At 61.3% G+C, this 112,951-nt stretch carries 97 protein-coding genes, 2 tRNA genes and 3 pseudogenes (1 of these 102 cut by a window edge); 42 read left to right on the top strand and 60 right to left on the bottom strand.

Annotation, left to right across the window (positions count from 1 at the left end; genetic code table 11):
- The 3 genes from KY084_RS03215 to KY084_RS03225 all read left to right on the top strand — a co-directional run.
- Positions 1–116 carry the 3' portion of a radical SAM family RiPP maturation amino acid epimerase gene (locus KY084_RS03215; RefSeq protein WP_219236982.1) on the top strand. 1,339 nt of this gene lie to the left of the window's left edge, so the window shows 116 of its 1,455 coding nt (coding positions 1,340–1,455); the start codon falls outside the window, past its left edge; it ends in the stop codon at positions 114–116.
- Between the two features lie 54 nt (positions 117–170).
- A complete protein-coding gene (locus tag KY084_RS03220) occupies positions 171–497 on the top strand; it encodes a hypothetical protein (RefSeq protein ID WP_219236983.1) in 327 nt (108 codons plus the stop codon).
- Positions 498–973: 476 nt separating this feature from the next.
- On the top strand, positions 974–2,632 hold the full coding sequence (locus KY084_RS03225) for an FMN-binding glutamate synthase family protein (protein WP_219236984.1): 1,659 nt from the start codon (positions 974–976) through the stop codon (positions 2,630–2,632).
- Positions 2,633–2,835: 203 nt separating this feature from the next.
- On the opposite strand, the gene KY084_RS03230 is transcribed toward KY084_RS03225, so the two are convergent.
- Positions 2,836–3,591, bottom strand: a complete 756-nt coding sequence (locus KY084_RS03230) for a competence/damage-inducible protein A (RefSeq protein WP_219236985.1) — start codon at positions 3,589–3,591, stop codon at positions 2,836–2,838.
- 66 nt (positions 3,592–3,657) lie between these two features.
- Here KY084_RS03230 and map point away from each other — a divergent pair, with 66 nt between their 5' ends.
- Positions 3,658–4,488: a type I methionyl aminopeptidase gene (map, locus tag KY084_RS03235; protein WP_219236986.1), complete on the top strand. Its 831-nt coding sequence runs from the start codon at positions 3,658–3,660 to the stop codon at positions 4,486–4,488.
- Here the strand turns inward: map and KY084_RS03240 are convergent.
- Complete coding sequence (locus KY084_RS03240; RefSeq protein ID WP_219236987.1) at positions 4,476–4,847, bottom strand: winged helix-turn-helix domain-containing protein; 372 nt, start codon at positions 4,845–4,847, stop codon at positions 4,476–4,478. The two genes, map and KY084_RS03240, sit on opposite strands and share 13 nt — an antisense overlap.
- Before the next feature lie 230 nt (positions 4,848–5,077).
- On the opposite strand from KY084_RS03240, the gene KY084_RS03245 reads away from it, so the two are divergent.
- The 4 genes and pseudogenes from KY084_RS03245 (at position 5,078) to KY084_RS03260 (ending at position 9,509) form a co-directional block, all read left to right on the top strand.
- Positions 5,078–5,416 (top strand): P-II family nitrogen regulator, encoded by a 339-nt coding sequence (locus KY084_RS03245; RefSeq protein ID WP_219236988.1) that lies wholly within the window; start codon positions 5,078–5,080, stop codon positions 5,414–5,416.
- Between the two features lie 92 nt (positions 5,417–5,508).
- Positions 5,509–6,921 (top strand): type I glutamate--ammonia ligase, encoded by a 1,413-nt coding sequence (gene glnA / locus KY084_RS03250; RefSeq protein ID WP_219236989.1) that lies wholly within the window; start codon positions 5,509–5,511, stop codon positions 6,919–6,921.
- A 487-nt stretch (positions 6,922–7,408) separates the two neighbouring features.
- Positions 7,409–7,780 (top strand): annotated as a pseudogene (locus tag KY084_RS03255) (hypothetical protein); the annotation flags it as partial.
- 22 nt (positions 7,781–7,802) lie between these two features.
- The gene (locus KY084_RS03260; protein WP_219236991.1) at positions 7,803–9,509 is read left to right on the top strand and encodes a heparinase II/III family protein; all 1,707 of its coding nucleotides are present in this window, start codon (positions 7,803–7,805) and stop codon (positions 9,507–9,509) included.
- Between the two features lie 37 nt (positions 9,510–9,546).
- Here KY084_RS03260 and KY084_RS03265 read toward each other — a convergent pair whose 3' ends face one another.
- From KY084_RS03265 to KY084_RS03305, 9 genes are all read right to left on the bottom strand, one after another.
- Positions 9,547–10,830, bottom strand: coding sequence for an alginate lyase family protein (locus tag KY084_RS03265; protein WP_219236992.1), 1,284 nt, complete (start codon positions 10,828–10,830; stop codon positions 9,547–9,549).
- 185 nt (positions 10,831–11,015) lie between these two features.
- Entirely contained in the window at positions 11,016–12,329 is a 1,314-nt protein-coding gene (locus KY084_RS03270; RefSeq protein ID WP_219236993.1) for a Gfo/Idh/MocA family protein, read from the bottom strand.
- 79 nt (positions 12,330–12,408) lie between these two features.
- Positions 12,409–13,482 (bottom strand): alginate lyase family protein, encoded by a 1,074-nt coding sequence (locus KY084_RS03275; protein WP_343227946.1) that lies wholly within the window; start codon positions 13,480–13,482, stop codon positions 12,409–12,411.
- Positions 13,466–14,776, bottom strand: a complete 1,311-nt coding sequence (locus tag KY084_RS03280) for a hypothetical protein (RefSeq protein ID WP_219236995.1) — start codon at positions 14,774–14,776, stop codon at positions 13,466–13,468. The genes KY084_RS03275 and KY084_RS03280 overlap by 17 nt, the downstream gene beginning before the upstream one ends.
- The gene (locus KY084_RS03285; protein WP_219236996.1) at positions 14,763–15,965 is read right to left on the bottom strand and encodes an acyltransferase family protein; all 1,203 of its coding nucleotides are present in this window, start codon (positions 15,963–15,965) and stop codon (positions 14,763–14,765) included. The genes KY084_RS03280 and KY084_RS03285 overlap by 14 nt, the downstream gene beginning before the upstream one ends.
- A gap of 2 nt (positions 15,966–15,967) precedes the next feature.
- Positions 15,968–17,179, bottom strand: coding sequence for a glycosyltransferase family protein (locus tag KY084_RS03290; protein WP_219236997.1), 1,212 nt, complete (start codon positions 17,177–17,179; stop codon positions 15,968–15,970).
- Positions 17,176–18,555 (bottom strand): lipopolysaccharide biosynthesis protein, encoded by a 1,380-nt coding sequence (locus KY084_RS03295; protein ID WP_219236998.1) that lies wholly within the window; start codon positions 18,553–18,555, stop codon positions 17,176–17,178. Before KY084_RS03295 ends, KY084_RS03290 begins: the two co-directional genes overlap by 4 nt.
- A 164-nt stretch (positions 18,556–18,719) precedes the next feature.
- Positions 18,720–19,610, bottom strand: a complete 891-nt coding sequence (locus tag KY084_RS03300) for a calcium-binding protein (protein WP_219236999.1) — start codon at positions 19,608–19,610, stop codon at positions 18,720–18,722.
- Positions 19,535–20,623: a glycosyl hydrolase gene (locus KY084_RS03305; protein ID WP_219237000.1), complete on the bottom strand. Its 1,089-nt coding sequence runs from the start codon at positions 20,621–20,623 to the stop codon at positions 19,535–19,537. Before KY084_RS03305 ends, KY084_RS03300 begins: the two co-directional genes overlap by 76 nt.
- A 195-nt stretch (positions 20,624–20,818) precedes the next feature.
- Here KY084_RS03305 and KY084_RS03310 point away from each other — a divergent pair, with 195 nt between their 5' ends.
- Together KY084_RS03310 and KY084_RS03315 are read left to right on the top strand one after the other, a co-directional pair.
- Positions 20,819–21,256 (top strand): hypothetical protein, encoded by a 438-nt coding sequence (locus tag KY084_RS03310; RefSeq protein ID WP_219237001.1) that lies wholly within the window; start codon positions 20,819–20,821, stop codon positions 21,254–21,256.
- Positions 21,253–22,476 (top strand): SGNH/GDSL hydrolase family protein, encoded by a 1,224-nt coding sequence (locus KY084_RS03315; protein ID WP_219237002.1) that lies wholly within the window; start codon positions 21,253–21,255, stop codon positions 22,474–22,476. Before KY084_RS03310 ends, KY084_RS03315 begins: the two co-directional genes overlap by 4 nt.
- A gap of 4 nt (positions 22,477–22,480) precedes the next feature.
- Here the strand turns inward: KY084_RS03315 and KY084_RS03320 are convergent, their stop codons facing one another.
- Positions 22,481–23,536: a cell wall hydrolase gene (locus tag KY084_RS03320; protein WP_246586828.1), complete on the bottom strand. Its 1,056-nt coding sequence runs from the start codon at positions 23,534–23,536 to the stop codon at positions 22,481–22,483.
- Positions 23,537–23,645: 109 nt separating this feature from the next.
- Here KY084_RS03320 and KY084_RS03325 point away from each other — a divergent pair, with 109 nt between their 5' ends.
- A complete protein-coding gene (locus KY084_RS03325) occupies positions 23,646–24,038 on the top strand; it encodes a Rap1a/Tai family immunity protein (protein ID WP_219237003.1) in 393 nt (130 codons plus the stop codon).
- A 12-nt stretch (positions 24,039–24,050) separates the two neighbouring features.
- Here KY084_RS03325 and KY084_RS03330 read toward each other — a convergent pair whose 3' ends face one another.
- From KY084_RS03330 to KY084_RS03340, 3 genes are all read right to left on the bottom strand, one after another.
- Positions 24,051–25,184, bottom strand: coding sequence for a glycosyltransferase (locus KY084_RS03330; RefSeq protein ID WP_219237004.1), 1,134 nt, complete (start codon positions 25,182–25,184; stop codon positions 24,051–24,053).
- 143 nt (positions 25,185–25,327) lie between these two features.
- The gene (locus KY084_RS03335; protein WP_219237005.1) at positions 25,328–26,701 is read right to left on the bottom strand and encodes an HlyD family type I secretion periplasmic adaptor subunit; all 1,374 of its coding nucleotides are present in this window, start codon (positions 26,699–26,701) and stop codon (positions 25,328–25,330) included.
- Positions 26,701–28,434, bottom strand: coding sequence for a type I secretion system permease/ATPase (locus KY084_RS03340; protein WP_219237006.1), 1,734 nt, complete (start codon positions 28,432–28,434; stop codon positions 26,701–26,703). The genes KY084_RS03335 and KY084_RS03340 overlap by 1 nt, the downstream gene beginning before the upstream one ends.
- Positions 28,435–28,619: 185 nt before the next feature.
- Between KY084_RS03340 and KY084_RS03345 the strand changes: the two genes are divergently transcribed.
- The 6 genes from KY084_RS03345 (at position 28,620) to KY084_RS03370 (ending at position 34,665) form a co-directional block, all read left to right on the top strand.
- The gene (locus tag KY084_RS03345) at positions 28,620–29,237 is read left to right on the top strand and encodes a transglutaminase-like cysteine peptidase (protein WP_219237007.1); all 618 of its coding nucleotides are present in this window, start codon (positions 28,620–28,622) and stop codon (positions 29,235–29,237) included.
- A 67-nt stretch (positions 29,238–29,304) separates the two neighbouring features.
- On the top strand, positions 29,305–29,862 hold the full coding sequence (locus KY084_RS03350; RefSeq protein ID WP_219237008.1) for a polysaccharide biosynthesis/export family protein: 558 nt from the start codon (positions 29,305–29,307) through the stop codon (positions 29,860–29,862).
- An 85-nt stretch (positions 29,863–29,947) separates the two neighbouring features.
- Entirely contained in the window at positions 29,948–30,382 is a 435-nt protein-coding gene (locus KY084_RS03355; protein WP_219237009.1) for a hypothetical protein, read from the top strand.
- Positions 30,383–30,396: 14 nt separating this feature from the next.
- Entirely contained in the window at positions 30,397–31,719 is a 1,323-nt protein-coding gene (locus KY084_RS03360) for an outer membrane beta-barrel protein (RefSeq protein ID WP_219237010.1), read from the top strand.
- Positions 31,720–31,768: 49 nt separating this feature from the next.
- Complete coding sequence (locus tag KY084_RS03365; RefSeq protein WP_219237011.1) at positions 31,769–33,931, top strand: GumC family protein; 2,163 nt, start codon at positions 31,769–31,771, stop codon at positions 33,929–33,931.
- 104 nt (positions 33,932–34,035) lie between these two features.
- On the top strand, positions 34,036–34,665 hold the full coding sequence (locus KY084_RS03370; RefSeq protein ID WP_219237012.1) for a hypothetical protein: 630 nt from the start codon (positions 34,036–34,038) through the stop codon (positions 34,663–34,665).
- Here KY084_RS03370 and KY084_RS03375 read toward each other — a convergent pair.
- The gene (locus tag KY084_RS03375) at positions 34,637–35,947 is read right to left on the bottom strand and encodes an O-antigen ligase family protein (RefSeq protein ID WP_219237013.1); all 1,311 of its coding nucleotides are present in this window, start codon (positions 35,945–35,947) and stop codon (positions 34,637–34,639) included. The genes KY084_RS03370 and KY084_RS03375 overlap by 29 nt on opposite strands.
- 271 nt (positions 35,948–36,218) lie before the next feature.
- Here KY084_RS03375 and KY084_RS03380 point away from each other — a divergent pair, with 271 nt between their 5' ends.
- Together KY084_RS03380 and KY084_RS03385 are read left to right on the top strand one after the other, a co-directional pair.
- The gene (locus KY084_RS03380; protein ID WP_219237014.1) at positions 36,219–37,397 is read left to right on the top strand and encodes a glycosyltransferase; all 1,179 of its coding nucleotides are present in this window, start codon (positions 36,219–36,221) and stop codon (positions 37,395–37,397) included.
- Positions 37,394–38,011 (top strand): annotated as a pseudogene (locus KY084_RS03385) (metallophosphoesterase); the annotation flags it as partial. The gene KY084_RS03380 and the pseudogene KY084_RS03385, both read left to right, overlap by 4 nt.
- 240 nt (positions 38,012–38,251) lie before the next feature.
- Here KY084_RS03385 and KY084_RS03390 read toward each other — a convergent pair.
- The 4 genes from KY084_RS03390 to KY084_RS03405 all read right to left on the bottom strand — a co-directional run bounded on the left by KY084_RS03390 (position 38,252) and on the right by KY084_RS03405 (position 42,951).
- Positions 38,252–39,937: an FAD-dependent oxidoreductase gene (locus KY084_RS03390; protein WP_219237016.1), complete on the bottom strand. Its 1,686-nt coding sequence runs from the start codon at positions 39,935–39,937 to the stop codon at positions 38,252–38,254.
- Positions 39,934–40,788: an aldo/keto reductase gene (locus KY084_RS03395; RefSeq protein WP_219237017.1), complete on the bottom strand. Its 855-nt coding sequence runs from the start codon at positions 40,786–40,788 to the stop codon at positions 39,934–39,936. The genes KY084_RS03390 and KY084_RS03395 overlap by 4 nt, the downstream gene beginning before the upstream one ends.
- Before the next feature lie 183 nt (positions 40,789–40,971).
- Positions 40,972–41,871 (bottom strand): glycoside hydrolase family 16 protein, encoded by a 900-nt coding sequence (locus KY084_RS03400; RefSeq protein WP_219237018.1) that lies wholly within the window; start codon positions 41,869–41,871, stop codon positions 40,972–40,974.
- A 174-nt stretch (positions 41,872–42,045) separates the two neighbouring features.
- Positions 42,046–42,951, bottom strand: coding sequence for a glycosyltransferase family 2 protein (locus tag KY084_RS03405; protein ID WP_219237019.1), 906 nt, complete (start codon positions 42,949–42,951; stop codon positions 42,046–42,048).
- Positions 42,952–43,127: 176 nt separating this feature from the next.
- On the opposite strand from KY084_RS03405, the gene KY084_RS03410 reads away from it, so the two are divergent.
- Positions 43,128–43,391, top strand: a complete 264-nt coding sequence (locus KY084_RS03410; RefSeq protein WP_219237020.1) for a hypothetical protein — start codon at positions 43,128–43,130, stop codon at positions 43,389–43,391.
- Positions 43,392–43,448: 57 nt separating this feature from the next.
- On the opposite strand, the gene KY084_RS03415 is transcribed toward KY084_RS03410, so the two are convergent.
- Positions 43,449–44,123, bottom strand: coding sequence for a sugar transferase (locus KY084_RS03415; RefSeq protein WP_246586830.1), 675 nt, complete (start codon positions 44,121–44,123; stop codon positions 43,449–43,451).
- A gap of 587 nt (positions 44,124–44,710) precedes the next feature.
- On the opposite strand from KY084_RS03415, the gene cysD reads away from it, so the two are divergent.
- The 3 genes from cysD to KY084_RS03430 are packed head-to-tail and all read left to right on the top strand — an operon-like array spanning position 44,711 to position 48,308.
- The gene (cysD, locus tag KY084_RS03420) at positions 44,711–45,625 is read left to right on the top strand and encodes a sulfate adenylyltransferase subunit CysD (RefSeq protein ID WP_219237021.1); all 915 of its coding nucleotides are present in this window, start codon (positions 44,711–44,713) and stop codon (positions 45,623–45,625) included.
- Positions 45,625–47,535 (top strand): sulfate adenylyltransferase subunit CysN, encoded by a 1,911-nt coding sequence (gene cysN, locus KY084_RS03425; protein ID WP_219237022.1) that lies wholly within the window; start codon positions 45,625–45,627, stop codon positions 47,533–47,535. The genes cysD and cysN overlap by 1 nt, the downstream gene beginning before the upstream one ends.
- Positions 47,532–48,308 carry a 3'(2'),5'-bisphosphate nucleotidase CysQ gene (locus tag KY084_RS03430; RefSeq protein ID WP_219237023.1) on the top strand — a complete coding sequence of 259 codons (777 nt, stop codon included), beginning with the start codon at positions 47,532–47,534 and terminating at the stop codon, positions 48,306–48,308. Before cysN ends, KY084_RS03430 begins: the two co-directional genes overlap by 4 nt.
- A gap of 4 nt (positions 48,309–48,312) precedes the next feature.
- Here KY084_RS03430 and KY084_RS03435 read toward each other — a convergent pair whose 3' ends face one another.
- The 3 genes from KY084_RS03435 to KY084_RS03445 all read right to left on the bottom strand — a co-directional run bounded on the left by KY084_RS03435 (position 48,313) and on the right by KY084_RS03445 (position 53,011).
- On the bottom strand, positions 48,313–49,026 hold the full coding sequence (locus tag KY084_RS03435; protein WP_219237024.1) for a TetR/AcrR family transcriptional regulator: 714 nt from the start codon (positions 49,024–49,026) through the stop codon (positions 48,313–48,315).
- A 127-nt stretch (positions 49,027–49,153) separates the two neighbouring features.
- Positions 49,154–51,331: a TonB-dependent receptor gene (locus tag KY084_RS03440; protein ID WP_219237025.1), complete on the bottom strand. Its 2,178-nt coding sequence runs from the start codon at positions 51,329–51,331 to the stop codon at positions 49,154–49,156.
- Positions 51,332–51,430: 99 nt separating this feature from the next.
- Positions 51,431–53,011, bottom strand: coding sequence for an AMP-binding protein (locus KY084_RS03445; RefSeq protein WP_219237026.1), 1,581 nt, complete (start codon positions 53,009–53,011; stop codon positions 51,431–51,433).
- 314 nt (positions 53,012–53,325) lie between these two features.
- On the opposite strand from KY084_RS03445, the gene KY084_RS03450 reads away from it, so the two are divergent.
- The 3 genes from KY084_RS03450 to KY084_RS03460 are packed head-to-tail and all read left to right on the top strand — an operon-like array spanning position 53,326 to position 57,928.
- Complete coding sequence (locus KY084_RS03450; RefSeq protein WP_219237027.1) at positions 53,326–54,639, top strand: MFS transporter; 1,314 nt, start codon at positions 53,326–53,328, stop codon at positions 54,637–54,639.
- Positions 54,636–57,122, top strand: a complete 2,487-nt coding sequence (locus KY084_RS03455; protein ID WP_219237028.1) for a beta-mannosidase — start codon at positions 54,636–54,638, stop codon at positions 57,120–57,122. Before KY084_RS03450 ends, KY084_RS03455 begins: the two co-directional genes overlap by 4 nt.
- A 2-nt stretch (positions 57,123–57,124) precedes the next feature.
- Positions 57,125–57,928 carry an alpha/beta fold hydrolase gene (locus KY084_RS03460; protein WP_219237029.1) on the top strand — a complete coding sequence of 268 codons (804 nt, stop codon included), beginning with the start codon at positions 57,125–57,127 and terminating at the stop codon, positions 57,926–57,928.
- Positions 57,929–58,013: 85 nt separating this feature from the next.
- Here the strand turns inward: KY084_RS03460 and KY084_RS03465 are convergent, their stop codons facing one another.
- Together KY084_RS03465 and KY084_RS03470 are read right to left on the bottom strand one after the other, a co-directional pair.
- Entirely contained in the window at positions 58,014–59,150 is a 1,137-nt protein-coding gene (locus KY084_RS03465) for a glycoside hydrolase 5 family protein (protein ID WP_219237030.1), read from the bottom strand.
- Between the two features lie 29 nt (positions 59,151–59,179).
- Complete coding sequence (locus KY084_RS03470; RefSeq protein WP_219237031.1) at positions 59,180–60,331, bottom strand: aldose epimerase family protein; 1,152 nt, start codon at positions 60,329–60,331, stop codon at positions 59,180–59,182.
- Positions 60,332–60,483: 152 nt separating this feature from the next.
- Here KY084_RS03470 and KY084_RS03475 point away from each other — a divergent pair, with 152 nt between their 5' ends.
- Both KY084_RS03475 and KY084_RS03480 read left to right on the top strand, forming a co-directional pair.
- Positions 60,484–61,650 (top strand): cellulase family glycosylhydrolase, encoded by a 1,167-nt coding sequence (locus tag KY084_RS03475; RefSeq protein ID WP_219237032.1) that lies wholly within the window; start codon positions 60,484–60,486, stop codon positions 61,648–61,650.
- 16 nt (positions 61,651–61,666) lie between these two features.
- Positions 61,667–63,271, top strand: a complete 1,605-nt coding sequence (locus tag KY084_RS03480; RefSeq protein WP_219237033.1) for a sulfatase family protein — start codon at positions 61,667–61,669, stop codon at positions 63,269–63,271.
- Positions 63,272–63,378: 107 nt separating this feature from the next.
- On the opposite strand, the gene KY084_RS03485 is transcribed toward KY084_RS03480, so the two are convergent.
- Entirely contained in the window at positions 63,379–65,001 is a 1,623-nt protein-coding gene (locus tag KY084_RS03485) for a sodium/sugar symporter (RefSeq protein WP_219237034.1), read from the bottom strand.
- Positions 65,002–65,056: 55 nt separating this feature from the next.
- Positions 65,057–66,871 carry an IlvD/Edd family dehydratase gene (locus KY084_RS03490; protein ID WP_219237035.1) on the bottom strand — a complete coding sequence of 605 codons (1,815 nt, stop codon included), beginning with the start codon at positions 66,869–66,871 and terminating at the stop codon, positions 65,057–65,059.
- Between the two features lie 180 nt (positions 66,872–67,051).
- Between KY084_RS03490 and KY084_RS03495 the strand changes: the two genes are divergently transcribed.
- Positions 67,052–68,008 carry a Gfo/Idh/MocA family protein gene (locus KY084_RS03495; protein ID WP_246586831.1) on the top strand — a complete coding sequence of 319 codons (957 nt, stop codon included), beginning with the start codon at positions 67,052–67,054 and terminating at the stop codon, positions 68,006–68,008.
- Positions 68,009–68,044: 36 nt separating this feature from the next.
- On the opposite strand, the gene KY084_RS03500 is transcribed toward KY084_RS03495, so the two are convergent.
- Positions 68,045–69,199, bottom strand: coding sequence for a hypothetical protein (locus tag KY084_RS03500; protein ID WP_219237037.1), 1,155 nt, complete (start codon positions 69,197–69,199; stop codon positions 68,045–68,047).
- 394 nt (positions 69,200–69,593) lie between these two features.
- On the opposite strand from KY084_RS03500, the gene KY084_RS03505 reads away from it, so the two are divergent.
- The gene (locus KY084_RS03505) at positions 69,594–72,263 is read left to right on the top strand and encodes a TonB-dependent receptor (protein ID WP_219237038.1); all 2,670 of its coding nucleotides are present in this window, start codon (positions 69,594–69,596) and stop codon (positions 72,261–72,263) included.
- A gap of 94 nt (positions 72,264–72,357) precedes the next feature.
- Positions 72,358–73,458 (top strand): family 43 glycosylhydrolase, encoded by a 1,101-nt coding sequence (locus KY084_RS03510; RefSeq protein ID WP_219237039.1) that lies wholly within the window; start codon positions 72,358–72,360, stop codon positions 73,456–73,458.
- Between the two features lie 47 nt (positions 73,459–73,505).
- On the opposite strand, the gene KY084_RS03515 is transcribed toward KY084_RS03510, so the two are convergent.
- The 8 genes from KY084_RS03515 to KY084_RS03550 all read right to left on the bottom strand — a co-directional run bounded on the left by KY084_RS03515 (position 73,506) and on the right by KY084_RS03550 (position 83,458).
- Positions 73,506–74,171 (bottom strand): TylF/MycF/NovP-related O-methyltransferase, encoded by a 666-nt coding sequence (locus tag KY084_RS03515; RefSeq protein ID WP_219237040.1) that lies wholly within the window; start codon positions 74,169–74,171, stop codon positions 73,506–73,508.
- Positions 74,172–74,502: 331 nt separating this feature from the next.
- Positions 74,503–76,530, bottom strand: a complete 2,028-nt coding sequence (locus tag KY084_RS03520) for an acetyl-CoA carboxylase biotin carboxylase subunit (RefSeq protein WP_219237041.1) — start codon at positions 76,528–76,530, stop codon at positions 74,503–74,505.
- A gap of 366 nt (positions 76,531–76,896) precedes the next feature.
- A complete protein-coding gene (gene bioB, locus KY084_RS03525; RefSeq protein WP_343227944.1) occupies positions 76,897–77,910 on the bottom strand; it encodes a biotin synthase BioB in 1,014 nt (337 codons plus the stop codon).
- 98 nt (positions 77,911–78,008) lie between these two features.
- A complete protein-coding gene (scpA, locus tag KY084_RS03530) occupies positions 78,009–80,162 on the bottom strand; it encodes a methylmalonyl-CoA mutase (protein WP_219237042.1) in 2,154 nt (717 codons plus the stop codon).
- 18 nt (positions 80,163–80,180) lie between these two features.
- On the bottom strand, positions 80,181–80,876 hold the full coding sequence (locus tag KY084_RS03535) for a hypothetical protein (protein ID WP_219237043.1): 696 nt from the start codon (positions 80,874–80,876) through the stop codon (positions 80,181–80,183).
- 143 nt (positions 80,877–81,019) lie between these two features.
- Entirely contained in the window at positions 81,020–81,457 is a 438-nt protein-coding gene (gene mce, locus KY084_RS03540; protein ID WP_219237044.1) for a methylmalonyl-CoA epimerase, read from the bottom strand.
- 53 nt (positions 81,458–81,510) lie between these two features.
- Positions 81,511–81,816, bottom strand: a complete 306-nt coding sequence (locus KY084_RS03545) for a GIY-YIG nuclease family protein (RefSeq protein WP_219237045.1) — start codon at positions 81,814–81,816, stop codon at positions 81,511–81,513.
- A 115-nt stretch (positions 81,817–81,931) separates the two neighbouring features.
- Positions 81,932–83,458 (bottom strand): acyl-CoA carboxylase subunit beta, encoded by a 1,527-nt coding sequence (locus KY084_RS03550; protein WP_219237046.1) that lies wholly within the window; start codon positions 83,456–83,458, stop codon positions 81,932–81,934.
- 178 nt (positions 83,459–83,636) lie between these two features.
- Here KY084_RS03550 and KY084_RS03555 point away from each other — a divergent pair, with 178 nt between their 5' ends.
- Positions 83,637–85,028: a helix-turn-helix domain-containing protein gene (locus KY084_RS03555; RefSeq protein ID WP_219237047.1), complete on the top strand. Its 1,392-nt coding sequence runs from the start codon at positions 83,637–83,639 to the stop codon at positions 85,026–85,028.
- Positions 85,029–85,317: 289 nt separating this feature from the next.
- On the opposite strand, the gene KY084_RS03560 is transcribed toward KY084_RS03555, so the two are convergent.
- Positions 85,318–85,393: transfer RNA gene (locus tag KY084_RS03560), tRNA-Ala, on the bottom strand.
- Between the two features lie 82 nt (positions 85,394–85,475).
- Positions 85,476–85,796 (bottom strand): FYDLN acid domain-containing protein, encoded by a 321-nt coding sequence (locus KY084_RS03565; protein ID WP_219237106.1) that lies wholly within the window; start codon positions 85,794–85,796, stop codon positions 85,476–85,478.
- Positions 85,797–85,899: 103 nt separating this feature from the next.
- Between KY084_RS03565 and aroA the strand changes: the two genes are divergently transcribed.
- The 7 genes from aroA (at position 85,900) to KY084_RS03600 (ending at position 92,366) form a co-directional block, all read left to right on the top strand.
- Complete coding sequence (gene aroA, locus KY084_RS03570; protein WP_219237048.1) at positions 85,900–87,246, top strand: 3-phosphoshikimate 1-carboxyvinyltransferase; 1,347 nt, start codon at positions 85,900–85,902, stop codon at positions 87,244–87,246.
- The gene (locus tag KY084_RS03575) at positions 87,243–87,887 is read left to right on the top strand and encodes a (d)CMP kinase (protein ID WP_219237049.1); all 645 of its coding nucleotides are present in this window, start codon (positions 87,243–87,245) and stop codon (positions 87,885–87,887) included. The genes aroA and KY084_RS03575 overlap by 4 nt, the downstream gene beginning before the upstream one ends.
- Positions 87,888–88,141: 254 nt before the next feature.
- The gene (rpsA, locus tag KY084_RS03580) at positions 88,142–89,854 is read left to right on the top strand and encodes a 30S ribosomal protein S1 (protein WP_219237050.1); all 1,713 of its coding nucleotides are present in this window, start codon (positions 88,142–88,144) and stop codon (positions 89,852–89,854) included.
- Positions 89,855–90,028: 174 nt separating this feature from the next.
- Positions 90,029–90,307, top strand: a complete 279-nt coding sequence (locus KY084_RS03585; protein ID WP_219237051.1) for an integration host factor subunit beta — start codon at positions 90,029–90,031, stop codon at positions 90,305–90,307.
- A 48-nt stretch (positions 90,308–90,355) separates the two neighbouring features.
- Positions 90,356–90,442, top strand: a tRNA-Leu gene (locus tag KY084_RS03590).
- 14 nt (positions 90,443–90,456) lie between these two features.
- Positions 90,457–91,929 carry an ABC transporter substrate-binding protein gene (locus tag KY084_RS03595; protein WP_219237052.1) on the top strand — a complete coding sequence of 491 codons (1,473 nt, stop codon included), beginning with the start codon at positions 90,457–90,459 and terminating at the stop codon, positions 91,927–91,929.
- A 23-nt stretch (positions 91,930–91,952) separates the two neighbouring features.
- A complete protein-coding gene (locus KY084_RS03600) occupies positions 91,953–92,366 on the top strand; it encodes a DUF4112 domain-containing protein (protein ID WP_219237053.1) in 414 nt (137 codons plus the stop codon).
- An 8-nt stretch (positions 92,367–92,374) separates the two neighbouring features.
- On the opposite strand, the gene KY084_RS03605 is transcribed toward KY084_RS03600, so the two are convergent.
- The 14 genes from KY084_RS03605 to KY084_RS03670 all read right to left on the bottom strand — a co-directional run bounded on the left by KY084_RS03605 (position 92,375) and on the right by KY084_RS03670 (position 103,880).
- Entirely contained in the window at positions 92,375–93,091 is a 717-nt protein-coding gene (locus KY084_RS03605) for a ribonuclease T2 family protein (RefSeq protein WP_219237054.1), read from the bottom strand.
- The gene (locus KY084_RS03610) at positions 93,088–93,528 is read right to left on the bottom strand and encodes a hypothetical protein (RefSeq protein WP_219237055.1); all 441 of its coding nucleotides are present in this window, start codon (positions 93,526–93,528) and stop codon (positions 93,088–93,090) included. The genes KY084_RS03605 and KY084_RS03610 overlap by 4 nt, the downstream gene beginning before the upstream one ends.
- Before the next feature lie 73 nt (positions 93,529–93,601).
- Entirely contained in the window at positions 93,602–94,441 is an 840-nt protein-coding gene (gene nadC, locus KY084_RS03615; RefSeq protein WP_219237056.1) for a carboxylating nicotinate-nucleotide diphosphorylase, read from the bottom strand.
- A gap of 47 nt (positions 94,442–94,488) precedes the next feature.
- The gene (locus KY084_RS03620) at positions 94,489–95,790 is read right to left on the bottom strand and encodes a DUF2254 domain-containing protein (protein ID WP_219237057.1); all 1,302 of its coding nucleotides are present in this window, start codon (positions 95,788–95,790) and stop codon (positions 94,489–94,491) included.
- 31 nt (positions 95,791–95,821) lie between these two features.
- Entirely contained in the window at positions 95,822–96,832 is a 1,011-nt protein-coding gene (nadA, locus tag KY084_RS03625; protein ID WP_219237058.1) for a quinolinate synthase NadA, read from the bottom strand.
- 62 nt (positions 96,833–96,894) lie between these two features.
- Positions 96,895–97,644: a DUF4230 domain-containing protein gene (locus tag KY084_RS03630; protein ID WP_246586833.1), complete on the bottom strand. Its 750-nt coding sequence runs from the start codon at positions 97,642–97,644 to the stop codon at positions 96,895–96,897.
- On the bottom strand, positions 97,626–98,483 hold the full coding sequence (locus tag KY084_RS03635) for an MBL fold metallo-hydrolase (protein ID WP_219237108.1): 858 nt from the start codon (positions 98,481–98,483) through the stop codon (positions 97,626–97,628). The genes KY084_RS03630 and KY084_RS03635 overlap by 19 nt, the downstream gene beginning before the upstream one ends.
- A gap of 163 nt (positions 98,484–98,646) precedes the next feature.
- Positions 98,647–99,687: a M56 family metallopeptidase gene (locus KY084_RS03640; RefSeq protein ID WP_219237059.1), complete on the bottom strand. Its 1,041-nt coding sequence runs from the start codon at positions 99,685–99,687 to the stop codon at positions 98,647–98,649.
- Positions 99,608–100,186 (bottom strand): M56 family metallopeptidase, encoded by a 579-nt coding sequence (locus KY084_RS03645; RefSeq protein WP_219237060.1) that lies wholly within the window; start codon positions 100,184–100,186, stop codon positions 99,608–99,610. The genes KY084_RS03640 and KY084_RS03645 overlap by 80 nt, the downstream gene beginning before the upstream one ends.
- Positions 100,183–100,551, bottom strand: coding sequence for a BlaI/MecI/CopY family transcriptional regulator (locus tag KY084_RS03650; protein WP_219237061.1), 369 nt, complete (start codon positions 100,549–100,551; stop codon positions 100,183–100,185). The genes KY084_RS03645 and KY084_RS03650 overlap by 4 nt, the downstream gene beginning before the upstream one ends.
- Positions 100,552–100,889: 338 nt before the next feature.
- Positions 100,890–101,222: a Grx4 family monothiol glutaredoxin gene (gene grxD / locus KY084_RS03655; RefSeq protein ID WP_219237062.1), complete on the bottom strand. Its 333-nt coding sequence runs from the start codon at positions 101,220–101,222 to the stop codon at positions 100,890–100,892.
- A gap of 7 nt (positions 101,223–101,229) precedes the next feature.
- Positions 101,230–101,469 carry a BolA family protein gene (locus KY084_RS03660; protein ID WP_219237063.1) on the bottom strand — a complete coding sequence of 80 codons (240 nt, stop codon included), beginning with the start codon at positions 101,467–101,469 and terminating at the stop codon, positions 101,230–101,232.
- A gap of 2 nt (positions 101,470–101,471) precedes the next feature.
- Positions 101,472–101,795 (bottom strand): DUF1476 domain-containing protein, encoded by a 324-nt coding sequence (locus KY084_RS03665; RefSeq protein WP_219237064.1) that lies wholly within the window; start codon positions 101,793–101,795, stop codon positions 101,472–101,474.
- Between the two features lie 189 nt (positions 101,796–101,984).
- The gene (locus KY084_RS03670) at positions 101,985–103,880 is read right to left on the bottom strand and encodes a methyl-accepting chemotaxis protein (RefSeq protein WP_343227945.1); all 1,896 of its coding nucleotides are present in this window, start codon (positions 103,878–103,880) and stop codon (positions 101,985–101,987) included.
- A 466-nt stretch (positions 103,881–104,346) separates the two neighbouring features.
- On the opposite strand from KY084_RS03670, the gene KY084_RS03675 reads away from it, so the two are divergent.
- On the top strand, positions 104,347–105,147 hold the full coding sequence (locus KY084_RS03675; protein ID WP_219237065.1) for a hypothetical protein: 801 nt from the start codon (positions 104,347–104,349) through the stop codon (positions 105,145–105,147).
- 15 nt (positions 105,148–105,162) lie between these two features.
- On the opposite strand, the gene KY084_RS03680 is transcribed toward KY084_RS03675, so the two are convergent.
- From KY084_RS03680 to KY084_RS03700, 5 genes are read right to left on the bottom strand one after another with little or no spacing between them, the layout of a single operon-like run.
- Positions 105,163–106,164, bottom strand: coding sequence for an NADPH:quinone oxidoreductase family protein (locus KY084_RS03680; protein ID WP_219237066.1), 1,002 nt, complete (start codon positions 106,162–106,164; stop codon positions 105,163–105,165).
- Positions 106,145–106,756 carry a 3-isopropylmalate dehydratase small subunit gene (leuD, locus tag KY084_RS03685; protein WP_219237067.1) on the bottom strand — a complete coding sequence of 204 codons (612 nt, stop codon included), beginning with the start codon at positions 106,754–106,756 and terminating at the stop codon, positions 106,145–106,147. The genes KY084_RS03680 and leuD overlap by 20 nt, the downstream gene beginning before the upstream one ends.
- A gap of 46 nt (positions 106,757–106,802) precedes the next feature.
- Positions 106,803–106,946: a hypothetical protein gene (locus KY084_RS03690; RefSeq protein WP_219237068.1), complete on the bottom strand. Its 144-nt coding sequence runs from the start codon at positions 106,944–106,946 to the stop codon at positions 106,803–106,805.
- A 3-nt stretch (positions 106,947–106,949) separates the two neighbouring features.
- Positions 106,950–108,386 carry a 3-isopropylmalate dehydratase large subunit gene (gene leuC, locus KY084_RS03695; protein WP_219237069.1) on the bottom strand — a complete coding sequence of 479 codons (1,437 nt, stop codon included), beginning with the start codon at positions 108,384–108,386 and terminating at the stop codon, positions 106,950–106,952.
- 44 nt (positions 108,387–108,430) lie between these two features.
- A complete protein-coding gene (locus KY084_RS03700; protein ID WP_219237110.1) occupies positions 108,431–109,378 on the bottom strand; it encodes a LysR family transcriptional regulator in 948 nt (315 codons plus the stop codon).
- A 98-nt stretch (positions 109,379–109,476) separates the two neighbouring features.
- Between KY084_RS03700 and KY084_RS03705 the strand changes: the two genes are divergently transcribed.
- A complete protein-coding gene (locus tag KY084_RS03705; protein ID WP_219237070.1) occupies positions 109,477–110,355 on the top strand; it encodes an aldo/keto reductase family oxidoreductase in 879 nt (292 codons plus the stop codon).
- A 23-nt stretch (positions 110,356–110,378) separates the two neighbouring features.
- On the opposite strand, the gene KY084_RS03710 is transcribed toward KY084_RS03705, so the two are convergent.
- Both KY084_RS03710 and KY084_RS03715 read right to left on the bottom strand, forming a co-directional pair.
- Positions 110,379–111,866 carry a SulP family inorganic anion transporter gene (locus KY084_RS03710; RefSeq protein WP_219237111.1) on the bottom strand — a complete coding sequence of 496 codons (1,488 nt, stop codon included), beginning with the start codon at positions 111,864–111,866 and terminating at the stop codon, positions 110,379–110,381.
- Between the two features lie 120 nt (positions 111,867–111,986).
- Positions 111,987–112,808 (bottom strand): alpha/beta hydrolase, encoded by an 822-nt coding sequence (locus tag KY084_RS03715; RefSeq protein ID WP_219237071.1) that lies wholly within the window; start codon positions 112,806–112,808, stop codon positions 111,987–111,989.
- Here KY084_RS03715 and KY084_RS03720 point away from each other — a divergent pair.
- Positions 112,778–112,951: pseudogene (locus KY084_RS03720) on the top strand (IS701 family transposase); the annotation flags it as partial. The gene KY084_RS03715 and the pseudogene KY084_RS03720 overlap by 31 nt on opposite strands.

Consider the following 112,951-nt stretch of genomic DNA (forward strand, 5'->3'; position numbering starts at 1 on the left):
GCATGGCTCAGGGCATTCCACTTATCACGGCCGTGGCCGAACTCGAGAAGATTTGGCAGGAAGGCGTGATCGTGCAGGATGTGCGACATCAGATCGAAAGATGCCGTGTCAGCTGATGCATTGCTTGACCGGAGCGATCCGGACAAAATGAGGAAATCGGAGCGAGAAGCATGATCATCACCGGCATCATAATCATCGCCATGGTCCTGGTTGCGTTCGCGGCGAACTCGATGCTCAGCAATCACGCGCGAATTCCCATGCAATGGTCGCTGACGGGCAAGGTCAACTGGACCGCACCAAGGCCGTTCGCACTCGCCTTCTTCCCGGTTCTAGCGATCCTTCTCGCGATCGCGCTTTCGGTGATCTCCGTCTACTCGGCGCCGCGTCCCGGACAGGAGCAGGAGGCGGTCTATGCGATACCGCTCGTCACGGGCTTGCTTCTTGTCATCCAGTGCATTCATCTGATCATCGCGCGGCGCAGCCTTCGCCAAGTCTGATCCAAAGATCCGGTAAGAAAACTCGGGCAATGGTCAAAGGTGGCTGGTGCTCGGGAGTCCTTGATTTAGAAGCATCGGTCTTTCGGATGCCTTGATCATTCCTATGAATGATGTGGGTGCCATCGTCGACTTGAAAGCAGAATGGCTTCCGCTCCGGCCGAAGCTGGGCAGTCTCAGATTCTACAGACTGGCGCCTTGCGGGCCAAGTTTGGCCGGGATGAGCCAAGCTCCGATCCGGCGGAGCCCGTCCGTGAGCGGCACACGCCATCGCGGCCGCTGCCGCCGACAGGCGTGCCCGACGTAAGATAATAGGGCACTGGCATGAATTCACTGGGCGACCTTGCAGTTAAATCTCGGCGACAAGCCATTTGCGGCAATGGCGTGTTCCCTTCGCCCGCTCCAGCATATCGCCGCTTGTGAACCAAAGCCTTCCGCCGGTCGTTCGCCTTAGCGCAAGACAGTCAGCGGAGGCATTTTTGAAATATCTGAAGTCGGTGCTCGCCTATCTGGTCCGGGCACAGCTGTTCGTCGCCGCACTGCTTTTCACCGCCCTGTTCGCTTTTCTGGCGCTTCGCGTCGACCATTGGTGGCTGCTTGGCCTGATCTTCACCGTACCCTTGCTGTGCCTTGGCCTGTACGACAGCGTGCAGGACCGGCTTACGCTGACCCGCAACTATCCGGTCGCCGCGCATATCCGCTGGCTGTTTTTCGACCTTCGCCCCTATCTGCGCCAATATATCGTCGAGGGGGATCTGGAGGGAAAACCTTACAGCATCGAAGCGCGCAATCTGGTCTATGCCCGTGCGCGCGGGACCAGCGAAGCGCATCCGTTCGGCACTGAACTCGATGTCGGCGAAGCGGGCTATAACTGGATCAATCATTCGATCAAACCCGCCGAAAACCCGGATAAAACACCACGCACGCTGATCGGCACCGATCAGTGCACGCACCCCTATTCCGCCTCGCTGCTTAATGTTTCGGCGATGAGCTTTGGCGCGCTGTCGCCCAATGCGATCCGCGCGCTCAATCTGGGCGCGAAGACGGGCAACTATTTTCACGACACCGGCGAAGGAGGCCTGAGCCGCTATCACCGTGAACATGGCGGCGACATCGTCTGGGAAATCGGATCGGGCTATTTCGGTTGCCGCAAAGAGGACGGATCGTTCGATCCCGACCTCTTTACCGAAGAGGCAAGCCGCGATGTCGTCAAAATGACCGAGATCAAGCTGTCACAAGGCGCGAAGCCGGGGCATGGCGGCATGCTTCCCGCCGCGAAGGTGACCGAGGAGATCGCCCGCACGCGCAAAGTACCCGCGCATCAGGACTGCCTCTCTCCACGCGGTCATTCGGCCTTTTCCACGCCGTGCGAAATGCTCGAATTCGCGGCATTGATGCGCGACATGTCGGGCGGCAAGCCGGTCGGCATCAAATTGTGCGTGGGACAGATTCACGAAGTCTTCGCGATCATGAAGGCAATTCGCAAGACCGGCATCCTGCCCGACTTCATCGTGGTCGATGGCGCGGAGGGCGGCACCGGTGCTGCGCCGCTGGAACTGTCCAACCATGTCGGCATGCCGCTGCGCGAAGGTTTGATCCTGATGCGCAACGCGCTGGTCGGAACGGGCCTGAAAAAACATATCCGGCTTGGTGCGAGCGGAAAGGTGTTTTCGGGCGCGGGCATGGCGGAAAATCTCGCCATCGGCGCCGACTGGTGCAACGCAGCGCGCGCATTTCTGTTCTCGATCGGCTGTATTCAGGCGCAGCGCTGCCATACCGGCACCTGCCCCACCGGCATCACAACGCAGGACCCGATCCGACAGCGCGGGCTGGTCGTCGATACCCAATCGAAGCACGCCGCACGCTTCCACAAAAAGACGCTGGAAGCGCTCGCCGATATTGTCGCGGCGGCGGGCCTAGAACACCCTCGTGACCTGCGCTCGCATCACCTCTCCATGCGCGGCGATGCGATCAAGGCGGGAAGCATCGACGCACTCGACGCCTTTATCGCGGAGAATGAACTGATCGACGCTCCGGACGAGACCATTTATGCGCGCCACTGGCACGCCGCCGACCCGGATAGCTTTTCGGCACGCAGCGAAATCCCGCACGCACAGGCGAAACAGAAATCGGCGTGAAGCGAGCAACGCGCTTTGCGGCCCATCGAAAATACTGCATGAAGCGTATGGATGCGCTGACACCCAACGCGCCATGCGGCATTTTTCCGGCAAAGACAGTGCGACAAGCGGGAAACAGCCGAATATGGCTATGGCAAGGCCGCGATCCCATTACCTTCCTGTCGCGGGTAGCGAAGAAGATTTCGGGCGACGAATAGAGCGACTTAAATCCCGCCTTCCACCACCTCGCGGCCCGTATCGGTCAGCGCGCGAGTGAGGGCGGCGACGCACGCATCGACCAGCGCCGGATCGGTGGCGCGGATGACGAAGTTCGCGCCCACCCTTCCTTCGCGAAAAAAGGGATAGCTGCCGATCGCAACGCCCGGATGCGCCTTCTCGGCGTCGCGCAGCACGTCGGCGACCTCGCTCTCCGCGGTCCAGCAGCCGATCTGGTGCGACACCAGCGGCCTGCCGCCTTCCAGCGTACCGGTCAGCGCATCGAGCATCCCGGCGGCAATGTGCGGCACACCCGCCAGAATGAAGATGTTCGCGACTTTGATACCCGGCGCGCCCGACATCCGGTTGACGATCAGGTCCGCGCCCTGCGGCACCCGCGCCATGCGCAGCCGTGCATCGGTCAGGCCGCCGCGCGTCGCATAATGCGCTTCCAGCGCCGCGCGTGCCTGCGGGTGCACCACCACCTCCACGTTCAGCGCCGCGGCGATCGCATCGACGGTGATATCGTCATGCGTCGGGCCGATACCGCCGGTGGTGAACAGATAATCATTGCGTGAACGCAGGATATTCACCGCCTCGACAATGGCATCGGTGCGATCGGGCACAACGCGCACCTCGGCCAGCCTTATCCCCTGCGCGTTCAGCCAGGTGGCGAGCTGCGCTATATTCCTGTCCTGCGTTCGGCCCGAAAGGATTTCGTCGCCGATAACGGCCAGGGCTGCGGTCCAAATGCGTTCGCTCATGGGCGTGGGTCATAGCCCAGCGTCCGCCACTCGCAAAGCGGCGAGCGTCGCGCTATATGCCCTGCCATGACCGAATATATCGATGTGACCGAGGAACAGCCGATCGCCCGCGACGGCACGATCAAGCTGCACGGACCGCAGGGGTTCGAAGGGATGCGCAAGGCCGGGCGCGTCGCCGCCGAAGTGCTCGATTCGCTGGCCGAAAAGGTGGTGCCCGGCGTGACCACGGGCGAACTGGACGATTTCATCCGTGAACAGTTTCTGGCGAAGGGGGGAACCCCGGCAACACTTGGCTATCGCGGCTACACGCACAGTTCGTGCATCTCGATCAACCATGTCGTGTGCCACGGCATACCGGGCGACCGGGTGCTGAAGGACGGCGATATCGTCAATATCGACCCTACCCCCATCGTCGATGGCTGGCATGGCGACACCAGCCGCATGTATCTGGTCGGCGATGTCCCGATAAAGGCGCGGCGACTGGTCGAAGTGACCTATGAATGCCTGATGCTTGGCATCGAACAGGCGAAACCCGGCAATCATATGGGCGATGTCGCGCATGCGATTCAGCGTCACGCCGAAAAGCATCGCTATGGCGTGGTGCGCGATTTCTGCGGTCACGGCGTGGGTCAGCTTTTCCACGACGCGCCCGAAGTGGTCCATGTCGGCCGTCCCGGCACGGGGCCGGAACTTCGCCCAGGCATGTTCTTCACCATCGAACCGATGATCAATATCGGAAAGCCCGATGTGAAGGTGCTCGACGACGGCTGGACGGCGGTGACGCGCGATCGCTCGCTTTCGGCACAATTCGAACATTCGGTCGGCATTACCGAGGATGGGTGCGAGATTTTCACGCTCAGCCCCAAGGGGCTGCATTGCCCGCCCTATGCCGTTTGAACCGGCGCGCTTCTAACCATATCGGCAAGCGCGGCGAAGGCACCCCCTCGCGCCGCGCTTTCGACATCCTGCTCCAGCGTCCGGTACAGATCGCGCACCCGCGCGCCCATCGCGGTCAGCCGGGCGCCGCTTCGCCTGCCGCCGCCCGCGACCGCCTCCACCAGCGGCTCGGGCCAGCACCGGTTCATCTCGTCGACCAGCAGCCAGCTTCGGCGATAGCTCATCCCCATCGCCTTCGCCGCGGCGGAAATCGACCCTTCGCCTTCGATTGCGTCGAGCAGGTCGGCCTTGCCCGGTCCCATCGCGATCGCGTCGCCGCAGAATATCTGCACTTTCAGTTTCAATGCACCGATGCGCATGGCACTCCGTCCCGCCGCCTCACCCCGTTATGCCGTACGCTGGCGAGCGGTGCAAAATGCCCTCCGCCTGCCGCTTGATCGGGCACGGGACATAGTCTTGCCTATCTGTTAAGCAAATTGGCGTCGCGTTTTCGATATCGGACTGCGCAAAAGCTGGTTTTTGCGACTGGCATGATTTGTGAAGGGGCGCGGGTGCTGTATACACTCGGTATTCTTTTCGGGGGAGTTGCGTGAAAAAGATCGAAGCCATCATCAAGCCGTTCAAGCTGGATGAGGTGAAGGAGGCTCTTCACGAAGTCGGCGTTTCCGGCATCACCGTGACCGAAACCAAAGGCTTCGGTCGGCAGAAGGGGCATACCGAACTGTATCGCGGCGCGGAATATGTCGTTGATTTCCTGCCTAAGGTGAAGCTGGAAGTGGTCGTCGACGATTCGCTTGCCGAGCGCGCGGTCGAAGCAATCGCCGGCGCGGCGCAGACCGGGCGCATCGGCGACGGCAAGATTTTCGTGGTGCCGGTCGAATCGGCGCTTCGCATCCGCACCGGCGAACGCGACCACGACGCCATTTGACGCGACGCAGCATTACGTGAAAAATCGGCAGCGAAGCGCAATTTGATTGCACGATTCGCGCCGCCACCTGTTTCAATATGAAAGGGCACATCATGGCCAAAGACGCCGCCAACATCCTGAAAATGATCAAGGAAAACGAAGTCGAGTGGGTGGATCTGCGCTTCACCGATCCCAAGGGAAAGTGGCAGCACCTGACCATGGTTGCCTCTGCCCTTGGTGAGGATGAGCTTTCCGACGGCCTGATGTTCGACGGTTCGTCGATCGAAGGGTGGAAGGCGATCAACGAATCGGACATGATCCTGAAGCCCGATCTGACCGCGCCGTATATGGACCCGTTCTCGGCGACGCCGATGCTGATCCTGTTCTGCGACGTTGTCGAACCGTCGACCGGTGAACTGTACGCTCGCGATCCGCGCTCAACCGCAAAGCGCGCCGAGGCGTATCTGAAGAATACCGGCATCGGCGACACCATCTATGTCGGCCCGGAAGCCGAATTCTTCATGTTCGACGATGTCCGGTTCGAAACGGGCTATGCCACCAGCTATTACGCGATCGACGACATCGAACTGCCGACCAATTCGGGCAAGGAGTATGAAGTCGGTAACATGGGCCACCGCCCCCGCGCCAAGGGCGGCTATTTCCCCGTCGCGCCGGTCGACAGCGCCGTCGACATTCGCGGCGAAATGGTATCGACCATGATGGAAATGGGCCTGCCCTGCGACAAGCACCACCATGAAGTCGCGGCCGCGCAGCACGAACTGGGGCTGACCTTCGGCACGCTGACCCAGACCGCCGACCGGATGCAGATCTACAAATATGTGGTTCAGCAGGTTGCCGCCGCATACGGAAAGTCGGCGACGTTCATGCCCAAGCCGATCAAGGACGATAACGGGTCGGGCATGCATACGCATATGTCGATCTGGAACGGCAAGGAGCCGCTGTTCGCGGGCAATGGCTATGCTGGCCTGTCGGAAACCTGCCTTCATTATATCGGCGGCGTCATCAAGCATTCGCGCGCGCTCAACGCCTTCACCAACCCGACGACCAACAGCTACAAGCGGCTGGTGCCGGGTTTCGAAGCGCCGGTGCTGCTCGCCTATTCCAGCCGCAACCGTTCGGCGGCCTGCCGCATTCCCTATGGCACGGGTGCGAAGGCGAAGCGCGTCGAATTCCGCTTCCCCGACGCGATGGCCAATCCCTATCTCGCCTACGCCGCACTGATGATGGCGGGCCTGGACGGTATCCAGAACAAGATTCATCCGGGCGAGGCGATGGACAAGAACCTCTACGACCTGCCCCCGGCCGAACTGGTCAACGTGCCGACCGTGTGCGGCTCACTCCGCGAAGCGCTGATCGCGCTGCAGGAGGATTACGAGTTCCTGCTGAAGGGCGACGTGTTCACCAAGGATCAGGTCGATGCCTATGCCGAACTCAAATGGGCTGAAGTGCTTCGCTTCGAAACCACGCCCAGCCCGGTCGAATACGACATGTATTATTCGTCCTGAGGGTAACGTTTCCTTCACAAGGTGGTTTTAATCCGCCTTGTCGGACAGCAGGCGCCCGGGGGGAAACTCCCGGGCGTTTTCTTTTACGCGGCTATGCGGGGCGAACCGCGGCATACAGCATAGCCGCCGACACGCTTGTAGGACCTGTGCGCGGATGGGCGTCAGCGCCAACCATCCGAAGGCGCGGATCGCCATAGGCGCGCACCACTGCCGCAGTACCGTCGGCGAACAGTAATCTGGTTCGCAAATTCCACTCCGGACATTTGGTCACACAAAGCATATATATCGTACAATTAAAAGCCGTCGTGGATTTTTGTATTTCGAAACAAGACGCGTTCGCCCGGCGCTCTTGCGGCAATTCGCCTTGCCATCGGTGCACTCTGTCCCATCCTGTTGCACTGCACCAACAGCCAGTTGACCTAGGGCGGCGCTGGGGGCAAGTCGGGCGCGCTAACGTCCGGGCAGAGGCCATAAGATGCGCATTACGATGATCGAAAAGCCGGAACCGGGCGCCGCGCCGTCCAACCTTATGATTCCGGGCCGCTATATCCTTCAGCCCGAAGTGATGACCATCCTGAACGATCAGGACAAGGGCGCGGGCGGTGAAATCCAGTTGACCGACGCGATGGCCAAGATGATCGACAAACAGCCGTTCCATGGCTTCACCTTTGACGGCGAACGCTTCGATTGCGGCGACAAAACAGGCTTCATCATGGCGAATTTCAGCCTCGGCCTCGACGATGACGCGATCGGCGAAGGGTTGCGTGCTTTTGCACACGTGCTTTTGCATAGAAGCGGCTCGCGCAAGATAGCAAATCCGCCTGAGGCAGCGGGCGTAGCCGAGCCCCGGCACCCGTAATTTAGACAGGAGCGTCGCCGCCATGTCCGTTCGTTCGCTCACCCTCGCCTTTCGCGCCGCTTCGCATGTGCCGCCGGCGGCGTTGTTAGGTCATATCCGACGCCGTGTGCGCAGCCGCGCGATCCCGCGTGTGCATGACTGGTTCCTGGCGCGGGTCGAGCGCGCGGCCGACCGGTTGCCGCGAACCGCGACGGCGCATGACGAAATAGCACGCAAGGCTGCGGCGGTCGTGGCCATGTTCTTTGCGGCAAAACAGTCGAAGAACGTTCCGCAATGCTTTGACGGCCGGTTTACCTTCCTCAACCGGACCCACGATTTCGGCGGCGCGGACCGGATCGACTGGCGTGTCGATATGGATGGCGGAAGCTATCAGCTCTGGCGGGCTAACCTGGCTTTCATGGGGTGGCTGTGCACCGCGTTCGATCACGACCCCGAACGTGCTTTGGAGTTTGCGCAGACCGTCATCAGCGGGTTTCGCGAACAGGCGCGCTTCCAGCGAATTTCCGATTTCGGCGATGTGTGGAATTCCTATCCGGTCGCGCAGCGCATCCTGACCCTGAGCGCGATACTGATCCGGCTCCCGGCTTCGCTGGCCGAACGGTCCGAACGCGCTGCCATAGATTCGTTTTTGCGGCTGAACGTCGCGTATCTGCTTGGGAATCTGGAAACCGAACTCGGTTATAATCACCTGGAGCGCAACCTGTCTGCGCTGGCCTTGTACGCGCTGGCAGCGAACGAAGTGCCCCCTGCCATCGCCGCTGCGCTTCACCGGCACTTTCCGCACATCGTTGGCAGAACATTCGGCGAGGATGGGGTTCAGGCGGAACGATCAGCCATGTATCAGGCACTGAGCATCCAGAGCCTTCGGGTTCTGCGCGCGCTGAATATCTGGTCCCCCGCCCAATCCGAATTGCTTGACCGGCGACTTGGGGCCGCTGAGGGGGCGCTGGCGGCGCTGACGCTGGGCGACGATCATCCGATCATGATGAACGATGCCTGGTTCGGCGAAACGCCCGTTACGTCCGCCGTTCTGGGTGAGCGCCCTGCCCCCGGTTTCGCCGCGCTGGACGATGCCGGTTATGTCCGGCTGGCGGCTGAGGATGCGATCGTCGTGTTCGATGCCGGACCGATCGGTCCCGACGCCAATCCCGGCCATGGCCATGCCGATTTTCTAAGCATCGAAATGTCGCTGGGTGCCAATCGACTGATCGTGGATCCAGGCACAACCAATTATGCGCCGGATCGCCAGCGCGAAACGGAGCGCAGCTGGCACGCGCATAACGGCCCTGCGATTGCCGACATCCATCCGGTCGAATATCTCGGGTCATTCAAGGTGGGGAAACGAACGGCGGCGCGGCTGGAAGACCATGGCGTCGACGACGCCTCCCAATGGGCGCAAGGCAGTGTGTCCTTCAATCGGGTCGGCGTGCGCCGCCGACTGGTGCTCGGCCCCGCCAATCGGCTCATGATCCATGACTATTGGCAGAACGAAGATGGGCGCAGGCAAAGCCGCTTTCTTATCCCCGATGACTGGCATGTCGATTCGGTTCAGGATGCAAAGATAGGGCTGACCGGTCATGGCCGCTCGATCACCCTTATGGCACAGGACGGCAAACTTTCGCTCTCACCGGCAAGCTGGACCTGTCACTATAACCAGGTCATGGGGGCGCATGCCATCACGCTTGCGCCGGCCGGGGACGCCGCCTCGCTGATTATCGAGTGGAAATGATGCGAATCGCGTAGCGATCAATCTGCATATGGCGAATTCAGGACAAGCTTTGCGCGAGCATCGTCATGTCACCGCCGATTTCGTTGTTCCGCAGCGGCCGATATTTGAAAATCTGGTCCTGAGCAGGCGCCTGATCGGGAAACGACTTCGCATAAAATTCGAACCAGGCCAGATTTTGCTGACCGACCGAGCTTGTAATGTCGAACGCTTCCTGCTCCGCCCCGGAAAGCGTTTCAATCTCATCGGGCGAAAAGACGCTGCTGGTTGCAAAACTGACAAGCCGGTGAAGCGCTCCGTCATTTTCGGCATATAGATCGACCCCCTTCGTTGCGGCGATCGCGGCTGTCATCACCAGCGGAGCGGCAGCGTAAAGATGATAATGCGCGGCGCGAGATCCACGTTCGAGCTCTAGCGGCAGCGCCCCTTCAGACGTTATCTGCGAAATTCCTATTTCAGCCGATTCAACGCTCCAATCCGCAAGATCGCTATCACCTGTATCGAGCGCCACGGAGATGGCTGCCAATCCGGCCCAATAGCGATGATTGTTGCGCGCCGTCTTGTCAGTCAAGCTATCCACATAGCTTCGCATGTCGTTAGCCATGTCGGCCAGCCATGTTTCAATCGCCGCATGGGGCGCGTTGCGATCGACTTGCAGGTTTTTGACCTGGGCGTAAGCGAGCGCCCATGCGGCCAGATTGACACTGCGCACGAACTGGGATTCGTCGTCAAGCATCTGAGTCATCGCATGGGTGCCGGCCCATGCGTTCAGCCATGCCAGCGCACACCCGCCCGAGTCCGTATCCGTTCCACCGCTTTCGACATATTTATTGGCATAGTGCGAAACGGCGGCCGTAAACGTAGTAATCGGTTTGAGCATCGCGGTCCGCTCGGCCAGCTTCTCCGGATCGATCTGGGAATACGTCGTATCGCCTGTGACATACATCGATATAGTCTCAAGCTGCACGACCGGGTCGGGCGTATCGGTACATTCAGGAAGGTCCGTTATCTCCGCCACCGGCTGCGCGAAGGGCGCGCTCAGCGTAGTCTCCGCGGCAGCTTCCGGGGTAGGGGTAGGAGTAGGTGTTGGTGCAGGAATAGGTGTGGCAGTAGCAGTAGCGGTGGGGGTTTCCACCTGTCCGCTGCTATTGCTGGACGATCCGCCCCCGCAGGCCGCCAGCGCAAGGCACAGTAAGCTGGCTGACCACCTTGTCGACGATCGCACGCGGTCTGATATGCTTGCGGTAGCAATGACGCGGATAATCGTATTGCGAAGGTCGAGGGTTGATTCGCCGGACGCTGCGGTAAAGAAAGTGTTTTTCATCGAAAGTCGCCGTGACACTGGGAAGCAGTGTCCGCAGGCTAGCTAGCGAGCATATTAAAAATACTTAACGCAGAACTATTTTAAATAAGCACTTAGTCTACTGGTGATGAACGTTTCATAATCTATAGTTTATGTTAACTATAATTCTCGTTGCAGTTTAAGTCGTTATACCGGCCCATATGCTGCTATTGTCGGTTGAGCGATTCAATTGCCCGAGCCAATGTGCGTTCGAAAACGCCCTGACGATAGCGCTTGCGATAGTCGATCGGTGCGTTTGCCACCTCGGGCAGCGGCTCAATCGGGTCGAACGTGGTGGTGGGCACGGTGGCTGCGCCATTCTGCCCCGCCCGCTGGATCAGCAAGGTCAGTTCGTTAACGTGCATCAGGAAATCGGGCGTCAGCGGTTGCGGCCGGCCTGCCCCGATCGCCCGCGCCATTTCGGCAATGCCAAGAAATTTGTCCTGGGCGTAGATTTCGCGGCGACGGATCGCGCTGACAAGCCGCTGCTTGGCGCTGAGACGCGTGCCGCGTTCAGCCTCGACCGAATGGCTCTTCCATTGACGCAGTAATTTGAGCTGCTGCCCGCCGATGCCGAAGCGGCGTCCGATCAGCGGCTGTTCGCGCACGGTATAGGCCTTTCGCGCGTTCAGGCTGACCGTCGAAAAGCGTTCGAGAAAAACCGGGGACTGATAGTGACGATAGCTGTCGCCCGTAAGTTCGCCCTCTTCGCCGATGATCCGCATGCGATGGTCGCGCGGCGCGACGAAGCTGCACGTAACTCGCGCGGCGACCCCATTTGCGAAATTCAGGCAAGCGACCGAAAAGTCGGGCGTATCGGCAGGATCGAGCGGAGCGTCCATCTTGTGCTCGACCAAAGATTTCGAAAAGGCGGTGACCGATGTCGCCGGTCCGAACATCGCGCATATCCAGACCAGATGATAGCCGACATGTTCGAAGGTGCACCCTTCCTGCAATTCCTCCACCAGCGGCCAGGGGGCGCCGGTCGGGCTGCGCACATTTTCGGTGTTCATCAAATGAACGGGGTTGTCGTCCAGTTCGGCATAGACAAGCACGGGCTTTCCGATCGCGCCATCGCGAACCGCCTTCCACATCGTGCTGACCGAATCCGAAAAGACATTGCAAGGCGCGCCGGTGAAAACCAGTCCGTTGCGTTTCGCCAGCGCGAACAGCTCGCGCGACTGATCGACCTCGGTCGTTATCGGCTTTTCGGAATAGACGTGCTTGCCTGCTTCCAACGCGCGTTTCGTCACCCCGTAATGCGCATGGATATTGGTCAGGTTGACCACGATCTCCACCTGCGGATCGGCCAACAGGCTGTCATAATCGGAATAGACCGAAAGATCGTAATGGCTTCCCACCTTTGCCGCGCGTTCGCCATCGATATCGAAAATGCCGCAGATTTCGATCTCCGGATGCGCCCATCGTGTGCGCATATAAATGTCGAAAACGAACCCGGTGCCGACGAATGCGATCCGCATGGCTGTAACTCCTTTATTCAAGCCGGCTTGGCACCATCATGCCTGACTTGCCAGTTGTATCGAGATGCGCGCGCCACCCTTAAGGGAGGCTGCGAGCGAGCATGGTAAGGTCTCCGCCCAATTCATCGTCACGCAGCGGCCGTCCCTTCAAAATCATGGCCTCCGCCGGGGATCTCCCCGGGAAACGCCGTACATAAAATTCCATCCAGGCAACATTTTGCCGGCCGACAGCAGTCGTTGCGTTGAAAGGCTCCTGTTGCACACCGGCAAGCTCGGCGATGCGGGAAGGAGACAGCAACGATTGCGTTGCGAAGCGAACCAGCCGATGGAGGGCTCCATCCTGTTCGGCGTAAAGATCCACGCCATTCGCGTCGGCAATGGCCGCAGTCATGACGAGCGGGGCGGCAGCATAAAGATGATAATGCCGGGCGCGTCGGCCACGCGTCAATTCGGCCGGGAGAGCGCCGCGCTGGGTAATCTGGGCCAGACCGATCCGGGCCGATGCGAGTCCCCAATCGGCCAGCGATTTGGTGCCGGTGTCCATCGCCACCGCACTTGCGGCCAACCCCGCCCAATAGCGATGGTTGTTGCGCCCGGTCACGTTTTTCAGACCGTTGAAATGGTGCTGCATGTCGCGCGCCATGCCGTTCAACCAAGCATCGATTACAGGTTGTGGTGCATCCTTTTCTACTTTCAGGTTGCGTACCTGCGCATAAGCAAGCGCCCACCCGGCAAGGTTAACGCTGCGTACGAATTGCGATTCATGCTCCGCCATGGTGCGCATCGCGCCCGCCTTCGCCCAGATGTCCAGCCAGACAAGCGCGCAGCCGCCCGCCTTCACATCTTTGCCGCCACTTTTGACATAGTGATTGGCGAAATGCGCCACGTCGGTGGTGAATTTCTGAATCGGCGCCAGCGTTTGCTCGCGCGCTTTTGCTTGCTTGGGATCAATCTTTGAATAACTCTTGTCGCCAGTCACATACATTGATTGCGTGGCGAGCCGTTTTATCGGCGCCGGCGGTGCCGGACAATCAGGCAGACCGGCTATCGTTGCACGCGGCTGTGCGAACAGCGCGTTGGCGGCCGAAGCCGGTGCTGACAGCATCGAACCGGCAGCACCCAGCAGAAGACAAAAGCTAGTGGCGATGCGCATGTCGGGAAAATACGCGTCGTAACTGATCCCGGTCACCGGGACGGACCATCAGCATTCCAGCCAGCATCACATTGTAGAAATTGACGATAGGAACAAGAAAGGATCCGTTGAGAAAAAGATACTGGATCACCACCATCCATGAAATGATAAAGGGTATTCCCCTGCCAAACAGACAATAGATGAGAAATGCCCAAAACAAGGCATAGACGAATATGCCATATTCAACGATCACTTTCGAAATTGGCGTCCACATGATATTTATTCGGTTCGGCATCTGTCCCGGACCGATACCGATCAGTGTTTCGCGTATCGGCCCGGAAAATACTTCGCCGACGCGTTCGAACTGAGCGTTAAAGCGCTGGTTGGCGCTTGCGCCTTTCTCACCGAACTCGGCAGTTCGTTTTTCGACATTTTGCACCAGGCCGACCTGAATCGCCGCCACCGCAACGACGGGGAGAGAAATCAGGATCAGGGGCAGCATCCGTACCCGTAGGTGGAACAGCAACACCGGCACACAGAGCAGCGCCAACATCATGCCCGTCCCGCCAAACGTAAAGACCAGACCCACCCCGTAGATAAGCAAATTTTTGAATCGCTGAAAAAATGCCGCTTCTATTATGAGAGCGAAAGCGATGAATTGCGATACGAACGAAGTTTCCAGAAAGAAATAGGCATTGGGCTTGTTGAAACGCGAACCCCATTCCAAAGGCTGAATGTAAATATAGTCAAAAAACAGAAAGTTTTTCGGAATAATATTCTCAATATTCGGCATATGCTGACCGGCGAATTGCACAGCCCAGTCTATAATGACGAGAGCAACAGCCACGATCGCGAATATCTGGATTGCTTCGAAATATTTTCGCAGCGTTTCATCGCGAACCGGAACCAGAAATATGTAAGTCGCGTAGATTGCAAGAACGTAAATCAGCGAAGGGAAAGAAAAATTCGGATTTGGCTGGAGCATTGCTGTAATAAGGCACGCCATACCAAATAATAGAAATATAAATAGCTTTCCGATACTAACCTTTAACCTGCCCGCAATCATCAAGAGGGCGATCACCGCATATTGAATCACCAAAACGAATTGCACCGAAACTTTACCGGGGCTAAGCGGCAGTCCGATTTTCATCGTCAATACGGCAATGGCGAAGGAAATGGTCAGTGTACGAAGGACGAACCGTTCGGATTTTTCCTCGGCACTGAGCGGTGGTCGATCGGCCGCACGCGGCCTGAAAACACGACGGCGCGCCAGTCGCACCTCCGGCTCCGCCATTTCACGACTATCCACGGCCATTGACCCGTACAGGAATGCCGATCGAGGGGTTCCCCGGTCGTTCAACGAATTGATCTGCGCGAAGGGAGATAAACCGCGCTCCGAAAAATTTCAGCAAAGGACGCTCCAAAAAACGATGCACCGCAATTCCCAGTGCGACGATAACGATGATCGCAATGGGGCTACCGGCTGCAATCAAACTGATATTTTTCCACTGTCTCGTGAAAAGCGCCAGAGCATGAATAATCAGATTATGGGTTAGATAAATCATGAAGGAGGCGTCGCCGATTGCTATTATCACGCGGGTCAGCCGTCCGTGCCATTGCCCTTCATCAATTCCCAGATTTATCACGCCGAGCAGGAGCAGGGCGGACGCAACACCATAACCGATAACGCGCAAAAGTCCGAACATGCCCTGCGCGACCACGTCAACTTCGCGAGAAAAACCCATCATGGGCGTCACGACAATGCTGGTGGCCAAAAACGCGGCAAAAGCCAGCGCGGTCAGCGGCCAACCGCGATTCACACGCCATAGCGCGTTGAACCGATAGGCCACAATGCCGAGTGCGAACTGAAAACTGTAAAGCGAAAATATTTTCCAGTCCCAGGCGATTGCATCGGTATCCGCAATTACATGCAATCCAACTGCCGTCCCGAAAATCGCCATCAATATCCTTGCCGACCATCCCTTTGCGCCGATCAACAGCAACAGGGCGATTAGCGCGTAAAATTGAAGTTCGTGTTCAAGCGTCCACCCCACCCCCAGCACAGGCCGCTCCGGCTGGGGCAGCAGAAAGAGGGAATTTACGAAAAATCGAGTTGTATCGTTGCCCCGGACGGGAATGATTTCGGGGAATACCACCCATAAGGCGATGAGCAGCGCGGTCACCATCCAGTAAAAGGGCAGGATTCGAAACAGTCGCTTAAGAACAAATTGCCGTACGCAAACATCATCGCGCCGGGTGACATGGGTGATGATGAAACCGCTGATGACAAAGAACAGATCTACGCCCGCATAACCGAAATACAACGGCGCAGGGATGGTCCGGCGCACACCGGCGGGGTCGGGAAACAGCGCCGTCAGGTGATAAGAAACGACCATCAAAACGGCCAGCGCCCGCAGGCATTGAACAGAGTTCAGACGGCGTAGCGGCGGATTTTGACGGCGTTCAATCAGGCGCGCAAACCCCGTATGCAACGGCGCCCACATTTTTATCGGCCACTTTGCGCGACGGAGTCGAAAATACGCCTGACGTCACCTGCATATTGAAAATGATCGTCCATGACCGACAGTGCGCGCTGCTTCACAGAGGCGTAGTGATCGCGCACTCCTCCCAGAAATCGGATGATCGCCGATGCGTCGGCAGGCACTGTCCAGCCAATCCCCAGTCGCTCCACATAATCGCCGGTCTCCGACCCTGTCTCGGCCAGATGCGGGACACCGAAATACCCTCCTTCATACAAACGATTCGGCAGCAGCCAGCCGCCGCTGGCACCATGTTTGGAAAGATCAAAGTCCCAATTGAGATCGATTGTGCGATATACGTCGTAAAGTCCCGTTGGGAACCAATATTCCCCGGTGTAGGCGATGTTGGGTATACTTTCGAAGGTACGGGTGAAGGCTTCGGTAGAACAATAGGTGGCTTTGCCCGAAATCTGCACTGTCAGCCATGGCAACGCGCGCGCAATCTCAGCCAGCATTTCGGCCGATCGGGCGCAGCGCAACGCCCCGACCCAGCCGAGTACGAAACTATCCCGATCGGGTGCCAGACGCGCACGATCAGGCGAACGCCACGCGGCACACACGGCCGGATCGTCGGGCAAAAGGTCAAGATCCACCTTGTTTTCCACCAGCAGGCTGGGGCCGGCATAGCCCAGCATCGGTCCGAAATAATGTCGGACAAAACCCGGTGAAGTCACGACCAGCAGCGCACAGCGTCGGATCAGGGCACGTTCGGCCATGCGAAATGCGCGCGCCTGGGGTGAATTTTTAAGCAGGATGCCTCGTACGTCGAATACGTCATAGACGATTGGGGCGTCGAACAGTCCGCGTGCGCGTGCCAAAAGCGCCAGCGCAAGCAGATCGAGATTGCGGGCAATGACCAGTTCCGTGCCGCGCAGCCTGTCTCGCGCCGCCATGATTTTCCCGAACGAACCGAGCATTACGCGCATCCGTTCCGCGTAATGGCCGTCGCGAAGCAGGCCCAAATCGACATTTTCCCATTCGGGTATATAGGCGCTGTTATATCGGGTACGGCGAAAGGTCAGCCCGACCAGATCGGTTAGTTCGCCAATTTGCCGCATTCGCCGTCGCACCGATGCATCGGCGGCATCGAAGCCGAAATAAGCGACCTTTCGCGGGATCCAGCCCTGCTCCTGATCAGCCATCATATCCTTGTGCGTACATACTTCCGGGCCCGTCATCCGCGCGCCCTTTCCAGCCTCGAGTCGGGCGTCGTCACACCAGCAGCCGAGACAGGCGTCGGATCAGCCGGTTGCCGACGGGTCCAGCGGCCGGCACAAATCATTTCCCCAATCCGCAGGTCGGCGAGATTGATGACATGCGTGACAAGCAGCGCAAGGCATGCACCCATGAGACCGTAGGGAGAGGCGAACCAGAGGCTGAGCAACGCCACGCCCGCCGCGATCATGCGGGTGACCAGAAGAATTTTGCTTTCCCGCAAGACGATCAGGAATGTCTCCGATGGCTGATTGAGGCACATCAGAAAAAAGGCGAGCGCGAGAACCCGGATTTCGTTGACGGCATGATCATAGGTGTCGCCAAACGCAAAATGCAGAACTGGGCCGGCAAAGATGGCGAGCATGCCCAGATAACCGCCCGTCACCAATATCAACAGCCGCCTTGTGCGACCAACGGAATGGCGCAACCCGCGCAAACCGTCCTGCACAAGCGCGCGTGCTGCACGCGGCTTGTCAAGCGAATCAACGGCGGTAACCATGCTCATCGCCGGATTGGTGAGCGTGCGCGCCGCGGTATATGCGGCGGCGGCCGTGGCGCCGCCGAACATGCCAATCGCCACGACCACCGAACTGTTATACACCGCGTAAGGAAGGTTCGTGAGCGCCTGCCAAAAGGCGAAGCTACGATTGTTCCACCAGATTGCGATCCCTTCGATGACTTGCGGACGGCCGGGTGGGGCCGCGATCGTCGCCACCGCGCCACCGCCAAGTCCGGCCGCCACCCATGCAAGCGCCGCGACAGCAGGCGCTGTCGGCGTTCGCGTCACCAGATAGGCGATACCAAGCAACAGCAGCATATACAGGGCGGAAGCCAGGGCAGCGGTGATCGGCAGCCGCCGCTGGTACAATATCCGCCGTCCGAATTCGAAGAACAGCAACGTCGGCGTGACCAGTACTGTATGTGCCAGACCCTGAACAAACCAGCGTGCTGAAGGCTGAGTCAGGAAATAACTCGCCAGCGCGCTTCCTCCGGCCAGAACTGCGGCGATAACCGCCAGTGAAAGAAGATTTAGCCACCACCAACGCCGTTCGGCAGCGCGTTCGGCGTCCTCATCCCCGCCTGCATCCAGAATGAAGGGGAGGACAATCGCGGTACGGTGCAACCCCAGGACGAAAAAGTGGATGCCGATCATCGTACCGATCGACGCGAACCCTTCATGGGTCAGATTGCGCGCCAGGATGATGTTCACCGCGACATTCGCGACGCCCTGAATACCCTGTTCGGCAAAGGAGGCCAGCCGGTTCTGCAGCTTTGCCAGATTCGCGCCGAACGGCAGTATTAGTACCGCCCTGCCGACCAGTTCATCGACGCTGCTCATGCGCTGTATCGACTCCGGCTTTGCGCGACACCCGAGCGGCGCTTAGCAGGTGCAACATAGCAATCGCAAGACTGCGCCAAGCAGCTCAGCCATGCAAAGATACGATCTGAAGAGTCAGATTGTGCCGGAATGGGGCGCGGATACGCACGCGCCCCTGACTTGGTTCAACCCGGCAAGGTGTAGCCCGCGTCGTGTTCGAACGACCAATGGGCCTCGGTCAACGTTGCGCCATACACGGCAATCGTTTCGATCTGACCGCCGTCATGTACGGTGAGATAATGCCCGTCCATTGTTGCGAACGCGTCTTCGCTATATCCAACCAGACGAATGCTGTCGCCGGCTTCGAAATCCATTATCCTGTCACCGGCCGCTTCGCCTGCACGAAAGACGAAGCTGTCATCCCCGCTGCTGCCGTACAGGGTATCGGCACCAGCACCCCCGTCGATCACGTCGCGGCCTCCTCCCGCCCAAAGGATATTGCTCCCCGAATTGCCGACCAGAATATTGTCGTGCATGTTGCCGACTCCTTTCAGATCAGCATCGCCTTCCAGCACCAGGTTTTCCAGATTTGTTTGCAGCGTATAGTCGATCGAGCTTATGACCGTATCGGTGCCGCTGTCGGCCCATTCGATGATCTTGTCGCCCGCATTGTCGACGCGGAAAACATCGTCCCCTATGCCCCCGGCCATCGTGTCGGCCCCCGCGCCGCCATCCATGAAGTCATCGCCCCAGCCGCCGTCGAGCATGTCGTCCCCGGCGCCGCCATACAGCGTATCGTTGCCCGACATGCCGGACGCGTAACCGCCAGCATCGTTCAGCGTGATCGTGTTGTCATGATAATTGCCGATCGCGTTACGCGCCACATCACCCGCCACCACTAGGTTTTCGACATTGATGGGCAGCGTATAGTCGATCGAGCTTATGACCGTATCGGTGCCGCTGTCGGCCCATTCGATGATCTTGTCGCCCGCATTGTCGACTAGAACAGGTCGTTGCCGTCGCCTCCCTGCATGATATCGGCACCATGGCCGCCATCGATGATGTCGTTGCCCCATCCACCCTTGATGAGGTTTACTCCGTCGTTACCGACCAGCACATTATCCAGCGCATTGCCGATCATATTCTGATCGTGACTGCCGGTGAGCGCCATCGCGACATCGCCGCTGTCCAACACCACTTCGCTAGCCACGGTGGTGCCGAACGCTTCGACAAAAGCCGCGCTGGCGGAGGGATATTGCCCTGAACTCAGCTTGCCCTGGAAGGCCGCGTCTGAATCCCAGTAATTCTGATACAGCATGTCATTGGTTTCGGCCCAGTCGGCGACCAGGCGGACGAATTCGGCGCTGTCGCTGTTCAGACCCCATTCGGCGATGGCGGTCGCCTTTCCGTGCTCGGCAGCGAAGTCCTGTTGCCATTGCAGGCCCCATTGTTCGGTAACGAACCAGCTAAACGCCCTCGTCGCATCGGTCGAATCCCACTGCGTATTGTAATAAAAGTCGATACCGACCACGTCGACATAATCATCCCCCGGATAAAAAGCCTCCGGATCGACGCCGGTATTGATGTTGGGCGTCCATTCGAAGACGAAACGATCCGACACATCTCGGAATTGATCAACGAATTGCTGATAGGCGCCGACATAGGATTCCGCGTCCCCCGCCGCCGACCATGGGTTCCAGCCATCGGTATTCATTTCCCAGCCCAGCCGGATATAGATCGCGCCATCGTCCGGCGCTTCGGCAAGCATCTGTTCTGCCAGGGCTAGATAATTGTCGTTATAGCTGCCGCTGGCCGCCTCGCTGAGCGACGCTCCCCAGGGGATCAGGCCGATCGACCACATTTTCGGTGTATCGACACTGGAAAGCTGGTCATCGATCCAGCTTACCGAATGGAGCCAGTCGCTCCAGCTCGATACCCCCTGATGCAGCTGAATGGCGTCCAGCGACGTACCCAGCCAGTCCTCTGCTGCGGCGACATCCGAGGCTTTGTTGCCGATATAAACGGACGTCGCCGTTCCGCCCGAATTAAAAAAATCGAGATCGAGGGAACTCGCCGAATAATCACTCATTTTACGCTCCACCAGCTACGTCGTCTTGAGCGACGATAATGGTCGGCTGTTGGCGTCCGCCTAAAGTTCTTGATAAATCACCGATAAACCATCGCAGCGCGCGGCAATATCGGCGCAGCGATGCATTAGCGCTGTCCTACATTATCCCATTTGGTTATTCATAATCGAATCACGTTCCAAATAGGAGATTTTTCAATGGCCGGAACAATTCCTGTTTCCAACCCGGCGGGTTATATTACCCAGTCCGCGCTCGCCGTGCGTGATCCAAACGGAGCCGCGCGTGGGGTTGATGGTGCCAACCCGTTGCCCGTCACCTTGCTTGCCGCGGACGAAACGCTTTCTCCGCCGCTCACCGGAAATACCAGCAATTCGATATTGTCGGACGGTTTCGTTCCCAAGGCGGGGCGGCCGATCTGGATCAGCCTGTCCGGTGAATGGAGCGGATCGGTGGTCGTCAAGCGTTCGATCGACGGCGGCGCGACCAGCGCGCCGCTCACCATCGGCGGACAGCCTTGGGCAGTGTTCGAATCGAACGCAATGGAACCGGTGGGCGAGGAAAGTGTCGCAGGCGCCATATGGTATCTCGACATTATGCTCGCGAACGGAACGCTCAGCTATGAGGTGCGCCAATGACCATCGATATCACGGCCCGCGCGCTTGCCATTCAGGCTGGCCGACAGCAGCCGACGCGTTATACGGGGCAGGCGGCCACACGCTGCGTTACCAATAACTTCAACAATACGAACTATCAGGCGGCAAACGGCAATTCGCTGCATATCGCGCGCGAGGCAATGGCGACGATGCCGCAGATCGCATTCGCCAACTGGTTCGTTTCGACCAGCACCTTTGCCGAAACCGGCAGCGGCGGGACGGCGCGGTTCTGGACAAAAATCCAGTATCCGATCGGATCGGCATGGCAGACGGTGTTGTGGAACGGCGCGGATGGATCGCCGGTGGTCGCCGACGGCGATACCTCGCCGCTCAGCGACAGCGGCGTTGCGCTGGCGACGCCGATCCCTGACGGCGCGGCGTTTCTGATCCATGTCCATACCGAGGCGCAGGCGGCGGTGGTGTTCAGCTATTCCAGCGCGATCGACCGGCGCACCGGCTATGACCGAGTGCAACTCGCCGCAACCTTGAGCGACAGCACAACGATCAGCAGTCCCACGAACCTCGCCTTCATTACCCCGGCGGCCATCGTCTATCCGACCCGCAAGCCCAGCGTCGCGATGTTCGGCGACAGCCGTGGTTTCGGGTTCGGCGACAGCATGGACGGCACCGGCGACCTGGGCGAGATGGCGCGGAGCATCGGACCGCGCTTCGGATATGTAAATGCCTGTCTATACAGCGACCGGCTCGACCATTTCATGGCCGGGCATGTCCGCCGCGTCGCGCTGGCCGCGCATTGTTCGCACGTACTGTGCAACTATGGGATCAACGACCTTCAGTCGCTTCCTCAACGCACTGCCGATGAGGTGGAGGCCGACATTCAGGCGTTTTCCGCGTTGTTTCCGGACAAGCCCGTATTCTGGAACACCATCAGCCCGTCATCGGACAGCAACGATCAGTTCACTACGATTTCGGGACAGACGCCGAACAATGCATCGCAAGCCAACCGCATCGCGATGAACGACCATCTGCGTCGCAATATTCGTGGATCGGATGGAAGCCCGCTGGGGCTGGCCGGGATGTTCGATACCGCCGCCGTGACCGAAAGCAGCCTGAACAGCGGCAGGTTCGCGATCGGCAATGGCGGGCAGGCGATTACCGGCGACGGGCTTCACCCCAATTATATAGGGTACGCCATGATTCGGCAGGTCATCGCGGCGAATGCGTCGCTGATCACACGGTGAACCGTCACTGGGGCGGTGCGGCGGTGTTCGTCGTCGCGCCTCCCCGGGCGTCGGGCGATGGTGCGGCAAAGATGACGCGCCGTTCGTCGGGCGCGACATAAGCGGGCGGTTTCGCATTATCGTCGTCTGTCGGCGCCGCCGCCTCCTGCGGAACCTTCATCGGCAACAGGGGGCGGCCCAGCGGCACCGGCAAGGAATTTACAGGCTGCGATTGGGAATCCAGCGCGTCATCCTGCGCTGTGCCTTCGGCATCCTCGCCCGTATTTCTCCAGTCGATCGCCGGTTCGCCGCCGCGATAGCGCTGTGAAAACGCGCCCGGTTCGCCCCAGCTTCCCGCCCAGCGAAGAAAGATATGATGGTCGATAGCGGCGAGCTTGGTCAATTTGGGCGACCAGAGCGGAAGCACGTAATTGGCGTGATAATGGGTGGCCAGCCCGACTTCCGGTTCCACGCTTCCCTCCAGCGCGGCGAGCGCGACCCCTTGGGCGACCTTCCACCGCCCCGCCACGGGCGAATGCGCGAGCGAACCATCGCAGGTAAAGGTGAACTGGCACCCCGTATTGCGCTGCGCGCCCTGAAATACGACGCCGCATATCGTGTTCGGGTATGCGGGATGGCGCACCCGGTTGAGCACCACCTGCGCTACGCCGCGCTGCCCCTCGATCGTCTCGCCACCGGCTTCGTAATAGACTGCGGCGCTCAGGCAATCGAGGGCGCGGGCGTAATCGACCGCGTTGACCTTTCCGATATGAAATGCCGGGGCGGGATGTCGTGCCTCCTTCACGATCGGTATGCGGGCATTACGCGCGACCGCGTCTTCCGGGCTGAGCGGCGCCAGTTCGGCCGGATCAGTGGCGACCGTGTTTTCCGGCGCGACCGCTCCCACGGGGCGGTCGGCACTTTGGGCAAGCGTTTCGGGTGCGACCAAGGGCGGATCGGAATCGCGGTGCATGGCAACCATGGCAGCAACCCCTGCTGCGACGAACAACGCCAGCATGCCAAGCGCGGGTAACAGCCCGGGAGCGGATTTACGGAACATCGCCGGGCTTCGATCAAACATGGTTTCTCGCCGATACTTTATTTGGTGCCGGCGATGAAATCGCCATGGTTGGCAGCCCGATCACCTTTGCGCTAAAGCGGTGCCGGTTCGGGAAGAAAGGCTATGGAGCATGAAGGCAGCACTCGCCACGGCAATATTCGCGCTGTCCATGTTTCAGGGCGAAACAGCATTTGCGCGCCCTCAGGCCGACACGCCCCCGCCGCAGGTGGCAAATGCGGGGTTTTTGACCGGCACCCAGCTATATCGCCGCTGCACCGAAGATGCGCCGACCAGCGGCGCATTCTGCTTTGCGTTCGTCGCCGGGGTGCACGATACCGTGCGCGCCTATGAAACCTGGCTCGACATGCGCGAATTCTGCCCGCCCGAAAAGATATCGCAGGGCCAGCTTCGCGACACATTCATCGATTATGCCAAGGCGCATCCCGTAACGTTGAACGGCCAGGCGGCATCGGTGCTGGTCGCCGCCTTCAAGGAAAAATATCCCTGCACCGCTGCGCGATAAAGCTATCCAGCGTCAGGCGCGTGATTTGGCCGGGGTCCAGGTCTGGTAGGTATTTCCCTTCCACGAATCGGTAATTCCGAAAAATGTGGCGACGACCGCGACGAGGATTTGCAGGACCACCGAAAAAGGCGAAATACCAAACAGGCCCAACGCAATGCCTGCTGCTATAGCCGCCCCCGCGAAACCCAGCAGAAAAAACTGTCCTGAAAGGATCAGCGCGGCCGCGCCCGTTATCAGGAAAATCGCGAGCGGAATTAGCCCGAACCAGCGCAACAGCTTGTGCGAGACATATTTATACAGCTCGGTCGCCCCGAAACGTGCGCGGATATCGGGCCATAAATGGCGGTGCGTATTGAATGCGCGGCAGGCGATCCGCCGCTTACGGCGAAATTCATCCGACGCCGCCGTCGCATTCTTTTCATATGCCACGACCTCCGGCACGAAGATCAGCCTTCGCCCTTCGATCGGCACGCTCATCGACACTGTCATATCGTCTAGCAGATGCGGCGGCACCACTGGATACAGCGAACGGCGCGTCGCGAAAATCGACCCGTCGGCACCCATGATAGACCCGCAGCGCGATTCGAGCTGCTTCACTTTTTCTTCCAGTCGCCAATACAGCCCGCCGGCGCGAGCCGTCGGACTTGCCTCGTCATTGGTGTAGTGCAGCGACCCGGCCAGTCCACCGACATCGGGATCGCTGAAATGGCGACGTATCGGATCAATCGACGCGGGATCGAGGATGACATTGGCGTCGGTGAAGATTACCACGTCGGTGTCGAGGCTCGCCGCCATGCGCGCCATGCCGGTCGCCTTGCCCGTGCGCTGGGCGGCAGCAATGGTTTCGACAACATCCGATGCGGATTTCAGCATTTCCAGCGTGCGATCGGATGAAAGATCGCAATAAGCCATGATCCGAAGATCGGGATGCGCCGCCTTCAAATCCCTGAGATTGGCGATCTTCGCGGGAAGCGAACGCTCCTCATTATAAGCGGAAAATACCAGCGCCAGAGAAGGAGCACTGGCCTTCGTATTTATCTTCAACGAACGTTCGCGAAAGAGGTACAGCGACAGCGGATAGGTGATATAGGGATGTAGAAAGACCAGCAACGACAAAGCGGCCACAGCAATCAACGCTCCGGTCATGTCGCGCTCCCATCAACTTTTGATGCCAAACAAAATCATCGGGTCATGCTTTGCGATCAGCGCCGCCCTGCCAAAGTAGTTGGCAGGAGCTGCAGCTCCGGGCAAGTCCGTGGAAACACGGTCAAGGCCGTTTTTGATACAGTTCAACGCTCATGCAGCGAAGACCCGATCGATTGGAAGAGCGGTTCGAGCCAATACCCCAGACTGCTTCGCGACCGTACCGACACCGTCACGGTAGCAGGCGTTCCCGGCCGAAATACCGCATCCTGGTTCCCGGAAGCCTGTTTCACCTCTGCAATCGCTTCGCTTGGTATCCGCACATCCATGCGATAATAGCTGCGGCCCGTGCGGTCATCGACCACCGTGTCGGCGGCAATGGAAGACACCTGGCCGTGAATAACCGGCGCGGCGCGGCCCTGCGGCGTCGGGATGCGCAAACGCACTTCCTGTCCCGGGCGAATCGAATTGCCATCATCGGGGGCAACGCGCGCTTCAATGGTCAGTCCGCGGTCGGCCGGCACGACGTCGAACAGCGGTTCGCCCTCGCGCACCACCGCACCGGGCGCCGAGATGCGATTGTCGACTACTTCTCCCGTCACCGGAGAGCGGATCACACTGTGCATCAGCTGCTCTCGCGCCGCCTTCCACTGGGGTATCAGCCCCGCAAGCTCCGCGCGCGCATCGCGAATCCGCTGAGCGGTGTCGCTGGCATCATCGGCGCGTGCCTGAGCGATCTGAAGCCGCGCCTCCCCCTCCCCGACACGAAGCCGTTCACGCTCGGCAGCCATCGCTTCGGCCGAACCCTCCAGCCCCGCTTCGTCGCGCCGTGCCTGAAGCAGGCGCATTCGGCTGGCATATCCCTTCTTCGCCAGCGTTTCGACCGCTTCGCGCTCCTCGCTCATCAGGTCGCGCTGCTTTTCATAGGCGGTCTGGCGCGAGGCACTTTCGCGACGCTGTTCGGCCATTTGAGAGACTCGTTCACGCAGGACGGCGTCGCGCGTCGCGCGGGCATGCGCGTCGGTTGCCAGATTTGCCTGTTCCACCTGAAGCGCGCGACGCGCCAGTTCGGCGTCCGCACCGGAATAGGCGGAAAGCTCAGGCCCCGCCTCGACACGACGCGATCCGCTTTGCTGCGCTTCGAGCCGCGCAATCTCAGCCTGAAGCGAGATAACCCGTCCGGCAAGCGCGCGTTCGAGCGATTTGGCCTGCGCTTCATTAAACCGGACCACCACCTGCCCCGCGCGCACCTGACTTCCATCACGAACCGCAATTCCCGAAACCGTACCGCTGATCTCGCTTTGCACCGACCGGCGTTCGCCGCTTACCTTGACCACGCCCGGCGCGACGACTGCCGCGTCGAGCGGAATGAAGAATCCCGCCGCGATCAAACCGGTGCCGAACAGGGCCGCGAGTGCGATCCCGATACGCATTTCAGGGGCGCGGGTGATTTCGGGCGGGAGATCCGCACCGGGCGAGGCAAGCGAGCGCGGCGCGACAAGCTGAAGCGGAAAATTCATTACGCGACCTTCGATGCATCGGCGTTGCGGACCTGCAACCGACCATTGGGCGGCGGCGCGAGGCTGGTCATCGCGCCGTCCTTCAACACGAGCAGCTTATCGAGCGAGGCAAGCACTTCACCGCTATGACTGGCAAGCAGGACGGTCACCTTGTCGGCGCGCAGGCTGCTCAACAAACGGATCAGGCGATAGCAACCTTCCGAATCAAGATGCGCGCTGGGTTCGTCGAGGATCAGGATGCGCGGGCCGCCGTACATCGCGCGAGCAAGCGCAATCCGCTGCGACTGGCCTGCAGACAGGCTGACCCCGCCCAATCCGATCATGGTGTCGTATCCTTCAGGAAGGCGTGCGATCATCTCGTGCACACCGGTACGCGTGGCGGCGGCGATCACATCCGCGTCGATATCCTCCGGCGAACGCTGTCCGATCTCGGTCTCAAACCGCGCAATGTTCTCCTTCACCGTGCCGGGGAACAGGATCGCGCTTTGTGGAAAATAGCCGATCGCCGCATTCAGTTGATCGGCAGGCCAGTTTTCCGCCTTGAGCCCGTCATAGCGGATTGATCCGCGAACGGGAGGAAGCGCCCCCGCCAGCGCGCGCAAAAGCGTGGTTTTTCCGGCTCCGCTAAGCCCAACGACGCCGATCTGCTCCCCCGGCTGGATCGCAAAATCGATATTGGCGAGCGCTATGCGATCCGATTGCGGCGCGAGCACGGTCAGTCGCTCGACCTGAAGCGCCCCTTCCGGTTCGGGAAGCGAAGTGTGATGCGGAACATCGCGATCGGAAAGCAGGCGGCCGAGATATTTATGCCCGTCGCGCGCCGCGCCCAGCGCCTGCCAGCCGGCAACGATCTGATCAATCGGCGCGAGCACTCTGCCCAGAAGCAGGCTGGCCGCGATCACCGCGCCCCCCGAAATCAGCCCGTCGATCGCCAGCAGACCACCAAGGCCAAGTGCGCCGGATTGCACCGTCATACGGAAAAAACGAGTCGCGCTACCAAAGCCGCCGGCGACGAAGGCCGCGCGCACCTCGCTGCGCTGCCCGTAACTGCGCCGCGCAAGATATCGGGTCAGCAGACCGGAGGCGAGCCCCATGGCGCGCAAGTCATCGGCGTGCGCAGCAAGTTGCGCCACCGCTCCCTGAGCAAATTCTGAATGCGCCTGCGCATGTACGCGCGGCGCCCGCGCGGCGCGCTGACCGACAAGCGCCAGGGTGAGCAGGAACAGCGCCGAGACGATGGCGAGCACACCGAGCGCCCAGTGCAGCAGAAACGCGGCAACGAGATAGAGCGGCATCAGTGGCAGATCGAAAATGGCGGTAGCGACCGGGCTGCCGATCACCTGCCGTACGGAATCGAGTCGACGCATCCCGGCCCCGCGATCGGCGCGCGAAAGCGATTCGCGCGCGACGAGACGCTGCGCGACCATCGGCGCCAGTATAGCATCGAATGCGCCAGCGATACGAATCAGCAGCCGACCGCGAAGCCAGTCAAAAAGCGCCATCACCGCAAGGCACACCAGTGCGATGACACTTATGATCGCAAGTGTTGCGACATGACCGGTCGCTACCGCGCGATCATATACCTGCATCATATAGAGCGTCGGCGTTAGCGCCAGCAGGTTCACGATCACGCTGAAGATGGCAACGGTGACGATCGCGGGCCGCATCGCGCGCCAGGCCGATCGCAGCGAGGATGAAGAAGCCACCGCCCCGCCGCCAGTTTCAACGTCCATGCAATCACCCACCCGAAAACCATGTTCGGATTTCTCAATAGAGATTCGGGCTTAAGATTAGGTTATGCCTGTTGCGACCAACGCACTCCAAATTAGGCTTAACGGGTATTTTACCGTGACGTCTAAAACCCTCTTAAAAAATCTCTCCTAGAAATATCCGAATGCAATAACTGCGATCGGTTGAGATGATGAGAGCTTTTTATTTGGCTGCGGTAACTATCGCCGGCATGCTTTTATACATATCTCCTGCCTTGGCGACTAGTCAGAATTCTCTCACCATTCCTGAAGTCGCCGTTTCCGAACCGCCCACTGGCTATTCGCAAATGTGCACTGACCGGATGTTATTGTGCATGGCGGAAGGAATTGTTGCCCTGCACAATGGAGCATGGGACAGCGACTCGCTCATGCATACGCTGCGTGACGTCAATCGTTCGGTGAACCGGAACATGAGGTGGCGTGCCGATCGTACCGAAAACTGGACCGGGGCAGAGATAGCCAAGGGCGCTTCGGGCGACTGCGAAGATTTTGCCATCACCAAGCGGCTGCAACTGCTAGGCGCCGGATTTCCTGCGGAAAGACTGTCTTACGCGGTCGCATATGTTCCCCGCACCGGGCTGCACACCGTGCTTATCGCCAACGTCGATGGCGTCGATCTGGTCCTTGATAATCGTACGCCCTGGATTGAGCGCTGGTCGGACACGCACTACGTCTGGTTGCTGAAGCAATCTGTCGCATATCCGAACACCTGGTACACCACCTACCCCGATTCTCCCCCAGGTAAAGCCGTTGCACTTGCAGCATAATCTGGGTAACTGACTCCCGAATTGGTCCGGCGACGGAATTGGGAGATACGTACCCGTGAAATGGCGGATGGCACTTGCGTGCATATTATTGTCGGCGTGTGCCGATAACCAGGCCTATCCTTCCGCCTCGCCCGCTGCGGCGAGCCCGGATCCCGCAGATGTGCTTGCCGATTATCAGCTCGGCGCGTCCGACAAGGTTCGCATCAACGTCTATAACGAAGAGACGCTGAGCGGCGAATATGTGGTCGGGCCCAGTGGCAAGATCGCCTTCCCACTGATCGGGGAGGTAGAGGCCGCGAACATGACTGCGGCGCAGCTCGGCGAATCGATTCGCGCTAAACTCGCCGACGGCTTTATCAACGATCCGCACGTGACCGTGGAAGTTGTGGCGTTCCGTCCAGTCTACGTCATGGGCGAAGTCAACCACGCCGGGCAGTATCCTTATACGTCGGGTCTAACGGTCCTGAACGCCATTTCGGCCGCGGAAGGATTTACCTATCGCGCGCAGAAGCGCTATGTTTTCCTAACCCGCGCAGGCTCTTCGAAAGAGGTGCGCGTTGAAGTAACGCCGTCTTTGCGTGTGTATCCGGGCGATACTATTCGGGTTGCGGAACGGTATTTCTAAATGCTTTTGCTTCGCTTTTATTGCGAATGCAGCTACGCCAGTTACGCGAGCATTCGCAGTTCGCGGACTTTGAGGGTGATCTGAAATGAAGAAAATTCTGATACTCGCCCGGCTGGCGGTCCTTCCCGCCGTCGCCGGCATAGCGACGAACGGCATGGCACAGACTGCGCCAACTCAGCAGCAGGGCGCGCAAGCCGCGCAGGTCGATGCATTGGTTCGCCAGATTTTGCAGAGCATCAATACGACGCCCAACGCCGATGCCCAGACCTTCGAAGGGCGCTTTGCCCTGTTGGCGGATCAGAAGACCGATGACTGCCTGATCGCACGCCGCGCAGTGATGCGCGCATGGGCCGAAACCGACAATAGCGAGGCTAAAAAGGCGCTCAAGGCGCTGCGCAACACGCTGGCGGCGTGCCCGACGGGCACCGGCGCAGGCGGCTCTGGCTATTTTGGACCTAGCGTTGCACAGGCTTCGCTGCCTGCCATCCAGGTCGGCGGCGGGAGCGATTATCTGCCATGATCAGGAAAACGGCCATGGGGCTCGAACCGGAGCGCCGGGTGTGGCGGGCTTTTGCTGGATGCGCAGCGCTTTGCCTTATCCCCGCCATCGCGCAGGCGCAGGAAATTCGCGATTATGGTCCGTTTCTGACCAGCCCCATCCCGTTCAATCCGGATCGGGGACGTAATGTCAGCGTTCTTGACCGGGAACGCCCCGAATATGAGCCCACCGGAATTCCGGTCGGCGGCTTCATCGCCTATCCCGAAGTCACCGCCGGCGTTGGGTATTCGGACAATGTTCTGGGCAACACCACCGTCAAACGGTCCGACGGCTTCTTCGCGCTCGACCCTTCGATTCTTCTCGAAAGCAATTGGTCGCGCAATTCGGTGACGCTTAGCGGCGGGGGAAATTTCCGCCGTTTTTTCGACGTTACGGAGAAAAATGAGGACGGGTATCACGCCGACGCGACCGGACGGCTGGATATCAAACAGGGCACCTATATTCTCGGGTCGGCGGGAATACGCCGCTCCTATCAGGCGCAATATGCCAGCGATGTGCCCGAAAACACGCTCGGCAATATCGCCTATCTGCGTAAGCAGGCCCTGTTGCGCGGCCAATATGAAACGGGCCGGTTCCGCATCATCGGCGCGGCCAACGTCGTCAATCTCGACTTCAACGACGTCCGCTCGCTGGGCGGAACAGTGATCGACCAGGATTTCCGCGACCGCACCGAAACAGTGGGCGCCGCTCGGCTGGAATACGCCTTGTCGCCGGACCTGTCCGTGTTCGGTGAGGGTGATTACAAGAATATCGACCATGATCAGAAGCTGATCGGCACGGTTCCCAACCGCGATGGCCATGAATTCAAGCTGTTGGGCGGGGTGAGCTTCGACCTCACCGCACTGATGCGCGCGCATGTAGGCGCGGGCTATATTCAGCGCGACTTTGACGCATCGCAACAATATCCGCGCATGTCCGGCCTGGCATTCGATACACGCATCGAATATTTTCCTTCCGGCCTTTCGACTGTCTCGCTGGTTGTGAAGCGGGAGATTGAGGAAGCGGTGACCAGCGGCACAAGCGGATATTTCGCCGACACCGCGGCTATCCGCGTCGATCACGAACTGCTGCGCAACCTGCTGTTGTATATCGGCAGCCAATATCAGCGGAACGATTTTGAAAATCTCGACCGCAAGGACGAAATCGCGCTGTTCGAAGGCGGCGCGAATTTCCTTGTATCGCAGGAATGGGCGCTGGGGGGCGGCCTTCTTTATTCCCGGCGGTCGAGTTCGGGTGCCGCCGCCGGACCGGAATTCGACGAATTCCGCGCCACGATTTCGATCACGCTGCGGCGATAACGCTTCCCGATCACCTTTTTTATAGCTCCTGTTGAAAGAGCAAGCGCCTATGAACAGTCCGGTCCCCGCCCCCGAATATCCCCGTCGCAGCTATCCGCTCGATCAGGAGGGAAGCGGCGAAATCAGCGTGATGGCGCTGCTCGACATCATTGCGCGGCGCTGGATTCTGATCGCAGGCATTGCACTCGCCGTGACGATCGCTGCGATCGCCGCCTCATTCCTGATGACGCCGTTGTATCAGGCGACGAGCCAGGTAAAGATTGATCCCGCCGCGCGCACGGTTACCGACGAACCGTCCCAACAAACCTCTCCGCAGGCCGATCAGTCGCGGATCGATACCGAAGTCGAGATACTGCGTTCGCGCGATATCGCCGGCCGGGTCGTGCGTGACCTCAACCTCACCAGCGATCCTGAATTCCGCCCCGAGTCGGAAACGGCGGCACGGTCAGGCGCGGAAACTTTCGATCGGGTCGTTGAAAACTTCCTCGATCATCTCGAAATCGCCCGCAATTCGGACAATTATATCGTCTCGGTCAATTTCCGGTCGGAAGATCCCGGAAAAGCGGCAAAAATCGCCAATGCCGTTGCCCAGGCCTATGTCGCGAGCACGGTGGAGGGGCGTACCGCCAATGCCTCTGAACAGGCCAAATTCCTAAGCCAACGGCTCAACAGCCTGGGCCAGGATGTCCAGAGTTCTGAGCAGCAACTGGCGCAATATCGTTCACAAGCGGGAATCGTCGAAGGAACGACACAGGGCACGATCGCCGATCAGCAGGTCGGTCCGGTCGCGGTCCAGCTTGCGCAGGCCGAAAGCGAAGCCGCCTCGGCCCAGGCCGATCTGAACGCGGCGCGTACGCAGGTCGCCAAGGGGCAGCTCACCGCCGTTTCCAGCGTCCTGAACTCGCCGGTCATCGCCAATCTGCGCAGCCAGCGCGCCCAAGTCGCCGACCAACTGGCCCAGATCGAAGCGCGCTATGGCCCGCGCCATCCGGAATATACACGAGTAAAAAGCCAGCTCGACGAAATCGATCAGGGACTTCGCGAAGAGGCCGAACGAATCGTTTCCGGGCTGGCTTCGCGGGCCCAGGCCGCGCAGGCGCGCGCCGCGAGTCTCCGCTCGAGCATGAACCAGGTGCGCAGTGAGCAGGCGGCGAACACCCGCGCCGCGGTTACCGCCGATTCGCTCGAACGGGAGGTCAAGGCCAAACAGGAAGCTTATGATCAGCTTGCGCAAACGCTCCAGCAGGTGAACCAACAGCGGCGCAACATGCTGCCCAACGCCGTGATCGCGCAGCGCGCGAGCGTTCCGCTCGATCCCTATTCGCCGAACCGCATTTTGTTCGGCGCCATCGGCCTGATGATCGGGCTGATCCTCGGGCTTGGTTCGGCGGTCCTGATCGAACTGCTCAGCCGGCGCATCCGCACCTCTACCGATCTGGAGCGGGAGGTCGGCGCGCCGTTCCTCGCGTCCATCCCCCGGCTTACCAGTCGCCAGCTTCGCATCGACGGTGAGCGGGTATCGCCCGAACGCTTCGCGGTCGTCCGGCCGATGTCGAGCTATGTCGAGGCGTTCCGGGTGGTTCGCAACTCAATCGTGCTGAGCGCGCAAACGCCGCCTAAGACGATTGCCATCCTGTCCGCACTTCCGGGCGAGGGCAAATCGACATCCTCGCTATCGCTGGCGCGCGTCATGGCGCTGAGCGGCGACCGCACGATCCTGATCGATTGCGACCTTCGGCGCGGACGGCTTGGGTCGATGGTGGGCGCCGCCGATCGCCCCGGGCTGGTGGAAGTGCTGACCGGCAATGGCCAACTGGCGGACGCGGTAGTCAAGGATCCTGAAACCGATCTCGATATTTTGCCGCTTCGCGACAAGACGTTCACGCCCGTAGATCTTTTCAGCGGCGAAGCTATGCATGCATTGCTCGCCGATCTGCGCGAGCGGTATGATTTTGTGATCCTCGACACCGCACCCGTTCTGGCAGTCGCAGATTCGCGCATCGTGGCTTCGCTCTGCGACACGTCGATCTTCATCGCGCGATCGGAAAGCACGCCGCCGCGGGCAGCTCGTGCCGCAGCCGATCTGATCCGCCATGACGGCACGACGATCGGTGGATCAATCCTGTCGATGGTCTCGCTGCGAGGCGGGCGCCTCTCGGCCTCCGACCCTGCTTATTATAGCGCCAAATATCGCCAGTATCGCGAGGCGTGACGGCAACAGTACAGGCCCGTCGCCACGCTCGGGTGAGGCGCGGTACGAGTCACGCGTCGACGATTCCGCCCCCGCCCCGGTCCGACGCAGTGATCGCGACTGGCATGCTGGCGCTGGGCGCACTTGCGTCAGCTTTGGTGGCGGTGCACGAATGGCGTGTCGCCGGCCTGGCTGATGAGGTAGCGACCGCAACGCGCGAACCCTTCGGTTCCGACACACGCGATGTGCTCGCAAGAGACCTTGCGGTATGCGAGCATAGCAACGACGACCGGGTGTTGCTCAATTGCGTCGCGGGGTACAGCGCGCTCGCCCTTCAGGCCGCCGGTGCGCCTGAAGGTTCAAGGTTCGTGGCGCGGACTCTCGACGCCGACAGCCGCCTGCAACGCATCTCGCCCGCGCTGGGTACTGCGCAGATTATGCACGCACTTGCGCTTTCCACCGCCGGGCGCGACCGTGCGGCGGCGCTGGCGTTGCGTAAAAGCTATACGCTCACGCCCTACTCGCCTCAGGGCGGCGTGTGGCGCCTTTGGTGGGGCGGCCGCCATTGGCAATTGCTCGACATGGATACGCGGCGAGCCCTGGAAATCGAGGCACTATGGTATGGCAGCCAGGGCCAGAGTCAGCGCCAAGCTGTGATCGACGCGATCGACGATACGCCTGCCTATCTTCCCGTGGCGTTGCGGCTTCCCGGCCGGGTGCTGGAAGCTACACCGCTACCGCCCGCGCACGAATAGTCCGGCTGAACGCAATACCCGCCAGCCACGCGACCAGGCAAAGCGCAACCGGAACATCCAGCGCAATGTCGATGAGCCCGGCGATCACCCCGATCGCGAAAGCGGCGCATATTCCCAGCATGCGGATGTCGTAGGCGATATAGCGCCGGGTCTGCAGGATCGGTGTCGCCAGTGCGGCCCCCCCCGCCAATATCAGCAGGGCGTAGGGCCACCCGCCCTCCAGCGCGGCGTGAAGCACGACATTGTGCGCAGCGCCGAAATTCCATCGATGCAGCGCGCTGGTTTCACTCAGGGTGGCAAGATTCACATTGCTGAAATTGCCGAGGCCGTAGCCGAAAAAGGGATGCTGAAAACTGATCTGCGCGAAATCGATCATATCGCGCAGGCGCAAGTTGAAATCCCCGCTTAATCCGGCGAATTTGTGCAGTACGCGGCCGCCGACCAAGGCGAGCAGGGCAAGCGGCGGAACAACCAGAATCGAAATTGCGGGAACCGCCACTACCGCGCCGTGCCGCCAGAGATCGCGGCCCCTTCGTACAACCAAAGCCATCACGCCAAGCCCGGCCAGCATGAGCGCCATCCGTGACTGGGTAAGTGCGATTCCGCCTGCGCAAAAACTCATCGCGCCAAGAACGATACCAAGCTTGAGAACCGGGTAATTACCGGTGCGTCGCATCGGATCGGCGAAACGATCGACAAGCGCCAAAAATTCCGCGCATGTCAACGTCACCAGCATGGCCAGCAAGGTTCCGGCGGTATTAGCGTTACGCATGGTCAGCGCAAAGCGGGCATATTGCGACTGCGGCACGTGCCATAGAGCGACATAGGAGATGCCGAGTGCCTTCAACGTGACTGCCATGGCCAGCCAGAGAAGCGAGAGCGCAATCAGAATGCGGATCGAAAGTCGCGACACCCCGGCATACGCGCCCATTACGGTTCCCATTATAAGCCAGGCCAGCGCAGCGCACTGTACCACCAGGCGCGGCGCGATGCTGGCACGCGACAGCGTATCGACGGCAAACATACCGCGAGGAAATATGATCGACGCGATTAACGGCAATGCCGCCCAAATAAGCGCAGCGCCGAAACACAATATTGCGGGCATCAGGTCTCGCCAGACCTGCGGACCGGGCGGGATCAGGTGAAGGACGACAATCGCGCCTGAAAACGAAGCCAGGCTGAAAAAGGCACCCAGCAAGCTGGTGTTCGCGCCCAGCGCCATCCAGCCGCAAAAGAGCATCGTCGGAGCGAGCGCTGCGGCAGTGGCCTGCCGGGCAGACATGGTGATTGTAGACATCCTTCCCCCGGCCGTCTGGCGACCTTCATTCGCGGCACCGGGCGCGGCTATTTCCTTCCGCACCGTCCCTTTATTGGACGCATCGTCTCCGTAACGGGTTGGAATCGACGATCCAATGCAAATTTCTTATACGCTTATCCTGCAAGTAGGTGGAAAATTAACACTAAGTCGCTACCATGCGGCGATATTCAATTGGCGGCAGCGCTGAAGCGTTAATTATTCGCTCGAACGATCGCTGGTGGAGGAGAGGTTGCCCATGGTCGCACTTTTTTTGGCGATCGCGGCAGTTGTGCTGCTGCTGCTGGCAGCGCATCCTTTCGTCACCTATCCGCTTTCACTCTTCTGGTTCGCTCGCCGCCGCAGGCCGGTTCCGGGAATGATCGAAAGCCCCCGGCCAAGCTGTGCAATATGCATATCGGCATATAACGAGGAAAAGAGCATCGTCGCGAAGGTGGAGCAATCGCTCGCCATGGCTGAACGCTACGGCCCGGCCACGATCCATATCTATGTCGACGGGTGCAGCGACCGGACGGCGGAGTTGCTGCAACCCTATGCCGACCGAATCGACCTGGTGGTTTCCGAAGAGCGTTCGGGAAAGACCCACGGTCTCAACGTCCTGATCGAAAGATCGCAAAGCGACCTGTTGATGTTCACCGACGCCAATGTCGACAGCGATGCAGATGCGCTGGTGCGGCTGGCGCAGCCCTTCGCCGATCCCCGTATCGGTTGTACCACCGCCCGTCTGGTCTATTCGAATCCGGATGAATCGGCGACCAGCTTTATCGGTGCGCTCTACTGGCGAATCGAAGAAGCGGTTAAACAGATCGAGAGCGACACGCTAGGCGTGGTCGGCGTGGATGGCGCCAGCTTCATGGTGCGCCGCTCGCTATATCGCTCCGCCCCGCCCGACCTGATCGACGATCTGTACGTGACGATCGGCGTGATGACCGCCGGAGCGACAGTCGTGCGCGTACCCGAAGTCGTGGTGCAGGAACGCAGCGCCGTCCAGGCGAAAGAAGAATTCCATCGAAAGATGCGAATTTCATGCCAGGCGATGAACGTGCATCGCGCGCTTCGCGGCGAATTACGCAAGCAACCGTTCATCGTTCGATACGGGTACACGTCACACCGCCTGCTTAAATGGCTGATGCCCTATTTCCTGCTGGGTGCCGGCCTGTGCGCGCTGGGCGCAATAACGGCCGCGTTTGGATGGATTACGGGCGTCGCAGCTATCCTGATCGCCGCGGCGATACTGGTGGGTGGCGCGGCCGGCGTCCCCGTTCTTTCGATCGCCTATTCCTCGGCGCTGGCGCTTCTTGGCGTAGGCCTTGGCATCGCGCAGTCGCTGTTCGGCAAGCAGCGCTATCGCACGTGGGAACCCGCTGCGACCATTCGAAGTTCGCAGTCGACGGCGGAGGCGCGGGGGCGTAGTTGATCTTCGGATCGAAAGGCCGCACCGGCCACCAACCCAGGACCGCACGTGGCGAACGTGTTTACGCCATCGGCGATGTTCACGGTTGTTTTCATGAACTACGCCGGTTGCTGGAACTGATCCGCACGCATCATGAATCTCGCCCGCCCGCCGACCGGCTTCGGCTAATCGTATTGGGCGACCTTATCGACAGGGGACCCGATTCGGCGCGTGTCGTCCGCTTTCTGAAAAACCTCTCCGAAGCCACCGGTAGCCTGTCGGTGCTGATGGGCAATCATGAAGAGATGATGCTTGCCTCGCTCGCCGGCGACCGGGCTGCAATGCGCCTATGGACGACGCACGGCGGACGCGAAACGCTGGCAAGCTTTGGTTTCGATCCCGCCCGCCTCGACAATGGCGAAGAAATGCGCGCGCTGGCCGGCGCAATGCGCGAAGCAGTGTCGCAGCCGGTGATCGACTGGCTGCGGGCCCGCCCGTTATGGGAAAGGTCTGGCGACTATCTTTTCGTACATGCCGGCGTTCGCCCGGGCGTGGCGCTCGACCGGCAACAGCGGCACGACCTGTTGTGGATTCGCGACGATTTCCTCAACTGGGAAGGCGCGCTTGGCGGGGCCACTGTCGTCCATGGCCATAGCATCGAAACCGAACCACAAGCGGGTCGCTGGCGCATCGGTATCGATACCGGGGCCTATCGCACCGGTCGGCTAACCGCGCTTTTCGTCGAGGACGGGGAACGCGAATTCCTGACCGTTGAATAGGATTGCGGCGCAAACGACCATGGTTTGCCGCACGGCCTCCGCACCCGAAACCATGGGTAGAAAGGCAAGCGCAGTGTGTCTGCGCACGATCCGGCCGGATTATTGTCCCTGTCGGGCCGCTCCCGCGATATGCCCGGAAAGACGCAGCGACAGAGCAAGCAGGGCGAGCGTCGGATTAGCAAAACTGGAGGTACTGAACGCGGCCGCGCCCGCCACATAAAGCCCGCGCGTGCCAAAGACTTCGCAATTGGCGTCGCACACCCCGTTTTCGGGCGCATCCGCCATCCGCGCGGTGCCGATATGGTGCCCGCCGACCGGGATTTTGCGGGTAAGCGCGGTTTCGTAATCGCGATCGGTCAGCTTCACGGCAACGGTATCGCTGCCATTGAAAGCATCGGCGACGATGCGGAGTCCATCAACCAGCCGGCGATGATCCGCCTCAGTCGTCCGCCATTCGACCGACACGCGCGGCAGACCATGCGCATCCAAACTGTCACCCAGCATGATCCGGCTGTCGGGATTGGGCTCCTGTTCGGCGTTGACGTCGAGCGGGTAGCGATTGCGCGGATCGCGCAGCACTACCGAGGGTAGTTTGCGCCGCGCAAAGGTACGGCGGCGCGCAAAATCATAGGTGAAGGCAGCGAGCCTGGGCGCACCGAAAACCATATTGCGCATATGCGCACCCCAAAAGGAAAGCGCTGTCCCCCCGCGATCACGCCGCATCTGATCCTCCAGCGAGGTCAGTTTGCGCGCATATTCAGGAACGATCCGGCTTTTTACCAGATACATCGCCGAAAGCACCGGGTGACGGTGATCGGGATCGACGATATTGGCGTGATTGGGGCGGAGCACCAACCCGGCCAGCCGATGCCGCCGCTGCGCCTCGGGCGACAGCCAGATATATCGACGGCAGTAAACTCCCTCAGGCGAGCGCTGATAGTCCATTCGCACCTGATCGACGCGGTCGCGAAAATGGATTTCGCCGAGTTCGCCCTCGAAATGGCATTGGTAGAAGCGGCCGACCAGATCGCGTTCATTGCCGAGGCCGCACCGCTTCGCCTCGTTCGAAACAAGCAGCAGCCGGGCGGTTTCGATGCCTCCTGCCGCAACGATGACGCGCGGCGACGCTATCTCGAACGTTCTTTCCCCATCGCCACGGACACGCACGCCGCGTGCCTGTCCGCCATTTGCATCGGTAAGTATCTGCACCACGGGCGCGTTGAGCAACACGCGTATCCGCGGGGAGGATTGCAACCGGTCGCGATAATATTCGCCGAAATGCACCGGATGGCTGAAGCGTTCGATCCGGTCGAGCACCACGTCTGGCGAATCGATACCCGGCGCCAGCGGCGCTGGTTCGCCGGGCAACGCCTCTCCAGCGGCGAAATGCGCCGGGCCGGCATCGGCATAGTCCAGCGCCCGGGCATAATGGTCGGCGACATCGGCATAGCCGATCGGCCAGCGGCCATGCGCAATCCATGGGCGATCTTCAAAATCGATCGGGTCGAAGGGGATGCATCGCCCGCCCCACACCGACGTCGAGCCGCCCAGCACGCGTCGTCGGAACATATCGATTGTGCCATGGCTGGCCGGTTCGACCGAATGGGCGCGATAAAAATCCTGGCTGGCGGAATCGAATGCTGTTCCGCCTGCTTCCAGCAGCACGACGTCCAGACCCGCCCCGGCAAGTTCCAGTGCGAGGACGATACCGGCGGCACCGGCACCGATTACGGTTACGTCCGCACGAAGATCGTTGGGTATATCCCCGCGCGCGTCGAGAATCATGCGACGAACGCGGGCGACGGCATGGCGGCGGCCAGCGCTTCAAGATGCGCGAGCGACGTGGTTCCCACCAGCGCGCTCGCCACGATCGGATGTGCCGCCGCAGCACGCACTGCCTCTACCGGGGAAAGCGCGGGTTGCGCCCGGATAACCTCACGCGCCAGAACAATGCAGCCCCGGTTGCGGATCGCCAGCGCTTCGTCATCGGGCAATGCGGCAATTACATCCCATGGGAGTTGAAGCAGGGTCAGCCCGTCCATCGTCAGTGCAGCCGACAGTCCTGCATAATCATCACATGATACGCCAAAATGGCGGACCTTGCCCGCTTGTTTCAGCACAGCGAGCGCTTCGCCGACACGCGGATCGGCGGCAACGCGCGGCGGCGGGCTGTGCAGCAGGAAACCATCGACATGATCGGTTCGCAATCGGCGAAGCGAGGCATGAAGGCTGGGTGCGAATGAATCGGGCGACCAGTCGAATCGCATCGCATCGTCACGCCGCGCGGTGACCGCATTCGCATCACTAGCCCCGCCCTTCCCGCGCGTCGCCAGCAAGGGGCGAAGGATCGGCTTGAACGGACGCAAGAAACGCATCTTGGCGGAAAAGCCCCGTCCCGTCTTGGTAACGACGAACGCATCCTCGCGACGCCCCTGAAGGACGCGCCCGATCGTTCGCTCGCTATCCCCCTGACCGTAGATGTTCGACGTGTCGAGCGTCGTCAGCCCCAGTTCCATCGCGCGTTCGATAAGCGCTCGGCTTTCGGCCATGGTCCGCGGATTGTTGAACGACCCCACCCGCGCGCAGCCCAGACCCAAGGGGGACAAGGCTGCCTCTCGGGCACCTGCGATGCTCATGCTTGTTTCCCCCTGCCAGCTCTTTTGCGATCGACCAACCAGGCGCGTGCATCGCTTCTGGCGTGTCGCGCCGTTATTTCCAAAGCATGCCAGCTTTCGTCAAGTAATTGCTGTTGGCGCACCGGCGTTCTGCCGTCCTGAAACGGAACCCGCAGCGCCCCACTGCGAACGACGGAACATATGTCATTGTGACGGCCGCACCACCGTGGATCCGGGTATTGCATAGGCGCGGACCCATTCGATCTTCATCCGCGCGGGGAAATGTGTCTTATCGTCCGGAGCGCCGGGCCATTTGCCGCCAACCGCGAGATCGAGCAGCATATATGCCGGCTGGTCGAAATCACGATTGGGGGCCTGCCGAATTGCCTTCCCGTCGATATACCACGTGATCCGGTCGGGCTTCACCATCACGCCATAGTCATGCGGCCGGGTCACGTCCGAAACCGCGATCTTTTCGCCATTGGGGACCTTCTTGCCGCCCTCATCGGTATGAACGGTCGCGTGAATTTCATCGCGTGCACCGATATTTTCAACCACGTCGATTTCCTGCTGGGGCTGGACCGATTGGCCCGGACGAAACGGCGGAAGCAGCCAGAAGGCCGGCCAGAGCCCCTTGCCCGTCGGCATCGCGATTCGCGCTTCAAAATAGCCGTAGCGCATCGCGAACGATTTCTCAGTCGTGATCAGTCCCGACATATAGGGCAGCGAACCGCCCTTGGTATCGGAGGGCAGCGGATTGCGCTGCGCCACCAGCGTCAGGCTTCCCTTTTCCCAATCATAAGACGAACCATCGTGCGCCGGATCGCCATAATATTGCAGTTCGTGGTTGGGCCGCAGCGTTCGCGTTTCCCATGCCAGCGACGAACCGGGATCCTGAACCCCGAACGCGAAATTGGTTTTCCACCGACCATCCGGGTTTTCGACGGGATCATAATAATCGGGCGGCCGATCGAATTTTTCTTCAAATACAAGGCGCAGCGAATCGCGATTGATCGCATTGCCGGTATCTTGCGCTTGCAGCGAGGGAGCGATGCCCAGCGAGGTCAGACCGAGGATCAGCAGCGTGCCGGTTTGGCGGATCATGTCGCATACTCCGACCAGCATGGTTGAACGAACAGGATTGCAGAGCTTGTATCCCCGGGCATAATCCAGTCCTTCTTGCCATCGCCAGCAGCATGGCACCGATATTCCCGGCTCCGGCAATCAATTACCAACGCGCCGTTGCAGATCGCGGTCCTGTCGACAGGGCGGGATAACTCACCGCCACAACGATCCACCGCAGGCGCGGATATATGCGCGCGCATCGGCCGAAAGCGGTTTGCGCGCCGGACGATCGCTGCGCCGTAACCAAGCGAAAAAACGCTTCGCCGCCGCTCCGACACGCACCTGGCCACGCACGCGATAATAAAGATACGGCGTGAATAGCGCATAGTTCAGCATGTTCTGCGGAAACGGCATGTGCATCCACGTCATGATGTATTTGTTGGAAAGGCGGTCGGTCTGGCTGTCGCGTATCGGCTTTCGTCCGGCGGGATGTTCCAGTTCCTCGACCAGAATGTCGGGGACGTAGCGGATTTTCCAGCCGCCATCGACGATACGAAACGCCAGTTCGACCTCTTCAATGCCATAGAAGAATTCGGGATAGAAACCGCCGACCTGACGGAGCGTATCCCGGCGGAACCCGACGCAGCCGCCGACGAAGCGAAAGGTCAAAAAGCTCTCGTCCAGATCGACATCCTTGCGCGTGTGCGGGATCAGATCGACCCGGCGACGGGTTTCGCCACGCACGCGCTTGCGTGTGGAGATGCAGCCAAGCTCCGGCTCGGCCTCGAAATATTGTTCGAACCGGTCGAGATACCCCGGCGTTTCCATCAAGACATCGTCATCGACCACCAGGATATAGGTGCCGCGCGCCGCTTCGATGCCCAAATTGCGTGCCGAGACGCCGCGATTGCCCTCCCCGCCCAGATAACGCGCGAACGGAAATTGTTCGAGCAGGCGTTCGCGGTCCGCAGGCTCGTCATTATTATCGACCAGCAGAACCTCGTAATCGTCGCGCCCCCCATCATTGGCTTTCAACCGGCCGAGCACGTCGTTCAAAAGGAAATCGCGTGCATAGGTCAGCAGCACGATCGAAAAGCGAACATCTGGGTCGCGATTCACTGGTCACTCCACCTTGATGATACCGTCCGGCGAACTGGTCCGCTTTGCGGTCCGCATTTCGCGCTCACTGTAATGATACGATAGTTGCCCGATGGCCGGAACTGAACTAGAACAGATTTTGTTAAGGATAAGACGACCCGAACGGGCCAACCGTCGGGGAACGTTGGAGAGGTCAAATGGTCATCATGCGCCAAGCCCTGGAGAGCAATCCCGCCGGAAACGGCATTTCAAAACGCCAAGCCCCCATAGTTGCGGCATTACGTGGCGGCACCCCCAAAATGTCGACTTTGCCGAACATGCATCGCAGGATGACTGCTGATTTTGACTGGTCGGCACATCCCCGTGATCGCTGGTCAGGCGCTGCCCGTCTTGGCGTGGTTTTCGTCGGTGCTGCCGCGTGCTGGAGCGCGCTGATCGGAACCATGCTCGCCCTGTCGTAACGCGGCGCGAAGCGGCATATCTGCCGCTTGCATCGTCAAATGCGTAAATCAACCGGGTCAATAGGACCCTTTCGCGAGCACGACGCTTGGCACGGTAATCGCCAGAATACGAAGGTTCATCTTCGTGGAACGCTTGCGGCTATACGTAACATCCATGGCCACCCGCCGGCGATAGGTTACGTCGTTGCGTCCGCTTACCTGCCACAGTCCGGTGATGCCGGGGCGAACCGCGCAATAATCGATCAGATAGCGACCATAGCGCTCCGCTTCAGCATGCACGATCGGACGCGGACCCACCAGGCTCATATCGCCGCGCAGCACGTTGAACAGCTGCGGCAGTTCATCAAGACTGCTCTTGCGCAGAAAGCCGCCTATCCCGGTGATTCTCGGATCATTGCGCAATTTGTGATCGCGCGCCCATTCCTCCCGCGCTGTCGCATCTATGCGCAACAATTCGCGAAGTCGTTCGTCGGCATCAACCGCCATCGATCGGAATTTCAGACAGGGAAATTCTCTGCCGCCCCGCCCGATCCGCTTGTGCGCGAATAAAACCGGCCCCGGGTCCGCGGCGAATACCAGAAGGGCGATTATCACCATCAGCGGCGCGAAAAAGATTATCGCGATTACCGAGACGAGAACATCGATCACGCGCATCGCCGCATCGTCGAACTTCATGCCCGGCCGCCGCTGCGGGGGCGTGAAAGTCACGCTGACATTTACCTTCCCCTGCATGACGCTATCCTGCAATTCGCGAATCTGGTGCAGTGCAATACAAGAAAAACAAAGTCATTTTAAGGTGCTTCCTGCGCAGTGCGGCAAAAACGCTCCAAAATGACACGCTCATGCAACCATCCTTATGATAACTAATATTTTTACCCGCTCGATCGCAGAATAACCAGTCATGACATCGCGATGCGCAATGTCCGCTCCGCGCAGCCGATCGGGCAGTTTACCTCGCCCGTCCAGCATCAGTGCGCCACAATGGCGGATCAACGAGCGATTAGCCGCCATATTATGAACTGAACATTATGCAATAAAGATGCTCGTTTCCTTCCCAAAACGATCCGGCAATAACCAGAATGTGCGGTTCGCGTTCCACGGGCCGGGACGGGCCGCCTTTTTCACAGGACGGACGCGATGCGCCGGGCGCGCCAAACCTTAACTTTCGCGAACGCAATATTTCGATTTTTGCGTTGAATGGCCTGCCCGCTATCTCGGTCGTCCACCATGACCAACGGTATTACCGTGCATCGCCCTGCAGGGAATGCCGATGCACGGCGGGTCGCACCCGCACAATACCACCGAAGGAGCGACCAACCGTGTCCGCACTTGCACCGACCAGATTGAGCCATCTTGACCGGCTGGAGGCGGAAAGCATTCAGATCATGCGCGAGGTCGTTGCTGAAACCGAAAGCCCGGTGATGCTCTATTCGGTAGGCAAGGATTCGGCGGTGATGCTGCATCTTGCCAAAAAGGCATTTTATCCCGCGCCCCCGCCCTTTCCGCTGCTCCATGTCGATACGACGTGGAAATTCCGCGCGATGTACGAACTTCGTGATCGCGCCGCGTCCGACGCGGGCATGGAACTGATCGTCCATCAGAACCCCGAAGCGAAGGAAAAGGGGATCAATCCCTTCGACCATGGCGCGCTGCACACCGATATGTGGAAAACGCAAGGGCTGAAACAAGCACTCGACAAATATGGTTTCGACGCCGCGTTCGGAGGCGCGCGGCGCGACGAGGAAAAGAGCCGGGCGAAAGAACGTATCTTCAGCTTTCGCAGCGCCAGCCACGCCTGGGACCCCAAAAACCAGCGTCCCGAACTTTGGCACCTGTACAATGCGCGCAAGGCGAAGGGGGAAAGCATTCGCGTCTTCCCCTTAAGCAACTGGACCGAACTCGACATCTGGCAATATATCATGGCCGAGGGGATCGAGATCGTTCCGCTGTATTTCGCCGCGCCGCGCCCCACGGTGGAGCGCGACGGCCTGATCCTGATGGTCGACGACGACCGGTTCCGGTTTCACGAGGGCGAGCAGGTCGTCGACCGGTCGATCCGGTTTCGCACACTCGGCTGCTATCCGTTGACCGGCGCGGTGGAAAGCGAGGCGGCGACGCTTTCGCAGGTGGTTCAGGAAATGCTCCTCACCACGACTTCCGAGCGGCAGGGGCGCGCGATCGACCACGATCAGGCAGCATCGATGGAGAAGAAAAAGCAGGAGGGATATTTCTGATGACCGCGCACGCCTCCAGCTACCGCGTCGATGCGATGATCGCCCGGGATATCGACGCGTATCTCGACATGCATCGCAACAAATCGCTGCTGCGCTTCATCACCTGCGGCAGCGTGGATGATGGAAAATCCACGCTTATCGGTCGGTTGCTGTACGATTCGAAGATGATCTTCGAAGACCAGCTCGCCAGCCTGGAAGCGGATTCGAAACGCGTCGGCACGCAGGGGCAGGACATCGATTTCGCACTGTTGGTCGATGGCTTGGCGGCGGAACGCGAACAGGGCATCACGATCGACGTCGCCTATCGCTTTTTCGCGACCGAAAAGCGCAAGTTCATCGTCGCCGACACGCCGGGGCACGAACAATATACGCGCAACATGGTCACCGGCGCTTCGACCGCCGACCTTGCCGTCATCCTGATCGATGCGCGCAAGGGCGTGCTGACCCAGACGAAGCGGCATAGCTATCTCGCGCATCTGATCGGTATCCGCCACGTCGTGCTGGCGGTGAACAAGATGGACCTGATCGGGTATGATCAGGCCACCTTTGATTCGATCGTGAAGGATTATCGCGCCTTTGCCGAATCGATCGGGATCGAGGATTTCACCGCGATTCCTATCTCGGGGCTTGCCGGCGACAATATCGCCGCGAGGTCGGAAAATACCGGCTGGTATGCCGGGCCAACGCTGATCGATCATCTTGAAACCGTCGAACTTGACGTCACGCTCGATCAGGCGAAGCCGTTCCGCATGGCGGTGCAATGGGTGAACCGCCCGCACCTCGATTTTCGCGGCTTTAGCGGAATGATCGCCAGCGGATCGGTGCGGCCGGACGATCCCATCCGCATCGTGCCGTCGGGGCGCACATCGACCGTTTCGCGCATCGTGAGCTTTGACGGCGATCTCGACCATGCGGTGGCGGGTCAGTCGGTCACGCTGGTTCTGGCTGACGAAGTCGATTGTTCGCGCGGCGACGTGATCGCTGCTGCCGACGCGCCGCCCCAGTCGGCCGATCAGTTCCAGGCGAAGATCGTATGGATGGATGCCGAAGCGATGCTGCCGGGGCGTGCGCACTGGCTGAAAATCGGCACGCGCACGATCAGCGCGACCGTTCAGCAGCCCAAATATGTCGTCGACGTCAACACCATGGCGGAATTGTCGGCAAAGACGCTCGACCTGAACGATATCGGTATCTGCGAAGTCTATACCGACCGGCCGATCGCGTATGAACCCTATGCCGACAATCGCGACCTTGGCGGCTTCATCCTGATCGACAAGGTCACCAACGCGACCGTCGCCGCCGGGATGATCGATTTCGCGCTTCGCCGCAGCCAGAACGTGCACTGGCAAGCGATCGACGTCACGCGGGACGCCCATGCCACGCAAAAGAATCAGCGACCGCGCCTGCTATGGTTCACCGGCCTGTCGGGGTCGGGCAAATCGACGATCGCAAACCTGGTCGAAAAGAAGCTGCACGCACTGGGCAAACACAGCTTCCTGCTGGACGGCGACAATATTCGCCACGGCCTGAACCGCGATTTGGGCTTTACCGACGCCGACCGCGTCGAGAATATCCGCCGTGTCGGGGAAGTCGCCAAGCTGATGACCGATGCGGGACTGATCGTGCTGACCGCGTTCATCAGTCCCTTCCGCGCCGAACGTGCGATGGTTCGCGACATGCTGCCCGATGGCGAATTTATCGAAATCTTCGTCAACACGCCTCTGGAGGTAGCCGAGCGCCGCGACGTGAAGGGCCTGTATAAAAAGGCGCGCGAGGGGCGGCTGAAGAACTTCACCGGGATCGACAGCCCCTATGAAGCGCCCCGAAACGCGGAGATCACCGTCGATACCGTCACCATGTCGCCCGAGGATGCGGCCAACCTGATTGTCGCGCGGATATTGGAGCAATGAACGGCGCCGGCAACGACGACGCAGCGCTTGCCCGCCGCATCGCCGATGCTGCCGGGGCGGTGCTGGTGACGCTTCGTCAGAGCGGGTTGTTTGCGGGAAAGGCGCTGGGCGCTGCCGGAGATCGCGTGGCGAATGCGCTGATCCTTCAGGCGCTGGCGGATGAGCGACCCGACGACGCCGTGCTGTCGGAAGAAAGCGTCGATAATCCCGAACGGCTGGAACGCCGCCGGGTATGGATTGTCGATCCGCTCGACGGGACGCGCGAATATTCCGAAGGGCGCGACGACTGGGCCGTGCATGTCGCGCTGGCGATCGACGGCGAACCGGCAATCGGTGCGGTTGCACTGCCGAAACTGGGGCTGACGCTGGCGACCGATACCCCGCCTGCGCTGCCTTCACGGAACATGCCCCCCAAAATGGTGGTCAGCCGTTCGCGCCCCGCCCCCGAAGCCGTAGCGATCGCCAAAGAGATCGGCGCCGACCTGCTGCCTATGGGATCGGCGGGCGCGAAGGCGATGGCGGTGGTGCGCGGCGAAGCGGACATCTACCTGCATTCGGGCGGGCAATATGAATGGGATAGTTGCGCCCCCATCGCGGTGGCGCGTGCCGCCGGGTTGCACGTTTCGCGCATCGATGGCAGCGCGATGGAATATAATTGCGCTGACGTCTACCTTCCCGACCTGCTGATCTGCCGCAAGGAGGAGGCAAGCTCCCTACTCGCCGCCATCCGCCGTATCGCTGCCACGACAAGCGCGGCACCGGCCAAGCCCTGACTGATCAGGTTCTGGCGTCATCCTCACCCTGAGCGGCGGCGGCCCGCATGCTGCAAATGTGCCGGAACCCCGCCGCCATAAACGCCGCCATACGGTCCTTGACCCCGACAAAATCGTCGGACTGGCATAGCCCTCCCGACAGCTTGTCGATCCTGCCGGTGCGCGCCAGTGTCAGCGTCAATGCGCCGGTGGTGAAATGATATCCCCAAAAGATATCCTCCTCCGGGCAGCCGGGAAGCGCCTGCTTCAACAGCTCGATCAGTTTCAGGACGACAGGATCGAAATGCGTATCGAACAGTTCGGCTCCCCATTCGGGCGTGTTCGACACCTGCGCGCCCAATGCGGCATAGTTCCGCCAGCCCTCGCCGCCATTGATATAAAGGTCGAGATCGGTGTCGAGAAACGCGCGCAACGCCCCTTCGACCGTGGGCTTGCCGTTCGCCTGACTGGCATATTCGTCAAGCGCGCGTATTCGGCGATCGACGGTTACCGCCGCCCGGCGCGCAAACACCGCGTCGAAAAGCGATTTCTTGTCGTCAAAATAATAATGCAGCAGCGAAGGGCGAACACCGATGCGGTCCGCCACATCCTTCAACGTTACGCCCCATAGGCCGCGCAGCGAGAAGAGATATTCGGCGGCATCAAGAATCTGCTCCTGGCTGGCCGCGCGTTGTTCAGCCTTGGTGCGCCGCCGTGGTTTGCGTTCGGTGGATGTCATCTGGTTTCCGTGAGCAGTCTTTCCGTATCGACGCCACCAACGATAACGCGCTCGATCCTCGCCGCCAAGCGGCACACGGGCGAAGAGGGGCCCACCGGGCCAGCTTCCCGCCGGGCGCGATTTCAACCTAAAATGAACGGCTGACCCGAACACCATATTGGCGCGGCGCACCGGCAAGCCGTCGCAGATTGTTGATCGCGGCGATATAATGCTGGTCGGTCAGATTGGTCGAATAGGCGGCAATCGTCCATGGCCCCTTGTCGAGGGTCAACTGCGCGTTGACGATGTCGCGCGCAACCAGAAAGTCGCCCAGCGCCCGCTGTTCGAACAAGGTCCCCCATGTTGAAGAGATATGCGAATAATCGACGCGGGGGGTGAGCGTCATGTTGTCGTTCAGCGCAATTGCATATTGAATGCCCGTGCTGAGCGTAAAGCGCGGCGCATAACTCTGCCGATTGCCGGTAAGGTCGAGGCAGGTTGCTGTCTCAGGACCAGTCTCAGGATCGCAGACGCCGCTATGCGCCAAGCGCGGATCGAAGGCATAGAAGCGTCCGAGTTTCGAATTCGACACCGACGCCGCCAGATCGAATGCCAGCCCGCCGAACGACCCTTGGGCGGAAAATTCGACACCATACAGTTTGGTCGAACTCGGTACGTTGTACACGGACGTGATCGCAGGGGTGTCGGGATCGACGATACTTACCTGAAAATTGCGATAGTCGTTGTAATAGCCGCCCAGTTGCGTGCGCAAATGGCCGTTGAGCAACGTCGCCTTCCAGCCGATTTCGTAATCGGTGACTTCTTCGGGTTCGAACGGCTGGGGTGTCACGAACGACAGGTTGACGCCGTTCAGTCCCCCCGCCTTGTGGCCGGTCGCGACGAACGCGTAAACGAAGTTGTCGGCATCGATTGTCCAGTTCAGCGCGACCTTGCCGGTAACTTTCTTGTCAGCGGTAAAGTCGTCCTGCGGAATGCTGATCCCATAATTGACGACGGTATAGGTTGCCGTGTTGCGCGATGTTGACCGGGTCCAGCGTGCGCCGGCCTCAATCTGCAACCCTTGCGCCAGTTCGAAACCTACCTGCCCGAAACCGGCAAGCGTGGTGTGCGGGTTTTCTCCCTGAAGCGCCAGGGTGATGATGCCCGGCTCGGTCAAAAGATACCCTCCTTCGGGGAAGGTGTATTTATCGTCCTGCCAATACCCGCCAAGGACCCAGGTAAAGGGTCCGGTGTCTGGCGAAACGAGATTCACCTCCTGCGAAAGGATGCGCTCGTTCACATAATCGTGGAAGGTGTAATTCGCCGCGCTCGACCCGTCATAATCGATATCTTCCTGTGTCGTGCCGCGCTGATATCCGCTGATCGAACGCAACTGGACACCGCCGGCAAAAGTGTACGTCGCGTCGAGCACGATGCGTCCGCTTTCGTCCTTGCTGTGGTTATAGGCGTTGTTGGTGATGGTGAACGGATCGCTGGTGGCGGTGGCCGGGCTGCCCGGATATCCTCCGGTGGAAATATTGTTGTAATCGCCTTTCAGCAGGACGCGCAGTTGTGAGGTCGGCTGCCATAGCATGCTGATCCGCATGCTCTGCGAACGCAGCTTCCCCAGATCGCCATAATAGGAGCCGCTGGCGTCATAGAAGCTGTCGCGAACCTGGGTGTTGTTGGCGATGCGGACCGCCAGCGTGTCGCTGACCGGCAGATTGGCCGCCCCCTGCAGCTTGATATCGTTATAATTGCCGTACTGGGCGAGTGCGTACCCGCTGATTTCGTTCAGGACCGGGTTTGCCTCGGTAATGAATACCGCGCCGCCAGTCGCATTCTGCCCCGCAAAGGTGCCCTGCGGCCCACGCAGCACTTCGACGCTGGCGATATCGTAATAGGGTTCGCTCTGAAAATAGCCGGGGAACGTCGCAACGCCATCGCGATAGGTAATTACGCCGACGCCGACCGTGCTGCCGACCTCGCCCTTGCCGATCCCGCGAATGTTGAATTGGTTGCCCTGCCCTGCATTATTGACGGTTAATGAAGGCGACGCGAACTGGAGCTGGTCCACCGTGTTGACGCTCTTCTTCACAAGGTCATCGCCGGTCAGAACCGTTGCGGCGACACTCGTGCGCTGAAGGCTGGTCGACCGACGTTCGGCGGTCACGACGATATCCTTGCTGACGTCATCTTCCGGCACGGACGGATTGTCGGATACGGCCTGGGCCGGATCAGGATCGACCGCCGCCTCCTGCGCCTGTGCACGAGTAGCGCAAAAGAACGCGACGACGGACATCGACAGCCAGAAACCTGTCTTCATGCAAACCTCTCCATTCAGCGCGCTCTTTGGCGCGTCCGATGTCGGGGATAGCCGATTATATCGCCGCGTCAATATTGATTGATAAGACAATCAATATCTTTAACCGACCAGGACGCGCAGTTGCTTCTTGTCGATTTTACCGGTTGCGGCGAGCGGCATCTGATCCAGCCGAACCACGGCATCGGGCATCCACCAGCGCGGCACGCGTCCTTCAAGCGCGCCTGCGATATCGGCATCGCTTACCTCCGCTCCGTCGCCCGGCTGCTCGATCACCACGACCGGCCGCTCCCCCCAACGCGGATGGGGTCTGCCGACGATCGCAACCTGGCCGACTTGCGGCAACGTTCCGAGGATCGCTTCCATCTCTCCTGGATTGATCCATTCGCCGCCCGACTTGATGAGGTCTTTCGAACGGCCGGTTATGGTCAGCGTCCCGTCCGTGGCGATTTCCGCAAGGTCGCCCGTATCGAACCAGCCTTCGGCATCGGTCGCGTCATTTTCCTGATCCAGATATCGATCGACGACGCTATGCCCCCTTGCCTGCAAATGTCCTTCGGCATTGCGCTGTTGCGCCAATGGGCGCCCTTCCGCGTCCGTCAGGCGCAGATCGACGCCTATTGCCGGTCGCCCGGAATTCATCGCACTGCGTTCGATGGTATCAGCAGGCGTTACCGTCCCCAGCGGCGACAGTTCGGTCATTCCCCAACTCGTCTGGATTGCAACGCCCAGCCGGCTTTCAATCCGGTCCATCAGCGCCTGAGACATCGGCGCGCCCCCGATAAGCACGCGTTTGAGCGTCGGCAGATCACCGCCCACGGCGTCGAGATGGTCGACAAGGCTGATCCAGACGGTGCCGATCCCGACAGCGACCGTAACCGCTTCATCCGCAATCAGCCGGGCGAGGCTGGCTCCGTCAAGGTGACGGCCCGGCAATATGAAGCGCGCGCCGACCGACGGAACCGCGAAGGGGAGACCCCATGCATTGGCGTGAAACATCGGTACGGCAGCGAGCACGACATCGCTCGCGCCCAGGCCGATGACATCGCGCTGCGCCAGCACCAGAGTCTGAAGATAGGTCGACCGATGGGTGTAAACGACTCCCTTGGGCGCGCCGGTGGTGCCAGATGTGAAGCAGATTCCCGCAGGCGTTTGCTCGTCGAACCCGCCCCAGGCGACCGACGGTAGCGATCTGTAGAGAAGTTGCTGTCGCGAAAGCTTCGTTGCCCGACCAGACGCGAATGACGGAACAGGATTTCCCGGCTCTTCAAGCAGGATAATATGGGTCAGCGAGGGGCAGGCATCGACCAGTTCAACCGCAAGATCATATTGATCCGGACTAATCGCGATCAGTCGATCGCCGACCTGCCGAACCATCGCGGCGATCGTTTCCACGCCCAGCCGCGGATTGAGCGTATGACAGGCGATGCCAAGGCCGAACGCCGCATACCAGCACTCCATATGCGCCTGACTGTTCCACGCCAATGTGGCGATCCTGTCGCCCTGCGTCAGACCGATCTGAGCGAAAGCGGCCGATAGCTTCCTGCTGTTGTCATATAACGTTCGGTACGTGACCCGTTCAGGTTTCGCGTCATGACCCGCGCCCGTCACCACCTGCGCTTCCGGGTGCCATTTCGCGGCATGTTCAAGCAGTTTGTCGAGCGTCAGCGGATAATATTGCATCAAGAATTCGTCTCACCAGCCATCACGTCATCCTCTCGCGCGGGACATCAGGATGCTGATCCGCAAAGACTTTTTCGCTTCGTCGACGCAGCCAATTTTCCCGCGCCATCGGACTGGCACCAAATATTGTTTTGGTCAACAATATTGAATGTCTATTCAAGATCATTGCGGTTTGATAGGCGTCGGACGAACCGCCGTCATCAAGAGCGCGGAAAATTGGAGAGCGAAATGGCCCTGCGGATATTCACGCCGAACCGAGGAGCAGAAAGGATTCGCGCCACCGGCGAATCGACCCTTCATTCGCGGCAAGCGCCATGCTGAACGAAACGATCGATACGCCGCCGATTACGGCTGTCGACGAGGCCCGCCCTACCCGCTGGGCATGGGTAATCCTGCTCGCGCTGATTTTGATGACCGCCGGTGGCCTGCGTCTGGTGCTGACACCGCTGCAGGAAGCGGCGAAGCACGACCTGCACTTCACCGACCTTCAGATCGGCATGCTACAGGGCTTTGCCAAAGGCTTGCCGATCGCTGTCTTCGCGCTGCCCGTGGGGTTGGCGATCGACCATCTCGACCGTACGCGGGTGATGCTGTTTCTGGCGCTGTGCTGGACAAGCGGCACGATCCTTACGGCGTTTTCATACAGTTTCGAGGCGCTTTTCGCCGCGCGCATGCTGGTCGGCCTTGGGTCGGGAAGCGCGCTTGCGGTGGCGATGTCGATCATCGCCGACCTGTGCGCTCCGCATCGACGCGGCCGGGTTTTGCTGGTCGCGGGCATCGGTGCGTGGACGGGAACGGCATTGGCATTCGCTTTGGGCGGCGCCCTTTTCGGCTATTTCAGCACGCACGGCTGGAGCTTTTTTCCGGACATGGCGGCGTGGCGATTGACGACGCTTGCGTTCGGGATTTTCGGCGTTGCGATGCTGATCCCGATCGCGATGTTCCGCGAACCGGAACGCCATGAGCGCGAACAGCGAAACAATGCCATGCTGCCCGCCCTTAAAGGGCTGTTGTCGCGATGGCGCTTCCTGGTGCCGTTGTTCCTGGGTCAGATGGCCGGCGGCATGGCGGAAGGCGCTTCCGGTATCTGGGCTGCTCCGGTTTTGCAGCGGCAATATGGCCTGACGCCTGACCAGTTTGGCGGCTGGATGGGCGGAATGATCCTGGTTTCCGGCATTCTGGGATCGGTGCTGGGAGGGGTCAGCGCCGATTGGGGCCAGAACAGCTCGCGACGCGGCGGAATAATGATCGGTGCGGTGGTGGCCACCGCCTTCACCATTCCGGCCGCCGCCTATCCGGTAATGCCGAATGTTGCGTGGTTCGGACTGGCGCTGGGCGTGCTGCTGCTCGGCTGCACGGTTGCCCAACTGGTTGGCCTGACTGCGGTGACCGTACTGATCCCCAACGAGGAACGCGGCGTCTGCATGGCAATAATCGGGGTGATCGGCACCGTGGTGGGACTGGGCACTGCGCCGCTGGTCGCCGAACTCGGCACCGCGGTTCTGGGCAGTGAAGAACGCCTTCCGGAAGCGCTTGCACTGGTCGGTGTGGCAACAGGGGTTCTTGCGCTTGCGGGATATGTCATCACGATGCTGGCCGCGCCCGCCAGGCGGGCAGCGGCGGCATGAACGCACGCTGGAAAATCAGGGACTTTCGACCGGGCGAAGGTCTGGCGGAGGGAGCCGCAACAGGTAGCGGCGAAGGCTGGATCGCCGCTCGGGTGCCCGGCGACACCTACACCGCCCTGATAGCGGCAGGCCGTTTGTCCCACCCTTTCAAGGACCGTAACGAGGCAGCAGCCGAATGGGTTCGGGATCGTGAGTGGTGGTGGCACACGATACTGGATGTCCCATCGCCAAATCCGGACGACGACCCGGAACTGGTATTCGATGGCCTCGACACGTTCGCGGACATTTACCTTGACGGGATTTGCGTGGGACACGCGGATAATATGTTTCGCAGCTGGCGCTATCCGCTGCCGGCCGGCGCCACTGACAAGCATCACCTTGCCGTCTGCTTTCACCCGCCAACCGCGATGGTCGCCGGCGCGCCGCTGAAGACCTGGAGCACGTTCCCCGATCGCATCAGCCGCTCGCGGCGGCCGCTGATGCGCAAGGCCCAGTTCGGATGGGGATGGGACTGGGCGCCAGACCTGCCGACGGTCGGCATCTGGAAGCCAGTGCGGCTGGAACGCCAGACCAGGGGAATGGTGCGCAGCCTGAACGCCACCACCCGGTCGATTTCCGACGATCTCGCCCTGCTGGATGTCGATATCGACCTGTCGAGCCCTGAAGCGGTCGCGATCAGCTTGCTCGATCCCCAAGGCATCAACGTGGCGAATGCCAGCCGTCACGGCTCCGGCAGGGTCACATTGTCAGTGGAGGAACCTTGCCTGTGGTGGACGGCGGATCTGGGCGGGCAACCGCTTTACACCATCGTCGCGCATATCGCGGGCAAGCCCGATTTCAGACGCCGCATCGGCATTCGCACGATCGCCCTCGATCAATCACCCGACCCGGACGAGCCGGGAACGAATTTTTTCCGCTTCCTGATCAACGGCGTCCCGATCTTCGCGAAGGGGGCCTGCTGGGTACCCGCCGACTCGTTCGTCGGCTCGATAGCCGATCAGACCTATCGCGACCTGATTGGCCGCGCGGTCGACGCCAACATGAACATGCTACGCATATGGGGCGGCGGGATATACGAAGCCGATATTTTCTATGACGCATGCGACGAATCCGGGCTTTTGGTGTGGCAGGATTTCATGTTCGCATGCGCCCCCTGTCCCGACACAGACCCGGCATTCGTCGAAAATGTCCGTGCGGAAATTATCGAACAGGTCTCGCGCTTGCGCCATCATCCCAGCATCGCCCTGTGGTGCGGCAATAATGAAAATCAGGCGATGCAGTTCTTCGATGACCGTGCAACGGGCAGGACAACGCTGCTGGAAGGATTGCGTATCTATGACGAGCTGATGCCGCAGCTTCTTTCGACACTCGATCCGGGCAGGCCATACTGGCCGGGCAGTCCGTCGGGCGGCCCCAGCCCGAACAGCATGCGCGGCGGCGATGTCCATGACTGGACGGTATGGCACGGCGTTCCCCCGGTGCCGGACACCGAACCGGTCGGCGAATTCAACACGGCTTCCGCCAGCATTGCCTATACCCGCTACAACGAAGACATGGCGCGGTTCGTCAGCGAATTCGGCATTCAGGGCGCGCCGGATATCGGGACGTTGAAACGGTGGATGGCTCCGCAAGACATGGCTCCGGGCAGCGCCGGACTGCTCGGCCGTATCAAGGATGACACCGACAAGGCAGCAGCGATGATGGCGCCGGTCACCGGCGCGCCGACAACGATCGAAGACTATGTCGATTTTACGATGCTCACCCAGGCCGAAGGACTGAAATTCGGGATCGAACATTTCCGGCGTCGCAGGCCGCACTGCTCCGGCGCTTTGATATGGCAGCATAATGATTGCTGGCCGTGCGTCAGCTGGAGCCTTGTCGATTATGACGGGGTGGCAAAGGCCGCCTGGTATTCCGTTGCCCGCGCGTTCTTTCCTGTACTGGCCAGTTTCCGCCGCTGCGGGGATGCGGTCGAATTGTGGATCACCAGCGACCTGCCGGCGCCGGTCCACGACACCATAAACATCGCCTACGCAACGATGGACGGCGAAATCGTGCCGCTCGCACGGGTCGATGTCGAAGTCGGTGGCTTGACCAGCATTTGCGTATGGCGTGGCCCGGCGTCCGATTGCGTGGATCGCGTGCTGATCGTTCGCAGCGAAGGCAACCATTTCCCGGCCAATCGCCTGCTGCTCGCTGCGGTGAAGGATCTGGCGCTTGCCCCCGATCCCGGTTTGACCGTCGCTTGCTCGAACACAGGGAAAACGCTGGAGGTACGCATCGCGGCAGTCCGCTATGCGCTCGGCATCCATCTTCGCGCCGACGATCCCGCGATCCGCATGGACGATAATTATTTCGACCTTGCGGGCGGCGAATGCCGCACCGTTCGCATCACCCATCGCGACGGCGCGGATGTCGCGCCGGACGCTATCACGATCGCAAGCTGGAACGATCGCCGCGCAAGCGCAATCAAGGGAGCCTGACTATGCCGTTCACCAACAACGAAGGTGCAAGACTTTATTGGGACCGCAAGGGAAGCGGCTCCCCGATCCTTCTTATCATGGGGCATCGCTACAGTTCGCGGCTCTGGTATCCGGCAAGGGACGCGCTGGGCGAGGATCATCAGCTTATCTGGTTCGACAATCGCGGTTGCGGGAAAACATCCACCACCGGCGGGGTTACGGTCGAAAAAATGGCGCGCGATGCGCTGGCGGTACTGGATGCTGCGGGAATTGAGAGCGCCCATATTTATGGCGTGTCCATGGGCGGGGTCATCGCGCTCGATCTGGCCAGACAGGCGCCCGACCGGGTCCGGTCGTTGATCGTCGGCTGTTCCGGAATTCTGTCGCCGGAAAAACCGCACATGCCGAAATGGCTTTTGCCGCTTTACTTTCTGCCGACCCGACTGATGGTGCTGTTGCGCGGGCGCGGCGACGCCTATGGCAGCGCGGCTTCGCCCGAAAAGGTCCAAAAGGATCGCGCGATGCTGGCCGACGATCCCTTTACCAAACGCGGTATCGCGGCCCAGGCGCTCGCGATGGCCAACTATACTATCGACAGGTCGAGCGTGGCGTCGATGCCCTTTCCGGCGCTGGTCCTGCACGGGGATGAAGATAGCACCGTTCCCTTCGCCTATGGCGAAGAGCTGGCCAAGGTACTTCCCCATGCCCGTTTCGTCCCGCTCCCCGGCGCAGGGCACAATTATTTCATCGCCCGCGGGGACGAGGCGAACAGTGCCGTTCGCCAATTCGTCGAACAGGTCGATGCCGGGACCGGGCGCGCGGAATGACGCGAAAGCGCCCGGCATAGCGAACCGTCCGTCGCCTCGGCTGAAACGTACTCAGGGCAGCGCGCTCCGGCCCCGGCTTGCCTTTTTATCGATTGGGCGGCGGGGTTTGCGACAGGCGCTTGATCAGGTCGACTTCGGCCTGCCGGTACGGGGTTCCGTCTTCATGAAGAACGTCGTGGAACCACAAGGTAGGTTTTTCCGTGACATAAGGCCGCTGCCACGAATCCCACGGCAGGTTCGTCTGCTCCTTGCCCTTGACGAAGCCCCAGTTGATCATCGCGACATCGTGCTTCCATCCGACGGGCAGCGATCCGTCGAAGGTCGAACCGTTGCCACGCGCCATATATTCGGTGCACAGGATCGGCCTGCCATAGCTTTCCAGTTCCTCGATGTGCTTTTCCATGCCCTCGGGCCAGTTATAGTCATGGAAACTGATCACGTCGGACTGCGTCAGTTGCGTGGTTTGCACCGGATTGAGCTGCGCCTGTTTCGACCAGTCGGTACCGTTGCCCCATATGCCGCTGGTAAGCGGCTGGGTAGGATCGACGCTGCGCGCCCATGCGAACACCTTGGGCAACAGTCCCGCGACCAGCGCGGCCTTGTTGTCCGGCTGGTCGGGATATTGCCCGGCGGGATTATCCGGTTCGTTCCACACATCCCAGCCGAGGATACGGTCATCATGGGCAAACGCGCCGATAATGCCCTTCACATAGGCCTCCAGGCGCGGATATTGAGCGGGGTCCTGCAACGCAGCGGTGCCGGGCGATTGCACCCACCCCGAATTGTGCACGCCTGGAATCGGCGGATGTTGCGGCCCCAGCCTGGGCGCCGGGTCCCAGCAACTGTCGAACAGCACGAACAGCGGCTTGATATGATGTTTGGCGGCGATTTGCAGAAAGATGTCGATACGCTTCTTGAACCCTTCCTTGTCCTGTTCCCAAAGAAGGTCGTGCAGGAAAACGCGCATCGTGGTCATGCCCATCGCCTGCGCCCAACCCAGTTCGGTATCGATCCGCTGGGGATCGAAAGTATCCGCCTGCCACATTTCCAGCTGGTTGATCGCGTTGGAGGGCAGATAGTTCGCACCCACGCGCCAGGGCTGCCCGGCATACCATGTCTTGGCCTGCGCGGCCGTCCAGCGATCGCGCGCATTGGCGGGCGCTGCCTGAAGCGCCGCGATCCCGACCGCCAGCAGCACCGCACCACGCCAACGCCTGTGCATCGAGCGAGCCCCTCGCTTATCGGTCATCATCATTTCCCGTCCGTGGTGAATGTGTAGAGGATATGGTTTTCATAGGTCTGCCCCGGAGCAAGCCGCACCGATCCGAATTCAGGCCGGTTCGGGGTGTCGGGGAATGCCTGCGGTTCCAGAACGATGGCGTCGCCCTGCCGGTAGAGATGCCCTTTCTTGCCGACCAGCGTGCTGTCGAAGAAATTACCCGAATAGAATTGCACACCCGGCTGGTTCGACCGGATTTCCATCGCCCGTCCCGTATCGGGGTCTTCAAGCCTTGCCATCAGTTGCATCGCTGCGGGCGGTTTGCGACTGACCACCCAGTTGTGATCATAGCCGCGCGCGAGCACGATCTGCGGGTCGCTCCCGTCGCGCACGTGCAGCGCCACCCGCATGGGTTTGCGGAAATCGAATATGCTGCCCGAAACATCCCGAAACTCGCCCGTAGGAATCGATCCTGCGTCAGTGGGCGTGTACCATCGCGCCGGGATGGTCAGCTTTTCATCCAGCGCCCCCTGCGGCGCGCCTTCGCCCGCCAGATTCCAATAGGTGTGGTTCGAAAGATTCACTACCGTCGGCGCATCGCTGGTGGCGGAAAGATCAAGGCGCATATGGTTGCCTTCATCGATGCTGTAGGTCGCGGTTGTCGTCAGCTTGCCCGGAAAACCCATTTCGCCGTCGGGACTGACATAGCGCAGCGTCACGCTGGGCTTCGCGCCGCCCTTCACCGAAACCACGGTCCAGACCTTCTTGTCGAAACCCTCAGGACCGCCGTGCAACGCATTATCGCCGTTGTTGATCGGCACTTGGTACTGCTTCCCATCAAGCGTAAAGCGCCCATCAGCGATGCGGTTGGCGACACGTCCCACGATCGCGCCGAAAAAATTGCCCTTTTTGATATATCCTTCGAGCGTGTCGTAGCCCAGCACGACATCCGCGCTTTTGCCGTCGCGGTCAGGCAGGTCCAGCGCCTGAACCGAAGCGCCCAGCGTGATGATCGAAAGGCGCATGCCATGATCGTTGGCGAGCGTGATTTTCTCCACCGCATGGCCGTCCGGCATGGTGCCGAATGCAGCCCGTTCCGCCGTGCCTGCCAGCGCCGCGCCGGGCAGCAGCATCGCCGTCAGTCCGACCCCCATCGCGAATGCACTTTTTGATTTCGTCCGCATCGCCCGCTCTCTCCTGCTATCTGCTCACGGTGTCCCGTGCGTTTATTTCACTCTGGCCATCACGCCTGAAACTGTCTACCCTTAAATATGATTATTCTGCTAAATGATTGCGCCGCTTTTGACGGCGGCAATGAACGACGAAGGGGAAGAGGATGTTTGAAAAAACGCGACGGCACGACAGGATTTTTCGCGGCTTGCCGATGCGTACGGCCTTTGCGGCAGGGCTTCTGTCGCTGACCGGCGGAATGATCGCAAGCGCCCCCGCATACGCGCAACCGGTTGTTCGGGTGGACGATCCCGGCAATGTGCGCGGCGCCGTCTACGTACCCGCTGGTGCCTGGAACGCGCCGCAGATGTGGAAGAATTTCTCCCGCGCGGAGGCGGATCGCGATCTGGGATATGCGCGTGAGCTTAACCTGAATTCGCTGCGCGTATGGGCCAGCTATGAATATTGGCAGATGGACCCGGAAAAGTTCGCTGCCAATTTCGATTCGTTTCTCGCCTCGGCCAAGGCGCACCATATCCGCATCCTTGTCGCGCTGTTCGAAAATGTCGGCGAGGAACCGACCCAGGCGAATATGTGGTCCACCGATCCGCGTACCGCCTTTGCCATCCTTTCCCCGGCACGCGCGATCGCGGCGGACAACACACGTTGGGAAGCGCCGCGCAAATTCGTGCGCTGGTTCATGAAGCGGTACGGTGATGACGACCGCCTGCTCGCGATCGAGGTAATGAACGAACCGCAATATCGCGGACAAAAGGTTGCGACGCTTCCCTTCGCCATGGACATGTTCCGCACCGCAAAGGCTGTGCAAGGGACCGTCCCGCTGACGATCGGGACCAACACGCTCGACGTCGCGGAAAAATTCGTCCCCCTTGGCCTCGACATACTTCAGTTTCACAACAACTTTCCCCAGGATGACGCCTCGTTCCGCAGCAATGTCGCCGCAGCGATGGCGCTGGGCAAACGCGCAGGGATACCGGTCTGGCTGACCGAATGGCAGCGGATCCGCTCCGGCGGCAGCGGATGGGCGGATGAGCCGGTGACGAGCGGTGACGCAGGCATTTCCTATGGCCCGCTCGCGCACGATGTGCGCCAGTATCACATCGGCAATTTCTTCTGGTCGCTAATGGTCAAGCGCGCATATCTGAAAGTTCAGCGGTTCAAGGGCACGGTGAACGGCCTTGTCTGGCCCGACGGTTCGGTCGCCAGTCTGGCCGACGCACGCGCGATCGCCGGCGATCCGACGCTGGACATGCCCGAAAAGCCGATCCCGGCGGACTTCGGCGCGCTCCCCGCCAAAGCCGACGGCCAGTAAGGAGGAAACAAGCATCATGACCGGATCGATGACCCGCCGCCGCCTGCTTGGCTGCACCGCCCTGACCGTCGCGATGGGGATGACGGGCGCAGGCCGCGCCTTTGCACGCGCCGCGAAAGCAGGAAAACGCAAGCCCAATGTCCTGATCATCTATGCCGACGATCTCGGCTATCAGGACGTTTCCTGCTATGGCGGCACGGCGGTGCCCACTCCCAATATCGACCGGCTTGCCGCGCAGGGCCTGCGCTTTACGCGCGGTCATGCGCCCTCGGCCACTTGCACCCCTTCCCGCTACGCGCTGCTTACGGGCGAATATGCCTGGCGAAAGGAAGGGGCGCATATCCTGCCGGGTGACGCTCCTGCACTGATCCCGCCGGGAAAGCCGACCATCGCATCGATGCTGAAGGGCGCGGGCTACACGACCTCGGTGGTCGGCAAATGGCATCTGGGTCTCGGCTCGGGCGACCTCGATTGGAACGGCCGGATTGCGCCCGGCCCGTTGGAGATCGGTTTCGACTATGCCTATTATTTCCCGGCAACGCTCGATCGCGTGCCCAGCGTGTTCATCGAACAGCATAATGTCGTCAATCTCGACCCCGCTGATCCGATAAAGGTCAGCTATACCGACAATATCAGCAAGGATCCGACCGGCGCCGAGCATCCCGAGCTTTTGCGGATGACGCCGAATGACGGACATGACGGAACCATCGTCGACGGCGTCAGCCGCATCGGTTTCATGAGCGGCGGCCATTCGGCGCGTTGGAAGGATGAGGATATCGCCGACACGCTGGTGGCGAAGGCTTCTGACTGGTTCGAAAAGGTCGTGGGCGATCAACCCTTCTTCATGTATTTTGCCGCTAGTGAAATCCATGTGCCGCGTGTACCCGCGAAGCGGTTTCAGGGCACGACCGGCCTGGGTCCGCGCGGTGACGCCATCGCCGAATTCGACTGGGTGGTCGGCGCGCTGGTCGCGAAGCTCGACGAACTCGGCGTGCTGGACGATACGATGATCATCCTCAGCAGCGATAACGGCCCGGTGCTCAATGACGGCTATAATGACGATGCGGTGCAGAAGGTCGGGGAACATCGCCCTTCCGGCCCGTTCCGCAGCGGCAAATATGCGATCTATGATGGCGGGTTGATGGTGCCTTTCATCGTACGCTGGCCCGATGCGGTCCCGGCGGGCGTCGAATCACCCGCGCTGGTCGATCATGTCGATATCTTCGCCACCATGGCCGCCCTGACGGGGCAGACACTGGCTCACGATGCGGCGGTCGACAGCTTCGACCTGCTTCCCGCCTTCATTGGCGCAACGCGCAGCGGGCGCGAATATGTGGTCGAAGATACCAGCACCAATATCGCTGAAGAGGACAACCTTAAAAAACACTCGAACAGCATCTTCGCGCTGGTTGCGGGCGACTGGAAGGTTATCAAGCCGCTGGGTCAGCCCAGTTCGTTTCACGGCAACGAGATCGGCAACGGACCGGTGCCCGCGCTTTTCAATATTGCCAATGATCCGGGGGAAACCGTGGACCTTGCCGCGCGCTATCCCGACCGGACCAGAACCATGCTGGCGCGGCTCGACACCATTTTGGACGGGTCGCGCACCCGTCCCGGCTGATCCGCGACAGGTTTCAAACCCAAACCGCGCCGGCCTTTCCCCTCAACGGGTTTTGCCGGCGCGGAACACTGATCCTTACTTTCCTGCGATCAAGCGGCGTCTACCCCTCACCACCAGGTCGCATAAAGCGCCACCAGAATGCAGACCACTCCGATGGCAAGCCCGTTGAAAACAGGCGATGTGCGATAGCTGATGCCCGTGGTGCGGATGCGGTTGGCATCCGCCGATCCGGGGCGGAGCAGCGAAACCACCATTGCCAGCGCCAGTGCCGCGAAGAACACGATCAGCATGCGGTTCATGAACGGGATGCCGTTGAGCGCCGCGAACCCGCCCCACGCCGTCGGCCACCAGAAAAGCAGGCTGATCGCCACCGAAGCGACAGCACCGGTCAGCGCGCCGGCCTCGCTCGCGCGCGGCCAGAACAGGCCAAGCAGGAAGATCACGGTTATCCCCGGTGTGACGAACCCCGAAAATTCCTGAATATATTGGAACGCCTGGTCGAGGCTGCCCAGCAGCGGGCGCGCGCTCAATAGTGCCAGGATCAATGCGACCGTCGAACTGATGCGCCCCACCCGTACAAGGTGCTGTTCCTCGCCCACCGGGGCGGGCGCGCCGTCCTCCGCCTCGCTACGCTCGCCGCGGATTTTGGCATAGATGTCGAGCGTGAAGATGGTGGCGATCGAATTGATCTTGGATGCGGTGGACGCAATGATCGCGGCGACCAGCGCGGCGAAGACAAGGCCCAGCAACCCGCTGGGAAGCAGGCGCATCATCGCGGGATATGCCTCATCCGGTTTGGCGAGATCGGGGGCAAGCAGCACGGCGGCAATGCCGGGAACCACGATGATGAGCGGCGTCAGCAGCTTCAGATACGCTGCAAAAACGACACCCTTCTGCGCTTCACCCAGTGATTTCGCCGCCAGCGCACGCTGAATGATATATTGGTTGAAGCCCCAATAGGACAGATTGGCGATCCACATCCCGCCAACCAGAACCGAGATGCCGGGCAAATCCTTGTAAAAGGGGCTGGAGGGCGCAAGGATCATCTTGAAATGCTCGGGCAGGCGATGCGAAAGCGTCGAAAAACCGGCCAGAATCCCGCCATCGCCGCCGATCCTGCCCAGGGTGATCGCAAGGATGACCAGCCCGCCGAACACCAGCAGCGTTACCTGCACGATGTCGGTCAACGCCACCGCCTTCAACCCGCCGCGAATTTGATACAGCAGCGCGAATACGCCCAGCGCCACCAGCGCGACATTCTGGTCTATGCCCGTCACCTGCATCACTGCGATCGAGCCGAGCCAGATGATCGAGGTAAGATTGACGAAAATATACAGCGCCAGCCAGAACACCGCCATGATAGTGCGGATCGTCGGGCCGAAGCGCTGCTCCAGAAATTGCGGCATCGTGTAGATGCGGTTTTCGAGGAAGATCGGAACGAAGAACTTGCCGACGATCAGGATGGTCAGCGCCGACATCCATTCATAGGACGCTATGGCCAGTCCGATGGCATAGCCCGACCCGGCCATGCCGACGATCTGTTCCGCCGAAATATTCGCCGCGATCAACGATGCGCCGATCGCCCACCACGGCAAATTCTTGGACGCGAGGAAATAGTCGGACGAATCCTTGCTATGCCCCGCTTTTTCCCGAGAAACGAATTGCGCCAGCCCGAAAATAGCGACGAAATAAACAATGACGATGATTGCGTCGATCGTTGCCAGATGCATTCAGACCTCCCCTTCCCAACCGGTTTTCAGGTTTTATTATTTGTATCTTTCGGCGTCAGTGACTGTCGCGCGGCACGCCGAAGCTGCTGGCGATCTTCTGATATTTGACCGCCGGTTCCAGCACCGCACCGGTGTCGAACTGACCGGTATGCTCCCGCGCCAGTTCCTGCCACGGCGTTTGCGACGGCGGTGAGGCATAGCCCCCGTCCGCGACGAATTTTTCGCGCCGCCGCTCCCATTCATCCGCATCCACCAGCGCATCGGCGCGGCGTCGGAGCAGGTCGATCCGCACCCTGTCGCCGGTGCGCAGCAACGCCAGCCCGCCCCCCGCATCTGCTTCGGGAGCAGCATTCAGGATGGAGGGAGAGCCGGACGTTCCCGACTGACGCCCGTCCCCCATGCAGGGCAGGTTGCTTATGCCCGCGCGGATCAGCGCGGCCGGCGGACGCATATTGACCACCTCCGCACCGCCCGGATAGCCGTTCGGCCCCGCCCCGCGCATGACCAGAATCGTGCGCTCGTCGATGCCGAGCGCGGGATCATCGATGCGGGCGTGATAATCCTCCGGACCGTCGAATACGACGACGCCCGCTTCGAACGCCATCGGGTCATCGGGGTCCGTCAGGAACCGGTCACGGAATTCGTCGGAAATGACCGACACCTTCATCACCGCCGCGTCGAAAAGGTTGCCCTTCAATACCATCAGCCCCGCGTTTTCGCGCAGTGGCGCTGCATAGGGGCGGATGACATCGCGATCGGCAATCTCCGCATCAGCGCAATTTTCACCGATGGTCGAACCGTTGACGGTCAATGCATCCGCATTGAGCAATCCGTTGCGCAGAAGTTCCCCCGCAACCGCGGGAACACCCCCGGCGCGAAAGAAATCCTCGCCCAGATATTCCCCGGCGGGTTGCAGATTGACCATCAGCGGGATGTCGCCGCCGTGCTGTTCCCAGTCGGCCAGCGTCAGTTCGACGCCCATATGCCTCGCAATTGCGTTGAGATGGATGGGGGCATTGGTCGACCCGCCGATCGCCGAATTGATGCGGATCGCGTTCAGAAACGCTTCGCGGGTAAGGATATCCGACGGCTTGCGGTCGGCGCGAACCATTTCCACGGCGCGGCGCCCGGTTTCCCATGCGCATTCCTGCCGGTCGCGATGGGGGGCCGGGATCGCCGCCGAACCGGGCAACGACATGCCCAGCGCCTCGGCCAGCGAATTCATCGTGGTCGCGGTGCCCATCGTGTTGCAGAAACCGGTCGATGGTGCCGAAGACGCGACCAGCGCGATAAAGCCTTTATAATCGATCTCTCCGGCGGCGAGCATCTCACGCGCTTTCCAGACGATCGTGCCCGACCCGGTGCGCTCGCCCTTGTGCCAGCCGTTAAGCATCGGGCCGACCGATAGCGCAATCGCAGGAATGTCTACCGTCGCGGCGGCCATCAGACTGGCCGGCGTCGTCTTGTCGCACCCGATCGTCAGCACCACCCCGTCAATCGGATAGCCATACAGAACCTCGACCAGGCTGAGATAAGCCAGATTGCGGTCCAGCCCGGCGGTGGGACGCTTGCCGGTTTCCTGAATGGGATGGATCGGAAATTCCAGCGGGATGCCACCCGCTTCCCGAATACCGTCCTTCACCCGTTGTGCCAGCACGACATGATGACGATTGCACGGCGCCAGATCGCTGCCGGTCTGCGCGATGCCGATCACTGGCCGGTTCGACTGCAGTTCCTCGATCGACAGCCCATAATTCAGGTACCGCTCAAGATAAAGCGCGGTCATATCCGGATTGGCCGCGTTATCGAACCACGCCCGCGAACGCAGTCCCCCCGCCGTTCCGACGCTTCCTTTTCCATTGCCGCTCATACTGGCTTTGTCCCCTCTGCTTTTCACGATTATCCGTCGTCGGACCCGTCGCCTTTCGCCGATTCAAGCTTGCCGCTCCGGCCCCGTTCTTATCGTTCGACTTGATAGCGACCCGTGATCCGATTAGGAACATATAAATCGTATAAATCTCGGAAATGGTCGGAATGTATGGCGGAATTTTTGGAAAGGAATGGCGCCAAAATCCGCCTCGGACTGATCGGCATCGGCAAAATCGCGCGTGACCAGCATGTACCCGCGATCACCGCCTCGCCCGATTTCGACCTGGTGGCGACGGCCAGCCGGGACGGCAGCATCGCTGGTATTCCCGCCTATCGCGATGTTGCCGAAATGCTCGCTGGCGGTCACGACATCGACGCCATTTCGATCGCCACGCCCCCGTCGGGACGGCACCTGATCGCGGCCCAAGCCATCGCCGCGCGGCTTCCAGTCATGGTGGAAAAGCCGCCGGCCGCCACGCTGACGCAACTCGACGATCTCGCGGCTCAGGCCCTCGTGGCGGGCGTCGGGCTGTTCACCGCATGGCATTCGCGCGAAGCGAACGCGGTTTCCGCCGCGCGCGAATGGCTCTCCTCGCGCACGATACAGGCGGTCCGCATCATCTGGCGCGAAGACATTCGCCGCTGGCACCCCAATCAGGAATGGATATTGGATGCCGGGGGGTTCGGCGTCTTTGACCCCGCGATCAACGCGCTTTCGATCCTGACCCATATTTGCCCAGCTCCCGTGCGGGTGGAGCGCGCGGAGCTTGACGTTCCCGAAAATCGCCAGTGTCCAATCGCCGCACAGCTTGCGATGGTGGCAGGAAGCGCACCCGTACATGCAGAATTCGATTTTCTGAAAACCGGCGAACAGACCTGGACGATCATGGTGGAGACCGAGCAAGACGTGCTCGAACTGCGCGAGGGCGGACGCATCCTTGCCATTGACGGCGTTGAGCGCGAATGCGGCGCGGATCGCGAATATGCCCGCCTGTATCAGCGGTTCGCCGAACTGGTGCGCAGCGGCGCAAGCGATGTGGATGATCGGCCCCTGCGGATCGTCTCCGACGCCCTTTCAACCGGCAGACGGCGCAGGGTGGCGCCGTTCTACTTTGACCCCGCTATGGTGCGCGCCTGAACGCCCTCTGGCAGCGATCAGGCGCGCTGCGGCGGCTCATCTTTGCAATGCGCGGAAATCCTGTATCCAGCCATAGCCATAGGCTGCGCTTCCATCAGGATTGGCATGGACCGATCGCGCTGCGAATACGCTGTTTATAAGCCAGGGGTCTTTGTCGGGACCAAAATCGGCCGACATTGAGCTGCCCTGCTTGAAGCCATAGGTAGCCACTTCCAGCCGACCGGTATCGCGAAACAGCTTCATCTGGTTGACGAGATAGTGACGCCGCGTCTCAAACCACGGGCTGAGCGCCAGAAAATCGTCCCATTCCGATTTACCGAAAGGATTGGCGAGCGCGTCGGCGATAACCTGCCAGTTCAGCGTTCCGGAAGGCAGGTGGTACATCCGCGCAAAGGCAGGCGCGACCGGTTTCTTCATCTGCTGCTTCCACCACCATATCAGCGAAAATTCGGTTGATATGAATTTTTGGTCGGCGCGCATCCGTGGCAGGACATAATCAAGATAGGCCTTTGACTGGGCAATGTCCGAAACGTGCGGGTGAATATCCACGCCGTCGATTTCCGGCGTGTTCTTGACGAACGTCATCCAGCGCTCGGTCGTCGCCGTCTGATCCTTCGGAAACTCAAGTCGGGTAAGCGACCCCATATAGAGATGCGTGGCGCACGCCGTGGGACAATGCGCCTTGCGCCATTGGATCACATGGCGCGCCATCGTCTCGTAAAAGGCGTTCAGATCGGCGCCGCGATCCTCTTTCAGGCTTTCGATGAACGGCTCGTTGCCGATTTCCAGAATATCGACCTTACCGACTACCAGCGGCAGGACTTCATCCAGTCGCGCCAGTTCGCGCTTCATCTCCTTGCTGCCAGCCTTTGGAAAGGCGCTGCGGTTATAAGGCCATTTAAGGGTGAAGAGCGTGTGATAGCCATGCTTGTGCGCATCGAGAATGGTCTGCACCGCGCCGTGACCCGCCGCGCCATCGCGATCGATCTGCGGCATCGGCAGGAAAATCCGCACCCAGTGGGTCTGCGCCTTCTCAAGGTCGCGATAATCGACATCCTCGAAATGCTCGTTGTAATTCGCGCCCAGGGCTCCGGAAGACGCGACCGCCTGAGGCCCGGCCGCCACCCTTGCCCGCCCCGCTGACGGCGCCAGCATGGCAAGCGCCGCCGCTGCGGCTACAAATGCTTTCATGACGTTTCTCCCTCTCTTTTTCTGTATCGGCTCTTTCAATTTATCGCGGGCGGAAAACCCCGCATGCGCGCAATGCCGAATTCGCTTCGACTCTGCCGCCAATCCGCCCAAAAGCGACATTCCCGGCGACCATCCCGCTTGACCACCCTTAAAAATCGGATAAATAGTATAACGTCCGTTGCCAAGATAAATCATATAAAAACCAGCGACCGGCAAATCACCATAGGTGTTTTTTGGAGGGGATTTTATGAAGTTTCAGACATTTGCGTGCTGTTCGGCGTCGATCGCCGCACTATTGGCGGCGGGGGCCGCAAGTGCGCAAACGGCCAATCAATCCGATTCGCAGGCAAGCGCGGCAAGCCCCGCTGCGAGCCCGCAGAAGCGCAGTCAATCCGTGACGGACGACGCCTCCGCCGAAGCGGATACGTCCAATGACATCGTCGTTACCGGCATCCGCCGCAGTCTGGAAAAAGCGGCCGAAATAAAGCGCGATTCGCCTCAGGTGGTCGATTCGATCGTTGCCGAGGATATCGGCAAATTTCCCGACCCCACCACCGCGGGCGCGCTTCAGCGTGTTCCAGGCGTTCAGGTGACGGTGGGATCGAATAACGAGATCAGCGGCGTTCTGGTCCGTGGCCTGTCGGACATTTCCAGCACGCTGGACGGACGGGAGATATTTTCCACTACGAACCGCGGCTTCGCCTTTCAGGATTTGCCGGCAACGGCGCTGGCGCGTGTCGATGTTGTCAAAACGAACACTGCCGACCTGATCGAAGGCGGCATCGCCAGCACCATCAACATGCAGTTGAACAAACCGTTCAACTTTGACAAGCCGACCATCGTTGCCACAGCGCGCGGCAATTACGAAAACAATGCCGACAAGCTGAATCCCCAGTTCAGCGTCCTTGCCACGAAAACCTGGCACACCGGGATCGGCGATATCGGCGTGCTGGTGAACGCCAGCTATGCCAAGTTTGATTTCGACCGGCCCATCACGTTCAACGGGCTGCGCCGCACGCTTTCGGGTTCGCTCTACAATATCGACGGGGTAGTCACACCGCTCAATTACGGTGCGGTCAACACCTATGGCAAATATGACCGGCCGGAAGTCAACGCCTCCATCCAGTGGCAGGCGACGCCTGAATTACAGGTCTATGCCGACGGACTTTTCACCGGATATGAAGGCGACACGCAGGCATCCTATCAGGCGATCCCCTTCTTCGCAGTCGGCGGTTCGACGATTTCGAACCTCGTCGTCGACAGCGATCACTGCATCGACGCGCGCGTGGCCAACGCAAACCAGGCAAACCCGAACGCGCAGCAACTCGCCGCCGGCGCCTACACCACCCAGAATCTGTGCAGCCTGAAATCAGCGACATTCACCAATGTCCCGCTCAACAGTTCAATGCAGTCGTTTCGCGACCGTAACTACAACTATATGGGCGCGCTGGGATTAAAATATGACGGCGACAAATCGCAGATCAAGCTGGATGTCGCCTATCAGAAATCGACTGCGCGGCACGAAGCGTTCATCGTCGATGTCGGCAAGCTGATTACCGTTGATTACGCCCCGGACGTCGATGGCGGCGGGACGGCGACGGTAGCCGACAATGCAGGAAACGACACCAGCGGATGGTCTTTCTGGCATGGACTGAACCAGACCTTTTCGAAATCCAACGGCGATCTGTTCCAGTCGAGAGTCGACGTCACCTATGATCTCGACGGAGCACTCGGTTTCCTGGAAAATGTGCAATACGGGGCCCGCTTTGCCGACCGCTCGGCGCTGTATCAGGAAGCGGTGCTCAACACCGGTGCGCCGGGTGGCGACCTGGTGACTCCGGTTGAAGGCAATGTCCCCGACGATTTCTTCGTCACCATCCCCGGTGTCGATCGCATGAACAATGGCGCGTCAGCCGTCGGTCCCGACCCCGACTATCTGCGCAGCGAAGAAGGCCGCGACCTGCTTCGCGCGCTCTACGGCGCGCCGTTGGGCGATCCGGACTATCAACCGCAACGCCGGTTCAAGGCGAGCGAGAAAACCTACGCCGCCTACCTTCAGACCGCCTATAAATTCGACCTTGGCGATACGATCTCAGCCGATGGCCTGATCGGCATGCGACTGGCCAAGACCGACCGTTCGATCGCCGGTGCAGGCATTGTCGATGATGAAGTGGTCCCCGTCGCTGTCGACACCAATGACACGAAATGGCTCCCGAATGCCAGTGTTCGTGTTCAGTTCGGCGGCGGGCTGCAGGCGCGCGCGACCTATGCCCGCACGATGCGGCGACCGGGCTTCAGCGAGCTGAATCCGGGGCTGAGCTATGTCGTTTCGACCAATCCGGCCGTCATCAACTCCGGCTCTGCCGGGAATCCGTACCTCAAGCCCCAGGTTTCGGACAGCTACGACACCACGCTGGAATATTATTTCCGCCATGGCTTCGTTGCCGCGGCGCTGTTCTATCGCACGATTCAGGACCGCGTCGTGAATCAGGCACAGACCGAAGAAATTTCCGGGCAGGTCTATAATATCAGCCGACCACGCAATGTCGGCAAGGTGTCGTTGAAGGGCGTGGAAATCAGCGGACAGACCTTCTTCGATTTCCTTCCCGGTGCGCTTTCCGGGCTGGGGGCCTTCGGGAACTTCACCTATATCGATTCCGAAATCGGCGGTGACGATACGCTGGCCGGTTACCCGGTGCTGGGCGTTTCGAAGTATAATTTCAACGCTGGCCTGCTGTTCGAAAAATACGGAATTTCGGGCCGTGTCGTTTACACATACCGGTCCAAATATTACGAATCCGATGCTACTGGCACGATTACCTTGCGTGAATTGACCGACAGCACGGCCGATGATGAGCAGGCCACGGTGCTTGACTATGTCCGCGCGGGCGGCCGCCTTGATTTCAGCCTCGGCTATGACATCAACGATGCGATCCGCGTCGATATCGGCGGCACCAACATATTGCACAACAAATATAAGAGCTATTACAACGAAACATGGATGCCGGTCGATTACCGCGACGATGGAACGACGTATTCCATCGGTATCCGCATGAAGATTTGACGCGATGCGACAGGGGCTATCATGATAGCCCCTGTCGCGGGTCCGTCTACGGCCTGCCAGAACCGTCCCCCCTCCTTCTTCGCCGGGATCGTCCATGCCTTTATCTTTCACCAGCCTTCGCCCTGCCAGCGCTGGATTCCTCCCGCTCATCGCCGCCGCAATATTCGCATCGCCAGTCGCGCTTGCACAGGACAAGCTGTCCGGCAGTGCGACCGACAAGGCACCGGTTGCTTCGCCGCACAATCCGCTGTTCGTGGGCGCCGATCCCGATCTGGTCAGCGCGTGCGGGCGCTGGTGGCTGTATTCGACCCACGCCATCGATCCAAAGACCGGGTGGGCCGCCGACCGGTTGTACGCATGGTCATCACCTGATCTGAGACACTGGAAGCGGGGATCGCGCATCCTCGATATGAAGGATATCGGCTGGATCAAGGACGATGGTGCCAAATTCCACGCGCTCTGGGCGCCCAGCCTGGCGGAGGCGAACGGACGCTATTATTTCTATTATTCGGTGGGTCCGCAAAATCCGACCCCCAGCCGGATCGGCGTCGCCGTGGCGGACAGCCCCGCCGGTCCGTTTCGCGACAGCGGAAAGCCGCTGCTCACCGGCGGTAACGGGTTTGAAGCGATCGATCCGATGGTGTTCATCGATCCAGCGAGCCACATTCCTTATCTCTATGCCGGCGGCAGCGCCGGCGCGAAGCTGCGCATATTCGAACTGAAACCGGACATGACCGAGATTGCGCGCGAAATCCCGGTCGAAACCCCGCCGCAATTTACCGAAGGCGCGTTCATGCACGTTCGCGACGGCGTCTATTATCTTTCCTACAGTCACGGGCACTGGAACGGGCCAGACTATTCAGTGCACTACGCCACCGCACCCGGACCAACCGGGCCATGGACCTATCGCGGCGCGATCCTGACCGCGGATGCGACCCATCAGGGGCCAGGCCATCACTCCTTCGTCCGCGATCCGAGCACCGGCCGCTGGTTCATCGCATATCACCGCTGGGAGCGCGGCCCCGGTCCCGGACCATATGTCGGCGCGCGTAAAGTGGCGATCGAAGCGATCCACTATCTGGACGACGGCCGCATCGCACCGATTCAAATGTCTGACGGCCCGCCCCCGCGCGCGCCACTTAAAGCCGCGTCCTGCACTTCAACGGCCGCTGCCTCCGACAGTCGAGGCAAGTAGCTGCCTTGATTTGCCCGTTGGTATAACTCGCGCTTACCGCGATCGGCTCAAGGCATTCGAATGAAAGCGGGGACGGCATAGTGGCGAAGTTTCTCCAGCTTCAGCCCCCTTGCCGCCACCAATTCGTCTGCAGCCCGGGTTGCGCCAGCGACAAGCGCGTAATCGTCGATCAGGATCAGCCCGCCGGGCACCATGCGCGGCACAAGCTGCTCGATCGCGAAGGCGGTGGGTTCGTACACGTCCATATCGAGGTGGAGCAGCGCAACGCGCAATTCGGGGCGGCGCGCCAGAAGGTCGGGAAGCGTTTCGAACACATTGCCCTGATGCAGCGCGACATTACCGATCGACTTTTCGGCGAAGAGTTGATCCAGCAGGTCGCATGAAATCCCTTCGCCGCGCTCCGCTTCGAACCGCTCGATAAAGGCGCGGTCGCCCGCATCCTCCACACCGCCACGCGGAAAGCTGCCAAAGGCATCAAATCCGTGAATCTCGCGACTCGTTTGCTGTTCGAGCAACGCCCGGAACATGGCGAAGCGCATGAGCGATGCGCCCTTGTAAACGCCCAGTTCCACCAATGCGCCGGGCAAATCCGCAATCTGTCGATAGAGGTCGAGATGCGCGAGCAGCTTGCCCATGCGGCCTATGCTTCCGCGTAAATAGAAACTGTTCTCTGCTTCGGCGGCGGCATCGGCGGGCAAGGGGATATAGGACATGCGGTGTCTTTCGCGGGTGCATGAAACACAGGACACGGCACGCTTTGCGCAGCGTCGCTGTTTGCATTGTAGGGTGAAGCCTCGATCCGGCATCGCCGCAGGCGGGAAAAAATTTCCTGGGAACCTGTGCGCGGATGGGCGGATCGCATTGCGATAGCCAGATTTTCTGAATGTTTGGCGTTGCCGATGCCAGCTTCGATCTGGCCGGCATCCTTTTCAGGCTGCTATTATGAGAATGTTGATCGTGCGCTTGCATAGGCGATGGCGGTGAGGCGGACTTGGGCGGCGGCTTCGGCGAGACCTCAGCGCGAAGGTTCGGGCCGGTCCCGCCCTACCCTTCAAATTCCATGATTACAGCATCGACGGCCAGGCTGTCGCCCGGCCTTGCGTTGAGCGATTTGACCACGGCCGACTTTTCGGCGCGCAGGATGTTTTCCATCTTCATCGCCTCGACCACCGCGAGCGGCTGGCCCGCCTCGACCTTTTCGCCTTCCTCCACCTCGATCCGGGTAACGAGGCCCGGCATCGGGCACAGCAACAGCTTGGAAAGATCGGGCGGCTGTTTTTCGATCATATGTCCGGCAAGTTCGGCGATGCGCGGCGACAGCACGCGTATGGCGTGGCTGCTTCCACGCGTTGTGAAGCGCCAGTCGGTACGGCGACGCTCGACGCGCACGGCGAGCACGTCCTCGCCGAACCGCGCCTCGACCAGCTTGCGGCCGGGCAGCCAGTCGACGGCAATATCCAACGGCGTACCGCCCACCTCGACCGCGCCATCCTTTACCGTCACGCGGTGATCGTCGCCGTCGATCCGCACGACCCATTCGCGCCGCGCGAGCGTTTCGTCGGGACGCGGTGACAATTGCCCGTCGATCAGGCCGTTTCGCGCCGTTTCGATACTGGCGAGCAGCCCGGCGAGCGCCGCCAGCCGTTCGGTAAGCTCGGCATCGGCCGGAGCACCGTGAAACCCTTCCGGATATTCCTCAGCGATGAAACCGGTCGACAGCCGCCCTTCGCGGAACCGCTCATGCTGCATGATCGCGGAGAGGAAATCGACATTGTTGCCCAGCCCTTCCAACTCGAACCGGTCGAGCGCGACGATCTGCGCATCGATCGCTTCTTCCCGCGTCGGCGCCCATGTCACCAGCTTGGCGATCATCGGGTCATAGAACATGCTGACCTCACCGCCCTCGGCCACGCCGTCATCGACGCGGATATAGGCGCTGTCGGCATTCTCCACCGGCTGCTGATGCGCAGCCGCATCCGGCGTGCGATAGCGAACCAGCCGCCCGGTCGAGGGCAGGAAGTTGCGATACGGGTCCTCGGCATAGACGCGGTTTTCGATCGCCCAGCCGTTGATCTGGATATCGTCCTGCGTGAACGGCAGCTTTTCGCCATAAGCGACGCGGATCATCTGTTCGACCAGATCGATGCCGGTAATCGCCTCCGTCACCGGATGTTCGACCTGAAGCCGGGTGTTCATTTCAAGGAAATAGAAGCTCTCGCCGGTTTTGTCCGCGCCCGACACAATCAGTTCGACCGTACCCGCACTGTGATAGCCGACCGCCTGTGCCAGCGCGACCGCCTGTTCGCCCATCTTTTTGCGCATCGCTTCGTCGACGAAGGGGGATGGCGCTTCCTCGACGACCTTCTGGTGGCGGCGCTGAATCGAGCATTCGCGTTCGTTGATATACAGCGCGTTGCCATGCTTGTCGGCAAGCACCTGAATCTCGATATGGCGCGGGCTTTCGATGAACTTCTCGATGAACACGCGGTCGTCGCCGAAGCTGGCCAGCCCTTCGCGCTTGGTCGCTTCAAAGCCCTCGCGGACATCCTTTTCGGACCAGGCGAGGCGCATCCCCTTGCCGCCGCCGCCTGCGCTGGCCTTCATCATCACCGGATAGCCGATGTCGTTCGAAATCTCGACGGCATGGTCGGTATCGCGGATTTCGCCGACGAAACCGGGCACAACATTCACCCCAGCCTCTCGCGCCAGCTTCTTCGATTCGATCTTATCGCCCATCGCCGCGATGGCATTGGGGGGCGGGCCGATAAAGGTGACGCCAGCGTCCGCGCAGGCTTTGGCAAAGCTTTCGCGCTCCGAAAGGAAACCGTACCCCGGATGGATCGCATCGGCGCCGGTCGCCTTCGCCGCGTCGAGGATCAGCTCGGCCTTCAGATAGCTTTCCGAGGCCTGCGCCGGCCCAAGCCGAACCGCCTCATCCGCCATCAACACATGAGGGCTGCGCGCATCGGCATCCGAATAAACCGCAACGGTGGCGATCCCCATCTTCTTCGCCGTGCGCATGACCCGGCAGGCAATCTCTCCACGATTGGCGATTAGTATCTTTTTGAACATCAATGTTTTTCCCATCGACGAAATGTAAACCAAGCGACAGGAGCCCAAACGACGAGTGTGGGCAACAGCGCCTTTAAAAAGAATGTTCTTGGAACGACTTCCGAACAGGGCTCAGGAACCTCTGGGCTCGAGCATGGAAAACTCAACAAGTTCACCGACACCCACGCCAACATAAGCCAAGCGATGCAGACTATTGTGAACAGAGCAAAAGCAATGACTGCAAATATGCGGCCATTGCTCATTTGACTATCACTCTTTTAATCTCGTCACGCCGGACTTGATCCGGCATCCAGCTTCCTTTCGCATACTGAAGAGAAGAAGAAGCTGGACCCTGGCTCAAGGCAGGGATGTCGGAGGGAGAGGAAGTCACTCCGCCGCCTCAACCTGCGGCGCGCAGTCGCATCCGCTGCGCATCGGCTCTTCGCTCTCCATCGGCCGCAAGCCCAGCTTGGCGAAGAGCGCGGCATCGGCATTGTCGCCGGCATTGGCGGCGGTGAGTAGCTTGTCGCCGGTAAAGATCGAATTCGCGCCCGCCATGAAGCACAGCGCCTGTGTCGCCTCGCTCATGCTTTCGCGCCCCGCGCTCAGACGCACCATACTCAGCGGCATGGTGATGCGCGCCACCGCGATTGTGCGAACGAATTCGATGTCATCGATCTTCGCCAGTGGCGTATCGGCGAGCATATCGCCTAGCGGCGTGCCCTTTACCGGCACCAGCGCGTTGACCGGAACGCTTTCGGGATGGCGTTCCAGCGTCGCGAGCGCATGGACGAAGCCCACCCGGTCGCTGCGCGTCTCACCCATGCCGACGATCCCGCCCGAACAGACGTTGATCCCCGCTGAGCGCACATTGTCGAGCGTTTCGAGCCGCTCTTCAAAGCTGCGCGTTGAAATCACATTCGCGTAATTTTCCGGCGCGGTGTCGATATTGTGATTGTAATAATCGAGGCCCGCCTGCTTCAGCTGCGCCGCCTGTGACGGCGTCAGCATCCCCAGCGTCATGCAGGTTTCCATGCCCATCGCGCGCACGCCTTCGACGATCTCGACAATCGCGGGCATGTCGCGGTCCTTGGGGTTGCGCCAGGCGGCGCCCATGCAGAACCGCTTCGACCCTGCATCCTTTGCCTGCGCCGCCGATTGCAGCACTTGCCGCACGTCCATCAGCTTGGTCGCCTTCACGCCGCTATCGGCATGCGCGGATTGCGAGCAATAGCCGCAATCTTCGGGGCAGCCGCCCGTCTTGATCGACAGCAGCGTGCAAAGCTGCACCTCACCCGCCGCATGGTGCGCGCGGTGCACTTCGGCGGCGCGGAACAGCAATTCGGTGAAGGGAAGGTCGAACAGCGCGGCGATTTCCGCGCGCGTCCAGTCGGTACGCACGGCGTGCTCCTGCGCGGGCAGGAGCCCAGAGCCATGCACGCTACGCCCCGAACCCTGGGCTCCTGCCTGCGCAGGAGCACTGGCTGTTTCATTCATCGTCATTCGGCTGCCTCGTTCAGTTCGTCTTCGGGGGGCATGTTGTGGCCCAAAAGGCGCAGTACCTCACGCGCGGCTTCGGTCAAATTGGTGCCGGGGCCGAAAATCGCCTGCACGCCTGCATCGCGAAGGAATTGATAGTCCTGTGAGGGGATGACACCGCCCGCGATCACCCGGATATCGCTGCGCCCCTTTTCCTTCAAAAGGTCGATCAGTTGCGGGATCAGCGTCTTGTGGCCCGCCGCAAGGCTGGACGCGCCGATCACATCGACATCGCGTTCCAATGCAAGGGCGACCGCCTCTTCCGGCGTCTGGAACAGCGGCCCGGCAGTCACGTCGAAGCCAAGGTCGCCGAACGCGGACGACACCAGATTCGCCCCGCGATCATGCCCATCCTGCCCCATTTTGGCGACCAGCATCTTGGGCTTGCGGCCCAGCCGCCGTTCGGTCGCGGCGACACCCTCCTTCAGCGCTTCCCATTTACGTTCGCTGCCATAGGCACCGCCATACACCCCCTTCACCGGCGTCGGCATGGTGTCGTAGCGGCCGAACACATCCTCCATCGCAAGGCTGATCTCGCCCAGAGTCGCCCGTTCGCGCGCCGCATCGACCGCGAGCGCGAGCAGATTGCCCTCGCCCTTCGCGCCGTCGCGCAGCGCGTGGAGCGCGGCCTGACACTTCGCCTCGTCGCGATTCGCACGCACCTGCTCCAGCCGCGCTATCTGGCTTTGACGCACCTTGTGGTTATCGACGTCGAGGATTTCGATTGCCTCCTCGGTCTCTGGTCGGAACTTGTTGACGCCGACGATGGTATCTTCGCCGCGATCGACGCGAGCAGCGCGCGCAGCGCTGGCTTCTTCGATCATCGCCTTGGGCCAGCCGGCGGCGACCGCCTTTGCCATGCCGCCTTCGCCCTCGACCCGGTCGATAATCTCCTGCGCCTTGTCGACCAGTTCCTTGGTCAGCGATTCGACATAATAGCTGCCGCCCAGCGGATCGACGGTGTTGGTCATCCCCGTTTCTTCCTGAAGGATGATCTGCGTATTGCGGGCGATGCGCGCGGAAAAGTCGGTGGGAAGCGCGATCGCTTCGTCCAGCGCGTTGGTGTGCAGGCTCTGCGTCCCGCCCACCATTGCGGCCATCGCCTCGATCGTAGTGCGGATGACGTTGTTGTACACGTCCTGTTCGGTGAGGCTGACGCCGCTCGTCTGACAATGGGTGCGCAGCATTTTCGACCGGTCGGACTGCGCGCCCAGCTTCGTCATGGCATTGTACCACAGCGTACGCGCGGCGCGCAGCTTCGACACCTCCATGAAGAAGTTCATACCGATCGCGAAAAAGAAGCTCAGCCGGCCTGCAAACTTGTCGATATCGAGGCCCGACGCCACGCCATATTTCACATATTCGATGCCGTCGGCGATGGTGAAGGCAAGCTCCTGCACCTGCGTCGCCCCCGCCTCCTGCATATGATAGCCGGAGATCGAGATCGAATTGAAGCGCGGCATCTTTTCCGCCGTATAGGCGAAGATGTCGGAGATGATCCGCATACTCGGCTGCGGCGGATAAATGTACGTGTTGCGGACCATGAACTCCTTCAGAATGTCGTTCTGAATGGTCCCCGAAAGTTTATCCGGCGATACGCCCTGCTCTTCCGCCGCGATGATGTAGAAGGCAAGGCACGGGATCACCGCACCGTTCATCGTCATCGACACGCTCATTTCATCGAGCGGAATCTGGTCGAACAGGATTTTCATATCCTCGACGCTGTCGATGGCGACGCCCGCCTTGCCCACATCGCCGGTGACGCGCGGGTGATCGCTGTCATAACCGCGATGGGTGGCAAGGTCGAACGCGACCGACAGCCCCTTCTGCCCCGCAGCAAGGTTGCGGCGGTAAAAGGCGTTCGATTCCTCGGCGGTCGAAAAACCCGCATATTGGCGGATCGTCCAGGGGCGCCCGGTATACATGCTGGCATAGGGGCCGCGTGTATAGGGCGGAAATCCGGGCAACCCTGCGTCCCAGCCCTGCGTGTCCGCGCCGGTATAGAGCGGTTTTACGTCGATCCCCTCTGGCGTATGCCAGGTCAGATCGCGGCCCTTCGTCTCCTTCGAAGCCGCCGCCTGCCAAGCATCCAGCGTTGTTTTCTTGTCGGTCATTCGCTTGTCCAATGCAGCTCAGCAGCCGTCCAGCCGGTGCGCATCGCCGCCCTGAAGCGCATATTTGCCGTTGATCAGCTTGTATGTGGCATCGAAACTGCGGCTGCCGGTGAAGTGAACGGTGAATGCCTGGCCCGGCGTGACTTGCGCGATTGTTCCGGTAATGTTGGTGCCGTCATCGGTCACCGCGCCCTTGTTGCTGTACGCGTTCTGGAACCGCGCGACCGTCAATGGCCCTTGCGGCGTCAGTTCGACGAGGTCGGTATAGCCGCAGCTATACCCTTGCCAGGTGCCGCCGCCCTTAGCCTCAATCACCGGCAGGTCGAGCAGGTCGTCGCGGATTTTCCATTCGCCGACCTCGCCGAAACTGCCGGTCTCGATCGCGTGCGGATAGCGGTGCGCGACGGTGTAGCCGTCACCGTCCTGCTTCAGATAGATTGCCGAGATAAATCCCGCCGACGCATGCGCGGCATCCTGCGCGGTGCCCTCGCTCACCAGTACGGGGCCGAACGGCGCGGCGACCAGCTTGTGATGGCTGAGCACATAGTGATCGTTCTTGCCGTCATAGGTCGCATCGCCGCCAAACGCCGCCTGCACTGCCGCGTCGAGATTGCCGGGAACCGGGGCGGCCGCGTTGGCGAGCGCTGCATTGTCGGGCTCAGGCGCGGTGCTGTTGTCGTCAGACTGGGGATTGCAAGCCGCAAGCGCTGCCACGAGAGCAACTGCCACCCCACCGCGTATTCCCGCGAACGCGGGGACCCAGAGCCGCGAACGCTGCGCTAGACCGCTCTGGACTCCCACCTGCGCGGGAGGACGGACTTGTGCACGAACATTGGAACGCTGATACACCATAAGCTTCAATGCGCCTCCTTCGGCGTTTCCATGATTTCGGTAAGCTGACCGCCCATATCCTTGGGATGGACGAAGAAAATCATCGTGCCATGTGCGCCGATGCGGGGTTCGCCCAACACGCGTTTGCCCTGCCCTTCGAACCATGCTTTTGCTTCGTGAATATCGGGCACTTCATAGCAAATATGATGCTGCCCCCCGAGCGGGTTCTTCGCCAGCCATTTGCCGACCGCGCTGTCGGGATCGGTCGGTTCGAGCAGTTCGATCTGCGTTCCCGCCGTGCCGCTCTCGCCCGGCGTATTGACGAAGGCGACGCGCACCTTCTGGCTTTCCAGCACGAAGGGTTGGGTAATGTCGGTGGCGCCCATCACCTCGCGATACTGCGCGATCGAAGCATCAAGGTCCGGCGTCGCGACGCCGACATGGTTGAGACGGCCGAGTTTCATTTCCGAGTTCCCCTCGTCATTGCGAGCGTAGCGAAGCAATCCATTTCTCGACCTCAACCTATCGTCACGTCAGCGTACAGGTCGCGCCAGACCGGGTTAAGCGTGTCAATCAACGCCAGCTTCTTCATACGCGACCCGCCTTTGATCTGTTTCTCGCGCCCGATCGCCGCTTCCATTGTTTCCACCATTTCGTACCAGACCAGTAGTTTGCATCGGTAGCGTTTGGTGAACCCATCGATCATTCCTTCTCGATGCTGCCAAACTCGTTGGACGAGATCGGAAGTCACGCCACAATACAACGTTCCGTTCCGCCCGCTGGCCATGATGTAAACCGCAGGTTGCCGCACCCTACCCGTCATTGCGAGAAGCCGAAGGCGACGAAGCAAGCCAGCGACGCGCGCTCCGCTCTGGATTGCTTCCCCCGGCACAAGGCCGGGATCGCAATGACGAAATCAGGCATTGTCGGATTGCACCTCACAGCGGAATATTGTCATGCTTCTTCCACGGATTTTCGAGCTGTTTGTTGCGCAGCTTTCTTAGCCCAAGCGCAATCCGCCGCCGCGTCGAATGCGGCTGGATCACCTCGTCGATAAAACCCTTTGATGCCGCGACGAACGGGTTGGCGAAGCGCGCTTCATATTCCGCCGTCTTTTCCGCGATCTCCTCAGGCGTTTTTCCGCGAAAGATGATCTCGACCGCGCCCTTCGCGCCCATCACCGCAATCTCCGCTGTCGGCCATGCATAGTTGAGGTCGCCGCGCAGATGCTTCGACGCCATCACGTCATACGCGCCGCCATAGGCCTTGCGCGTGATGATCGTGATTTTCGGTACTGTCGCTTCGGCATAGGCGAACAACAGTTTCGCGCCATGCTTGATGATGCCGTTATGCTCCTGACCCACGCCCGGCAGGAACCCAGGCACATCGACAAAGGTGACGATCGGAATATCGAACGCGTCGCAAAAGCGGACGAAGCGCGCGGCTTTCTTCGACGAATTGATGTCGAGCACGCCGGCCAGCACCATCGGCTGGTTCGCCACGACGCCCACCGTACGCCCCTCGATCCGCGCAAAGCCGCAAATGATGTTGGGCGCGTGCGCGGGCTGAATTTCGAAGAAATCGCTCTCATCCACCGTTTTGCGGATGAGCTCGTGCATGTCGTACGGCTGGTTCGCGTTCGGCGGAATGATCGTGTCGAGGCTTTTCTCGATCCGGTCCCATGGATCGTTGGTGGGGCGTTCGGGTAGTTCCTCCCGGTTCGACGCTGGCAGGAAGTCGATGAAGTCGCGCGCGGCGAGCAGCGCCTCGACATCATTTTCAAACGCCACGTCAGCGACCGACGATTTTGTCGTGTGCGTTACCGCGCCGCCCAGTTCTTCCTGGGTCACCACTTCGTTGGTCACCGTCTTCACCACATCGGGACCGGTGACGAACATATAGCTCGAATCCTTCACCATAAAGATGAAGTCGGTCATCGCCGGGCTGTACACCGCGCCGCCCGCGCACGGCCCCATGATGAGGCTGAGCTGCGGCACGACGCCGCTGGCCAGCACGTTGCGCTGGAACACCTCGGCATAGCCGGCAAGGCTCGCCACGCCTTCCTGAATCCGCGCGCCGCCCGAATCGTTTAGCCCGATGACCGGCGCGCCGACCTTCATCGCCATGTCCATCACCTTGCAGATTTTCTGCGCATGGCGTTCGGACAACGCACCGCCGAATACGGTGAAATCCTGACTGAAGAGATAGACGAGCCGACCGTTGATCGTGCCCGATCCGGTGACGACGCCGTCGCCCGGCACCGTCTGTTCGTCCATTCCGAAATCGACGCAATTATGTTCGACGAACATGTCATATTCTTCGAAACTGCCGGCATCGAGTAGCACCTCGATCCGTTCACGCGCGGTCAGCTTGCCCTTGGCATGTTGCTTGTCGATGCGGGCCTGCCCGCCGCCCATGCGCGCACCTTCGCGCCGGGTTTGAAGTTCCTTCAGAATGTCGAGCATCCCGCTCCCCGTTTCAAACGCAGTTGCGATCCCAACTCCCAAGCCGGAAGCGCGGACGCAAATGTTAAGTTGCGAACTTGCGGATCACGGGTTTGCAAACTAGGCGGTTCAACGAACACTCCCCGTTCGTGCTGACCTTGTCGCAGGACGAATGGTGATAGTCGGGAGCATTCACGCCATGACGCCCCCCCGCCGCATCTTCGCCGGACATCGCGTCCGCGCACTTCGCAAGCGGCTTTCCATCAGCCAGCGTGATCTTGCGCGGCGACTTGGCATTTCGGTCAGCTATCTGTCTCAGATCGAAAATGACGGACGACCGGTCACCGCGCCGGTACTGCTTGCGCTGGCCGAGGCATTCCCAAGCGAATGGGGGCAGGTGGATGGGGAAGAGGACACCACGCTGCTGGTCAACGCGGCCGACGCGGCGGGCGACCCCACGATCGGCGGCGATCCCGTTCCGGACGACATGATCCGGCGCGCATGCATGCAACAGCCGCTGCTTGCCCGGCGGCTGGTCGCGATGCATGCCGCCTATCGCCGCAGCCAGGATCAGCTCGCGATGCTCGACGACCGGTTCACCAGCGGATCTGGCGACAGCGCGCCGCTCCCCTGGGAGGAGGTGCGCGACTGGTTTCACGCGTCGGGCAATTATATCGATGCGATCGACCGTGCGGCCGAAACGCTGGCGCCCGAAGCGCAGCCGCTCGAAGACCGGCTTGCCGGGGCACATGGCGTGCGGATCGTTCACCCCACCACGCCCGACCAGCCGCTGCGCGCGTTCAATGCCGATACGCGCACGCTGTCGATCGACCCGTCGATTGCGCCCGAAAGCCACCGCTTCCTGCTCGCGCACCAGCTCGCCCGGCTGGAACTTGCCGATCTGATCGCCGATATCGCTGCCGATGCGCCGCTTCGTTCGGCCGAGGCGCGAAAGCTGCTGTCGGTCGGGCTGGCCAATTACGCCGCGGGTGCATTGTTGATGCCCTATGGCGAATTTCGCGACGCCGCGCGCGAGGTTCGCCACGATATCGACCGGCTGCGCCAGCGCTTCGGAGCCAGTTTCGAACAGGCATGCCACCGCCTGTCGACGCTGCAGCGGCCGGGCGCGCAGGGCGTGCCGGTATTTTTCTGCCGGGTCGATATGGCGGGCAACATTACCAAGCGGCATTCGGCCACCCGCCTGCAATTCGCCCGCTATGGCGGCGCCTGCCCGCTATGGATAGTGCATGAGGCGGTGGCGATCCCCGACCGAATCCTCGTTCAACTTGCCGAAACCCCCGACGGGGTTCGCTATGTTTCGATGGCGAAAGGGCTGGTGAAGCCGACGGCCAGCTATCTGCGCCCCGCGCGGCGCTATGCCGTCGCGCTTGGCTGCGAAGTCGAATATGCGCGCGATTTCATCTATGCCGACGAACTCGAACTGGGCGGTGCGCATTCGGCCACCCCGATTGGCGTGTCCTGCCGCATATGCCCGCGCGACGATTGCGACCAGCGCGCGTTCCCGCCCGCCGGTCGCCGACTAACCGTCGATCCCGATCGCCGACGCGTCGTTCCCTATGGTTTCGGGTGAGGCCTGCCGGGCGCGAACTTGCCTGAACCGCGCTATCGCGGTATATTTCGGCGCAGAACCATCACCAAAGCCGGGCCGAAGAAAAAGAGCACAGGCAGATGGTTTGCGAAGGAGAAGGATGATGGATCGACTCGATTCGGACGTGCGGCATTGCCCATTCGCGTTTCTGATGACGCTTTCGCTGACAGCGGCCGCGATCGTTGCGCTACTGGTCGTGCTCATCCGATAGCGAAGAGCAGAAAAGCCAGGACACAACCCACGGCGATCATCCGCCGCGTGGGGTAAGGAATGGTGGAGCCGAGGGGGATCGAACCCCTGACCTTCGCAATGCCATTGCGACGCTCTCCCAGCTGAGCTACGGCCCCTCACCCTTGGGAGGCGACGCCTGTACTCAGGCGCCGCCGCTATTGCAAGCACGATCCGATGGGATCGTGCGATTTTTCCGGGTCAGTTGTTTTCGTCGTCGTCCTCGGCGGTCTTCACGCCCAGATCGTCGTCGCCGCCCAGATCGTCGTCATCGACATTATCGTCGTCATCTTCGTCGATGTTCAGATCTTCATCGTCAAGATCCTTGTCCTCTTCCTTCTCCTTCTCCTTGTCGGTCTTAGCCGAATCGAAGGGGAGCGGCTGCTTGGACTTCAGGATCGGTTCGGGCTCCCACACATACCCGCATTCGATGCAGGTGACGGGATCGTCCTTTTCCAGGTCGTAAAATCGCGTTGCGCATTTCGGACACGTGCGTTTCGTGCCCCATTCCGGCTTCACCATGTGTCGCCTCTTGCCTTTCAAGCTACAGGAAATCGGGTAGGAACCCGGGAAAGTGGCGCGCGCCTTGCCATAGCGCAAGGGCGCTGTCAAAAGCCGCGCTTCCATGAACGCTTCCCTTCCCCGCCCGCTAACCCTTTCAACCGACGGCCCGTTGCGCGGTCGCGTGCGCGTTCCCGGCGACAAATCGATCAGCCATCGCGCGTTGATGTTCGGCGGGCTGGCGGTCGGCGAAACCCGAATCGAGGGGTTGCTGGAGGGGGAGGACGTGCTCGCCACCGCCGCTGCGATGCGCGCGATGGGATGCACGATCGAACGCACCGGCAGCGGCGAATGGTCGGTGCACGGGGTTGGCGTCGGGTCGCTGCTTCAACCCGAAAGCGCGCTGGACATGGGCAATTCGGGCACCTCCACCCGCTTGCTGATGGGACTGGTGGCAAGCCATCCGATCGTCGCGACCTTTACCGGCGATGCGTCGCTGTCCAGACGCCCAATGGCGCGCGTAATCGAACCGCTATCGCTTATGGGAGCCGATTTCACCGCCGCGCCGGGGAACCGCCTGCCGCTGACGCTGCGCGGCCTGTCGCCGGCAATTCCCATCGAATATACGCTTCCGGTCGCATCGGCGCAGGTAAAATCAGCGGTGCTGCTCGCCGGACTCAATACGCCGGGGATTACTCGCGTCATCGAACCGGTGGCCACACGCGATCACAGCGAACGGATGCTGGCCGGATTCGGCGCCGAAATCACCATTGAGGACACGCCGCAGGGGCGCAGCATCGCCGTCCGCGGCGAAGCGACGCTGCACCCGCAGCATATCGTCGTGCCCGGCGATCCGTCATCGGCGGCGTTCTGGATGGTAGCGGCGACCATCGTGCCGGGATCGGATATCGTCATCGAAAATGTTGGCATGAACCCGACACGCGCCGGAATCGTCGCGGCGCTGTCCGCGATGGGCGCGGACATTGCACGTGAAAACGAACGCGACGTGGGCGGAGAGCCGGTCGCCGACCTGCATGTCCGCAATGCACCGCTGAAGGGAATCGAGGTGCCGGCCGACCTTACCCCCAGCATGATCGACGAATATCCCGCGCTCTTCGTCGCTGCCGCCTTTGCCGAAGGGCGCACCGTCGCGCGCGGCGCGCACGAATTGCGCGTCAAGGAATCGGACCGGATCGCCGCGATGGCGGCGGCGCTCACCGCATGCGGCGTGGGAATAGAAGAATATGAAGACGGCCTTGCCATCACCGGCAGCGGTGGCGAACCGATTGCCGGCGGCGCGACGATCGCCAGCCTGATCGACCACCGCATCGCGATGAGCATGGCGATCGCCTCGCTGCATGCGCGCGGGCGGATCGAGGTGGATGATGGCCGGCCGATCGCCACCAGCTATCCCGATTTCACCGACACCGCGGAAATACTGGGCGCGCGGGCCGATTGGAGCGAGCGATGATCATTGCAGTCGACGGACCCGCCGCGTCGGGCAAGGGTACGATCGCCCGGGCACTGGCCAGGCATTATGGGCTGCCGCATCTCGACACCGGCCTGTTGTATCGCGCGGTCGCGCTGAACGTACTGCGTGAGGAACTGGACCCCGAACGCGAAGCCGACGCGGTGGCATCGTGCGACTTTCCCGATTCGCTGCTGGCCGATCCGCAACTTCGCACCGACGAAGCGGGGCGTGTCGCATCGGTGGTTTCGGCGCACCCGCTCGTGCGCGCCGCGCTGCTCCAGCGTCAGCGGCGCTTTGCGCAGCAACCCGGCGGCGCGGTTCTCGACGGACGCGACATCGGCACGGTCATCGCGCCCGACGCCGATGTGAAACTGTTCGTGAAGGCCACGCCGACCATCCGCGCCCAGCGCCGCCATGCCGAATTGCGCAAGGCGGGGCAGAATGTCAGCCTTGACCGCGTGCTTGCCGATATTCGCGCACGCGATGATCGCGATGCCCGGCGGAGCGAAGCGCCGCTTCGCCAGGCAGCGGACGCCGCGCTGCTCGACACCAGTTTCCTGTCGATCGAGGCGGCGGTGCAGCGCGCGATCAGCCTTGTCGAAACACGCGCCGCGCGCCCGCGGGAACAAGCAGGCGAATAATCGCCCGCAGACTTGCGTTTCGCGGCCAATTCGGCTATCGCCTCGTCGTCCTGCGAGCCGAAGCTTGCGGAGGTCGGCGCGGAGGGTTTCCCTCACGCGCCCTTTTCGCATTTAGAAGCGATGATGCCTCCAGCATGCAACGGCGCGTCCGGACGTCGCGACCAGGCATTCGGCCGCCGCGGCATCTCGGCCAAAAGACCGCCGGAACCAACCGGCTGGCCGGAAAAATATGTTGTACAGGAATTTCTAACCCTATGGCCACTGTGGCAAACCCGTCTCGCGACGATTTCGCGAAAATGCTCGAACAGACCCTTGGTGATGCGGACAGCTTTGAAGGCCGCGTCGTCATCGGCACCGTCACCGGCATCGAAGCCGATATGGCGATCATCGATGTCGGCCTGAAATCGGAAGGCCGCGTGCCGCTTCGCGAATTCGCAGCGCCGGGCCAGAAGGCGGAGCTTTCCGTCGGCGACGAAGTCGAAGTCTATGTCGATCGCGTCGAAAACGCGCAGGGCGAAGCGATGCTCAGCCGCGATCGCGCTCGCCGCGAAGCCGCATGGGACAAGCTGGAAGCCGAATATGCCGAAAATAATCGCGTCGAAGGCGTGATCTTCGGCCGTGTGAAGGGTGGCTTCACCGTCGACCTCAACGGCGCCGTGGCGTTCCTGCCGGGCAGCCAGGTCGATATCCGCCCCGTGCGCGACGTCACCCCGCTGATGGACATGCCGCAGCCCTTCCAGATCCTGAAGATGGACCGCAAGCGCGGCAACATCGTCGTTTCGCGCCGTGCGGTGCTGGAAGAAACGCGCGCCGAACAGCGTTCGGGCCTGATCCAGAGCCTCACCGAAGGCCAGGTGATCGAAGGCGTGGTCAAGAACATCACCGATTATGGTGCGTTCGTCGATCTGGGCGGCATCGACGGTCTGCTGCACGTCACCGACCTTTCCTACAAGCGCGTCGGCCACCCCAGCGAGATGCTGAACATCGGCGACACCGCCACCGTGCAGATCATCCGCATCAACCGCGAAACCCAGCGCATCTCGCTGGGCATGAAGCAGCTCGAAAGCGATCCGTGGGAAGGCGCGAGCGCGAAATATCCGGTCGGCATGAAGCTGAACGGCCGCGTCACGAACATCACCGAATATGGTGCGTTCGTCGAACTGGAACCGGGCATCGAAGGCCTTGTCCATGTGTCCGAAATGAGCTGGACCAAAAAGAACGTCCATCCCGGCAAGATCGTGTCGACCAGCCAGGAAGTCGAAGTCGTCGTTCTGGAAGTGGACGAGGACAAGCGCCGCATCAGCCTTGGCCTCAAGCAGGCGCAGGCCAATCCGTGGGAGAAGTTCGCCGAGGACCACCCCGTCGGTTCGACGGTGGCGGGCGAAGTCAAGAACGCCACCGAATTCGGCCTGTTCATCGGCCTCGACCACGATGTCGACGGCATGGTCCACATGTCGGACATCGCCTGGGGCATTTCGGGCGAGGACGCGCTGGCGCTGCACCGCAAGGGCGAGCAGGTCGAAGCGGTCGTTCTGGCCGTCGAGCCCGACAAGGAGCGCATCAGCCTTGGCATGAAGCAGCTTGAGCGCGGCGCACCGGCAGTCGGCGTGACCACCACGGGCGACAAGCTGAACAAGGGCGCGATCGTCACCGTCAACGTCCTCGAAGTCCGCGACGCGGGGCTTGAGGTTCAGGCGGGCGAAGAAGGCGCCACCGGCTTCATCAAGCGCACCGACCTTGGCCGCGACCGCGACGAACAGCGCCCCGAGCGCTTCCAGGTCGGTCAGAAGTTCGATGCGATGGTCACCGGTTTCGACCGGTCGAAAAAGCCGACCTTCTCGATCAAGGCGATGCAGATCGCCGAAGAGAAACAGGCTGTTGCCCAGTATGGTTCGTCCGATTCGGGTGCATCGCTCGGCGACATTCTCGGCGAAGCGCTCAAGCAGCGCGGCGGCGACGAAGGCTGATTCGATTTGACATAAGGTCAACAAAGGGCGCGGCGGAAAATCTTTCCTCCGCGCCTTTTTTTGGGACAAAATACCCGATCGCGACCTTGATGGAGGTTAATATTATACCGTAGGGAAACCTACCGGCAACATCGCTGCGGTATACAAGGCCATCGTCGAAAAGGAGGACGTTTCATGATCCGCTCCGAATTGGTGCAGATCCTCGCGCATGATAACCCCGATCTGGCTCTGGGCGATGTCGAGCAGATCGTCGCACTGTTTTTCGACGAGATCAGCCGCCGTCTGGCAGAAGATGGTCGCGTCGAACTTCGCGGCTTCGGGGCATTTTCCACTCGTGCGCGCGAGGCGCGGACCGGCCGCAACCCGCGGACCGGCGAATCGGTGGACGTCGCCGCAAAACGCGTCCCCTATTTCAAACCCGGCAAGGAAATGCGCCAGCGCCTAAATATGTAGGCGCAACCGCTTGACGTTCGCGCCGCCATGGTCTTGGCAGGCGGGTGAGCGGACGTGGCGAAATTGGTAGACGCACGGGACTTAAAATCCCTTGGCCGAAAGGCCGTGCGGGTTCGAGTCCCGCCGTCCGCACCAGTACAGGGGTGCAGATGATCCGCTTTCCCAGCCACGTCGTCGTCGCAGCTTCATTGATGCTCGCCGTTTCCGGGTGCGACGGGAAGACGGACGATTCGACGATCCTTGTCAGCGCGATCGGGGGTTCGGCGAACCGCGCCGATCCCGATGCGGGGCCGCTCGACTTTCCGGACGCGGTCACCATGGGCGCGACCGCGCAAGGGCTGGTTCGGTTCGACGCGAACGGCCAGGTGGAACCGGGCCTTGCCCAGCGCTGGATCGTGATCGAGGACGGCACCAGCTATATTTTCCGCATTGCCGACGCGACCTGGCCCGATGGCAGTCCCGTCGATGCGCGCCAGGTCGCCCGCACGCTCACCCGCGCGCTGGCCCCGACATCGCGCAATCCGCTCGCCCCGTTCCTGCGGAGCGTTGACGAGGTGGTCGCGATGACGCCGCAGGTAGTCGAGGTGCGCCTGTCGCGCCCGCGCCCCGATCTGCTTCGTCTGCTCGCCCAGCCCGAAATGGCGGTGTTCCGGACGCAGACGCTGGCGGGCACGGGGCCGTTGCGCACCGAAGGGGTCGGCGATCCCATCCGCCTGCATTCGGCGCCCGAACCGGTCATCGGCCCGGACGGTGACGAAGACGCCGCAGCCCCCGCACTTCGGTTACGGCTTCGCGGCGAACGCGCATCGCTGGCGCTGATCCGCTATCGCGAACATCTGTCCGATCTCGTGATTGGCGGCACCTTCACCGACTGGCCCACCGCGCGCCAGAGCGGCGTGGCACAGTCCGAACTCAACATCGACCCGGCGGCGGGCCTTTTCGGCCTGCAAATGCGCAACCGCGACGGCTTTCTGGCCGATGCCGATAATCGTGCGGCGATTGCCATGGCGCTCGACCGAAAGGCGCTGCTCGATCCCATCCGGGATGACTGGGACGCGGCGGAGACTATTCTTCCCGAACAACTCGATTCGGCAAGTGCGCCCGCCGTTCCCGGCTGGGCATCGCTGAATGACGCGGACCGGGCGGCAACCGCGCGTTCGCGCGTTTCGGCCTGGAAGGCACGGCAAAAGGCGACTATGGCCCCGCTGCGCATCGCACTGCCCGATGGGCCGGGGGCAAATCTTTTATGGACCGGCATCGCGCGCGCATTGAACGCGGTCGGCCTTTCGGTACTGCGCGTGCCGCTGGATGCGCGTTCCGACCTGAAACTGGTCGATGCCGTCGCGCCGCTCGACAGCGCAAGCTGGTATCTGCGCACCGCCTGTCAGGCGTGCAGCGAGGAAGCGGTGAAGGCACTGGACGCCGCGCGCACCGCTCCCGACGCGGCGGCGCGCTCGCTCCGGCTGGCCGAAGCCGACAGCGTGCTTACCGAGGACGGGGTTTTCATCCCCCTCGCCCGGCCGCTGCGCTGGTCGCTGGTCAGCCCCCGTCTCGACGCGTTTCAGCGGAACTCGCGGGCGTGGCACCCGTTGAATCACCTGCGCAATCAAGACGGATCGTAAAGCCAATGGTAAAGCCCACGCGAATGGCCGGCGGGACCAGCGAAGACCTGTATACCATGGCGTCTTCCAGCCATGATCCAGCGGCAATCCGCAAGCGGATCGAATGGATGGAGCATCTCTTGGAACGCTCGATCAAGATTCCCGGCACCAACAAGGCGGTGGGACTGGATGTCGTTCTGGACCTGATTCCGATCGGCGGCAGTACGCTCGCGGCCGCGCTGGGCAGCTATCTGATCTGGGAAGCGCGCAATCTGGGCATGTCCAAGACGCAGATGGCGCGCATGGCGGGCAATGTAGGATTCGACTGGGCGCTGGGCATGATACCGTGGATCGGCGCGGTACCCGATTTCTTTTTCCGTTCCAATTCACGCAATCTGAAAATCATCAAACGGCACCTCGACAAACACCATCCGTCTTCGGTGACGCTCGACGGCTGATACACGCCTCAGCGCATCGCCTTGCGTATCCGGATGCGTTTGTTGCTCGGCAGCGTCTTTTCGAATGCCGGACAGACCCGGTAGCGATAGCCGGTATCGAGGCAGAACCAGATTTCACGTAAATAGCCGTCCTTGCTGGCGGTAATCCGCATCATTCGCGCCGTCATGCCGGGATTGGCCGCTGCGATGGCAGCCGCAAGCTGTCCGGCGGTCAGGTCGTCGCGATGCGAAAGGCGCACCATGTCGGGATAGCGAAGCACCCCGAAAAGCCCCGTCGATTTCGCGAAATAGTCCGCCGGCGCCATGCCGGTGCAGGTGCCGTGCTTGGCATATTCATGCTGCATCAACTGCGCCGACGGCGTGGCGCAGATGTGCCGCCGGATCACGCGTTCGGGAAGGATCGCGGCTGAACGGCAATATTGCGGCCATTGCGCGCCCTTGCCGTCGGGCCACAGGCCGTGCAGCGTGAATCCGAACTGGTTGGTCGCGCTGCATTGAAAACCCGATGCGATGCTACCCGCACCGCCATGGCATTGTTCCGGCGACCATCCGATGGCGAGCGTATAGCCGCCGGTCGGCAGCACGCGGCGCGGTTCCTTCGCCGTCGGCCCCTCTGCATGCGGCGGTTCGATCCGCGACGGCACCGCGCATTGATAGGCCTGCGCCGACGCGACGCCGGGAACGACCAGCGCCGCCAGCGTTCCGGCGATAAGAAGCGGCTTCATTCGAACGTGTCGGCGGTGGCTTCAGGGTCGCTCGCTCCCGCGAACCAGACGCGCGCATCTGCCTGAAACAGCATTGCCACCGCGCCCGCTTCCAGAACCAGGCTGACGATCGACAAAATGCCGCTGATTCCGGTGGCAAAGGTGCCGTGGCTCAACGAAATCAGCGTGCTCACCAGACTGAACAGAAAAAAGATCACGACGATCCAGCGTGCGACATTGCTCGCCTTGCGCGCGGTGAAATACCACAAAAGGAAGGTGATGATCGCGCTGATCGCCAGTCCGCCGACCAGAATGGCGGGGCCGTAAACCTCCGTCCCGGGGCTGGTTTCGCGCATGCGATCGATCGCGCCGTTCCAGCCGACAAAGATGTTCAGCACGCTGACGGCAAAGGCCAGCAGATAGAATATTTCGAAACGCTTGATAGATGTCGGACGCATCTGGACAACTCCCCCTGTCCTTTGAACGGTCGTTCCTCTTAAGCCAATTTGCATGCGCGAGAAAGCGTTGCGGTCAGGCCGCGAAGTCCAGCCCGATATCGGCCGCCGGTGCCGACTGGGTCAATCGGCCAACACTGATATAGGTAACCCCGGTTTCGGCGATGGCACGGATGGTTTCCAGCCGGACGCCCCCCGATGCTTCGGTCGGAACGCGACCGCCCACCAGTCCCACCGCCTCGCGAAGAAGCGCCGGTGCCATATTGTCGAGCAGCAGATGCGTCGCGCCTGCCGACAGCGCGGGTTCGATCTGGTCGATCCGGTCGACCTCGACGATGATGTCGGCGATATCGGCTTGCACGGCGCGGCGCACCGCAGCTTCGACCGATCCGGCGACCGCGACGTGATTGTCCTTGATCATCGCCGCATCCCAAAGGCCCATCCGGTGATTGGTCGCGCCGCCCATCCGCGTCGCATATTTTTCCAGCCGCCTGAGCCCCGGCAGTGTCTTGCGCGTATCGAGCAGCGTCGCGCCGGTCCCGGCGATATGATCAACATAGGCGCGGGTCATCGTCGCGATGCCCGACAGATGCTGGACGGTATTGAGTGCCGATCGTTCGGCGGTCAGCATGGCACGCCCCCGCCCCTTCAGCCGCATCAGTTCGGCGCCCGCCGCAACGCGATCGCCATCCCCAACGGCAAGCTCGATCTTCACGTCCGGGTCGAGCGCGCGGAAAAACGCCTCGGCCAGCGGAAGACCGGCGGCGACGATGGCGTCGCGACTGTCCATCACGCCGGTGAACATGGCATCCGCCGGGATGACCGCACGCGAGGTGATGTCCCCGGCATCGCCCAGATCCTCGGCAAGCACCGTGCGCACAAAAGCGTCGCAATCAAATCCGTCGAGTTCGAACATTCCCGTTCCTTCGCATGAAGCAGGCGAAACGCAAGGGGCAGCCGCCGCTATACCGCGAAATCCTCAACCGTGTCGCGAAGCTGGTCGAGCGCGGGTCCGTGCAGCGCGCCCTGCGCCTGTTCCAGCAACAGCCGCGCCTCCCGGCGAAGCAGGTCGGTGCGTTCGCGCACCGGCCGGCCGGCCGAAGCGTTGACGAGCGCTTCGACGAACTTGCGCGCCGCCAACGGGCTCGCCGCCGCCGATGCGCGCATCGATCCGAACCCGCGCGCGACGAAATGTTCGAAATCGTCGGGAAGCGCATAGACGCGCTGTTCGCCGTAGGGGCGCCCGTCCGAATCGCAGGCAAGGTCGCGCATCGCCAGCTTCGCGGTCGCCGCCGAAAGCCAGTGCAGGCACGTGATCGCGGTGAACGGATCGTTGATCCCCGGCGACAGCGCGCGCAGCCCGATTTCCACCAGTTCGTCGATCAGATATTCCAGATCCTGCGACGCGGTGCGCGCATCGCCGATGGCGAACGCGCGGCGCAGCTTGTCATCGACGCCTTCGCCGAACGTACCTTCGACATGGCAGATTGCGACATCGGGATGAACGAAGTCACCCGGACGCACGGCCAGCCGGACACTGACCCCCTGTTTGTCGCAAACGTCGCCAAGCGTTTCGAAATCGATCACCGCGACATAGCCGACCCGCTTCGCACGCACCGGCGTGGTCTCTCCGGGCGAAGGCGCGATGCGCTTGCGCCCGTCGTCGCGGTCCGGAAAGCGCGAATCGATATCGCTCAACGCGCGCCTGCCGATATGCGCGACGACATTGTTGATGCGAATGCTGTCGGGCACATGGTGAAGGAAATAGACCAAAACCCCGACCGAAAGCAGCGTCAGCGCAAGTGCGGTCAGCAGCGACAGTTCGGGCACGAACCCCGGCTGGCCCGCCGTGCCAAGAAAGCCGCCCTCATCGGGCTGGCGAATGGTGCGCAGGACAAGCAGGCAATAAACGAAATTGGCGATGAACACGCCCAGCGAAAGCTGGTTGCCGCGATCGGTCATGAAATTGGTGAGCAGGCGCGGCCCGTAATTGCCCGACGCATAGACGACCGCCGCGATCGTGATCGCGAACACCGTGCCCGCGACCGAGATCATCGACCCCGCGATCGTGGACAGCAGCGATCGCGCGCCGTCCGGTTTCGACGCGTGCAGCCATCCGGCCGCATCCAACCAGCCATCGCCCAGCCGGGTGTCGATATAATAGGTGATGAGCGACAGGAGGATGGCCGCGACCGTCAACACGGCGGGCAGGAACCAGTAGCTCGCGTTCAGGCGAACGACGAGCTGGCGAAACCATGCTTTCATGTGCGGCCCAACGCTGAAACGGCGAAAGCGTTCAGTCGCCGGTCACCTTCAACGGCCCCAGATCGCCCATCCCCACCGTGCCGCTCGCCATGGCGAGCATCCGGTCGAGGCTGGTCTTCGCCTTCACGCGCAACGCTTCGTCCATCTCGACCCGCGGTTCGAGGTCGCGCAGCGCCTGGTACAGCTTTTCGATCGTGTTCAGCGCCATGTACGGGCAGATATTGCAGTTGCAGTTGCCGTCCGCTCCCGGCGCGCCGATGAAGTTCTTTTCCGGTTTCGCCTTGTTCATCTGATGAATGATGTGCGGTTCGGTCGCCACGATCAGCGTATCGCCGTCCATTTCTTCAGAGAATTTCAGGATGCCGCTTGTCGACCCGACATAATCGGCATGATCGACGATATAGGCGGGGCATTCGGGATGCGCGGCGACCGGCGCGCCGGGATGCTTCGCCTTCAGCTTCAATAGTTCGGTTTCGCTGAACGCTTCGTGCACGATGCACACGCCCGGCCATAACAGCATGTCGCGCCCGGTCTTGCGCGCCAGATAGCCGCCCAGATGCTTGTCGGGGCCAAAGATGATCTTCTGTTCGGGTGGAATCTGGCTGAGGATTTTCTCGGCCGAAGAAGACGTCACGATGATGTCGCTCAGCGCCTTCACCTCCGTCGAACAGTTGATGTACGTGAGCGCGATATGGTCAGGATGTTCGGCGCGGAACTTCGCGAATTGTTCGGGCGGGCAACTGTCTTCCAGACTGCACCCGGCGTCCATGTCGGGCAATACCACCGTCTTTTGCGGCGACAGGATTTTTGCGGTCTCCGCCATGAAGCGCACGCCGCAAAAGGCGATGACATCGGCGTCGGTTTCCGCCGCCTTGCGCGACAGGTCCAGGCTGTCGCCGACGAAATCGGCAAGGTCCTGAATTTCCGGTTTCTGGTAGTAATGCGCCAGGATTACCGCGTTGCGTTCCGTGCGCAGCCGGTCGATCTCGGCCAGCAGGTCCAGCCCGTTCAGGCTTCCGCCCATTCCCTTGCGTGCGTCCATCTGGAAACTCTCTCCTTCGCCCGCCACATGGCGAGTGGCCGCGGCGCGATCAAGGCATAAGCCTATTGCGCTTGCGCCTTGCGCTCGGCCATCACATCGGAAATCGGGCGGCTGACGTCCCAGCGTTCGCGATCCTTGTCGGTGCGTTCGTCGGCAAAAGTCGCGCGCACATTCGCGTCGATTCCAGCCGCCTTTAGCGGCATGGCGAAACTGCGTTCGATCGCGCGGCGCGCCGAATCACGTGCCAGCCGCATCGGCACCGGCTGACGCGCCTGGTTGAGCAGTTCGGCCTGCCCCGCCTTGCGATTTGCCGCGTCCAGCCGATCCTCGGCATTGGTGAAGCGCATCAGCAGCCCGCCGTCATCATATTCCTTCACCGCGTTCAAATCGACCTCAGGCCCCACCAGCTCGATCGGCGGGAGATGCACCTGAAGCGTCTTGCTGTCGGCGTCCCAGGCGACATCCTTGTCGGTGATCTTGGCAAGGTCGATCTGGTATCGCACCATGCCGGGCATGATCAGCGTTTTCTTCGCGGTAAGGCCTAGCCGGCTCTGGCTCGACGTGACGACCGCGACATAGCGCGCGGCAAAGGTCGACAGCTTCGCCTCTTCACGCATCCCGGCCAGGCTGCCACTGGCGATCGTCACCGGGTCGGGATCGACCTTGCGATCGAGATACTGGGTGAACGCCCAGAATGCGCCGCCCGCAGCGAGCCCCATCAGCGCGATGACGCCAAGCACGACCAGGCATCCGCGCAGCAGCCCGCCGCCACGCCGTTCGCGAACCACCTCGTTCATGCTTTCGCCATCCATTCATCGTCCCTTGCAGCGACCAGAGCGCGATCGCGCAGGTCGATCAGATGCGCGAGCACCGATCGTTCGGCGGCGCCGGTCAATCGCGGGTCGAGCCCGACATACATGCGCTCGACCAGCGCAGGAATATCGCGCGGCCCGTCCTTCAACAGCCGCAATATCTGCCCCTCGCGCTGCTTGCGATGTCCGGCCAGACCGCGAACGAATCGCTGCGGTCGCTCGATCGCCGGGCCATGTGCGGGCAGATACAGCGCATCGTCGCGCTGCATCAGCCGCTCCAGGCTCGCCATATACGCCGCCATATTGCCGTCGGGCGGCGAAACGACCGTTGTGGACCAACCCATCACATGGTCGCCGGTGAACAGGGTGTTCGATTCGGGCAGCGCAAAGCACAGATGGTTCGACGTGTGTCCCGGCGTCGCCACCGCCTCCAGCGTCCAGCCCTCCCCGGCAATCGTATCTCCGTCGGCAAGCACCCGGTCGGGCGCATAGTCGCGATCGAACGCGGCGTCGGCGCGCGGGCCGCCGTCGTCGAGCACCAGCTGCGCGCAGCCGACCACCGGCGCGCCGGTCTCTCTGGCGAGCGGCGCGGCCAGCGGGCTGTGGTCGCGATGGGTATGGGTGCACATAATGGCGACCACCGGCCGCCCGTCGATCGCATCGATCAGCGCGTTCAGGTGACGCGGGTCATCCGGCCCCGGATCGATCACGGCAAGGTCGCGGGTGCCGACCAGATAGGTCTGCGTGCCGGTATGCGTATAGGGCGACGGATTGGGCGCAAGGACACGCGCCACGCGATCGTCGATTCGTTCGATCCGGCCGGTGGGCACATCGTTCATACCGATCAGATGGCCGCTGGCGGGGAAAGGCACAAGGGGCATGCCCATCCCCGCCAGACCGTCCGCCCGCCTGCCCGGCACGAAGGACACCGGAGGCGAGGGCGGAATCGATGATCCGGCGGCGGGCGCAGCGCTGCCGCCGGATCATCCCCACAGGAACTGGTCAGTCGTCGGAAAGCCCGTTTGCTTTCAGCTCCGCCTCAGCCGATGCAATCCCTGCAAGCGCGGCGCGTTTATCAACTTCGGCCATATCAGCATTCGCCGCGATTGCGGCGCGTGCGCTGGCAAGGCCCGCACGCGCGCTCGCCATCGCCATCTCCTGCTGGCTCATGGCCCGCGCGGTCGCATCGCTGGCAAGCCGTTCGATCCGGTCGGTGCAGATAACCATCCGCGACGCCCGGCCAGCGCTCTGGGTGAGCTTAACCGTCTGCGTCCCCGCCCCGCAATCGGCCTCGCTCACCTCGGGCAGATTATGCAGCTTTTGCTGAAGCTGCGCGTCGAGTTCGGCCGTTTGTTTCACCTCGCCATTATGGACGATGACCGGCTCCGCCTTAGCCATGTTCTTCGCGCTCTCGCCCGGAACGGGTGGCGGAGACACATCGCCGGCCGGGGCGGCGGGGACCGGCTCCGTCTGCAGCACGGGCGCCGCTGGCGGTTCGGACAGGTCCCGCGCATCAATGCGCACGGCCGTATCCCCGCGCACAATCTCCGCCGCGCTGCTGCCCGAAGCGGTCAGGCCAAGCCCGGCCAGCACCAGCACCGCCATCGCGCTCCCGCCCAGTGCGATTTGCGAACGCGATCTTGCATCGTTCTTCGTCAGCATTTTAAGCCTCCCTTTTATATCGTCGATGCTGTGCAGGTGACACGCGGCGGAAACCGCGCCGCCATGCGCCGATTTCACGATGGCGCGGCCATAGGCATGACGAAGCCCCGATCGCCGTCCCGACAGGACCAGCGCATCGCATGCCATTTCCTGATCGGCGCGAAACGCCCGAAACGCGCGCCAGGCGATGGGATTGAACCAGTGCAGCGAAAGCACCACCAGCGCCGCCCAGTTGGCGTACAGGTCACCACGAACATGGTGGCCAAGCTCATGCGCCAGCGCCAGATCGCGCTCCTGTTCGTCATAGCGTTCGTGGAAATCGGCGGGAAAGGCGACATATTTGCGCCAGGCCGAAAGCGAGCGGACCGGCCGCGGCCTCACTTTCGATCATGCGCACCTTGCCGCCCGCAACCCTTCTGCACGTCCGGCACTTCGTCATCAGCGCGCGGCAGAAACGATGGTGCGCGATCAGGTGCCGGGCAAGAAACACAAGCGCGCCGATCGCCCATATCCCGATGATGAGCGCGACAAGCGGCGCGCCGCCGGGGGTTTGGGTCGGTGGCAACAGCGCCGCCGTGGTTCCGTGCGAAGAGGTGGCCGTTACCAACGCGTGCTGCACGACCGTGTCGGGCAGGCCGTCCGTCTTCATCCACCCCATGACCATCGGATGCCCCTGAAGCCCGTCGAGCGCGGGCGCGAAGAGGCTGCTCCAGCGCCACGCGCCGGGAAGCGGGGGCAGCATCGTACGAATCAGCGGCAGCGCCCATATCCAGTACGCGATCCGCGGCCCCACCGTCGCGCGGAGCGGCTTGCGCAGGCAAAGCACCAACAGCATCAGCAGCGTACCGGCCACCAGGGTTTCTATGATCCAGCCGATCATGGTTTCAGCGCCTTCAACAGCGCCTCGATCTCTTCGATATCGGCATCGGAAAGTTCATCGCGTTCGGCAAGGTGCGCGACCAGCGGGGTCAGCCTGCCGCCGAACAGCCGGTCCATCAAGCGCCGCGATTCGCCCGCGACATAATCTTCCCGCGCGACCAGCGGGCGATAGAAATAGCGTCGCCCGTCCGCTTCATGCGCGATACTGTTCTTGGCAAGCAGGCGGCCAAGCAACGTTTTGACGGTATTGGCGCTCCAACCGCGTTCTTCGGGAATGCGATCGACAACCTCGGCTGCGCTCAGCGGATTTGTATCCCAGAGCACCTCCATAACAACGTGTTCGGCTTCGCTGATCCGTTCGCTCATGGCGCTTCCTCGATGACTACACCTGTAGTCACATCGATTACGCCTGTAGTCAATAGATAAGAAGACTGATCGACAGAGTGTCGGGCCGCCTTACACCCTTACGGGATGGTTACGCGATGCTAACGCTCTTCTACCGCGGAAATCGGCCCTTTGCACGGTCTGGCACGCGTGGTGCATCGTCTTTGCCATCGAAAGCGAAGTTCCGCTTCAATCGGCGGGTCGACAGTCGCCCCACCAGTCTCCTGTCGGCCCGCCAACCCGATCTTCGTGCCCTTGAAACGACAAAGGGCGCCGCGTCGAAAGACGCCGCGCCCTTCCTGGATTGGTCGTGCTTCCGATCAGGCGGTCGTCGCGACGCCCTTTTCCTTCATATGTCCGGCCAGTTCGCCGCTTTCGTACATCTCCATCATGATGTCCGAACCGCCGACAAATTCACCCTTCACATAAAGCTGCGGAATGGTGGGCCAGTCGGAATAGCTTTTGATGCCCTGCCGGATTTCCTGGTCCTGCAGCACGTCGACGCTGTCGAATTCGACGTTCAGATGCTGAAGGATCGCCACGGCGCGGCTCGAAAAGCCGCATTGCGGGAATAGCGGGCTGCCCTTCATGAACAATACGACATCGTTCTTCTTCACGATATCGTCGATGCGGGTTTCGATCGTCTCGGTCATTTCGAAATCACTCCTCGGCTGGCACTGCGGTGGTCAGCTGCAGCGCGTGCAGTTCGCCGCCCATCCGGCCGCCCAGCGCGGCATAGACGGCCTGATGCTGTTTCACGCGCGGCAGGCCACGAAAACTTTCGGCTTCGACGCGCGCCGCATAATGGTCGCCATCCCCGGCAAGATCGGTAATTTCGACCTTCGCATCGGGTATGCCGTCGCGGATCAGCGTCTCGATCTGTTCGGCTGGCATCGGCATGGTTATTGCGGCTCGATAAGCTGGCGGCGCGCTTCGACGGTCTGCTCTTCCAGCGCGCGGCGCACGGCGGCCTCGTCGATATCGACCCCGGCGGCGGTCAGATCGCCCAGCAGCTTGCGGATGACATCCTCATCGCCCGCCTCCTCGAAATCGGCCTGCACCACCGCCTTGGCATAGGCGTCGGTTTCTTCGGGAGTCAGGTCCATTTTCTTCGCGGCCCATTCGCCGAGCAGACGGTTGCGCCGCGCGGTAATGCGAAACGCCATCTCCTCGTCGCGGGCGAACTTCGCCTCGAATGCGCGTTCGCGATCATCGAAAGTGGTCATGGACGTCTCTCATCCCCCAAATTGCGTTGAACATCGCAAATAAGAAGCATGAGGCCCGCACGCAACGGGCACGACCGTCCAGCCGGGACGGGAAGGGCGCCCTGCCCCCTGCAACACGGTTTATATGCCGATAAAGAACGACCCGGCGGCACGACGCCACCGGGCCTTGTCAGTCAGCGGAAAATCGGATCAGAACGACGCCCAGTCGTCACCGGCATCAGCGGGAACCGCGCCGGGCAGCGCCTTTACCGGTGATTTATAGCCGTTACTGCCGTTGACGGGCGTCTTTGCCTTTATCTTCTGCGCAGGGGGCGACGGACGTGGCGCCGGCTTTTGCCGGCCAGTATCGCCCTGTCCCGATGTCGAGCGCATTTGCGCTTCGCCGGTGTGGAACTGCCCCGCCTGCCGGGCGAGGTTGGACACTTCGCCGGTCAGGTTGCGCGCAGCCGCGGAAGTCTGTTCGACCATCGCGGCATTTTGCTGTGTGGCATGATCCATCGTACCGATCGCGGCGCTGATTTCGGTGATGGCGTTCGATTGCGCCTGATTGTCGCCGGCAATGTCGCCGACCAGCGAATGCACCTCGTTCACGTCCTTCAGAATGTCGGCCAGCGCGCCATCCACTTTTTCCACCATGTCGACGGCGGAAATAATCTCCTCCTGTGTCACGGTAAGCTGTTCGCGCGCACGCCCCGCCTCTTCCTCGGCGCGCATGGCGAGCGCGGACACCAGATCGGCGACGACCGCGAAGCCGCGTCCCGCCTCGCCCGCGCGTCCCGCCTCGACAGCGGCGTTCATCGCGAGCACGCGCGTCTGGAACGCGATCTTGTCGAGGCCCTCGATCACATCGTCAATGCCCTTGGCGCTGTCGGACACGCGGCTCATCGCGCGGGTCGCCCCATCGGCAACGCCGCGTCCGTTGGTCACCGTTGCGATCGCACCATCGGCGCGATGCACCGTGCGCTGCGCTGCGGCGGCGGTGGTGCGCAGCCGGTCGTTCATCTGGGTCACGGCGGCGGAAGTCTGTTCAAGGCTCGCCGCGTTGCTTTCGGTGCGGCGCGCCAGATCCTCCGATGCGGCGGCGATTTCATGCGCGCCGGTGTCGATGCTGGCGGTCGATTGCATCACCGTGCCGATCAGCGTGCGCAAGCTGGCGACGGCCTGGTTGAAGTTGGAACGGACCTCGGCATAGGCTGGCGGGAATTCGGGCACGATATCGACGGTCAGATCACCCTGTGACAGGCCGCTGAGCGAGTGGCTGAGCGCATCGACGACTTCGCGCTGCTGCGCTTCGGCCTTCTGCTTGGCGGCATCATCCGCCTTTTGCCTGCGGGCATTGTCACGGAACACGATCACCGCGCGCGCCATTTCGCCGATCTCGTCGCGGCGCGCATCGTTGCGGATTTCGATATCGGTATCGCCATCGGCCAGCCGCCGCATGCGATCGGTGACTTCGGCGATGGGTCCGGTCACCTGATAGCGGACGAGCGCGAGCACCAATGCGACGATCGCGATCAGCCCGATCACCGACATCACGATCATCGAACGGATCGTGCTCGCGGCTTTTTCATCGAGACGTTTGGCGTCTGCCGCGGCACGGCCGCGTATCTCGGCGGAAATCTCGCTGGCGGTTGTGTCCACCTGCGCAAAGGGCGCTTTTGCATCATGCTGCAGAACGTCCTCTGCATCACCCTTGCGCCCCTGTCGCCAGAGCGCGGGAATTTTCGCGGTCTGTTGACGATATTCGGCGATGGCGGCGTTCAGCTTGTCGAACTGTCCCGCCTGCTGATCGGGAACCAGCGTGCGAAGCTTCGAAAGCCGCTGATCGACCTTGCTGCGGATATCCGATATCTCCGTCAGCATCGCTTCGAAATCTCCGCGGTCATTTTCGATGACCGTGAACAGCCACAACTGTTCGATACGCTGCTGATCGGTGCGGATTTCTCCTGCCAGCCCGACGGCCTGCGTATCACGCTCCGCCAGTTGCTGCGTCGCGGCGGTGGTCGATTGCAGCGACACGACGCCAAGCGTCGCGATAACGATCGTCAGGATCGTCGACAGCGCGACTCCGATCATGAGTTTCACGGACATCCGCAAATCGGAAAGTTTGTTCAGCATCGGGCACCCTGGCAAGTTAAGATCATGTCAAGGCGCCTCTCCCTTCGCCTTTCCTTGCAGCATTTATAGGCGACGCGGACGCTTAACCGGGCGCGAAAGCCCGCAATATCGTTGCGCTTGCGAACCGCAATCGCAGCGACGATGCGGCATGACAAAGGTAATGAACCGCTGTCCGTGGGATTAGTGTCGAATGAAAACAGCGGTTTAGAACGCTGGTTTGGAAACGCGTCGGCAAAATATGTCGGGCATCGGCCCCCGTACAGATCGAAGCGATTCTTTCGGATTTTCGGCTGCGCGCGGCAATCGGGGCGTATCGTTCGACATGTTTTCGACGCATTGCCCGCCTATTCCCCGCGCTAGGTGAGGACCTTCCAATCCCCCTCACCGCGCCTGTTCATGCGGAGTTCCCTTGTTCCAGTCAGCGCGCGAACGAATGACCGGTTTTTCCGAACGGTGGCGCGCGCGCTATGGCGACCGGTTCGCGGGGTTGCTGCTTGCGCTGCTGGTCGAGTTGCTGCTCGCGCTGCTGCTGCTCACCCTCGCCAAGCCAACCCTGTTCAAACAGGCGGACAGCCAGCAGTCGCTGAGCGTGTTCGATGTGCCGGACAGCGCCGATCAGTCGGAAAAAGCCGATAAGAGCCCGACGGAACAGGCAAAGCCTTCCCAACAGCCGCAGCCCCGACCGCAACCGGAAACCGCGCAGCAGCCGACACCGCCACCACCCGACCGGCCCAGGCCGCCGCCGCAACCGACAAAACAGACGACTCCGCCCTGGATCGAACTGTCGCAAAGCGAAATGGCGTCAAGCGATATCAGATCGAAAGCGCCGCCCGCGCCCACTGTATCGGCAGCGCCGTCAAAGCCGGTTTACGGCCCCGTTGCGCCGCCGGGAACCGGCATCGGCGCAAATGATACGCCGCAAGTCGGCACCGCCCCCAATGGCGAACCGCTATATGCGGCGAGCTGGTATCGCGAACCCTATGACGATGAACTGCGCGGATTCCTGTCCAGCGCATCGGGTCCCGGCTGGGGGCTGATCGCGTGCAAGACCGCGCCGCAATACCGGGTCGAGGATTGCCAGATCATCGACGAATACCCCGAAGGTTCCGGCATTGCCCGCGCGGTTCAGGCGGCAGCGTTCCAGTTCAAGGTGCGACCGCCGCGCGTGGGCGGCAAGCAGCAGATCGGGGCATGGGTTCGCATCCGCATCGATTATCAGCAGAAACTTCGCTGATACGGGCAAACGCTGCTACCGCCCGATCTCGACCACCAGCTTTCCGATCGCCTGACGCGCCGCCATTTTAGCGATAGCGCGCCCGCCCTTGGCAAGCGGGAAGCGTTCGGTGACCTTTGGCGCGATCCTGCCCGCCTCCCACAGGCTGAACAGCGTTTCGACATGCGCCGCGTTCGCCTTCGGATCGCGCATCGCGAACGCGCCCCAGAATACGCCGCACACATCGCAGCTTTTGAGCAGGGTCAGGTTCAGCGGCAACTTCGGGATACCCGCCGGAAAGCCGACTACCAGATAGCGCCCTTCCCACCCGATCGACCGCAGCGCCGGTTCGGTATAATCCCCGCCGACCGGATCGTAGATCACTTGCGCGCCGTCGGGTCCCAGCGCTTCCTTGAACCGGTTGGCAAGCGCCTTTGACTGCTCCTTGTCGAACGGCGCGCGATCATAGATCAGCACGTCGTCCGCGCCCGCTTGCCGCGCCGCCGCTGCCTTTTCCTCGCTCGACACCGCCGCGACGACCCGCGCGCCATAGGCCTTGCCCAGTTCGATCGCGGCCAGCCCCACGCCGCCCGCAGCGCCGAGGATGAGCAGGTTGTCGCCGGATTTCAGACGCCCGCGATCGAGCAGCGCATGAATGGTGGTGGCATAGGTGAGCAGCAGCGCCGCGCCCTCGACATGGCTGCGTCCGTCGGGAAGGCGATAGGCGCGGGCCGCATCGATGATGACCTTTTCCGACAATCCGCCATGGCCCACCATCGCCAGCATCCGATCGCCCACGGCCCAGCCGGTGACGCCGTCGCCCACAGCTTCCACCACGCCTGAAATCTCCCCGCCGGGCGCGAAGGGGCGCGGTGGTTTGAACTGATATTTGTCCTCGATGATCAGAACATCGGGATAGTTGATCGAACACGCTTTTACCGCGATCAACAACTCGCCGTCGCCCGGTGTCGGATCGGGCAGATCGGCGATTTCCAGAGTTTCGGGTCCGCCAGGTGCCTTAGACAGTAATGCTTTCATTGCCGCTCTCCCGCTTGATCCACGGTCGCGACTTGCCGACCGCATTTTCGTAATTCGAAATTGCGGTATCTTTTGCCAGCGTAATGCCGATCTCGTCCAGCCCCTGCATCAGACATTCGCGGCGGAAGGGATCGAGGGTGAAGGTGAAGCGATCCTGAAACGGCGTGGTGACGGTCATCGTTTCCAGGTCGATGCTGATCTCATCGGTTTTCGCGACCTCTATCAACCGGTCAACCGCGGCTTGCGGCAACACCACAGTGACGATGCCGTTCTTGAACGCGTTGCCGGAAAAGATGTCCGAAAAACCCGGCGCGATCACCGCTTTCACCCCCATGTCGCCCAGTGCCCATGCGGCGTGTTCACGGCTCGACCCGCAGCCGAAATTGTCGCCCGCGATCAGGATCGGCGACCCGGCATATTCGGGGTCGTCAAAGACATTGCCCGGCTTCGCCCGCACGCTTTCGAACGCGCCCTTGCCCAGCCCTTCGCGCGTCGTGGTTTTCAACCAATGCGCCGGGATGATGATGTCGGTGTCGATATTTTCCGCACCCCACGGGTACGCCCGACCTTCGACATGGGTTACGGCGTCCATCAATTCCTCCCGGTGATATTTCGCGCCGGGCGGAAACTTCCGCCGCTCAGCGCTGAGCTGGTTGCGACGACGCGGCCATGGCGGACGGGATGATGGCCTGCGTTCCAGTGGTGTGCAACGATGCGGCATAGGCTGCGGCAAGCCCGCTCAACACGGTGCCACACACAAGCACCGTCAGTGCACGTTTCATCGATCATTCCCCCATCAGGTCACGCACATCACTCAACCGTCCCGTCACGGCCGCCGCCGCCGCCATGGCAGGCGACAACAGGTGCGTCCGTGCCCCCGGTCCCTGCCGCCCTACGAAATTCCGGTTCGAAGTGGAAGCACAACGTTCGCCCGCAGGCACTTTATCGGGGTTCATGGCAAGGCACATCGAACATCCCGGTTCGCGCCATTCGAATCCGGCTTCGGTGAAGATGCGGTCGAGTCCCTCGGCCTCGGCCTGACGCTTGACCAGCCCCGATCCGGGCACGATCAACGCCTGGCGGACGGTATCGGCCACCCGCCTTCCGTTCAGCACCGCCGCGGCGGCGCGCAAATCCTCTATCCGGCTGTTGGTGCAGCTTCCGATAAAGATATTCTCGATACCGATATCCTGCATCGCGGTGCCGGGGGCCAGCCCCATGTAATCGAGCGACCGGCGCGCGGCATCGCGCTTTGCCGGGTCGGCAAAACTGTCGGGATCGGGCACGACACCGGTGATCGGTACGACATCGTCCGGGCTGTTGCCCCAGGTGACGCATGGCGCGATGTCGCTCGCATCCAGCTTCACCGTGCGATCGTAGACCGCGCCGGGATCGCTGGGCAGCGTTTTCCAGTAATCCACCGCCCATGCCCAGGCATCGCCCTGCGGCGCCATGGGACGGCCCCGGATGTAATCGAACGTCGTCTGGTCTGGCGCGATCAGGCCGGCGCGCGCGCCGCCCTCGATGGACATATTGGATACCGTCAGCCGCCCCTCGACCGAAAGCCCGCGAATGACGTCTCCGGTATATTCGATGACATGGCCGGTGCCGCCGCCCGCGCCGATCCGGCCGATGATAGCCAGAATCACGTCCTTGGCGCTCACCCCGAAGCCGAGCGAGCCTTCGACGCGCACTTCCATCGTCTTTGACTGTGACAGGAGCAGCGTTTGCGTGGCGAGCACATGCTCGACCTCGCTCGTCCCGATGCCGAAGGCAAGCGCGCCCAATGCGCCATGCGCGGCGGTATGGCTGTCGCCGCACACCAGCGTCATGCCCGGCAGCGTAAATCCCTGTTCGGGGCCGACGACATGGACGATCCCCTGTTCGGGGGCGGTCGCGCCGAAATAATCAATGCCGAATTCGGCCGTATTGCGCTCCAGCGCCTCCAACTGCCCGGCGCTTTGCGGATCGGCGATGGGCAGCCGCGCGCCGTTTTCGTCCACCCGTGCGGTGGTCGGCAGATTATGGTCGGGAACGGCAAGCGTAAGATCGGGCCGCCGCACCGTACGCCCGGAATTGCGCAGCCCTTCAAATGCCTGCGGACTCGTCACTTCGTGAACAAGATGCCGGTCGATATAGATCAGGCAGGTGCCGTCGTCCCGGCGCTCGACCACATGGTCGGCCCAGATTTTCTCATATAAGGTGCGGGGTTTGCTCGCCATGGGGCGGGTATCTATCCGAAAAATGCGTGAAAGCAAGAAAAATACTAATTTTCGTGCGCAGTCCTAGCTGGCCTTTCCGGTCCGGGCCACCGCGCGCAGGGTTCGGACTTCACGAAATCAACAAAGGCGCGGAGCGGCGCGGGCAGATAGCGTCTGCCCGAATAATATAGAAACGGTCCGTCAAAGCTTGGCCACCACTCCTCCAGCACCGGTTCCAGGCGGCCCTGTTTGAACAATGGCTGCAACCAATCCTCGAACAGTCCGACGATCCCCATACCCCCGATCGCCGCATCGGTCATCAGGTCAGCGCCGCCACCCACCTGCAACAGCAGCGGCCCGCGTGGTTCCAGCCGGATTTCCTCGCCCGCCTTTTCAAATTCCCACTCCAGCGAACGGCCGCTCGCGAAGCACGCTTCCAGACAGGCATGACCCAGCAACTCGCGTGGATGCGACGGCCGGCCATGCGCCGCCAGATAGGCAGGCGAAGCAGCGAACGCATAACGCTGCCGCGCCGGGCCGATGGGGATCGCGATCATATCCTGCTCCAGCCGCTCGCCATAGCGGATGCCTGCGTCGCAACCGGCGGCAAGGAGGTCGACGAAACTTTCGTCCACCATCACCTCGACCCGGATATCCGGGTAGGCGGCGTGGAAGCGCGGTACTATCCATGGCAGGACCAATCGGGCGGCGACACTGGGCACGTTCAGGCGAAGCCGCCCCACGGGCCGGTCGCGAAATGCATTTACCGAATCGAGTGAAGCATCGATCTCCGCAAGGGCGGGCGCAAGCCGCTCGAACAATCGTTCGCCCGCTTCAGTCGGCGTGACGCTTCGCGTCGTGCGATGGAGCAGGCGCACCCCAAGTCGCGCCTCCACCCGCCGGACCGCATCGCTTAGCGTCGAGGCGGACGCAGAACCGCCTATCGCCGCTTCGCGAAACCCGCCCGCACGCGCAACGGCAACGAAAGCGGCAAGGTCCTGAAGCTGGCGAATTGTTCGATTATCCGGACAAGTTGTGCAGGTCTGACCGGCTTATCGGATGCAAGGCGAATACTCAACTAAGGCGCACTCTTCAGCGAAAGGAAATTTTCATGACCGCAATCGAAAAGGCAGGCACCTGGCGCCTTGGCGACCGCATGGTGAAACGGATCGGCTATGGCGCGATGCAGCTTGCCGGGCCGGGCGTGTTCGGCCCGCCGCGCGATGAGGAAGAGGCGATCGCCGTGTTGCGCGAGGCGGTGGAATCGGGGGTCGATCATATCGACACCAGCGATTTTTACGGCCCGCACGTCACCAACCGCATCATTCGCAAGGCGCTTCATCCCTATCCCGACGATCTGACGATCGTGACGAAGATAGGCGCGCGCCGCGATGGTGAAGGCAACTGGCTGCCCGCCGTGAGCACCGACGAGCTGGAACGTGCCGTGGAGGACAATCTGCGCAATCTGGGCCTTGAAGCCATCGAGGTCGTCAATCTGCGCCTGATGGGCGATGATCCGCATGGGGCGTGCGACGGCCCGGTCGAACCGATGCTGAGCACAGTGGCGCGTCTTCGCGAACGCGGGCTGATCCGCCATATCGGGATCAGCAACGCGACCGCGCACGCGGTTGCCGAGGCGCAGAAGATCGTTCCGATCGTGTGCGTGCAGAATCTCTACAATCTCGCCAATCGCGACGACGATGCGCTGATCGACCAATTGGCGGCGCAGGACATCGCCTATGTCCCCTTCTTCCCGCTGGGCGGATTCAGCCCGCTTCAGTCGGATCGGCTGGACAGGGTGGCGAAGCGGGTCGGCGCGACGCCGATGCAGGTCGCGCTTGCATGGCTTCTCCACCGTTCGCCCAACATCCTGCTGATCCCCGGCACGTCCTCGCGCGGGCATTTGCGCGAAAATCTGGCAGTGGCTGACATCAGTCTCGACGACGAAGCGCTTGCCGAGCTCGACGCGATCGGCACTGCCGCCGCATAAGCGTTATCGGGGCACTGGCACGGTCAGTGCCCCAGAACGCCGAGCGATTCGAACGGCTTGTCATGCTCACCATATTTGTCGATCAGCGTGGCGGTCGCCTGATTACGGCCGATCACCTCGACCTCTTTGCCTTCGGCGCGCAGGCGAAGCACCATCTTGTCTAGTGCGCCGGTCGCCGAAATGTCCCAGAAATGCGCGTCGGAAAGGTCGATCACCACGCGCGCCACCTTTTTCTCGCGAAAGACCACTTCCTCGACAATGCGATCGACCGAGGCGAAGAAAATCTGACCAGCGATGACATAGGTGCGCGTGCGTCCGTCGGGTGAAAGCGTCGTCGCCATGTTCACCAGCCTGCGCACCTTGCCCGCGAAAAAGATGCCCGAAAGCAAGACGCCCACCAGCACGCCGATCGACAGATTGTGCGTCCACACCACCGTAACCACGGTCGCCAGCATCACCGCGCTTGACGGCAGCGGGAAATGGCGCAGTTCCGAAAAGCTCTGCCAGCGGAAGGTGCTGATGGAAACGAAGATCATCACACCGACCAGCGCAGGCATCGGCACGCGCGCGACCCACGGTCCCAGCGCGACCATCAGCACCAGCAGCATCGTGCCGGCAACGAAGGTCGACAGCCGCCGCCGCCCGCCCGAACTGATGTTGATCACCGACTGGCCGATCATCGCGCAGCCGCCCATCGCGCTCAAAAATCCGGTGACGAAATTGGCGACGCCCTGCCCCATGCATTCACGGCGCTTGTCCGATCGCGTTTCGGTCATGTCGTCGACGATCGCCGCGGTCAGCATCGTTTCCAGCAGGCCCACCGCCGCCATGCCCAGCGAATAGGGCGCGATGATGCCAAGCGTCTCCCATGTCAGCGGCACGTCCGGCAAATGGAATGCGGGTAGTGTGGAGGGCAGGTCGCCCATATCGCCTACTGTATTCACATGCGTACCCGTCAACATCGTATAGGCGGCAACCAGCACTACCGCGACCAACGGGGCGGGCAGCGCGGTGGTGATCCGGGGAAAGCCGTAGATGATGGCCAGCGTCACCGCGACCAGCACATAGCTCACCCACGGCACGCCGATTAACTGCGGCAACTGGGCCATGAAGATCAGGATCGCGAGCGCGTTGACGAAACCGGTAATTACCGATCGCGATACGAACCGCATCAGCAGGTTCAGCCGCAACAGCCCGGCGATCACCTGAAACACGCCCATCAGGATCGTCGCGGCGAACAGATATTCGACGCCATGTTCGCGCACCAGCGGACCGACCAGCACCGCGACGGCGGCGGTCGCGGCGGAAATCATGCCGGGACGGCCGCCGAAAATCGCGATGATGCACGCGATTGAAAAGCTGGCGTACAGCCCTACGCCGGGATCCACCCCCGCCACGATCGAAAACCCGATCGCTTCGGGGATCAGCGCAAGCGCCACCATCAGCCCCGACAGGAACTCCCGTCCGGGGTTTTCCAGCCAGTCGCGGCGGATATTGGAGGCGAATGACATGCGGACATCGGCCATGGCGGGGCGTTCCTCGTCTGGCGAGCGAGCACGCGCGAAATACTGGCGCGGTATCGATCGGTGGGTGGGATTGCTGCGCCGCAACCGGCAAGGCGCGCGCCGCCCCTACTCCTGCCCGGCGTCCGGATCAACCCCGACGCGGGGCGAGGCGGCGTCGCTTTCGAGCGCGCTTCGAATAAAGGCGAGCGTATCGGCGAGCACCGGCGCCTTGCCGCGAAACGGCTTGGAAAGCGCCATCGCGATCTCTTCGTGGGTCAGCCCCTTATATTCGCGGAACGCGGCGCTCGCGCCCAGCGCGTGCAGTTTTCGGGCAAGGGCGATGGCATTGCGCGGCTTCACCACTTCGTCCCTGGTCGATGTGACAAGCAACATTGGCGGCGCATCTGCGCGGGCATAGGTGATGGGCTGCGTTTCCCCCGGATCGGGCCAGTTGCCCAGCGCATCGACCGCGCGTTTATCGGTAAGCGGGAGGAAATCATACGGTCCCGACAGGCCGACCGCCGCCTTCACCATGTCGGGCGACACGCCCGCATCCGCCAGAAAGTGACGGTCGAGCGCGAGCATCGCCACGGTATAGGCGCCCGCCGAATGGCCGACGATCGCCACCCGCTTTGGATCGCCGCCATAATCGGCGATATGGTTCTGTACCCATTTCATCGCCTGCGCGCCGTCTTCCACAAAAGCGGGAAAGCGCACATCTGGCACCTTGCGGTAATCGGGGACGACGGTGACGAAACCATTCGAAGCAAATGCGCGGCCCGCAAAGGCATAGCCCTGCCGCGTGCCCTTCACCCAACCGCCGCCATAGAAGAAGACGATCACCGGCTTCGGCGCGGACGTTCTATGCCTATCATTACAGTTGCATATTGATTGGAACTCTGAATCAATAGGTTTCCATGGTGAGGAGGCCGTGGATGACGGGCGCATCAATCGAGACGACACTGGAGCTATGGGCAACGTCTTTGCGCGATGTGAAGGCGCGGATGGGCAGCCTGTTCACACAGGCTCGGGTAGCGGCATCGGCCAATCTGTTCCTTGATGGCCTGTTGGGTGATGAGCGGCGCAAGACG

Source organism: Stakelama flava, from assembly GCF_019351405.1.
Taxonomy (GTDB): domain Bacteria; phylum Pseudomonadota; class Alphaproteobacteria; order Sphingomonadales; family Sphingomonadaceae; genus Sphingomonas; species Sphingomonas flava_A.

Bases quoted from the DNA above. Each gene is read 5' to 3' on its own strand.
- KY084_RS03220 (WP_219236983.1), top strand. From the start codon at position 171: ATGATCATCACCGGCATCATAATCATCGCCATGGTCCTGGTTGCGTTC.
- KY084_RS03230 (WP_219236985.1), bottom strand. From the start codon at position 3,591: ATGAGCGAACGCATTTGGACCGCAGCCCTGGCCGTTATCGGCGACGAA.
- map (WP_219236986.1), top strand. From the start codon at position 3,658: ATGACCGAATATATCGATGTGACCGAGGAACAGCCGATCGCCCGCGAC.
- KY084_RS03240 (WP_219236987.1), bottom strand. From the start codon at position 4,847: ATGCGCATCGGTGCATTGAAACTGAAAGTGCAGATATTCTGCGGCGAC.
- glnA (WP_219236989.1), top strand. From the start codon at position 5,509: ATGGCCAAAGACGCCGCCAACATCCTGAAAATGATCAAGGAAAACGAA.
- KY084_RS03260 (WP_219236991.1), top strand. From the start codon at position 7,803: ATGTCCGTTCGTTCGCTCACCCTCGCCTTTCGCGCCGCTTCGCATGTG.
- KY084_RS03265 (WP_219236992.1), bottom strand. From the start codon at position 10,830: ATGAAAAACACTTTCTTTACCGCAGCGTCCGGCGAATCAACCCTCGAC.
- KY084_RS03270 (WP_219236993.1), bottom strand. From the start codon at position 12,329: ATGCGGATCGCATTCGTCGGCACCGGGTTCGTTTTCGACATTTATATG.
- KY084_RS03275 (WP_343227946.1), bottom strand. From the start codon at position 13,482: ATGCGCATCGCCACTAGCTTTTGTCTTCTGCTGGGTGCTGCCGGTTCG.
- KY084_RS03280 (WP_219236995.1), bottom strand. From the start codon at position 14,776: ATGGCCGTGGATAGTCGTGAAATGGCGGAGCCGGAGGTGCGACTGGCG.
- KY084_RS03285 (WP_219236996.1), bottom strand. From the start codon at position 15,965: ATGTGGGCGCCGTTGCATACGGGGTTTGCGCGCCTGATTGAACGCCGT.
- KY084_RS03290 (WP_219236997.1), bottom strand. From the start codon at position 17,179: ATGACGGGCCCGGAAGTATGTACGCACAAGGATATGATGGCTGATCAG.
- KY084_RS03295 (WP_219236998.1), bottom strand. From the start codon at position 18,555: ATGAGCAGCGTCGATGAACTGGTCGGCAGGGCGGTACTAATACTGCCG.
- KY084_RS03300 (WP_219236999.1), bottom strand. From the start codon at position 19,610: ATGGGGCAACGACATCATCGATGGCGGCCATGGTGCCGATATCATGCA.
- KY084_RS03305 (WP_219237000.1), bottom strand. From the start codon at position 20,623: ATGAGTGATTATTCGGCGAGTTCCCTCGATCTCGATTTTTTTAATTCG.
- KY084_RS03310 (WP_219237001.1), top strand. From the start codon at position 20,819: ATGGCCGGAACAATTCCTGTTTCCAACCCGGCGGGTTATATTACCCAG.
- KY084_RS03315 (WP_219237002.1), top strand. From the start codon at position 21,253: ATGACCATCGATATCACGGCCCGCGCGCTTGCCATTCAGGCTGGCCGA.
- KY084_RS03320 (WP_246586828.1), bottom strand. From the start codon at position 23,536: ATGTTTGATCGAAGCCCGGCGATGTTCCGTAAATCCGCTCCCGGGCTG.
- KY084_RS03325 (WP_219237003.1), top strand. From the start codon at position 23,646: ATGAAGGCAGCACTCGCCACGGCAATATTCGCGCTGTCCATGTTTCAG.
- KY084_RS03330 (WP_219237004.1), bottom strand. From the start codon at position 25,184: ATGACCGGAGCGTTGATTGCTGTGGCCGCTTTGTCGTTGCTGGTCTTT.
- KY084_RS03335 (WP_219237005.1), bottom strand. From the start codon at position 26,701: ATGAATTTTCCGCTTCAGCTTGTCGCGCCGCGCTCGCTTGCCTCGCCC.
- KY084_RS03340 (WP_219237006.1), bottom strand. From the start codon at position 28,434: ATGGACGTTGAAACTGGCGGCGGGGCGGTGGCTTCTTCATCCTCGCTG.
- KY084_RS03345 (WP_219237007.1), top strand. From the start codon at position 28,620: ATGATGAGAGCTTTTTATTTGGCTGCGGTAACTATCGCCGGCATGCTT.
- KY084_RS03350 (WP_219237008.1), top strand. From the start codon at position 29,305: ATGGCACTTGCGTGCATATTATTGTCGGCGTGTGCCGATAACCAGGCC.
- KY084_RS03355 (WP_219237009.1), top strand. From the start codon at position 29,948: ATGAAGAAAATTCTGATACTCGCCCGGCTGGCGGTCCTTCCCGCCGTC.
- KY084_RS03360 (WP_219237010.1), top strand. From the start codon at position 30,397: ATGGGGCTCGAACCGGAGCGCCGGGTGTGGCGGGCTTTTGCTGGATGC.
- KY084_RS03365 (WP_219237011.1), top strand. From the start codon at position 31,769: ATGAACAGTCCGGTCCCCGCCCCCGAATATCCCCGTCGCAGCTATCCG.
- KY084_RS03370 (WP_219237012.1), top strand. From the start codon at position 34,036: ATGCTGGCGCTGGGCGCACTTGCGTCAGCTTTGGTGGCGGTGCACGAA.
- KY084_RS03375 (WP_219237013.1), bottom strand. From the start codon at position 35,947: ATGTCTGCCCGGCAGGCCACTGCCGCAGCGCTCGCTCCGACGATGCTC.
- KY084_RS03380 (WP_219237014.1), top strand. From the start codon at position 36,219: ATGGTCGCACTTTTTTTGGCGATCGCGGCAGTTGTGCTGCTGCTGCTG.
- KY084_RS03390 (WP_219237016.1), bottom strand. From the start codon at position 39,937: ATGATTCTCGACGCGCGCGGGGATATACCCAACGATCTTCGTGCGGAC.
- KY084_RS03395 (WP_219237017.1), bottom strand. From the start codon at position 40,788: ATGAGCATCGCAGGTGCCCGAGAGGCAGCCTTGTCCCCCTTGGGTCTG.
- KY084_RS03400 (WP_219237018.1), bottom strand. From the start codon at position 41,871: ATGATCCGCCAAACCGGCACGCTGCTGATCCTCGGTCTGACCTCGCTG.
- KY084_RS03410 (WP_219237020.1), top strand. From the start codon at position 43,128: ATGGTCATCATGCGCCAAGCCCTGGAGAGCAATCCCGCCGGAAACGGC.
- KY084_RS03415 (WP_246586830.1), bottom strand. From the start codon at position 44,123: ATGCAGGGGAAGGTAAATGTCAGCGTGACTTTCACGCCCCCGCAGCGG.
- cysN (WP_219237022.1), top strand. From the start codon at position 45,625: ATGACCGCGCACGCCTCCAGCTACCGCGTCGATGCGATGATCGCCCGG.
- KY084_RS03430 (WP_219237023.1), top strand. From the start codon at position 47,532: ATGAACGGCGCCGGCAACGACGACGCAGCGCTTGCCCGCCGCATCGCC.
- KY084_RS03435 (WP_219237024.1), bottom strand. From the start codon at position 49,026: ATGACATCCACCGAACGCAAACCACGGCGGCGCACCAAGGCTGAACAA.
- KY084_RS03440 (WP_219237025.1), bottom strand. From the start codon at position 51,331: ATGAAGACAGGTTTCTGGCTGTCGATGTCCGTCGTCGCGTTCTTTTGC.
- KY084_RS03445 (WP_219237026.1), bottom strand. From the start codon at position 53,011: ATGCAATATTATCCGCTGACGCTCGACAAACTGCTTGAACATGCCGCG.
- KY084_RS03450 (WP_219237027.1), top strand. From the start codon at position 53,326: ATGCTGAACGAAACGATCGATACGCCGCCGATTACGGCTGTCGACGAG.
- KY084_RS03455 (WP_219237028.1), top strand. From the start codon at position 54,636: ATGAACGCACGCTGGAAAATCAGGGACTTTCGACCGGGCGAAGGTCTG.
- KY084_RS03460 (WP_219237029.1), top strand. From the start codon at position 57,125: ATGCCGTTCACCAACAACGAAGGTGCAAGACTTTATTGGGACCGCAAG.
- KY084_RS03465 (WP_219237030.1), bottom strand. From the start codon at position 59,150: ATGCACAGGCGTTGGCGTGGTGCGGTGCTGCTGGCGGTCGGGATCGCG.
- KY084_RS03470 (WP_219237031.1), bottom strand. From the start codon at position 60,331: ATGCGGACGAAATCAAAAAGTGCATTCGCGATGGGGGTCGGACTGACG.
- KY084_RS03475 (WP_219237032.1), top strand. From the start codon at position 60,484: ATGTTTGAAAAAACGCGACGGCACGACAGGATTTTTCGCGGCTTGCCG.
- KY084_RS03480 (WP_219237033.1), top strand. From the start codon at position 61,667: ATGACCGGATCGATGACCCGCCGCCGCCTGCTTGGCTGCACCGCCCTG.
- KY084_RS03485 (WP_219237034.1), bottom strand. From the start codon at position 65,001: ATGCATCTGGCAACGATCGACGCAATCATCGTCATTGTTTATTTCGTC.
- KY084_RS03490 (WP_219237035.1), bottom strand. From the start codon at position 66,871: ATGAGCGGCAATGGAAAAGGAAGCGTCGGAACGGCGGGGGGACTGCGT.
- KY084_RS03500 (WP_219237037.1), bottom strand. From the start codon at position 69,199: ATGAAAGCATTTGTAGCCGCAGCGGCGGCGCTTGCCATGCTGGCGCCG.
- KY084_RS03510 (WP_219237039.1), top strand. From the start codon at position 72,358: ATGCCTTTATCTTTCACCAGCCTTCGCCCTGCCAGCGCTGGATTCCTC.
- KY084_RS03515 (WP_219237040.1), bottom strand. From the start codon at position 74,171: ATGTCCTATATCCCCTTGCCCGCCGATGCCGCCGCCGAAGCAGAGAAC.
- KY084_RS03520 (WP_219237041.1), bottom strand. From the start codon at position 76,530: ATGTTCAAAAAGATACTAATCGCCAATCGTGGAGAGATTGCCTGCCGG.
- scpA (WP_219237042.1), bottom strand. From the start codon at position 80,162: ATGACCGACAAGAAAACAACGCTGGATGCTTGGCAGGCGGCGGCTTCG.
- mce (WP_219237044.1), bottom strand. From the start codon at position 81,457: ATGAAACTCGGCCGTCTCAACCATGTCGGCGTCGCGACGCCGGACCTT.
- KY084_RS03545 (WP_219237045.1), bottom strand. From the start codon at position 81,816: ATGACGGGTAGGGTGCGGCAACCTGCGGTTTACATCATGGCCAGCGGG.
- KY084_RS03550 (WP_219237046.1), bottom strand. From the start codon at position 83,458: ATGCTCGACATTCTGAAGGAACTTCAAACCCGGCGCGAAGGTGCGCGC.
- KY084_RS03555 (WP_219237047.1), top strand. From the start codon at position 83,637: ATGACGCCCCCCCGCCGCATCTTCGCCGGACATCGCGTCCGCGCACTT.
- KY084_RS03565 (WP_219237106.1), bottom strand. From the start codon at position 85,796: ATGGTGAAGCCGGAATGGGGCACGAAACGCACGTGTCCGAAATGCGCA.
- aroA (WP_219237048.1), top strand. From the start codon at position 85,900: ATGAACGCTTCCCTTCCCCGCCCGCTAACCCTTTCAACCGACGGCCCG.
- KY084_RS03575 (WP_219237049.1), top strand. From the start codon at position 87,243: ATGATCATTGCAGTCGACGGACCCGCCGCGTCGGGCAAGGGTACGATC.
- rpsA (WP_219237050.1), top strand. From the start codon at position 88,142: ATGGCCACTGTGGCAAACCCGTCTCGCGACGATTTCGCGAAAATGCTC.
- KY084_RS03585 (WP_219237051.1), top strand. From the start codon at position 90,029: ATGATCCGCTCCGAATTGGTGCAGATCCTCGCGCATGATAACCCCGAT.
- KY084_RS03595 (WP_219237052.1), top strand. From the start codon at position 90,457: ATGATCCGCTTTCCCAGCCACGTCGTCGTCGCAGCTTCATTGATGCTC.
- KY084_RS03600 (WP_219237053.1), top strand. From the start codon at position 91,953: ATGGCCGGCGGGACCAGCGAAGACCTGTATACCATGGCGTCTTCCAGC.
- KY084_RS03605 (WP_219237054.1), bottom strand. From the start codon at position 93,091: ATGAAGCCGCTTCTTATCGCCGGAACGCTGGCGGCGCTGGTCGTTCCC.
- KY084_RS03610 (WP_219237055.1), bottom strand. From the start codon at position 93,528: ATGCGTCCGACATCTATCAAGCGTTTCGAAATATTCTATCTGCTGGCC.
- nadC (WP_219237056.1), bottom strand. From the start codon at position 94,441: ATGTTCGAACTCGACGGATTTGATTGCGACGCTTTTGTGCGCACGGTG.
- KY084_RS03620 (WP_219237057.1), bottom strand. From the start codon at position 95,790: ATGAAAGCATGGTTTCGCCAGCTCGTCGTTCGCCTGAACGCGAGCTAC.
- nadA (WP_219237058.1), bottom strand. From the start codon at position 96,832: ATGGACGCACGCAAGGGAATGGGCGGAAGCCTGAACGGGCTGGACCTG.
- KY084_RS03630 (WP_246586833.1), bottom strand. From the start codon at position 97,644: ATGGATGGCGAAAGCATGAACGAGGTGGTTCGCGAACGGCGTGGCGGC.
- KY084_RS03635 (WP_219237108.1), bottom strand. From the start codon at position 98,483: ATGAACGATGTGCCCACCGGCCGGATCGAACGAATCGACGATCGCGTG.
- KY084_RS03645 (WP_219237060.1), bottom strand. From the start codon at position 100,186: ATGATCGGCTGGATCATAGAAACCCTGGTGGCCGGTACGCTGCTGATG.
- KY084_RS03650 (WP_219237061.1), bottom strand. From the start codon at position 100,551: ATGAGCGAACGGATCAGCGAAGCCGAACACGTTGTTATGGAGGTGCTC.
- grxD (WP_219237062.1), bottom strand. From the start codon at position 101,222: ATGACCGAGACGATCGAAACCCGCATCGACGATATCGTGAAGAAGAAC.
- KY084_RS03660 (WP_219237063.1), bottom strand. From the start codon at position 101,469: ATGCCGATGCCAGCCGAACAGATCGAGACGCTGATCCGCGACGGCATA.
- KY084_RS03665 (WP_219237064.1), bottom strand. From the start codon at position 101,795: ATGACCACTTTCGATGATCGCGAACGCGCATTCGAGGCGAAGTTCGCC.
- KY084_RS03675 (WP_219237065.1), top strand. From the start codon at position 104,347: ATGACCGGTTTTTCCGAACGGTGGCGCGCGCGCTATGGCGACCGGTTC.
- KY084_RS03680 (WP_219237066.1), bottom strand. From the start codon at position 106,164: ATGAAAGCATTACTGTCTAAGGCACCTGGCGGACCCGAAACTCTGGAA.
- leuD (WP_219237067.1), bottom strand. From the start codon at position 106,756: ATGGACGCCGTAACCCATGTCGAAGGTCGGGCGTACCCGTGGGGTGCG.
- KY084_RS03690 (WP_219237068.1), bottom strand. From the start codon at position 106,946: ATGAAACGTGCACTGACGGTGCTTGTGTGTGGCACCGTGTTGAGCGGG.
- leuC (WP_219237069.1), bottom strand. From the start codon at position 108,386: ATGGCGAGCAAACCCCGCACCTTATATGAGAAAATCTGGGCCGACCAT.
- KY084_RS03705 (WP_219237070.1), top strand. From the start codon at position 109,477: ATGACCGCAATCGAAAAGGCAGGCACCTGGCGCCTTGGCGACCGCATG.
- KY084_RS03710 (WP_219237111.1), bottom strand. From the start codon at position 111,866: ATGTCATTCGCCTCCAATATCCGCCGCGACTGGCTGGAAAACCCCGGA.
- KY084_RS03715 (WP_219237071.1), bottom strand. From the start codon at position 112,808: ATGCGCCCGTCATCCACGGCCTCCTCACCATGGAAACCTATTGATTCA.